We start from the raw sequence: 115,343 nt of genomic DNA on the forward strand, positions 1-115,343 counted from the left end.
CTGTTCAGAAATTTACGGTCCCATCCCTGGTATAACGATGCATTCTGATCAATTCTCCAGGCACCCCATTCCGCACCGAATAAGTGGATCCTACCATCAAATTTGCTGATATATAGTTTCCCATTACCAGAGTTGTCCATATCCCATTCTCCCCTATCACCAGCAACATCCGCCTGAACATTATTATCAAGCCCACCTTTTCCTGTTCCGGACTTAAATGGATCTAATGGATCAAGTAGCTCAACCCTTTCCCAGCGGTTGCAGTCATCATCTTCATCGTAGACAAAATAGACCTTACTCCATTTTCCCTTATTAAAGGTCAAGTCAAGTGCTTTATCATGATCTGCATAGATCAGCTCATTCATCTGCCGCCAGCGGGGATCGAGAAAAAGTGAGTCAGCAGCCGGTAGTCCACGCATATTCTTTATTTTGTGCACCTGATCCATATAATTAAACCCCTTTCCCCTAAAATTTATGGTGAAATCAAAATCAAACTCATTTCCAGGTCCGTTATCATTATCGCTATCAATACTAATCGATACCCAGTCTATTGTCCCTTTTTCGTTAACCTGATAATAACCAGGTTTTTGCTCCCCCAATTTTATATCAGGTGAGTCGACAAGTCTAACCGCCATTTCGCTAAGCCCATCCTTATCCGGATCGTAAAACAGAAATGGATTTTCCCAGTTTAGCCTGAGATCCTTCATGGTATTAGTTGCTACGTGTATTTTTATGAAAGTACTCTTACCACTGTAATCAAGAAAAAAATCAGAAATTCCGTACTTATCCCATGCCTTTATCTGAAAACTATTCCAATCGATGTAATTGAACACATTATCTTCATCCGTATCGAGCACCCACATATAATGTCCATTCGGCCAGGGATCGTCACGTTTGCTTTCCGGATATTCAACCAAGACCTGCATATCAGCCTTCCCGTCACCATTACTGTCCGTCCAATCAATGATAAAATCGCCCATGTGCCCATATTTCCCATCCTTATTTCTATCAATCAGAACGCAATCACTGTCTGTATCCCCTTCCATATCAGTCCAGGCCATATCATCATCATCATCTATCCAAAGCACCGGTATATTATTTTTTGTGATCGAATAAAGCAGGTCCGGATCGCCGTCATGGTCAAGATCAACCAGTTTTGGCTTATAGCCGATTGGCGGAGGTGGTAGCCGGAGAGCATTTACCATTAAATTACTATTCCAATATTCTTTATCCAGTCGGCCACTCTTGGGATTTTGTCCGTAAACTATGGCACCGCTACAGCAAAAAATAAGTACCTGTAAAATAATTAGTTTATAGAAATAAGGTCCGGTCAGGAAAGTAAAAATTTGATTTGAGAATTTTAATTTCATATTTATTTTTTTTAGCAGACCTTAAAGATTACGGAACCTAAATATTATTCTATAATCGGTCTAGCCTGCGAAAAAAGAAAACATGCTTAAAAAATGCTTAAAATATTGTTAATTGGTTGTCCATTTATAGAAATTTCTATAATCGGCAAAACTCCCCTTATGAATTAGCCAAAAATAGTTATCTTAGCGCTAACTGCTAAAAGGGCGAAATTGCAGTGTGCTATCTCAGACAAACTAACCAATCAAACAACAAAAACATCTTAACATATTGTTTACCTTATTATTATGGGATTAAAATTCTACATACTTTGTTTTACATTTCTTTTCTTACCATTTTCCTCTCTGCTTGCACAAAATTATGGACTGTTTTTTCAAGGTCATGAAACCATTCCAGAAAAAAGGACCGGTCTGGATTTGGGAGCTGCGACACCATTATGTTTTGATAAAAATTTTGAGATTTCGTTCGATCTCTCCTTTATGACAGGATATACCGATTATTTCGGTTACATTTTCAGGGTGATAGATAAACAGGGGCGCAATATAGACCTCATTTATGACAAGCGCTTTTTAGAAAACAAACATTTGAAATTAATCATTGATGAAAAAGTTTCCAATATTGCTTTTGATATAAAAATCAATAAACTCTTCAAGCAGTGGTATAACATTAAACTCAGGTTTGATTTAGATAAACAAGAACTCGTACTTTCTGCAGACGGCAAGGTTTACAGGGAAAAGATCAAGTTAAAAGCTGATTGCTACCAGATATTTTTTGGGGCAACCGATTTCAAGGAACATGAGGTGCGCGATGTGCCCCCGATGAAATTGAAGGACATTAAAATAACAGATGATGATAGGCTCCTATATCATTGGCCCCTGAACGAACATTATGGGGAAAACCCGTCTGAGGTGATAGAAAAAAAGAGTGCGGATGTGGATAATCCGGTGTGGATCAGAAGACTTCACCATGATTGGAAATTAATGCAGGAGATTTCTATCACAGGTCCTGCAAGCGTAGCATTTGATGCTGTACAGGAACGTTTATTTGTGGTTACAGAGCGTTCATTATACATCCACAACCTCAATACCCATAAAACTGAGATCGTTCAATACAGCGGTGGTCCGCGTCCTCTTTTACCCGGGAACCGATCCTATTATGATATAAATTCGGGGGGGCTCATAAACTTCTACACCGACCAGAAAATGGTCAGTGTTTTTAATTTCATTTCGAAAAACTGGGACAAAAGAATTAAAACCCCGGATGTACCAACTAATTATTGGCATCCAAACTATTTTTATTCCAAGATGGACAGTACGCTTTATATCATAGGTGGTTACGGGCAATACATGTATAAGAAAGATGTACAAAGCTATAACTTCAAAGCTAAAACCTGGGAGAGACCGGATGTCAAAGGGGAATTTACCCCCAGGTATCTTGCTGCCCTGGGAGCAAGCCAGGGCGGTGCGTATATTCTGGGTGGTTACGGCAGTTCTACGGGACAACAGATCTTAAACCCCAAAAACATTTATGACCTGACTTATTTCGATGTTAAAAAAAGAACGTTTAAGAAATTATATGATTTTGTGCCTAAAGAAGACGAGTTCGCTTTTGCGAATTCAATGATAATCGACGAAAAGGACAAATCCTATTATGCACTCACCTTTGCGAACCATGTTTATAATTCATCATTGCGGCTTATCAAAGGATCATTAACCTCACCTAAATTTGAGTTTGTGGGAAACAAAATCCCGTATACATTCCATGATATAAATTCATTTGCCGATCTCTATTATTCTCCCGCAGACAAGAAACTCGTGTCAGCACTGCTTTTTTACGATCCGGCAGAGAACCGCACTTCTGTTAAAATCTACAGCTTGCAGGTACCAGCGGAGGCTTATCTTTCATCCGCAGAGAGTCAATCTGCCTTAATCAAATCTAAATGGTATCTACTGTTTTCTCTCGTTCCCCTGCTTGTTTTAGCATTTATTTTTTACAGGAAGAAGTTTAAAAATAATAAAACCAAACAGTTAGGTACCACGCCTGCAATCTCACGGCTAATAGAAGAAAACGAGGAATTAAATGAAGAACAGACTGTTCAGCAAGAGGCCGAAGATATCAGGAATACGATTTTTCTTTTTGGCAACATGCAATTATTTGATAACCAGGGCAAAGACATTACCAAACAATTTACCCCTGTTATTAAGGAATTATTCCTGCTGATACTGCTTTTCACAATAAGGTGGGAAAGGGGGATTAGTTCCGAAAAACTGGAAGAACTGCTTTGGTTTGATAAGCCAATTGATAGCGCGAGGAATAACAGGTCTGTAAATATTGCTAAAGTCAAAACCCTTATTGAGGGCCTGGGTGAGTGTTATATCTCAAAGGATACAGGTTATTGGAAAATAAAAATCGATCACAGTAAACTTAGGATCGATTATACCGACTATCAGAATATCATGATGGGAAAGAAGAAAATCAGCAAGCAAAATTTACATGACCTAACGGCGATCATAAGCCGTGGAAGTTTTCTTTCCAATACCGAATATTCATGGGCGGATACACTAAAGTCAGAAATCTCAAATGAGATCATTGACACCTGCCTGCGCACAGCGGCAGGAATAAATATTGCCGATGATCCTGAATTCCTGATCAGCATCGCAAACTGCGTTTTAAACTGTGACCCAGTTAACGAGGATGCTATTGCCATCAAATGTAAAACTTTGGTCTTTCTGGGCAAACACTCGATTGCCAAATCCATTTTCGAGAATTTCAATAAGGAATACAAATCGATTTATGACCAGAGCTTCAACAAGACTTTTCAGGAACTGCTTGGGTAAGCATATGTTTTAAGATTATGATTTCATAAATCCTTATAAAAACAGGCAGGAGTATAGGCCTACTCCTGCCCGTTTAAAAAAATTAAGCACGCTTCATATATATTTCAGGTTAAAATCCTTTAGTTCAATTGTTATCTTGTATCCAAGGCACAATTTGCTATAAAGTCCAAAAGATAAACACGCATTAAACCTTTTATCGGAGCGGGCCTTCCGAGCTACGGATTATAGGTTCTAACATAGGATGCCAGTAATAATGTCACAAAAACCAGCATGCTTTTATGCATCATTTGCTCAATAAATTTGCGATTTGAACAGTTTATTGTACAGGCCGGTTACTTGTTGGTTTTCCAAAATTATAGTTGGGTTTATCCCCCATCGTAAATATCATTCTTCCCCCATTTACGATATCTTTATGCGTTATATAGCTGTTCTCATACTTTTTTCCATTCAGGGAAATGCCCTGAACATAAATGTTTTTTGCACTATTGTTTAATGTCTCGACAATAAATTTTTTTCCACTCTCCAAATGAATTGTCGCTTTATCAAATATTGGACTTCCAATAGCATAAATCCCTGATGAAGGAAATACGGGATAAAAACCCAGTGAAGAAAACACATACCATGCTGACATCTGTCCGCAATCTTCATTACCAATTATCCCATCAGGACGGTCATGGTACATATCTTTTACGATGTGCCTTATCTTTTCAGCCGTTTTCCACTGTTCTCCTGTATAATTGTAAAGGTAAGGAATGTGGTGCCCAGGCTCATTTCCATGTGCATATTGTCCGATAAGTCCGGTCATATCCGCTAAGGCGCCTTCCTCCTGATAGGGGAGGCTAAAAAACTTATCCAGTCTGTGGTTAAACTCTTTTTCCCCACCAAGCAATTTGATTAAACCGGGTATATCCTGAGGTGCCAACCAGATGTATTGCCATGCATTTCCTTCAGCATATAAATTATTCTTGGACTTAAGTGGATCAAAATCTGGCGCCCAGCTACCGTCTGATCGCTTTCCTTTGAGAAATCCATCAGATGGATCAAAATATAGTTTATAATTTTCAGATCTTTTCTTAAAATAATTATAATCTTCTGTCTTACCCATTTTTTTTGCCATCAGGGCGATACTTCCATCTCCTATTGCATATTCGAGTCCCTTGGCCACAGCCCTGCTTTCTTTATCTGTTGGTATCGGTTTAAAATCCTTTACATACTGCAGTCCTAAAGTATCGATCATAGAGGAAGTTTTTAGTGCCCTAAAAGCCCGTTCCGCATCAAATCCCTTGATCCCCTTTAAATAGGCTTCAGTAACAATCTGCCTGCTGCTCATCCCTACCATCGTGCCTGTTTCAAATCCCATCAAATGCCATATGGGTAATTTCCCTTGCTGGTCATTAATAGCGAGCATAGAATTGATCATATCACTCACCCGCTCTGGCTGCGTGAGTATGAAAAGCGGATGTGCCGCCCTGTAGGTGTCCCAGGTAGAAAATACACTATAATTTGCAAACGCTATACTTTTATAAACCTTTTTGTCTGTTCCACGGTAGTCTCCATTATGGTCATCAAATAGTGAGGGATTGATCATGGTGTGGTATAATGCAGTATAAAAGATTTTCTTTTCTGCGATATTATGCGTTTCCACATTAAGCTTTGCAAGTTCTTTTTCCCACTTATCTTCGGCTGCTTTAACTACATGGTCAAAGTTCCAGTCAGGAACTTCAGCGGTGATATTGGCAAGTGCATTTTCTGCACTCACGGGTGAAATGCCTATTTTTAGTTGCAGCAGTCCAGGAGCTCGTTCAAAACTTATCAACCCTTTAATGGCTTTATCTTTACCGGACTTTCCCTGGATCAGCTTGTCGCCATTATACACTGAGAAATCTTTTATTGCTATCGAGGACTTTATTGCAAAATAAATCAGCTGGGTTTTCGCCCAACCCGAAGAAGCACGGTACCCTTTAAAAGTGAAATCATCTACCTGTTCAATATAGGTTTCGGTAGAACGGTCGTTAATTCCTTCTTTAAGATCGATGATTACCCGGCCTTCTTTTCCTGCGGGAAAGTGATATTGATGAAAACCAACACGTTCTGTGGCAGCTAACTGCACATTTACACCGTTTGCAAGTTTAACGGAATAGTACCCGGGCTTTGCCTGTTCATCTTTGTGTGAAAATAAAGAGGCATATCCGCTACCAGGTAAGGTTTCCTGACCCTTATCTGTTTTTATTGCCCCGGTATAAGGCATTATGAGTATATCAGAAAGATCGCCTATCCCAGTCCCACTTAAGTGGGTATGCGCAAAGCCCCTGATCACACTATCCTGGTAATTATAGCCTGAACACCAGTCCCAGCCTTTATAAAAATTGTCCGGTCCTAACTGAACACCTCCAAATGGAACACTTGCACCAACAAAAACATGTCCATGGGAACCTGACCCGATAAAAGGATCCACAAATGATGTTAGCCGTTGTGCGGCAACGGTGTTTCCCGTAAGTAATAAAATGGCAACGACTATACAAAGTTTAAATCCTGCCGCATTTTTTTTTTCTAGATATTTGGTTCATAAAATTGGTTAAATTAAAAGAGCTATTTTTGGGCAAAGAAAGATCGTAACCTTAATTCGCGCTTAATAAATCCTTAATTATACCGGTTTCACCAAATTATTAGTTCAAGCTTTTACCAAGTGGCCTACAAATATAGCCCGCAGTTTTATGACTATAACCTTATTCTTTAATTTACCTGTGGTTTACTTTATAAAGTTTATGGCCAAACCAGAAGATTACCAGATAGCAAATAATAGGCGTATAATAGGCATTGGCAATTCCTGCCCGATCTGCTACCGCTCCCATGATAAAAGGGAAGAATGCCCCACCAACTACCCCCATGGATAAAAATGAGGCAGCTTGCTGTGTACGCCGGCCAAGGTTTTTAAGGCCAAGGCTAAAAATAGTGGGGAACATAATGCTGAAAAAGAAGTTGATCATCAATAAGGCAATGAAGGATATCAGACCAAAACTCTGCGCGACTATAATGCACATCACGATATTACCAAGTGCAAAGCCGGCGAGCAGTTTGTTAGGTGCAATGATCCGCATTAAAAAAGTACCTAATATACGGCCGGCCAACATTATACCCATAAAAACGATCATAAAATATCCTGCCCGGGAATCGCTAAAACCCATTTTCTCGTGCCCGTAATTAATAAAAAACGCCCATGTTCCTGCCTGTGCGGCAACATTGAAAAACTGGGCCACAACAGCCCATATAAAGTGTTTATGTTCAGATAACTTTTTATCAGGCGCCAAATCAACATTTACTGCATCATTAACTGCACCAATGTGAGGGTCTGTAAGGGCAGGTATCCTAACAAAAGAAAAGGCTATGGCAACCAGTAAAATTACTGCCCCTATCACAGCATACAATATTTTTACAGAGGTGAGATCAGTGCCTCCGGTAACATTATTGCTTAACAGAAAAAAACTTCCGATTGCGGGCCCAAGCATTGTTCCAACAGCGTTAAAAGTCTGGGCAAAATTGATGCGCAAATCGCTGGTACGCTGGTCGCCAAGTGAAGCTACAAATGGGTGTGCTACGGTTTCCAGTGTAGACAGGCCGCAGCCTACTATAAACAGGGCAATACCGAAAAAGGCAAACGAAGATATATTCGCTGCCGGAACAAAAAGGAAGGCTCCAAACGCAAAAAGTAATAAACCCAGTAGCACGCCGTTTTTATAGCCAAAATGTTTCATGAATAATCCAGCTGGGATGCCCATTATAGCATAGGCTCCGAAAACAGCAAATTGCACAAAGGCCGATTGTGTTCTGGTCAGGCTCATGGTGTGTTGAAAGTGTTTGTTCAATACGTCAGCCATAGTAATGGCTATGCCCCAAAACATAAAGAGTGAGGTAACAAAAATCATTGTGAGCAAAAATTTTCTATCAGTAAATGCTACTTTTGTTCTTTTTAATTCATTCATTTTCATTTATAAGGCTATGGGTAAATGATCACAATCGGGGTTCGCATTCTGTGCCTTTAAGTAAGCTATCAAATGAGAAAAAGATAATCTTGAATATCATGTTATCAATTATATTTGATACTATCAGGGTTTCCTTTCTCCCCAGGACACCTGTTGACCAGTAAGTTCAACTGGCCTTATGTCGGTATCAGGAATATGTTCCCCAGTATATAAGAGAATATGTTCACCTTTTTTCAAGGTAATTCGAACCGTGCCTTTACCCAGATCGACAATAGTTCCAGGTTTTGTATTTGTTGCTTTAACAGGTTCTTGAAAACCAGTTTTAATGATACAGGGCTCCCCTTTAAGACTTTCTATTACAATAAAAGCCGTTTTTCCTGCTTTCCTTCGGGCACTAACAAGAAACGCCCCTTCTGCCCTTAGGTCAGCAAAAGAAATATTTTCCCATACTGACGGTGCTCCGGGGAAGACCCTTATCGTGTCACCATAACTGGTCATCAACATCTCCTGCAACGTCCTTCCATAGGCTAATGGGGTTTCAATGACCGGCGAACCTTCCCGGTAAAGCGTGTTTGCCTGAGGTGATTTTTTAAGAAAGGTACGCAAAAAGCCCAGAGCCTCATCGCCCCTGCCGCCCGCTTCCAGAATAGAAGCGGCCCCCAACCAAGAATAACCGGCAAACGCTTCTGGCATTGATATCCAATTCTCCAATGATTTTTTTATCAATGGTGCATGGGTTGGATTGTTCCAGGTATATTCATGAAACGGATAGATCATAAATAAATGGGACCAATGCCTGTGCGATTTAACAAATGGCATGTTTTTCCCAACCATAAACCCTGTTTTATCTTCGATTTCATAGGGCGTAAGCCTGTCTAAAGTCTGTCTGCAGTCTTTTACTATGGGATCATTTAGCTTCAGGCGATCATCTGCAATGATTAAAGTATTTGCAAGCCATCGAAGACAAGCAAGCGTGTAATTGCTGTTTTCTACCCCATCAGTATATTCTGGAGAGGCTGTCTTGGGTAATGATAAAGCTCCGTCCGGGGCAACAATCAGTATATGCCGGAGATAATTAAATGATCCTTTCATTAGTGGGAACAATTGCTCCTTAAGGTATCGGTCATCCATAGTACTTCGGTAATACATCCAGAGGTTGTGCATCACCCAGGGTAGATTTCCGACCTCACTACCAACAAGCGTTCGTCCGTTAGGCCCAGTGGCACGGCCAATCGCATAGGAATCACTTTGGTACGGTATGGCATTTTTCCCCAGATTATACCGGTCATCCCATACTGTTCTCGCCAAAGGTTCAGCCTCATCCAAGTGATTGGACATATAAAATGGCCAATAGGCAAGCTGTATGTTGAGGTTCCACCAAATGGCAGGCCAAACTGTTGGCCTAAACCAAGGCCCCATCAGGTCTAATATCGGGCCACCTTTTCTGGAAGCAGATCCCATTTTATACATCTGTATCCAGTAAAAACTTTCCATGGCGCCATCAGGTACAGATATAAAGCTTTTTGGATAATAATCATGCCACCACTTGCGGTGGACATCCTGTAAAACTGATATACCGCTTTTTTTTGCTTTTCTGATGAGATTGACTGCTTCTGCATCAGCTGTTCTACCAGAATAGGATAAGCCCATACTTATATAATAAGTTGTTTTATTTCCCTGAACCTGCTTGGACCAAGCGGTGGCATACTGTCCCTCCAGTAAGCCTGATGTATTGTACTGATTATCCGATGGCATTTCCTGTATACTTACAGAAATATCTCCCTGATGTTTAATTATCTGTGCAGGATATGGAAGATATCCTTTAGGAGGGTTTTTACGTGTTGACTTGGCTGTATCGGGAACCCATTTTATCTCATGATTAGCATCACCGGTTACTTCTAAAATAATTACATTTCGATCAGCCACAGTAAAACAACGGAGGCTATATTCATTTCCCCCACCTTTTATTTTCCCTGTAGCTTCTGCATCCCAAAGATTAAGCCGCATCGAACCTGCCGGTTTATCCCCACCAAGCTTTAATTCAAAATGTCCGTTTGGCAATCGGTTGTTATAATAAAGTACAGCTTTCCCGTCAATATCGTTTCTATGATCATACAGGTCGCCCCTTGAAACCTCAAAATTAAAAGCTCCCTTATCATTTACCCAGAAAATAGTTCCCAGGCAGCCATTCCCAAGAAAAATACCCCTGTCCCAATTATCGGGCAATTTATTCTTCCATACCATATCGCTACGGTTTAAGAATGTAGGCCAATCAATATTGTTTTTGATTTTAGCGTTTTCACCTATAGTTTGGCAATAAGCGCTTACCCTTAACAGGCACCCGATTATCAATAAAGTTAGTTGACGGTTTTGCATATGAATCCTGCACTATTAAAAAGCTTAATGAAATAACCCATCTTGCTTAGTGAATTAATATTTAATTTATCAAAGGGGGTGACCTGTAGCTTTCAGTATAAAGTTCACGATCGGTTCGGGATTGGGAAGACTATGCGGATGATGTTTGAAGCCAGGTTTATGGATAACAGTAATATTTCCTTTAGCTTCCTTTATTCTTTGCTCAAATAAAAGGGTATTTTCCCTAGGTGATACAGCCTCGTCCGCATCTGCGCAAAGAATGAGTATTGGATATCTTCCCTTAACAATCTGTTCTATCCGGTCAACGGGATTTTTTTTAAAAACCTTCACATCCCCTTCATTTTTTAAACCGTAGTCTTTCATAAAAGCCTGCAGCATTTGATTTTTTCCATCTGAAACTTTAAACATTGTGGCTGCCCAATCTGATACATTTAACAATGGGTTGTCTACATAGACTCCCGCTACTTTATCCGGGTTTTCCGCAGCCCAGTTAAATACATATATCCCTCCACGACTCATGCCTTCCATCACCGCTTTTTTTGCCAGGCCAGATTTGTGCAACATAGCATAATAGTCATTCCATATAGCTATAGCCTCGCTATTCCCCAATAATTCAGCCACATCACAATAAACAACATGGAACCCATTTTGCAACAGCGCAATATCCGTTTGTGGCTCATGTCCCCAAAAACGTGCACGCCATATCCAGGGATGGCCTTTTGCAGCAAATTTTGGTTTTACAACCTTACATGACCTTCCTTTAAAAGAAAAATCAATACATTCATAGCCATAAAAAGATGATTTTTTTATTGGGAATCCAAATGAAGAAGTGATATCATATTCTTTATCACGTTTTCTTACCAGGGTTGAATAGACAGCTTTAGCCATAATACCTGCACCTTCTTTATTAGGATGAATTTTGTCAGGCATCAAACTTTCTTTGTCAACAAAAGGTGAATGCATATCTATAATTTCCCTATTTTCAGTAAAAGCAACCTTTTGAATCCTTGGATTTATTTCCCTTGTTATTTCCCGTTCCCAAATCCCTGCAGTATCTGTAATAAAAGATGGCATTGCTGATAATAATATGATTCTGGGTTTTGAGGGTAGATTCGAAAAAGAATGGATAAAATCCCGATAATCCTCTTCAAAATCATTTACATGAATACGGTTGATCAGCTTACTATCATTTCCTCCCAGATCAATAACTACTATTTCCGGATTCATATCGAGCGCCTGCTTGTATTCCTTGGTATCCCAATACGGCCGATCCCCCTTTTTCAATAAAGTACAACCGCTGACTCCATAATTATAAACAGTGTATGATTGTCCCAGCATGGCCTGCAACTGGGCTGGATAAGCATTTCTCTCCCTATCATCTATTCTTGCGCCATATGTTATACTTGCGCCGATACAGACTACTTTTATGTTCTGTGGTTTTGCACCTAAAAAAGTGAGCAGCAAGATTGCTAAACCAATGGTTCTAATAATTAATACCGAACTTTTCATATTATTACTTAGTGATTTTTCAAAAATAATTTTACATTCCAAATTATCATTACACAAAATATTCTAAAATAATCCCCCGTAGAGGCGCTTTGCCTGCATATCCGATGAAAAAACGGACCGAAATTTCCGAAATCTCCACATCACAATTACCTATTTGTTACGGGCTAGCTAATCAGATAAAAAACCTGTTTCCTGCATCAAAGATGGTTCATTAAGCCTTTTATTAGCGCTGTAAAATGTTAAAACCCATTCCCCACGAACACATTCCCCTTTTGTGTAACCAGATTTTTCGACCCAACTATCTTGATGCCGTTTTTCCCATTATAATCCAGGTAATTATTTATAAGATCGGCATGAAATGAACTACCTGTCAGGTTATCTGGAAAAATGCCATAACCGTCGTTACCTTCCAAAAGGTTTCCGGTAATGTTGACCATATTACTTTCCATGAACCGGATACCAGAACGGTTGTTACGTGCGGCTTCGTTATCAGATAGCTGCACCTCGCGGCAAAAAGATATATCAATCCCATTTCCCCACGGTGAGGTATCAAATCGGCTGTTTTTCACCAGAATAGCTGAGCTGTGATTAAGATGCAGATTATGATGAAATCCGGCACCGGGCACAACACTTGCACCATTATCACTAAAATCACAGTTATTGATGATTACCTTTTTTGCACCACGTATAGAAACACCGTTTTTTGTAAAATTCTGCACGGTGAGGTTTTCTAATTGAACATTATGGATTTGACCTTCTTTTTCTCCCGAGAATAATATACCTTCCCGGCTTGGCGCACTCATGTAAGAGCGCAATCTCCGATCTGCATTAGGATCGTTGTTAGCTACAGGGTTTACCGCTCCCTCTATTAAAAGATCCCGGATCGATATATCGCTCATATTCAGCTCCGCATTGATAATAGTCGCTCCCCTAACCTCTGCTGCCAGTATCAGAACAGATTCCTTGCCCTGACCTGCCAAGGTTACATTACTGGGAAGTGAGAGTGCCTTTTTCAATGTATGGACACCTTTTGTAAGGACGACCCATTTTCCCGTTCTTGAGGCTGCATCAAGGGCCGGCTGTATAGCGTCGCCGGGTGATAAAATAATCGCGTCCGACGGTGGTTTTATCCCAAGCTTGTCAGATGCACCAACTAAACCGGTCACAGCCGGTATGTGACGAATTAACTCTGGGTACTTCTTAGCCGGTTTATTTTGCGAATGGTACCTAAGTCCGCTCAATACCCCAATAGAAGATGAATTACGGGTATGTTCTCGGATAAGCCTGCTGGTGTAAGGCAGATCAAGGCCTTTTTCAATTGTATAATGATCAACTACCGATTCATAAATATCACTGAACTTATCCAGTGCCCGTCTCGAGAGGACACCGTAAACAGGTATGCTTTCATCCCCGGTCATAAACCTGGAAGTATATTCAAATCCAAGCGCTAACCTGTTTGATGCTGTAGCATAAAAGTCAACCCCCTGGGTCCAGGCGACCTGTGCTGCTTTTGCGAACTCTCCAATGCCAAGCTGTACATGTCCCCAGTCGCGGGTAGTCTCTTGTATCTGGCCGCTGGGATAAATATACTTTGTAATGCCTGAATTGCCGGGTCCAAGGCGATAACGGTGTACTGCACTGTCAAATATTTCTGTATTATCAGTGAATATCCCGATGCAAAGTAATGTATTGATAATTGATGCGTCCCAGTTACCGTTTGCTTCGGTAAAAAAGTCTTTTATGGTTGGATAAAAGACAGCAAGCACCATTCGTCTGAAGGCATCCTGATCTTCTTTTTTCCAACCAGCATCAGAATATTTTAGCAGTTCGGCGGCATTCAGAAAATAAGGCCCGCTTAGGCCGACATTTAATTTCGCGTTATTATCGTCAAAATCCCAGAGCACACCTGACCATGCATTTATTATCCGGATTGCCCGATCTGCATAAACCCGCTCTCTGGTAATCTGCCAAAGTAATGCAAAATTATATGCCATTAAAGCACTCTTTGAAAACTCCCGGCCCCCAACACTGTTTGCCCCATACGGACCAACAGAGACATGCGCTACCGGTTCAGGTTTAAAGTCTAGGTGGCTATTCTTTTTAAGCGTGTCGAAAGCATTCTTCCATGGCTGCTTGCCTGAAATAATGTTCTGCCGCATATAGTCCAGATCCTGGCTGTTCTGTAACATACCCGGATGGACAAACTTTCTTTGCGTTTTTTGGCCCGACTGTGCATAGCTGCCGATACTCCCAACAAGCCCGAGCCCACATAGCGCAAGCCAACATTTTAAAATATATACTTTCATTATTTCGTCTCCTGATTACCAGTCTGTCCCAATCCCCAAGTTTTATTGGGAAAAGGTCCCATTTCTAATTCCAGCTTACCACCATTGACTAGCTGTTCATGTGTAAACCACGGCGTATTCAGCACTTCCCCATTAAGCTTTGCACTCTGGATATATTTGTTTACCACAGAACTATTGTTGGCTACAAGTTGAAAGGTTTTACCATTTGAGAGGTCAATTTTAACATCTTCAAATACCGGGCTTCCTATAGTATATACAGGAGTACCGGGACTCAAGGGATAAAATCCCATGGAAGAAAATACTACAAAAGCGGTCATGCCTCCCCCGTCTTCATCCCCTGGAATGCCGAATACACTATCTTTAAACCATAAGTCCAGCAAAAAGCGTATACGTTTTTGGGTTTTCCAGGGAGCATTTGTGTAATTGTACAAATAAGGTATATGAAAACTTGGTTCATTACCCATGGAAAACTCACCAACCAGACCAGTGGCATCCGGAAAGGTACCCTGAAAAGCATACTTACTCCTTCCAAGTGGCTCTCTGAAAAGTTGATCAAGTTTTTCTTCAAAAACCTTTTTGCCACCAAATAGACCAACCAGGCCATTTACATCCTGTTGCACCTGCCATAAATAAGTCCAGCCATTGTTTTCGTCATAATATTCTCTTCCTCCCATTCCCCCGTCAAACTTCGGATCAATATTTACCCAATTTCCTTTACTATCTTTAGGCATGAACATCTGGGATTTATTGTCCCACAAGTTTTTATAATTGCTGCCCCGCAAATTAAATTTCCTGTAGTCGTCCGCTTTCCCCAAGTCTTTTGCAAGCTGCCCCAATGCCCAGTCATCATAACTATGGCCAAGGGTAACTGCTACTGCTTGGCGTTTTTCAAATTTGTCAACAGTCGGTACATATTCTTTTTCACCAATTTGTAACGCAGGAAAATATCCCTTGTTGTGATATATTTCATCCAATTCAGTCTTGGGTCCGTTTCGCCATGGGATCATGGTAGCCTGGGTTGCATTTTTTACCATCCCTTCATACGCTTTTTCAAGGTCAAAATTTTTCAGTCCCTTGCGGTGTGCATCTAAAAAGCTTATTGTGGAATGAAAACCGTTCATGCAGGCATGATCTCCAAAAAGCACCGGAAAGGTTGGCATCCAACCACTCTGTTCATACATGTTAACATAGGAGTTTAGCATATCTTCTTCCTGCTTAGGATTAAGAATCACACGGAGTGGGTGATGTGCCAGATAAGTATCCCAGGCCCAATCATCCACATAAAACGGGCGTGTAGTCTGATGAACCTTACTGTCAAATCCACTATAATACTGACCATCTTCGGTGATATCAACCATTCGCTCGTAGCATCGGTAAAGCGCTGTATAGAAAGACCGTTTTTGACTGAGAGTTCCACCAGTAGCATGAATCTGATTGATTACTGCAGCCCAGGCATTTTCACCCGTTTTTACCTGTTGATCGAAGCCTACATTTTTTATTTCATTGTCAAAGTTCTTCTTTGCCTGCACCTCACTGATATAGGAAATAGCATACTTAAATTCAACCTGGTGTACATTCTGGGGATACTGTATCCACGCCTTTACTTTATTCCCATCAATTTTACGCCCATTGGAAAGCTTTCCATCCTTTAAAACACCAACAGCTGCCCCACTTGTAAAAGCACCGTACATATATACCTTGATATTTCCATGATAAGTTTCTACGCCTGTTATTTCCTTATCGGATATAAACTTATAGGAACTTTCCCCTTCGTTATAGACATCAAACAAAAGTGCTTTAGGACTACCAACAGGGAATTCGAACTTATATATCCCGGTTTTTTTCCCTACGGTATAGCTTATTTTTACCTCCTGATCAACCAGATAAGTAGAATAATACCACGGACGGTTAATTTCCAGATCATGATCATAAGTCATCTTCTTTTTCCAGCTTTCTTCAGTTAAAGCCTTAGCGGCCGGTTTAACCGAAAATACCTGGCCCAACCTATGTGAAACGATATTTAGCGGGAAGCTCGAAATTTGGTCATCTATAAAGTCTGCTCTTTGTGGAAACATCCTGATCATCTGATTCGGAAGCTGAACAGTTGGACGGGTGGGTTGCAAGAGTTGTCCAACATTACCGATCAGGGGATCTACATATTTTAAATTACCGGCTCCTTCGTAGGATTTCTTTTGGGCCCGGGCATTATTAAAACCGAGCATAATCAGTAGAAAAAATATTGTACGAACAATATATTGCGAATTGAAATTAAACATGTGGTGGCTGAGGTTATTATTATATTTTAATAAATGAAGATAGTTTTGCCCGGAAATGCTACTTTCTCACAGGCATTTTAAGGCTTAGCGGTTTCTCATTTCTAAGCATTCTGGCAGCTTCTCCCGTTAACCATAAATAATGATCTGAGGGTTTCCCATCCATGGTAATAAAAGAAGTAACTGTGCTTACCGGAGGGTTATCGGTGGTTTTAAATATTGCGGTTGCTTCGTTTACTTCATCAAACATTGCTACATATAACATCGTAGCACCTGCATTGACAACAGTACTTATCTGCTGCCAATAAAAGCGTCCTCCTTGCCTTGGAATTGACCCTATCGGTTTAACATCCTCTGGAAACTCGTACTTACTCAGATTATGCCAACTGAAACCAGGGTAAACGCAAGGAACATAATCGATATGGTGATCACGGCACCATTTTATATCTGCAATGGTATTATCACGTAACCTGTCCATGTCATTGTGCAACAATGGAGAATAACGCTGTACTGACCAGGGCAAAACGATATCGCTCTTCTTGATGAGTTCATGTAAATACGGATCACTAATGCAATCCGCATTTAAGGTACGCCAAGCCATGGGAACACCTAACATAACAGCGCAATTCCCATATATAGGATCATTTTTAAGAAAATCAATAAATTTATCCAGTCCGATATTGCGCATGTTGTAAGGTCTATCAGGAAACCCAATACCCCAGATCGTTACCAACGGTTTGCCGTTATGATGGATATAAGTTTTCTTTCCTGTCTGATTTGTGACCTCAAGTTGATCGACCAGATATTTCCAATCCTCAATTAAAACCGAGCAGTCTTCACCTGTAGCGTTCAGACCTGAAAGATCATACATGATACCAATTGCCCTATCATATTTTGAAGCGGCTTCAAACGCATTTCTGAGAATATTAGAAGAGTCTTGATTTCTATTTTTGGCATTATTAAAAAACCGCTGCATAAATACACCGTCCACCCCATATTCCTTCATCCATTTGAAGTGAAGATCAATTGTACTTTTATCATTGGAACTGAAAAATTTAGCGGCCTGCCCGTTACTTAATTTCCAGGGTGTATTATATGTTTTTTGATATTCGCTTACATCTGGCCACATATCAATACCGCTACGGTTTTCATCACCATAGGCGTACCGTTTTGACTTTGTACCATCTCCTTCAGCCCTGAACCAGCCCTGATAGCCAGCCATTACAAGGCCTTTATAAGAGGGATATTGGGTTAGCTTACTATGTTTCGACTGTGAATTCCCGTAGAGTGGGATAAAGAGCAGTATATATGTGGATATGTATAATAATTTTTTCGAATTCATAAATGATTTTTTAGTTTAATAGGCTAAGTTAAAATCGCCCGCCAAGTACTTACTTGTCAAAATAGGCCATAACTACACTTGTGAGCTTTCTGTGGTCTTATTGGATATCTAGCAAAACCATACTCTTTCCATGCTAACAGGAGCGTATTGAGTAAATATCCAGTACATCTGTGGATATATATTTATGACAAAATTGTTGAACCTGCTCCCAGCAATGCCGCCTTTTCGCCTAGAGAAGATTTTCTCACAGGCAATGTATATCCTAGGATATCTCTGAGGTGTTTACATGTATCTTCTAAAAAGTAAGCATCCGCATTTGCAATATTGCCGCCTAAGACAATTGCCAAAGGCATTTTTTTATCAATAAACTGATTTAAAAATTTAGCCAGATTTAAACTGAACTCTGCAAATATCGTATCAAAATAAGGGGACTGTAAATGGTTATCCACTAAATCTTTAACATCTTTAATCCTCGATCCGCTTAGTTCTGAAAATCTGTTAACAAACCATCTGGTTGAAATATAGTCTTCTGCGATACCCTCTAAAAAAGACATACACCAGAGTGCTGAGTCATCTGCTTTGCCATTTTCAATGTGTGAGGTACCAAGTCCAGTACCAAGGGTCAGCCCAATAGCCCGCTCATATCCATCCAGGCTCCCACTAAAAACCTCTCCCTTTAAAAAGCACGCCGCATCATTTATAAAATTGATCATAGACCCGGGAATATTTAATCGATCTGCGAGCATATCTTTTATATTCAAGCCATAAAGCGCCCCATACTTTCCTTGATCTTTGATTTTGCAGATACCCTTTTCATAATCCATAGGGCCAGGCATTGCTATATTGATCTTCAATGCTTTCAGGTCATATTCAAGGCATGAATTTTCTAGGTTTTTTGCCCAGGTATCGATGATTTCGGTGGGAGATCCAGCCGAATTGAGTTTGGTCCTTGACCAGGTTCCATCTACTTCAGTTTTCCTTTCAAGGTCAATTATTGCGGAGGTAATATGAGAGCCCCCTACATCTGCACTCAATACAATCTTATTGCTATACATTGAATCTATTTGGTTAATTATACAGCCCAAACTTATTCCAAAGGCTTAAAAAAAGCTTAAAAAAGAATTAATGCACGAAATAATTTTTCAATTTTCGAATATTTTTATCACCCAAGAAATTAAAGTAGTGGTTGGGGTTATCGAATAGCACCAATAACACCCACACAACCATTTAAACTCAGTTTCCTTTGATTTAACGAAATTACAGATGGGATCAAAATGTACCTTCAAAAAATTGGACAGATCAGATATGATCGATAAAGTATATTATGATACTGTCGATGCTCTCTTGAGTTGCGCTAACGCCAAATAAGCTGGCATAAGTATTAAAAAAAGTTAAAAAGACATGAGAATTGCCCCAAAAATGTCAGACAATCTTGGGGCTTGGATGAAACATTGAATTTTGAGTAAAACTTATTAGAGCACGACCTCGATTGTGGAACCAGATAAGTCACCTTTTGGCAAAATAATGTTTTTGTTGATCCCACCTAGCATAATATTTATATTTTCCATTTTTCTTGTCGGATCCGCTATCCAGAGGTGGTATTTCCCTTGTTCTTTTTTAATGATCACTATACAGGATTGATCGGTACTAAAGGCAACTGCTGGAAGAATGTTAACAGAACCAGCTTTAAAGAAAGCAGCTATTAAAAGATTATCTGTCATTATTGCTTGGGTCGCTTCGGTGTTGATAATATTTTTCACCAAATCCCCTACCTTGACTGATTTAGTTTCCACAAGACTCAATGCAGGCTTAATAATATAGCTGTAACTTGTTGAGCTTTTATGAGAAATATAAGCCGTTAGCATGTTTCCAGATACTGGCTTATTTCCTGATGCTTCATCTACCAGGTTCCAGTTGCCATCACGTTTTTCAGTTTTAATTATAAGATCGGTTTCTCTATCGGGAAAGAAATAAGCTACGCTGTCCTGCCACATCCAGCTTACTTCCTCTTTGTTTTTGCCTTTGAGTAAAGGTTTGTCCAGATCATAAAGTTTCTGGTCAACAGTGGTTATTAAGTTTTCCCTGTTCGGCGCGTTAATATCAGCGCCCAAGGCAATCATTAACCCATTAAAAAAAAAGTAGCTTTTGTGTGCTTTTATACCTGCCCTATCGTAATCAAGAGTGCTCAACGCTATATTTCCGTTACTTACCTGTCCGGTAAAAAGCCCTTTGTTTGCTGATGAAACAGCAACCTTTCCTTTAGGGTCAGTGGTTAAGTCACCTGTTGTGCCGGGCAGCATTGACCAGTTCCATAAAGGTTCAATATTGCTGTATTCCTTTCCACTCCTTTGTATGAGTGTGACCCCGTCATTTAAAAACGGGCCTTTTAAGTTTTCCGTATTGATAGATTCAATCCTGCTCACTAATGGGGAATGCGTTTTTACACTGATCATATAATTATCCTGATTTCTGGAAACAAGATATCCGCTCCTCCAAAAACTATTGATACCTGTAAGTTTACAATCTTTAAGCGCTCTCTCAGGATAACCACTGATCATATATCTACATCCATCGCCTTTGTCGAATGAGCGGATCATTTTAGAATTCACATTTAGGTTATCTCCTCTCTTTAATCCACTATTTTCCCTAAGCTGTCTGCCTATAGCGGTAATATCCATACGTTTTTTATAAATACTCCATCTTAAGCCTTTAGATACATAATCGAAAATAATCTGTTGCTTATTCTTGGCAAAAGCAACAGAAGAACTGGAAGTTATGGTCATCCAGAATAATAAACTATTTGTAAAGTGCATGCCGTAATTACCAAACTGAAGCATAGGACCATGCTGTTGGAACGAATAATCAGGTTGGATACCTTCTTTAGCCGATATTGAAATTACTTCCTGCATCTTTTTCATCACCTGGGCAAATACCTCAATGTCATTTTTGATCAGGGCAACCCTGGCCTCATTATCAAGTTGCCAGATCAGGTTCTGACCGGTGGCTTTATAAACGGGTATACGGCCAATAATTACTTTGTCTAAAAATGTCAATTCCTCTAACAAGGCGTCTGTGTCCAACATTAGCATCAAACTGGTGTATGCAAACGGTGTATTGATATTGTTCTGCCACCAGTTTTCGCATTTGAAATCATTTTTTATCCAGAATGCAATGGCATTGTGTACTGCAGAAAGATACTTTGGATTCTTATTTTTATGATATGCCCGGTAAAGTAACATAGTCCGATAAAGGTGCCAAGATGGCCTCCATGCGCCGCGCATCTGTGATTTATAATCTATGTCGCTCCAGCTGCCATCCTGGGATAGGTTTTCAAAATATCCTTTAGCATCTGTCTTAAAAATGACATCGTCTGTGAGGATATAGCTCTGCTCAGTGCCATAAGTAGTCTCAGAGCGTAAAAAATCTCTACATTTATTGCGTAGAATGGTGATCTCATTTTTGTTAGGTTCCTTTTTTTCTTGGGCAAAAGAAAATTGAACAAAAATAAACAAGAGAAAAAATAAACAGTTCTTCATTTTGAGTGGCATTATAAGAGTTGAATAATTGATTGCTAACAATCGAAGGGATGTTTTGAGTTTATGATAAAAAACCATAACCGCTTCATTTATTTTTTGGAAACTGGCACGCCTGTCCCACAAATATGATATTTTTAAAGCAGATTCATTTGGTGTAATGTTCTTAAGCAGCATCTTCATTTAGATAAATATATTTAAGGATTCAATGAGTTGGTCTCGGAATGGGCTAATGTATTGTTAGTATCCCCATCAGACATTTGTTTTGGTAGACTTGAAGCTCTCTGCTTAAAAATACACGGAATATTTAAGGTTGAAAATATCTTTTTATCATTTTTCTGCGTCAATCTTGTCATGAGAAGTTCCATAATTTGCTGGGCTATTGCTTCCGAAGGTTGTTCGATAGCGGTTATAGTTGGTGAAATAAGCTCGAGCAGTTCAAAATCATCAAATGAAATCAGTGCAAGATCTCCTCTGACCCTTTCAGTGGCACCTTTAAGTGCCCGGAGCCCTTCCAAAGTAATATAGTTTGCGCCGAACACTACAGCATCAATATTATCTGAACTGCTCAAAAAATCTTGAATCGCAGCCACCGTGCTCCCAGGTTTAACATAGTTCAGTTTTAAGATAAATTCGTCCAGGCCGTGATCTGTAATAGCTTGGCGGTAACCCTCAATACGGTCTATCATCTGTTGTTCTTTTGTTTCGGCCCCTATAAACGCGCATCTGCGATACCCATTATTTATTAAATGTTCTGTCGCCCTGAAGGTACTTGCAAAATTATCCACAAGGATGTAGTCCGCAGGGATATCGTGGAGATAACGATCGAAGAGCACCAAAGGAACCCCTGATGCAGCAAGTAACCTGACTTCGTCCTCCAAGCCTACTGCAGTGGCAATAATATAACCGTCAACCTGCCGTTGCATAAATACATTCATAAGTTCAGAAAACTTATTTTTTTCTTTTCCGGTGCTGCAGAATAAAATCTTATAACCATACAATGTTGCTTTTTCCTCCAGAAAGTGGGCAATCGTAGAAAAAAAAGGATCGGCTATGTTGTCTACCAAAAAGCCAATCGTACTTGATTTTCCTGTCCTAAGGCCTTTGGCGAATGAATTTGGGCGATATCCAACCTCATCAACCAGTTTGAGGATTTTATCTGTTACTTTCTGACTGATATGCTTTTCTGTGGCCTTCCCGTTGATCACAAATGAAACAGTTGTTATGGAGATATTAAGCTTATCAGCAATGTCTTTAATTGATATTCTTCTGGTCATTGGGATTAAAATATTTAAACCTTTACATAAAGGTGGTTGACGCTATGATTTCCATCAGCTCTAATAATAATATTTCAGCACAAGTCCTATTTGGTCAACAATAGAACAAACATAATGTGAGTCATTAAAAAATGCTTAAAAAAAGGTTAAAACTAAATATTTTAAAAAAAGACTTTTTTTAGCCTCATAAGAAGTATTAAAGCTAATTATAGAAACATCCTTTTGGCATCCAACAGGTAAAACAAGGCCGGACATCCATCCGGCCAATGTTCTTAACTAACTAAAACTTCAATTATTTTTTATCTTTTTTTATTGCGATCGCTTGTTTGAGAATATATATTCGCGAATAAATCCAATAAAAGCGCATGTTAACTCGGTTATTTGCCAGGTAAACTATCTTTACCCGCTATCCCGTTATTTATGCGTACCAAAATATCCTGCAAATGCGCTTTTGTTATCCCCTTGGATAGTGGAATAGCTTTAAGAATATCTTTCTTCAGTTCTATTAGGTGGGCCCTGACCATACTGGAAACATCGGTCCTGGTCGGGTCTGGGTTTGCGTAAGCCAGCGGACCACTGCCTTGTGCGGTTACCACAATTTCTGTTGTGGCCACGAAGGCTTTCAAAGCATTTAAAATGTAGGTTTTCTGGAGGTTTCGACGATAGATGTCTATGGGTTGGTGAGTAAATAGTTCTCCCCATACACCTGCTTTTAAATCCGATAGGAATTCACTGGCGGTGTAATTTTTCCATGTTTTGTTTGTTTCAGCAACTAGCAACTTTCCAAGTATATCAGATCCCTGCAACCTGTTTAATACCTGGCTTTGAAAAACATTTATCCACATCACCCCATTTGTCCCGGTACGCGACATAATATCCTGATCCAGTATCCAGTTTGGCGTGATAAATACATTATCCGTAAGGAACCGCATTGCCTCCTTTTGCTTCGAATAAGAAACGTTCTCAAAAACAGGACCTTCCTGTTCTATGCTTTTTGGCGTTACATATATCCCCCCTATATTTCTGGTTACATGCCCCAAATAAGTCTGAAACTGTTTAAATACCTCCTGATATATTGCTTTTAAGTTACCATAACCTTCACCAGGTTCTGCTGTCCAGGTTCTAAGTTGTGGAATTATTCTCTTCAGGTTTTTAATGCCATAAGTACTGGCCAACATTGCGTTGTCTCCAAGATCCTCGCTTTGAGAACGCGGATCTGTATACTCCTGTTCATTTCCAAAATATAACCGTTTGTTTTTGCCCAGGCTGTCAATAATCTGCTTATTAAGAAATACACCCTCTTCTTCAGCAGTTTTAAACTGCGGCATCCACTGGTAACCAAATTGTATTGCCCATTTATCATAATCACCAATACGGGGAAAGAGCCCTTTTTCACCAATATTATCTTCTGGTTGTGCAACATAATTAAAGCGTGCATAATCCATTATAGAAGGTGTATGTCCATTTGCTTCTACCCATACCTTGTTCCTTAATTTCTCAACCGGCACGGTAGAGCTGGCGCCAAAATTATGCAACAATCCCAATGTATGGCCAACTTCATGGGAAGAAACAAAACGGATCAATTGTCCCATTAGTTGATCGTCAAATTTCATTTTACGGGCTTTGGGATCAGTTGCTCCAGCCTGGACCATATACCAGTTCCTGACCAGCTGCATGATGTTATGGTACCAGTTGATATGGCTTTCAATAATTTCCCCGCTTCGCGGATCATGAACATTCGGTCCGCTGGCATTGGCAATTGAGGAAGGTTTATAAACAATTACGTTATGTCTTGCATCATCCATGTTCCAGGTGGAGTCACCCGTCGGGGCAGGCAGGGCAATGATTGCATTTTTAAAGCCTGCACGCTCAAAAGCTTTTTGCCAGTCATTTACCCCGGCGATCAGGTAAGGCACCCATTTTTTGGGTGTTGCCGGATCGATATAATAAACAATAGGCTTTTTAGGCTCAACGAGTTCACCCTGTTTATATTTTTCTATGTCTTCATTTTTTGGTTCCAATCTCCAGCGCACCATCATTACCGATTGTTTCACCCCTTGTGGATCAGCATCGAAATCTATATAGCCCTGACCAAAATATCCTACCCTACCATCTGCAAAACGTGCTTTCATCGGCACCTTTGGCAACATTACTATTGAACTGTTGAGTTCATAAGTTACCGGAAGTGTGGAAAGTTGCGGCTGACCTGCTATAGCGCCTCTGCTGTAGGTTCTTACCGTACGTACTTCAACATTTAGCGGATAGGCATTTACAGAAGTAATATAAGATTTATCCGGTTGAAGGGCGCCAACACCAAGCAGCGTTTTTATCCCCACGTTAAAATAAAAGATTTCATTCTCGGTATTTAAATAATCTGTTACATCAATAACTGATGTTTTCACTCCTGATGAATCCCCACCAAAAGCTTTGACGGCAAAGCTGGCGACAATCGGCCGTAAGTTGGAATTGATCACCGATCTGTACATACCGTTGCCAGTAGTATCTGCCGATCGCTCATTAAAGGAAATGAGCTTTAAAAAGATGCGCTCATTAGGTCCTTTTGCGAAGTTGATTACGTTCTCGGCGATCTCATCACCCGCATAGCCGATCATTTGTGGTCTTGGGCCTGCTGCTGATTTTGAAATTCTGTTTACAACAAGGAGATCCCGGTTAAGTATACTATCGGGGATTTCAAAATAGTAGCGCTGTCCTATCTGGTGGACTTTAAACATGCCTGAGGTGGTTTTCGTCTTTTCGGTAATAACCTGTTTATAGGGTTTTACCGCACCAAGGCTGTCCTCCTTTTTAACCTGCTGAACAGGAGCAACTATGGTGGATATTACAGGCTTTGATGAGGTCCTTTGCGCAATTGAGGCAAAAGGAAGCCCTAAAAAAGCCAAAATAACAATTTTGAATTTTAACATTGTGTGTTTACTTTAAATTAAGAATTTGCTTATTTTAGAAATTAAAAGGTTTGGAACAGGTATGGGAAGGCCAGTCATTGTTTTAACAGTTATTTTAGCGGGTGCAACTTTAAGTTCTACTTTGATTCCGTAAAGCAAATACCCCGGCCGGCTTGCGCAAAAAACAGTCCCTGTTAGCATCCATACCAACAGGGGAATGTTTCTCTTTGATTTCATTTTTGATCTTTTAAAGCCAAAAAGGATAGCAGCGGTCAATACGTCCGATTTCCATTTCCATTCTCTATGTAATTCACGCAGTTCACGCGGCCGTGTCCGGTGAAATTTGCCTGGGAGAGGGCCTGTATGGTTCCTATGGAACTGATCTTATGAAGATATACCTTGTAGTCTCCATTTTTATAAGTAGCAATTGCCAGGCAATCCACAGAATAAGTAACATTTGCTGCAGGTTGCGGGTATTTGATGTGCTGTATACTGGTGACATTTTCGCCATCAGGCAGGGTAAGCTGTAAATTTTCAGGAAGAGAGGCCACATCGGTCATGTATACCTTATTTCCTTTTGCATAATAGATATAGTCGGAATCGTGGTTTCCGCCAATCACATCCGCATTCATTAAACCATGTGTTACGGGAACTGGTTTTGAATCTTGTATTAACGCTGGTGTACTAGTAGATGTTGATCCCGCCAAAGGATTATAAGTTGCATTCAGCCTTGCCAGATATCCATCGCCATTTGCCTTTCTAAACAGAACCAGCGCAATGCTTCTAAAGCCTGCATAACCAGCCATCCATATAGGCTCTGCGTTCATATTCTTTAACGCTGTACCTATAGCCGGACCGGAGTTTGCCAATGTTTTATAATCTGTATTGTCGATGGTGATGACTGATTTTGAGTTTTCATCAAAAGCAATTGTACAAGCACCTACGGCCCCTATTGGGGACAAAAGATAAGAGGATGCGGGAAGATTGGCAAATAATGAACCCTTGTTCATAGCATATATTTTGCCGTCATTAATAATGTGCAGCAGGTTGGTGGCGGTAGGCTGGAAGATATTCTGAGGCTTCTTGACTGTCGGCTTGGTAAAAAACATATCTTCAAATCCCATTACCTTCTTTCCGTTATCTATTCTGAAAATTGCGGCGTCCTGATCAGATACTACAGCTAGCACACTATAAAGATCAGAAGAAGTCAGGCCTTTTTTAAATGATCCTGCAAAAATCGACTTTATGGCCTTGCCTTTCAGACTACTTCCATTGAAATTGGAGATCCAGTTGTCAATCCTACCTCCCGAATAGATAAAGTCGAAATCAGTTTCCGCGCCGTCATCTTTGAGCAGATACCATCCGGTCATTGTTAAGGTAGATACGGTAAGCGAGCTGGTGATCAATTGGGTCACTGAAGTTTGTTTATTCTTTAAGTTGAATACCAGCGTGTACTGGCCAGGATTTAACTGCACGTTATAATCCAGGTTTTTTGTCCTTGATATCGTATCACCCTTGGGAACAGTTCCGGATTGTACATTAAAATTGCCTGAAAATACAGTCCAGTAATAACTGTACTGCTCTTCGTTTTCTACAGTGGGGCTTATCTTTAATATATCACGATAGGTAAATACCTTGTATGAGGTTTCATATCCTTTGATAACAGGTAAAGGCAAATCAGGCTTAAAGTCATTACCTTTATTTTTGACACAAGAGTAACTAAACAGGAGGAGCAGGCCTAGTACTAGCATATATAATTTTTTCATCTTTCTATCTTTTATTTGTTTAATGCAATGAGGCTATCATTAACCGTCGATAGTCAATCATTAATAGAGATTATTTTTTTGTCCTATCAGCAATTATGGGAAGGTAACCAGGGGACTTCCGGGTGTATCTGTTTCCCTCATTGGTGCTTTACCACTTGCTATATTTGCAGGGTCATTATTATAGGTGACCAAGGCCTGCTTTAGCAGATTCTTGTAATTAAGAGTGGCCGAAATGCTTGCTGCTTTCTGATACCAAGCATCGTCAATGCGCTCCTGCAATACATCTATCATAAACTGGTGTTTACGTATGCTATATTTTCCAAATGCAACGAAAGCGCCTGCCTGCGACCCATCAACCCTCCAGGAATAAAACCGTTCCAATCTGTCGGAAAATCGTATGGCGACAGATCTACTTTGAACTTCTCCAAGTCCGAACTGAGCATTTGCAACCAATTCCAGACGTAAACGGTAACTATTGGCTTTCAGGCTCGGATCCCGCAGCAGCACCACCGGGATCATTGCTTTTACTGCATTTGCCTTTACTATCATAGAAGATTTTAAGGAGGCATCGTCCATTGCCAGATAATGTACCCCCGGGACAGCGGGATTAGGTTCACCAGCTTCCGTTCTCTGTACCAGTTTAACCTCCCGATCAAAGTTTGCAGTTTTCCCTATTGTATTTACCTGGATGTAGACGGTATCTTTTATTGTTGAAGCCGGCTCATAAACAAAAGTTGAATTTATCGTGGCCGTATCAGTCATCTGTAGCCGGTCAATATCGGTATAAACCAATAGCTCTGCTTTAGAACAGCCAGCCAATACCGCTAGCGAGATACAAACCAGTATAAAATATATTAATCTGTTAGTTTTCATTAGTTCTTGATTTAGTTGATTTCACGGTCTGGTTTGGGAACAATGTATTTGGCGGGTGTTGCGTTATAGTACACCGAGGTCCAGCTTGCAGGCAAAGTGGTTACATTATATCTTTTGTAAGTAAAGAAGCTTTGTCCTTCCCCATAGAGTTCACGGACATATTCCCTGATCATTTTATTTTTTCTGTCTGTCATCCAGTCTGCATTGTTAAACGCCGTAAAAGGAATTCCTTTTTTGCTGCAAAAAACAAGATAACTGGCTTCTGCACTTGCCTTTGTGTCTGCACATTCAGTTAGGATTAGGTACATTTCACTTAAACGAATCAAGGGAACCTGGAGGGTTTGGGAAGCTGATGAGGCAGGCTTCTGGATAAACTTTTTGAAGGTTGCATAACTGGTAAGCCCTGTAAAACTTTTGTACGTCCACATTTGCCCCTTCCATCGGATGTCTGAAGTTCTTTCTGCTACTGGAAAAAGGTTATTTAGGTAGTAGAATCCATCCTGGTCCGCAAAATCATATCGCTGAAGACCGCCACTATTGTTTCCAAACAGTGAATTGGCAATCGCTTCGAGGTTATATACACTTAGGGCCATGATATGTTCTGATGGCATGGTATAATCCTGGGCTGCACGGTCACTTTCCTCACCCAGCCTAAATGTTGGTTTTCCGGTTTGATTTACTGCATCAACGACCATCTGCGCATATTTGGCCGCATTCACTTTATTTGCAGCATCAGAAGACGCCAGCCAAAGGTATACCCGGGCTTTTAAGGCAAGAACAGCGTAGTAATTCATTCGCACCTGTCTATATTCAAGGTAGTTGTCGCTGATAACAGCCTGATCAAGCGGGCCAGGATTTAGCTGTGCAATCGAATATTTACGGATAGGGTCAACATCTTTCAGCAGCGTCTCTGCCTGATCCAGATCAGCAAGCACAGCTTTAGCAAATTCCTGGTATGAGATTGGTAGGTGGGTATCTTTGGTTACTGTTTTTACATAAGGAAGAACTAGGCCAATTCCGGGGCTGGAAGGAACCGGACCAAACATACGCAGGGCATCGAAATGGCAAAAGGCCCTTAATGCCAAGGATTCTCCCTTGGTAATTGCATAATTTCCGTCAGAGAAAACAGCCTTTTTTTCATCAATTTTCTCCAGGATGCTGTTTACGTCGGCAATAACCTTGTACAGATCCTGGTAGGTGGCGTCATTCCATTCCCGAACAGTCTGATCGGTATATTTTCCAGCGATTAAAGCTGGTATGGCTGTATTGGCACTATTGGTATTGTCCCAGTTACCAGCCATATATTCTATATTCCCCCACATTAAAGAACCTCCGTAAATATTACCGCTTTTCATGCGGATATATGCGCCGGTAAGGACGTCACGAAAGCCTTTTTGTGTTTTAAATAATTCATCCTGAGTAGTCTCACCATGCGGTTTTACATCAAGGAATTTTTTGCAACCTGTAGATAGAATACCTACAAGCATTATCATTGTAAATACTTTTTTCATGACTCTGTTTTTAAAACGATGTATATAAAGACATTGAAAACTGCCTGGTAAAAGGATAACCTGTACCACGTTCCTGACGAACACTCGAAATATAAAATAGCTCTCCGGTATTCGCTGCAAGGGATAATGATCGCATACCGAAGCGGTTAAGGATTTTCTTATCCGTTACTTCATAAGACAAAAGAACATTCTGGCAGGTTATCGTGTTTTCATTTTGCACGAAACGCGATGAGGGGAAAACTTTTGATGTTTCATTGATCCCCCTAAAGTAAGCGACATCTCCAGGCTGTTTCCATCTGTCAAAGTAAACCCGTTCATCTACATTAAATTGTCTGTCGGCATTTTCTACTTTATCAATTAGTGTCTGATTGTAAATCTGACCACCAAAACGGAAGCCAAATGAAGCATTAAAAGTGAAATTTCCGTATCGGAACAACGTGCTGAAATTACCCCGATATTTAGGCTGATCAATACCCACATCTACCCGGTCATTAGAATTCCATGTGTAGCTTACCTGTCCGTTCTTATTCAGGAAGAGTTCCTTGCCTGTACTTGGATCAATACCCAATGAGCGTACTGCATAAATGGTGTATTGTGATGCACCTTCTTTGATAATTTTATTTAAGCTATACATAGCCGGGCCTGTTGGATTTTCCAGCTTTCTATTGACTTCCTTCATAGCCTCAGACAGCTCAACGATTTTATCTTTATTATACACCATGCTTCCAGTCAGCGACCAGGAGAATCTTTTTGTATTATTCCTAATGACCCATACACTCGCTGTTAATTCATAGCCCTTTGATTCTACCGCACCAATATTTTCATTGTAGGTGGTAAATCCATTGGCATATGGCAGATCCAGCGAAGAAAGCAAGTTAGAGGTTCTTTCCAGATAAACATCTCCTACCACGTTCACCCTGTTTTTAAACAGGGTCATTTCTAAGCCTACGTTATATTTATTGGTTTGCTGCCATTCCAGATCCGGGTTTCCCAATGAATTCTGACGTGCACCTAGCCACGTTTTATAACGGTCATTGGTGATATAGCTAAAGGTCCCTAATGCCTGGTAAGCATCAAATTGTGTTGTTCCCGTTGAGCCATAAGATCCCCTTAACTTCAGGTAATCTATAAACTTCAGGTTGTCTTTTATGAAAGATTCATAATGCATGTTCCAGCCTAAACCAGCGGACCAGAAAGGTGCAAAACGGCGGTTGACCCCAAATTGGGAAGCGCCATCCAAGCGGTAGGACAGGTCGATAAGGTAACGGTCTTTTAGGGCATAATTTACGTTCGCAAGCGCACCAACCCTGCGTTTGGTAGATTCAAGTCCACTTGGCGCACCATTTTGCTTATACTGTAGCGCCATTGATAATAAATCAATTGACTCATCGGGGTAACCTTCCAGATTAAATGTATAGTTTTTGGTATTGCTTTCAGACACATCAAGATTAATCCCTGCATATATCCTGTGGATGCCTGCGAAAAGGTTAGAGTAACTTGCTGAAAAATTACCCGTGTAGCTAAAATCCTTTCCGCTGGAATAATCATAACTTCCCTTCCTGAAAATATCAGCGTCACTATATGAAGCAAACGAAGAATGTTCTGCAGGTTTAAAATCATCTACGTTACTCAAATTCCCGGCTACCCCGACACCACTTCGCAGATACAATCCTTTGATGGGTGTCCATTCCAACTGAAAATTATCCGTAATTGAAGTGTAGGTCTGGATATCAAAAGTGTTCAGTGTTGCATCATATAACGGATTTGCATAAGGCTTACCGACATTATTGCCAAATGAAGAATAATCATAATTATAAGGACTAAAAAACTTAACCACATTTCCGGCCGCATCGTAAGGCGCCCAATATGGATTCAGTTTAGCATAGTCGGCAAAAGACCCGTAAGGGGATTGGGTCGCTTTTGTTTGACCTACTACGAGATTATTTCGGAAAGTTAGCTCTTTATACCTGTAAGATAGATTAATTGTTCCATTGAAGGTGCGTCTTCCGGACTCTTTCATCACCCCGTTTTGCTGGTTATATTGCAGGCCAAGGTCATATCTGAATGTTTGATCGCCACCTTCAATTTTCAGATTATGATTCTGATCAACCTGAGTACGCAAGGGTATCGAAAGCCAATCGGTATTCACTCCCTTTTTCACCTGGCTCAACACCTGGTTATAATATTGTTCAAGTCCTATATTGGCATCCGGGCTTTTGGTCGGGCTTTCATAAAAATGGGATAGACGTTCGAGTTCAAGTTTATCTGCCGAATTGAGCAGGTTGTAACTGCTTAGATCTGGAACGCTTAAGTTCAGGCCTACCCTATAGCTAAGTTTTAAACTTCCTGGCTCAGGCTCTTTAGTTTTGATCACCACTACTCCGTTTGCTCCACGGGAACCGTAAAGCGCTGTCGCGGAACCATCTTTCAATAGGGTAACAGACTGGATTTCATTATTGTCCAGATCCATCATTCTTTGCAGCGTGGTTTCAAATCCGTCTAAAATTATAAGCGGAATATTCAATGCACCAGAAGTCTGGTCCTGAAGCTGGTCAATATTTGGCAAGTTCCTCGCTCCCCTGATCTGGATATCCGGAATTTTATTCGGGTCAGAGCCTGAGGTATTGTTTGGAATTACGTAGAAGGAAGGGTCTATATTACCTAATGTGGTAAACAGGTTGCGTCCTTGAAACTGCTTTAGTTCTACATCGGTTATTACTTTTGCCGCACCGGTATAACTTTCTTTTTTCTTATTGAAAATCCCCGTAACCACCACATCGTCCATTTTATTATCAATGGCATTGAGGGTTATCTTTAATGAGGTCGCTGCCGCAACTTCTTTGGTTTGATAGCCAATAAAAGAGATTTCAAGAATGGCCTTGCTGTCAATATTTCTTAGTTCAAATACACCTTTGTCATTGGTGACAGCCACCTTTTTTGTATTTTTAACTTTAACGGTGGCCCCGTTTAACCCGATCCCTTTTTCATCCACGACCATACCGCTAATATCGATATCAGAAAAGTTTGGGCTTACTTTATCGGGAATGGGGGTATCTTTCTTCGACACCACTACGAATTTGTCTTCGATGGAATATTCTAGCGACTGATCTGCAAAGAGTATCCTCAGTACCTCTTTAAGTTCCATACCCTTAACATTGATTGTTACTTTTTTGGAATCGCTTAAGGCATTAGTTGATACCAGAAAATCGAGCCCTGTCAGATCGCTGATCTTATCGAATACTTTGGATAGGTTAGCATTCTTTTCACTGAGTGAGATCTTCTGAGCAAATGTTGACGCGCTTACCTGCATCAGGCAGGCTGTCATAAGCAAGATCAGTATTCTCATAGTCCTGAAAAATTGTTGGGCATAGGCTAGCCGCCTCCCACATAGTTTAGGGTAAAATTTGTACATTTGATTGTTTGGTTTGTTGATAATTTGTTTCCAGCAATGTATTGGTAAGACCGAACCATAGATCAGGGGTGTTTCCAGCACTCTTGATCTTTTTTTTCAGTCTTACATGTATTAAAAATGGTCGGGTAGCTATTTCAGTACATAAACTTTTCTCCCTTCGACCTTAAAGTTTACCTCTTTTGTTTTTGCAAGCATTCTCAATACCTGACTTATATTTCGGTTCATATTGATTTTTCCATTTAAAGCTACCTGGGGAACAATGCCTTGCGGATAAATTATTTCAACATTGTACCATCTGGCAATTTGTCTCATCACGACGGAAAGCTGTTCATCAGTATACCTGAAATAGCCTTTCCTCCATGCCACAGCTTCATCAATATTCCCTTGGGCAACCTGAATTGTGTTATCGGTGACGCTGGACTGTTGCCCTGGTTCTAATATCCTCACACCCTTTTTTGAGGAAACCTTTACCATACCTTCAATAAGGATTGTTGTAATGCTGCTTTCATCATCATAGGCATTCACATTAAAATGTGTTCCCAGAACCTCTGTTTCCTGTTTGTTGGTGGTGACAATAAAAGGGTGTGCTTTATCTTTTGCAATCTCAAAATACCCCTCACCCTTTAAGGTTACCCTTCTTTCTTTAAGCGAACTAAAACTAGTGGGGTATTTAAGTGAAGAAGCAGCATTTAAATAAACGAGAGACCCATCCGGCAAACGCACCTGTGTCTGTTCCCCCTTTGTGGTTGACAAGGTGTTGTACTCGAGTACTACTGGTGTTTTATCTGTTACCTGATAGATAACTTGCCCATTTTTTGATTTGATAATCTTCACCCCGGATTGGCTGGCAATATTTCCGGAAGATATATCTTTAATCAGAATTTTTTTTCCGTTGCCCAATGTTAATGTAGCACCCTGTTTGCCTGGAGCAACGTCGTTATTGGCTGCTATCCGCTCAGATTTGACCCTGTTACCATCTTGATTATTAAAAATCCAGATGCTAAAAACGATCACTGTTACAGCTGCAACGGCCACAGCAATTCTTAGCCAAAGCCTAATGGTTGGTTTGCTACTTACTTGTGAACTTATCCGACTAAAGATATCTTCACTAATCCTGGCATCAAGATCCGGATAATTATTTTCCGAAAATTCCGCATAAACCTCAAATAGCACAGCTTTTACGAGGTCTTCCATCACTGGATTACGAAAGTTCCCCTCGAGCTCCAAAAGCTCTTCCCTGCTGGCGATACCGTCGAGATATTGCTTGCATAAATAAGCTATTCTGTCTTTATCCATTTACACTCATTTATTATATAGACGAGTGAAAGGAAACTTAGGGTATAGCGGGAATAAAAAAAATTAGAGAAGCCTGAAAAGCCTGAAGATAATCAGGATAGAGGCCACATCAGTGTGTTTAGACAAGTAGTCTCTCAGGAAGCGGAGAGAGAGTTTCATATAAAGTTTAACCGTGTTAATAGAAATACCTAGCTTGAGGGCAACTTCCTCATATTTCAACCCTTTTTGATGGCATAATTCATAAACCAGTTTTTGCTGAACAGGAAGTTCTTCAATGCCTTGCTGCAAAACCCTTCTGGTATCATCGAGAACTATTTTTTCCTCGGTTTCATTATGAGCTTCAACCCATCTTGCCCTTATTTCGGTTTCAGAACTCAAAATAAGCTTGGATTTTCGAAATACATCTAATGCTCCGTTACGGCTAATCCTTACGATATAACTTTCCAGATTTTGTACGTTCATTACCTCACTGCGCACATTCCAGAGTTTTAGAAAAGTTTCCTGTACATTCTCCTCAGCGAGTTCTTCAGACTTTAAAAGATGAAGCGCATATTTATAAATACTATTGCTGTAGGCGTCATAAATTCTGCGAAACGCATGCTGATCACTTGCCGCAAGTTTCCCTAGCAGATCAGTTTCATTAACCAGCGATTTAATCTCCATCTATATATCTATCAAACAGTTATATTCTTTCAACAAATTTGTACAATATTAAGGGAATTATCAGCATCTAAAAGCAGAATTCTCTTGCAGATTATTCTATTATACCAATAAATTAATTAAATCAAATACATTCTGAATTCTGTAACCTCCAAGGCTAAGGGAATGAGGGCCATTATAACCTTTAACAATGCTCACATTTCTATCATTTGTTCCTATAAATATCAGCGGGAGGTGCATATGGAATACGTAGCAGAAATACATTACCAGCGCGGTCGCTTAGTGGAAAGGAATTATCCTATTAGGGTTTATTTTAGGAGCAGCTTAACTTATGGAGTTTTTTATTAGGTGGCATTCATGCTTCCTAACTATTGAATACATGACTAACTAAGAATTATCGCTTCCCATGGATAGAAACTCTTTACCGGAATAAAAGAAGGGTAGGAAAGCTAATTGCTTTCCTACCCCTGATATTACATTTTGCCTTTTGACATTTTTTCTTTTGCCATTTTGGATTCCATTTTGGCTTTTTTCATGGAATCGGTTTTCATTTTTGACATCTTATTGTTTTCCATTTTGTCCATTTTCTTTTTCTCTGTTTTATCTTCTTTCATCTTAGACATTTTTTCCTTTTCCTGTCTAAAAGAGCCTGCGAAAGTTGGAATTGAAAGGGTTACTGTTAACAATGAGGCTAAAAGCAGTTTACCTGCTGATTTTAAGATTTGATTTTTCATGTTATTCTATTTTGTTTATCTGTTTGTCGTTGGAATACAAAATTCCTTACAGCAAAATCATTTTTTATTTTTTCCTTATATTTTATCAAAACAAAAAAGACCGGCCCTATCCAAGTACCGGTCTTTAACCAAAATATAAATCTAAACTATGAAATCTAAAGTTCTTGAGCTATCGGAAAGTCAATAGGCACTGCAGTCAGCGCATATAAATAATTGGTAATGATTTTATCCCCAACCGCGATTACAACATCTACTAAATTTCCCTCATCGTAGCCCGCTGCATAAAAGGCTTCCAATGTTTCGTCACTTGCATGTCCCTGATTTTTGGCAATACTTTTCACCAGATGAGCCAATGCATTAAGCTTTGGATCGAAGGTTATATTCACTTTTCTGATCTCTATGACCTGTTCATCAGTAAAGCCATTCATTTTACCGATCGCGGTGTGCGCACTTAAGCAGTATAGACATTTATTTACCTGGCTCACCACAAGGTTCACCACTTCTTTTTCTTTGGCCCGCAGTGAGGTTTTACCTGATCCCAGGGTCAGGTAATTTCCCAGTGCAGTTTCTGATTTAGCGAAGGCTGCAAATAGGTTTGGCACTGATCCTGCCATTTTTGTAAGGTTGTCAAATAAACCTTGATTAGCTGGTGACACTTGTTCTCTGGTTGGAATTTGGAAAGTTTTCATGTTGTTATTTTTTTAAGTTTTTAATTTCTTTCTTGTTTTGTTATACAAATATCAGTCTAATATGAAAGCCAAAGAATGAACGGATTTCCCGAAGACAGCCCCATAGTTCCCGATTGATAATTTTTGAATAAAATGATTTAACTTTCGCTTCATAACGCAAAATCAACACAATGAGTAAATGTGATCTTTTCCAGCAAATCTCTCAGCAGGTTTGGGATGAAATAAGTAAAAACCACAAAAGAGGCAACCGTTTGAATGAAGAAGGTATTACCCGAAATACTGTTATAGGACTTATACAGGATTATACTGAAAGTCAGCGGGATATTGACGTTTTTGTCCAAAAGGCGAAAAAAGAGGTAGAAACCGGAGCGGATCTGGAAGTCTACTTTGAAGCTGGACGTGGAAAATTCAAACGGATATTATTACAGGCAAAATTAATGGAACCTGATGGCTGCTTCGAGCATCTTGACAGATATTCTGGTTCTACCGGACGTAAACAATATGATACCCTAAGTTCCTTTGCGAAAGAAGTTGAGTCAGAGGCTTACTATTTGATGTACAACGGTTACCATGGTTACAAGGAAACGGGAACTGATTGCTCTGGAAACTATGATGAAAGGCAATTAGGCTGCGCGATAATGCAGATTGGCGAAATCAAAGATCATTGTGAAAAAAAATCTACAGGAAAAATGGGAAATATTGGTAGCCCAAAGCCATTCGGCAAACCATGGCGCCAGCTTTCCTGCTGCAATCAACCCTTTGCAAAAACAAAGCTTTATAGTGCGGAAGAAATTGATTATGATCCTTATTTTAAACAATTGTTCAGTGATCATAAATCAGGGGCCATTGAGTTCATCAATCAAAAGAAATTTATTGATGAGATGCTGACTACCGAAAGTAATAAAACTATACATGTAGCGGGCTGGAATCCTGCGGCCAGAATAATTGTAAGCGAAAATACAATGAGAAAAAATGGACGAGGCAAATTAGAGCTGTAGAAATAATCAGTGAAGTAAAGCAAGATAATGAATTTTGATTGTAAATAGACCCTAGTTTGGCTAAGGAAGAACAATAAGTTGTACATGATTTTGTGCCACTTCCCTTTTGACAAATCTTTGTGCAGGCCCCTAAATATTTCCAGCTAAACGTACGGGCTATAGTCCACCTATTAATCCCTAACAAGAGGCACCCTTAATTAAAAAACATTTTTTAAGATACCTAGATACAAAGAAGACCGGTCTCATCCGAGTACCGGTCTTCACCAATATAAATTTAAATTATACTCTTAAAGTTCTGGTGCGATCGGAAAATCAATCGGAACCGCGGTCAACGCGTACAGATAATTTGTAATGATCTTATCTCCCACCGCAACCACTACATCTACCAGATTTCCTTCATCATACCCTGCTGCGTAAAAATCCTCAATCAATTCTTCACTGGCATGCCCCTGATTTTCTGCAATACCTTTTACAAGCCGGGCTAAAGCATTCAATTTAGGATCAAAGGTCAGGTTAACCTTTCTGATCTCTATGATCTGTTCATCTGTAAAGCCATTCATTTTACCGATCGCGGTATGCGCACTCAAACAGTATAGACATTTATTTACTTGGCTTACCACAAGGTTCACCACTTCTTTTTCTTTGGCACGGAGTGAAGTTTTACCACCCCCCAGCGTCAGGTAATTTCCAAGTGCAGTTTCTGATTTAGCGAAGGCTGCAAATAGATTTGGCACTGATCCTGCCATTTTTGTAAGGTTATCAAATAAACCTTGGTTAGCTGGTGATACTTGTTCTCTGGTTGGGATTTGGAAAGTTTTCATGTTGTTATTTTTTTAAGTTTTTAATTTCTTTCTTATTTTGTTATACAAATATCAGCCTAATATGAAAGCCAAAGAATGAACGGATTTCCCGAACAAAGCCTCACATTTCCCGATTAACGATCAAAATAATTAAGCCTATGGAAAACAGAACAATAAGTTGGGTATTTCGGCAAGGTTTGTGCGCGTTTCGCATATTTTGGAGAGATTATGGTAATTTTTAATCTTGCTGATACTGCGGATGGATTTTGACCTTTAGATAGGTCTGAATTGAGATAAATCTGGTAGCAGGGTGGATTGAACCGAGAGGTCCTGAGGAAAATGGATATGGATCCGATATATATTGGTTAAGAGGGAAAGGAACTTAGATGTGCACATCCGGTAATCAGATTAGTAGCCAGTTTGGCCCAGTACACAAGGGTCACTTTCAGGTTCTTCCCCACTTTTGGTGGTAGGCAAAGGGCTTTACGAAAAATAGATTGTGTTTGATCAATCTATTGTACCTTGTAAACAACTTTTTTTATGGGAATTACATTTGAGTCAATTTCAGCACCAAAAATGAAAAGAACCACTTTCACTGAAATACACAGTCAATTCCAATAATCCTGCTAAATTGCCAACAGCTACAGCGGACACCGTCCGAGAGCTCAGGGCCTTTCGGCGTATGAGCGGAAAGCACGACCCTCCCCAGATAAAATAATATGAAACGAGGGGTCGGACTGGTCTACGATACAAATTCAAAACAAACCCCTAAAACAAAAAACCGGCCCTTTCCAGGTACCGGTTCCCAACATATAAACCAAACAAACTAAATATCCTGAGCTATAGGGAAATCTATTGGCACTGCCGTAAGTGCGTATAGGTAGTTGGTAATGATCTTATCTCCCACTGCTACTACCACATCTACCAAATTTCCCTCATCATATCCTGCTGAATAAAAAGCTTCAAGTGTTTCTTCACTTGCATGGCCCTGATTTTCTGCAATACTTTTTACTAAGTGAGCCAAGGCGTTAAGCTTTAGATCAAAACTTATATTAACCTTTCTGATCTCTATGATCTGCTCATCTGTAAAGCCATTCATTTTACCGATTGCCGTGTGGGCACTTAAACAATAAAGACATTGATTTACCTGACTAACAACCAAGTTTACTACTTCTTTTTCTTTAGCGCGGAGCGAGGTTTTACCAGCTCCTAGTGTTAAATAATTTCCTAAAGCATTTTCTGATTTAGCAAATGCTGCAAATAGGTTTGGCACGGATCCGGCCATTTTTGTAAGGTTATCAAATAAACTTTGGTTTGCTGGTGATACTTGTTCTCTGGTTGGGATTTGGAAATTTTTCATGATGATTATTTTTTTTAGTTTTTAAATTATTTATTGCTTTGCTATTCAAAGATGCAGAGATTTAAGGCCTGAAAGAATGTGCATCTTTCCCGAAGACATGCTATCATTTCCCGATATATGTTTTTGATCTCTGGGCCTTATAATTCCATTCTATAAATACCAGGTTCATTTAACCTTGGTAAATCAGGTTTCCTACAGGCTCATTACAGGTGTATAGACAGTTGTTTTGTTCAATCATAGCGATCTCTATTTCAACCTCACTTTTACCATTGCTACTTTTAGCGGAAATTCCAATTATTATTTCTGATAAACTGGTATTTTCATCCTGTGTAAGATTTTGTTGTGCTGGGATTTGGAAAGTTTTCATAATATTTATGTTTTAAGTCTCTAATTGTTTGACAATACAAATTTGCAGTGTTTGGCCGCGCCAGAGAATGATCTGAATTCCCTATAAGGGGTTTAAATTTCCCGAATATTAGTTTTAAAAAAATTGGTTGTTTGATCGCGCATCAGCTACCATAAATACTAATTGGATTTCATTGTATATGAAACAACTCAAAATCAGATAGATAATATTTAAAATTTATCCAGAAAAGCTATTAACCTTTATTAATTTGGAGGTGTAAATATTGCCTATAAAAAAATCCGGTGCCAAGGGCTACCGGATCTCAAAAAAACCAACTCAAAAATACGCTAAAAATATATTATGTTTTATTTACTACCGGGCACCTCCCTTAGCACTTAATGTCTCATGCACCCTTACTCATCCTAATTGTTACTGGTTGCCCTTTTTCCAAACTGCGTAATCAAAAAGAACGAAGCACCCAGCGCGATAATATCTTTAAAAAGGAACAATCCTAGAAAGCTCATGTAGCTCATTCCATTTACCGGTACAGTTGCTCCCGGAGTTGTAATTACCATTGTACTGGTTACAAAGAACATTACAATTGCAATTATCCCGCCTGCTATCCCTGCCTGTGGCTTGACAAATCCGATCAAAAATAATATCGCAGCTATAATCTCTGTAATCCCGATCATATCCGAACCTATGTAAGGACCAAAGACCCTAAAATGCCAGCTGATCAGGGGATTATTATCTACCAATGGTACTATTCCTTCCGCGCCGGGTGCAGTCATTTTATAGGCTCCTGCCCAAAGCAACATGGCAATCATTGCTACCCCAATTATAAGGAAAGGAATGTTCTGTGCTTCGGCCCATTTTGCAAATCTGATTAAGATACTTCCTGACGATTGTTTTACCATTTGATTTTCTGCTGTTAATGTTGAATTTTTCATTTCTTTAAGGTTTAAAATTTCTATTTGTTTTGATACCTCAAAGGTGCGGCAATTTGGAGCGGCGAAAAATGTCGAGATTGCCCGAGCATCGGTCATTTTTTCCCGAATTTGGCTAAACAGATATTCTTTCATCAAAAAACATCCCAAATTTTAAACTTCAGCTCCTACCGGGCTTAGTTTTCTAAATTCCGTAGGTGAAACGTTGGCATGCTTTCTAAAGAACTTACTAAAGTGATTTGCATTTTCAAAACCAAGCTCATAAGCTATTTCCTTGGAAGTTTTTTCAGTATAAAAGAAAAGCCTTTTAGCTTCTAGAAATATTCTTTCCTGGATTAACAACACCGGGCTTTTATAACTGTTAAGTGCAAAGAGATTGGAAAGTGTCTTAGGTGACTTATTCAATTTATCTGCGTAAAATTTCACCTGATGCTCTTTACGAAAGTTGTTTTCAACCAGATAATTGTAATTACGGATGATATCAATTTTATCCCCAACATCTTCTTTTTGTTGCAAATACTGCTGCTTTCCAAGACGGGTGATGATAATAATTAATCTTTTAAGTAGCACCTGCATCATTTCTCCCTGAATATGGTCAGAAGTTTCAAATTCGTCCTGGAACAATTGAAGTGTCATTTCGGCCTTGGACTGATCTTTACTGTCTAAGGCAATGAACATTTTCTCTGAAGACCCAAAAAAAAGAAACCCCATGCAGCTTACTTCCTTATCATGATCTACTATACAATAAAAATCCCTATTAAACTGCCAGGCCACAATGTCTCTTGGAGCCTGGAAATGAAAAGTTTCATTTGCCATTAAACAAAGGATCGTATTCTGCGGGAAATCATACTCCAGGTTATCAATAGTCACTTTTTGTGATAGCCCCCTATTCCATGCAATAGTTAATTTTCGATCTTTATTATCCCTTCCATAAAAAACCCTATCGAAGGTTACTTCGTCATAAATCAAACTGAATTCAGCACTGGTCTGCCTGTTATTAAATTGATGTATCATAAATTGGTTAGTTCGTTCTTTTTTATTTTAATGTTCAGAAATCCAGGAAGGCCAATCAATTTTAAACTGGAATACAATTAAAGACTTTAATCCTGACATTTTCATATCATCACAAATCTAAATAAAATATAAAACAAACAGGTCTGTTTTATTTAATAATTTAAGTTCTTCAAAAGACTTGCGCTAAGGTTAATATAAAAAAAATATCGTGAAAATTCTTTAAAACCATTGTCTGAAAAACCATAGTGATCGGACTGTAGTGAGATAGGGCAAAATTTAAAAAAACTACATAGACCTATGACCTGAAGCGCGTACCTGCATTGCTTCAAACATTGTTTCCACCTTTTCATCAAATAGTAAGGGATTTTCATAATTCAACTGTTGATTTTGAAGTATTTCCTCCCCTCCCATCTTTACATCAATCTCCCCATCAATTAATCCCTGGATTGCGGCCACCGCTACAGATTCAGGACTATCCATGCTTTTTGTAGACGCAGTCTGCATCATTGGGGTATCAGTTGCCACAGGATAAACGGTCATGACGTGAATCGAAAATGCTTTTAATTCCCTTCTCAGGGACTCTGCAAATTGCCTTACTGCCGCTTTGGAGGCGGCATAGGGAGCATAGAATGGCATGCCGATTAAACCAAGCCCCGATGAAACAAATATAAGCGCCGCGTCATCGGTCAATTTCAACAGCGAAAGTAGATATTTGGTTAAAAGTATAACGCCAGTTATATTGATATTTTGTTGTGCAATAATGTCTTCATCGCTTATTTCCTCAAGTGGACCTGCACTTACCACGCCAGCATTATTGATCAATATATCAAGGCTACCCCAAATCTCTTTTACTGCTATATAGATGTTTTTGATATCCGTGAGGTTGGATACATCTCCTTTCAAAAAGTGAAGGCGGGCGTCCGGCAGTTCTTCCAGAAATCCATCAATTTTCTCCATACTCCGACCCACGATAGCAATATCCCGCGCACCTTTCTGATATAGCAACTTAACCATTTCTCTACCAATGCCGCTTGATCCACCAGTAATTAAAATTTTCTTTGATTCAAAATCCATACGATTGTGTTTAAAATTGACCTCAACTTATTTTGGCAGTAATTATCAAGATAAGTTGACATTATATTACTAATAAAAAATGTAGAAATTCCCCAAATTACTTTAACTCTTATTTAATTTTTCATCAATAATTCCTTGTAGTTCCTCCTTAAAGCGGTCATCAAGTTTAAGGTCCGTCACTGCTGGGGAATGGAATAAGTTATATACCATTTTGTTAATAGCAATGCTCTGCTGCATGAATGTTCGGCAAATCGAACAACCAGCTAAATGTATTTTCAGCTCTAGCTTTTCCCTAATAGTTATGGATGTAAGTTGCTGTTTTTCTATTAAAAATGTCGCTTTGCGACAGTTATAAGCTATTTTTCTAATCTCTGTTTCTTTCATTTTCTTAAGGTTATATCCAATTTTTTTGAAGGCATGAACGCAGGTTGACCTTGGTCCGGTGAATAATTACCCAAAAATTAGAAGAAGTGACTTTTAGTTCCCTACATATGACTGAGGTATCCTCTTCGTCCATATGTTTCATTGTAAATATCGCCAGCCATAATTCGGGAAGTTTTTTCATGCATTTTTGCAAAATTTCGGTAAATTCACCACTAATGAGTGCATCGGGCTCTTCAATACCCATTTCCAGCGGCCAATGTTCCACCTTCCAATTTCCCTCTTCAGGATAAAAAAAATCATCATCTCTCCCGTCGTCTTTTAATACCTTGATTTCTTTTTCATGACCCCGTGATTTTTTTCGGTACACATCGATGACCTTATATTTAAGGATCGCTGTAAGCCATGTTTTTTCTGAACTGTTCCCCTCAAATTTATCTAAACGCTCCAGAGCAGCCAAAAAGGTTTCTTGCACAAGGTCTTTTGCTAAATCTTCATCATTAAGTCTTGAAACTGCATAGGTAAATAGATAATCGGCATATCTTGCAACCCAGTAATGAGGTTCAATTGACCTAATGTCAATAGTTTGGTTTTCTATGTTTTTCATCTGTAAGTTGTCGTATGAAAAGAAGATGCAGTACACTATCAGTCATGTACTGCATCGATCTCTAAGAGTTTATTTAGCAGTTAGAATATCTACTTTTTCAATAATCGGGTCCGCGGCCAAAAGTTCCGGTACTTTATCCATTAATGCTTCTGCGATCTGTCCGCCAAGATGGCTATTTCTTCCTTTCTCATTTTTGAATGTGTCAAAAATTCCAAAAGTTGATGGGCCAAATTGCAACGTATACCAGTCAACAGTCCGACTCCCGGCTTGCGCATGTGGCAATGTAGTTTTAATGAGGTCTGCGACTTGTTGTTCTTTTCCAGGCTTAGCTTCAAGCCTGACCATTAATCCTGATTTTACCATATAAGTCAAATGTATAGAATATTAAATCCTGATTTATTGTATTGTTACTTTGACAAAGTTCTGAATATCAGGCAAAGTCGTAAAAGTATTTGGATTAGGTACAGCTGTAATCGGTTTGCTTTCAGCCAATGGAGTTCCGGTAAGGTTAAACTGTGTTATACCAGCACCAGGAAATTGATCAATGGCAGTTCCATTATTATAAAGTGCAATACTGTTTGATGCATCCCCCTTGTTAAACGGATCAATCCCATCTGCACCGGTGGCAAAAAACCAATCATTTGAGAATCCATACATTGTCGCTACCGCAACACGGTCTCCTTTAGCAATGGTTAATTCCTGAGAAACTTTGCTTCCAGTCTGACCGTTTATTATTGGAAGCAGTACCGTCGTTCCAGAGGCTGCAAGAACATAGACTGCCTTTACACCCAATTTACTTCTTAAATATCCAGCTAACACATTGGCATCACCTTTTTGAGCCAGATCTTTCAATCCCTGATTACGGTCATTTTCACCGACTTTATAAAGCGGGTTGTCAATTCCATTATAAACTACCACAAGTACCGGTGAAAGTGGAGTAAAAATACCGGTGAGACCTTTCACGTAAGTATATAATGGTCCATTATCACCTGCTTCAGCAATAGAAGTCAGACCGTTTGCTGTAGGTTTGTCTTTAGCAAACAATGGTGCCGGACTTAACAGACTGTTACCAACAATGTAAGATACCGACCAGACACCAGGACTCAGTGGTGTCTCATTTGCTGTTCCACCTGACGTGTTTTCAAGCGTTAATGTAAATACGGAATTACCATTATATTTTAGCGAGGCCTTCACCAATTTAGAAGCTGCAAGATAAGTATTACCCTGGGCATCGGTTCCTGTAACTTCTGTTACATTCCTAGTTTCTGCAACACCAGGGTGCGAAACTGAAGCACCAGGTTTTTGATTTACACGGGTACCGTTGTCCCATAATTTCACCTGCGAGGATACATCTCCTTCAATTGGCGTTCCATCACCCGAGTAAACCTGGATACCGGGATTATCCGGGGCAAAGAACAAATCGTTCGAAGCGCCATACATCGCCGCGAATGAAATCGCCTCACCTTTTGCTGCCGAGAACTGAATTGTAGTCGATTGTCCAGGTAAAATTAGTGGCGTTCCCGAACCTTGAAAAACACCGGATTCCACAAGGGGCTTAGAATTCAGGACATTTTCTACCGTGATGGTCGTTTTAGCTGCAGGAGTATCCAGCATTCCGGAATTATCTTTTTTACACGCGATAAAGGTTGATGCTAACACCGCAAGAGCTGAAAAGGTTGTAAATTTCATGTTATTCATAATAATTTTTTATCCCTTTGTCGAATCACATTTCAATTCCTTACAAAAAAATAAAATAAATTTCCAGACTAAAAATTTATTGGAAATGTTATGTTTTTCTCTGTAAGGATTGCAGGATATCTCCGACTAACACCATAAAAAATAAACCATGAATAAAAACCAGTTAATCAGTAGCCTTTCTAAAACCTTATTATCAGTATTAATGCTGAGCCTACTATCTATTAGTGCCCGATCAAAAGCGATCCCAATTAGTCAGCATAGTTTGGTTCTGATGCAAAGCAGACCAATTAATGGTGACACCATAAAGGTAGTTTCAGGAGTGCCGTTAAAACCTGAAGATATCAGTCCACTACTTGCAGGGGAATCTATACCGATATTAAACCTTCTCTCCTCGACAGGAGAGAATTTTGATGTAAATAAATCATTAGCGTCAAAACAGACTATACTCGTATTCTACCGGGGTGGCTGGTGTCCATACTGTTCTAAGCAGCTTGCAGGACTGCAGGAAATAGAAAAGGATCTAACTGCGATGGGCTATCAGCTAATAGCTATCAGTACAGACAGTCCCGATAATTTAAACGCATCCAAGGATAAAGGAAAGCTTTCATATACTCTCTTATCGGATGCAGATTTAAGCGCCTCTAAAAAATTCGGAATTGCATTTAAATCCCCTAAAGGTTACGATAAGTTCCTTCCAACAACTTCAGGTGGGAAAAATGTAGATAAACTTCTTCCGGTTCCATCAGTTTTCATCCTGAGTAAAAAAGGAAAAATCCTTTTCGAATACATCAATCCAAACATTACCGAACGGTTAAGCAGTTCTTTGATGAAGGCAGCCGCAATGGCCCTACGTGAAGATATATAATTTATTAAACAGGATTTACTGATTCAAGAGAATCCGACAAAAAAACATAATTAATTGATAGCAATGTGTGTCCATATCTGGATAACGAAACTAAGAATGATGAGAAAAAAGATAATCTATATTGTCGCTTTATTATCCATAATCGTATTTCTAGGCATTTTTAATAAGCCAGAAATTGCCAATGCAATAGGAAACGATGAAAGGGCAAATCTGGAAACCCAGGTCAATTTTATTGAAAATTCCTGGACAAGCGCTGTTGAAAAGGCAAAAAAAGAGCATAAATATATTTTTGTGGATGCCTACGCTGTGTGGTGCGGGCCCTGCAAACTTTTGAAAACAACAACGTTCAGGGACCGAAAGATAGCTGAATATTTCAATAAAAATTTTGTGAACCTATCATTAGACATGGAAAAAGGAGATGGTGCAAAGTTATCCGAAAAATGGGAAATTGAAGCTTATCCTACCCTTCTTATAGTTGATCCGGAGGGAAGGGTAATATCGGGACATGTAGGTTTTATTACAGCTACTGATTTATTAAAATTCGGACAAGATCCGAAAATTAAATAAGCAATCAGAACACCCTAATGACAGTGAAGATTATGAATTCTGATAATCTTCACTGTCATTTATTTGGAAGTTTCAGCCTCCCCCAATATGCAAAAAAAAGCCTGATCAATAGCATATTCAAAAATTGTATTTTTTTTTGTAGGAGAGATAGTAGCGTTAATTCTTTCTGTTACCCTCTTCGAAAGACGGAGACGAATATCATGACGAAAACGCAGCTTAGGGCATGCCTAGATCATCGGGAATAAAAATCAGTTTTACTATGAAATCCCTCAGGTGCTTGATATTTCAAATAACATGGGGATTTACTTACTTCTTTTAGCCACTATAAATTTATCTAAAGAAAAAATACCTGAACCGGTAAACATTAATGACAGTAACCCTGCAATATACAACAAATTAATCTCATAACCAGGTTGCCCGAATACAGGTCCATTACTATCAAGTCCTATGGTATTTATTGAACTAAATCCATTTTTAATATGGACAGAAAAAAGTGCCACGAGCATTGTTAAAATTAAAGGTATTGCAGTCATGCCGGAGAGAAAACCAAGTAAGATTGCCAGTCCCCCAAGCATCTCTACAATGGGGGTGATCCAAGCCATCAAATGAGCAAGTGGTATCCCCAATAAAATCAATAGTTTTTCAAAACCTGCGGGAGATCCGCTATGCAGTTTAGCCCAGCCATGAATAAGAAAGCCAGAGCCAATGATTAAGCGAAGAAATAGCGGACTAACTAATTTGTAGTCTTTAGATTTTAAAGAAAAAATGCGGGATTTCATATTATTAAAAATCAATATCTAAAAGGTTAACAAATATTACATCGTTTGATAAGACGATTTTTAATTTATTAGTCGTAAAAAATTAAAATCCTTACAAAATTTCTGCTTATTTTTCGAGGTATCATCCAACTGGGTTTGCACAGAGAAACGGCGAGAAAATATATGTCAGTAGATAATCTGGTTCGTAAATCATACATGGATCGGGGCATGATCGAAAACTATTTCAAATATATTAAAAAGTGATGCAAGACCACGATGGTCTCTATATGAAGAACGTTAGGGAATGAGTTACCTCATATAAGATATCCGGGAGGATATAGTACGTTTCCTAAAGCGCTCATTTGCCTTCGAGCAATGGCCCTATAGAAGGCAATGTAAATAAATTAAAGGCCATCAAGCGGCAAATGTATGGTAGAGCAAGTTTCGAACTACTAAGAAAAAGATTGGTACTCAAACCGACTTAACCACTAAAAGTAGAGAAGAACCTCTTTCACCGACACACCTAAACCATGAAAGCAAATCTGAATAAATGAGCCTCCAAATTCTAAAAACTCTTCCCTGGCCTGTTAAAAAACAAAAGATAGACCACCAGGCACAAAAAGGTAAGGGAAAACAGATCGCGTAATCCAAAATAAAAATCCATGGTCACTTGTTCAAAGATCAAAAAACTTCACCATTCAGTTCATCCTTAGATTCCCTTGCATTAAATAATAAACCATAAGGAACTTTGGGAAGGATAAAACTTGATTTGGGCGGCAGGATCAGCCCCCTATCCGATATCTCAAGGAGCTGATCCACACCCATCGGATAGATGGTAAAAATCACTGAATCCGGCCTTGATTCTGCAAACTTAAGAAGTTCCCCAAATGCATTGGCCGGATAGCTCGTTAGTGCAGCATCGTTTTTGGGATCGTTAATACCCATTAAAGGCAGGAGCACCCGGTCCTGCAGGATGGAAACATCCGGTAGCTGAGAAAATTTTTCTTGCTCTTCTTTCAGTTCCAGCCTATACCAAAGTTTACCCAACCTCATTCCAAAGCACCGGGTCCGGTCAGGATGATATGGCGTATTCCCAACTACCAAAGAAACCGAAAAAAGCTTTTTTAAGCCAACAAGCAAACTTCCTCCCCCTCCGTTATCTTTCAGGGATACCAAGCGGTTGAATGAAGAAATCCTGACCTGATCGGTTGCAGTATATAAAGCCATCACATATTCGTCGGCAGCATTCTCCATCTTAGCTGCAGCAGCCAGACGGTGATGCCCATCCCCGATATATACCTTTTGGATCTTTGCGAAAAACCCCGTCAGTCTCTTGACTGCCGCAGGGTCGGAAACCTTCCAGATTCTGTGATGGCCCCCCTCTGATATAACAGACAGAAAAGGCGCATCAGTTACCGACTCAGCAATCAGTCTATTAATATCCTCATCCGGCCTATAAGTCAAAAGGACAGGTGATCCCTCGAGGCCAACATGCCTGCGATAATTAAGTAATCTTTCCTCCCTGTCACTTATTGTTTCCTCGTGGCGGATGATTTTCCCACTTATAAAATCCTGTACCGCGGTCAACAGCCAGATACCATATTGTTCACCCAGTACAGTTTGCTGCCCATAGATATATACCGCTTGCTGTTCATCTGATCTAAGATGTCCGGATTTGAAAAGGTCTGCCAGTTGCTTTCCTACAGTACCAATACTCCCCGTACCGATCCCCTTTTGTCCCCTTCCCTCGAGTTTACCTTTGAGAGCACCGAGCCCCTGCCCTGACTCCTGCAGCAGACCGTTATACCAATCCACTTCCGGATGAAATGCTTTAAATCCCCTAACAATCGCCATAATTAATTATCGAACGCTTTCCAGGTGGGAAACCGTATTAGCACATGCTACCATCTGTTCAAATTCCCTCATCAGCACTACCAAAGCTTCCACGCTTTCAAGCGGCAGGGCATTGTACAGGGAAACCCTGAAACCTCCGACCGTGCGATAGCCCCTTATCCCTACCATTCCCCTCTCAGAGGCAAGCTCGAAGAAAGCAGCACCGGTTCTTTCATCCTTTGCCCTGAAGGTTACATTCATCCTTGACCTGTGGGCAAGGTTGGCCAGACCATCAAAAAGGCTGTTGCGGTCTATTTCGCCATAAAGCAGCCTGGCCTTGCTGATATTGAGTTTTTCGATTTCCTTTACCCCGCCCATTTCTTTCAGCCAGATCAGGTTCAGCATAGAAACATATATCGAAAATACTGGTGGAGTGTTGAACATGCTGTTGTTATCCCGATATATCCGGTAATCGGACATCGAGGGCAACTCGCAGTTGACCGAATCCAGAAATGAATTTTTGGCAATTACCAGCGTCAGACCCGCAGGCCCCATATTTTTCTGGGCACCGGCATAAATCAGGTCAAAGTCGCGTACATTGATTTCCCTGGAAAAAATATCCGAGGACATATCGCAGACCACGGGTACTGCCACCTTGGGAAAAGCGAACATTTCCGTTCCCTCGATCGTATTGTTGGAGGTCAAATGGAGATAAGCCGTACCGTGCGAGAGTTCATAGTTATCCGGGATATAACAGTAAGCTTTATCCCTGGAAGAGGCCACAATTTCAACATCACCGAACAGCCTGGCCTCTTTGATGGCCTTCTTTGCGAAATAACCAGTATCAAGGTAACATGCTTTACGGCCTTTTTTAAGAAAATTCAACGGAACCATTGAAAACTGCGTACTTGCCCCGCCCTGCAGGAAAAGCACCGAATAACTATCGGGTACATTCAGCAGCTCCCTGACCAGCAACTGCGTTTTAGTGATAACCGATTCAAATTCCACCGAGCGGTGTGAGACCTCCAAAATGGAAAGCCCGTTGCTGTTCCAGTCCAGAACCGCTTGCGCTGCCTGCTCCATGACGGTGGAAGGAAGGATACAGGGGCCAGCGCCAAAATTATGCTTTTTCGAAATCATAAAACTAAGATCATTTTTACTTCCATAAAATTCAGTATTGCAGCGCTTTACTGGTAATTTAAAAAATAAAACGGCAAAAATTACTTTTTTGACCGTGCTCCACCTCCTAAAAATTCTGTTCACACCTTTCCAGTGCAAATACGGCCGAATTTTATTTTTTCAGCGCCTGGCCAAACATGCAACTTAACGTAGAATATACACTATTAAAAAAACAGAAAAAACGCCGATATCCTACCGTAAGCCAATAAAATTTGACTATTTTTAGGCAAAAAACAACCTGACAAAGTACAGAATTATACACTAAGCATAATAGCATGGCAAGCCGTCTTTTAAACCCCACCGATAGCAAAATCCTGAACCTTTTGCAGAAAGACGGATCGCTAACCTATAAAGAAATCGCGGGAAAGATCAACAAAAGCATGACCAATGTTGTAGAACGTATTAAACTGCTCAAAGAAACTGGTTACATCAAGAAAACAGTCACGTTGGTAGATATCCACAAGATCCGTTCTCTCTTCATCGCCTTCCCCCATGTACAGCTAAAAGAACATTCTGAGGAAAACATCCGCGCCTTCAGCAGTGAAATGGCCAAACACCCTGAAGTGATGGAATGTTACCACCTCACTGGCCATGTGGATTTTATGATCAAAATCGCCCTACCCGACATGGCCTCCTACAATGAATTCCTGCGTGAGAAGATCGGCAGTCTTGAATACGTGGGATCGATCCAAAGTTTCCTGGTACTTTCCGAATCCAAGCATGAAACCGCCTATCCACTGTAAACTGACGTGCCCACCAATACAAGGACATGAGGCCTATCATGTATTTCGATAAAATGTGCATTGAGTATCATTCCAGACACCACATCCCGTTTTTTCCCATCTGGTCTTGGTGGTATCGCAATGCAAAAAAACAATGAGTTCAGTCAGGTTTATGAAAAGCTTAAAATGAGCCGGGCGGCCATTTTGGAGCGGAATCGAGTGGATATTGTTGCCAAATTCTCCAGCTATCTCGGCTAGCACTAATTTTATCTACCGGCAAGTCGGAAGATTCAATCCCCAGACCAGATCTGACGATAATGGCCTATACCCTAAGTTCGGTTTATCCCTCAATAAACTAATAACGGCATTTTGAACTTCGTCCAAAATACCCCAATCCTTTTCTATATAAATATCCGTAGTCTTTCTTGTCTCGTCTACATGATTTAATGCAAGTGCAACATCATCCTTACTTTTTCTACATTTATTTCTAGCTATTGTGGCAAAGCTATGTCTTCCCCAATAGAACGATATCCTTGGGATTTCAAGTTCCTGACAAATTTTATTAAATCCTTGACTGAGCGCTGAATTCATTCCTGTGGCAGAGGAAAATCGTTCATGGAGTTTTCCAATATATTTTTCAAGAATAGGCTTCATTTCATCGGTTATTCTAATACTTATGAAAGCCCTGTCCCTTCTTTTGGCCTTAGTCTTCATTCTATTGTATTCGAGCCTTCCATTATACATATTCTCTTTTCTAAAATGAAAAATATCAACGGCGTTTGTGCCACATGCATAAAAGGAAAGCATGAACAAGTCCCTTGTAATTGATTCAATACCATCTTCAATTCTTGGCTTGTAATCTCTAATTTTCTTTATCGTTTCAATATCGATATTCCTTTTTCTAGTTTCGGGGGCAGGTTTAATTTTATATTTTTTAAAAGGGTAATGTGAAATCCTAATTATCCCCAAATCTTCATCATTAAAGGTATCTCTCGCTACATTGAAAAGCCCTCGAAGATCGCGCATCGCACCTGCTATTCCTGCATCGGAAAGGCCAGCGGTTTTGATTTGAAATTTTGTGCCATTACGATGGACTCTGTTCAAGATTCGGGGCTTTCTTAGGTAAACCTCGTAATCCTTCAACATCTTCGAGGTGATCTCATCGATAAAAACTTCTTCCCGTTCAAAATAATCGATTAGGTGATTTACCGCGCTCCTGAAATTTGTTACGGTTCCTTTACGCCCCTCAGTATTTAACTTTTCAATATGTTTTCGGCCAAAAGAGATGAACTCGACTTTCTCTCCATCTGCCTGAATATATTTTAACAATTGTTCACAAGTATAATAATCTACCCTATCATTTAAATTTGTTAAAGATTCACGATATTTAAATATTGTATCGTAGATTGGCTTCGCAGCAAACATGTCTTTTATGTTGTAATTTCGATCCAATTGTTTTTTGATTACAAATTGCTTAGTATCAAGATAACGGGTCTGTCTTTTATGGGTAAGACGAATTTTCACATTGAAAGTTCCATCTTTTTTCATCTGATGTTTTAGCACTACTGCACTTAATGTCGCCATAATAATGTAATAAAAAAAAGTGTAAATTATTTGTAAAACACGGCTGTTTAATTCAACAAAAAAGCCTGTTAAACTGAAAAAACACAAAATTTAATTTTTCAAGTTCAAGAAAGAAAATTGGCTTTTAGATAGCTTTAAGGCCTATTATTATAAATTTATGCAATCTTTTCCACATTAAAGACCCAAAATTCCGGTACCATCGATATGAGTTCGAATCTCGTCGGGAGCACGAAACTAACCTTACCAGTTTAACATGGTAAGGTTTTTTTATTTTCTTCAACCTTAGCAAACCTCAGCAACTATTTCATGACCAATTGACAGTTGCAAGCAAACGAAGCGTACTTTACACTGACCAATTGACACTAAACATTAAACATTGCGTGCTGTTAGACAAACAATCGATACTGGAAGTAAAACAATAGACATTGGAAGCCAAACAATCGACACTGGAAATAAAACAATCGATACTAGACGTAAAACATTGCATACTGGTTCCTGAGCAACTGATACTATACATGAAACAATTAACATTAGTCATGAAGAAAACCGATCTGTACACCTGGAAATTGAAACCGGTGAGGTAGAAATTGATACTGTAAGCAAAGAAAACGGTTATTCCTGTGTTTTCCGTGCATCTGGGACGAAAAATTCAAATAAAAAAAAGGTCTTAGCGAGTAGCTAAGACCAGTTCAGAGACCAGTACAGATTATCAACTCCCTATTAAAGCAGCTAATTTTTCATCGATCTTTTTTTCGTCGTCACTGTACACCAAAATTTTTCCTTCTTTATCCAACAGGACGTAAAACGGAATATAATGTACCTGATATAAACTTCCTACCCTTGCAGGCATCATCTTTTTCGGAAATTCATCGATTACCTGCAACCATGGCATCTGCTCCACATCCATTGCCTTGATCCAGTCGTTCCATTTACTATCGTCAGATACACTTAGGATTTCAAAACCTTTGCCGTGGTATTTTTCATAAACCTGTTTCCAGTGCGGAATGGCTTCGCGGCAGGGTTTGCACCAGCTGGCCCAAAAATCGATCATTACATATTTTCCGCGCAGGCTTGAAAGCGATAGTTTACTGCTATCCCTTTTCACCAAAGTAAAATCAGAGGCTAAATTACCGGGTAAAAGCGCTTCCCTGTCTTTTAGTTGTTTTGCAAGTGCCAAATAATACCTGCTTGCTTTAGCATCTCCTTTAAACTCATTCAACACCGTATTCAATTCGGTAACGGGCATGGATGAATTAAACCTGTAGTAATTACTAAATGCATACACTGCTGATACTGCCGACGGATTCTGGGTTATAAACTGCCGGATCAGCTTAAACTGAACAGCGCTATATTCTTCGGATATTTTAGCACTGACCGCTTTTAACTCCTCCTTCTTTTCGGCACTTTTTTCAGCAGTATATTGTTTACTTATAACCACTCTTTTCGCTTTGAGTGCTGCAAGCGAAGGATCATTTTCGATTGCGTTAAACTGATCCTGGCTTTTAGATCCTTTAATGGTTACTTTTTTTAAATAGGCTCCTTTTCCCTGTCCGTACCTGGTATAATCGTAATGTTCAGCTCCTGTTGTATCGATACTAATATTGATATTACTGTTCTCCATAAACAGATTGGCAGACCAGTTGCCGGGTTTAATATTCAGCCCCAGCATTTCAGCGCTTTTGAGCTTACCCTTAAATACAAAGGTTCCGTTTGTAATAACGGCACTATCGATATTGGCAGAGGTCCTGTCTTCCTCATTATAGCTGGAAAGATAAATTTTTCCATTTTTTATGCCTTTGATGATACCATTTAATACATATCCGGCAGGTGCCTGATTTTGTGCAGAAACCCATAATCCTGAAACACTTAGTAACAGTGATACACTTATTTTTTTAAACATCGTATTCATTTTCGTAAAGTGCTTATTTAAAAATGCTGGCTAATTTTTTGTCCATTTCTTCATCACTATCGCCACCGCCACCGAAACGGCCAACGATCATCCCGTTTTTATCAATCAGTATTTTGGTTGGAAGCGAATGAATACCATAACCCTCACTTATATCCTCCGACCTGTCGAAACCTGTTGGTGTACGTTTTAATCCACGGAGTACGTGTTTCCATACTCCGATCTTATCCTGTTCAACAGCCCTTTTCCATGCTGCCAGTGCGCTATCATCATCAGCAACTCCCACAATCTCCAACCCCTTATCTTTATATTTGCTGTAAAGCGAAAGTAAATGCGGGTTACCTTTGCGGCAGGGTACACACCAGCTTGCCCAAAAATCAATCAGTACGTACTTTTTACCTTTAAAATCAGCCAGGTTTAAGTCCTGCCCGTTAATGTCTTTTTTGGCAAAAATCATTGCAGCACTGCCGGGTGACCCCGACTGAAGGTTCTGCACCTCTTTTAACATCTTTTTACCATAACTGCTGGCCTTAACCGAAGGCGAAAAAGCTTTATAATATTTCTGGGCTTCGGCCAGTTTTAAACCCGATATTTTGTAACTGAGCATGTAGGCAGCATAATAAGAATCGGGATTGCGACTGATAAAATCAAGATCGATCTTGTCGCGTTTCGCATTAAAGGGTTCGAGCTGATCCCTGATTTCGGCAGCTTTCTCCCTTAGCAAATCCTGTTCGGCATCGGGGCGGTTTTCTTTTTTCGCCTGTACATAGGCTTCGCTGGCTTTTTGGAGCTGTGTTAAAATGGGCTTGATTTCTTCTGCTATAGGTGCTTTCTTTTGCTCCAGCAGTGTATATTCATCATGAGGTTTTGAACCGCTTAGTTTTAATGTTTTAAATTGTCCTTCAGTAAGCACCAATTTTAAATCTCCCGGTGCTAAAAATAAAGTTCCAAAGTTAGGATCATCCATTGATGGTTTTTTCACATCGCCCGAAATATAAGCCATCACCGGCTCGGTGATTGTACCCTTAAATTCAAATTTACCCGCAGTTACCGTTGTACTATCCTGTATAAACCGGCCATCGGGCTGCGTATACCTTAATTTTAATATTCCGCTTTCCCTGCCGTTTATCCGGCCTTTCAGGGTAAATGTTTGCTGCGCCTGCACGCTTAATACGGCAGCTATTGCGCCCATAAATAAAATAAACTTTTTCATACTGGTAGGTTATTGTTGGTTTTGGATAATGTTTGGGTTTTCTGTTAGAACAAGTTGCGAAATCCGCATTACTACTTTTGCATCGGTCGCGTTAACTGTTATCGGAGGCGAATTAAATGAACTGTAAGTCCGAACCATCGGCAGGCCGTTTCTAAAATAATCGTAACTATTATGTCCCTCGAATGCCAGTTCAAGCCGTCTTTCCAGTAAAATAGCATCAAATAACGTTTGACCTGATAAACCAACCAATGGTGTTAATCCGGCACGGGTATGGATCACATTTAAATCGGCAAGGGCACCATCTGCATCCCCGCTTTTTAACCTTGCCTCTGCCCTGTTGAGGTAAACTTCTGCCAACCTTAAATGATTAAAGGGGGCATAAGAATAGTATACACCATTAACTCCGTTAAAAAACCGGTAACTGTATTTAGCGGTACTTAATACATCGGTAGTGTTGCCAGGGTAAAGATCGGTGAAGTAAAACCCCTTCCGCAGGTCGTTTGTGGCCAGTTTGCCCAACAGATCGGGTGATGGTTTAATCTGCCCGGTGGTATAAAGGTTTACATAAGTTCCCTGGGGCTGCATCAGTAAGATGGGTAACGTTGTGGTATTGGCCTCATGGTTAATGGCCCAAATGGTTTCGGTATTTAACTGATTGCTTGCGCTGTAATAATTGGAATAAGCACTGCCCTGCAATAAACGGTATCCTCCGTTTACAATTACAGAATCGGCAGCCTGGGCCGATAACCTTGCATAATTGGCATTGGGCTGATTGAAAGTGCCGCTCATGTACAGGTAAACCCTCGAAAGCAATGCAAAAGCAGCATATTTAGAGGCAAAACTGTTTACCCCTTTTGATTTAAAGGTAAGGATTGATTGATTTAAATCGGCAATTACCTGATCGTAAGAAGCCTGTACTGTTGCCCGTGCAGGGGGTGTTGCACCGAGATCGAGCGGTGAGGTAATAATCGGAATGCCAAGGTTGGTGGCCGGACTCTGGTAATACGGACGCCCGTAAACACGAAGCAGATTAAAGTTGATAAAGGCCCTTAAAAACAGATTCTCGGCCTTAGCCTGCAGTATCACATTGTTGGTTTCGTTGGCCTGCACATTCTTTAGTACCACATTTACACCCAAAAGTGCTTTGTACGAGGCAAACCAGAATGCATCCGACAAACCAAAATCTTTGGATTCGGAATTATTGTATTTAAAGGCATCTGTATTCTGCAAATCGATGGCACTGCTGGTAGAAGTTACATCAATAACCTTTACATTGTTGCCCCTGTATTCGCTGATGTTGAACCAGGGGGTTTCGTAAGTACTGTAAAGGGAGGTATAATTGCCAATGGTTGCTTTAGTATAACCATTGGGCGATCCAAACTGCTGATTTTCGAAGTTTACATTATGTGGCGTAAGGCTATCCAACTGCTTTTTGCAGGCAGATAAGGTAATGATCACCAACAATGCCCCTATGTATCCGACATTAAATATTGTTCTTTTCATTGTATTATGCTTTAGTTAATATGGAACCAAGAATTAAAATCCGGCGGTTAAGCCCACCAAAAAGCGCCTTGGCATGCCACTGGCTATGCCCGTACCGCTGTAAGCATTAGAGGTTCCACCAATGGTTGCTCCTTCAGGATCAGATGCGAATAAATCTTTCGATTTGATTACAAACACATTATCCATACTGGTATAAATATTAAGGGAAGTGAGGTGAAACTTCTTTAACAGACCGGCCGGTACATCGTAACCAAAACGGACATTGCGCAAACGGGCGTAACTTGCATCTACATATAAAAGCGACGAATTGATATTGATGGCCCCGCGCTGGCTAAAAGCCAGGTCGTAAAAGTTCGGATAATTGGCATTGGTATCGCCCGGCCCCTGCCAAAAACGGATGGCATCATTAGGCTGAGGGATATTAAAACCTGCCTGCCAGGCTGTTGGATCAACGAAACTCCTTACTGCATTATTCATGATTTTGTTTCCATAAGAGAAATTAAACAGGAGGCTCAAACTGAAATTCCTGTAGCGGAAATTATTCGTCCAGCCACCAAAAAACTTAGGTGTGGCTGAACCGATTTCCTGGAAACCACGCAAACGGTCGGCTTTTACAAGCGCAATACTATCTACAATCTGGATCTGTCCGTTTGCCAGTACCCTTTCAAATTGCGGCCTTCCGTTATCCGGGTTTACACCAACGTATTTGATAGCTTTAAGCGAATTGATATCATCACCTATATAACGGTAGTAAGATCCTGTAAAACCATCAACCAGCGAATCACCTTTGATGGAAACCAGTTTGTTTTTGTTGAAACTGATATTGAAATTCATCGTCCAGCTAAAATCTTTCGAGCGGATATTCTCGGTGTTCAATTGCAGATCAATACCCCTGTTCCTGATTTCACCCACATTACGGTACTGCGAACTAAAGCCTACATAACTTGGCAAAGGCACATTCTGCAACAGGTTTTTACTGTCTTTATTGTAAACATCAATGCTTAGGTTAACCCGGTTAAACAAACCGATATCCAAGCCCAGATTGGTGGTATAGGTGGTTTCCCAGGTAATGTTATCATTACCCAAACGGTTAATGGTAGAACCTGAAGTAGTGGTGGTATTATAGAATACCGCATCGCTGTAAGTGGTAAAATTAAGGTAATCAGCACCTGCTTCCCTTCCCGATGTACCGTAAGAAGCCCTTAATTTCAGGTTATGTACCGCTTTGGCGCTTTTCATAAACTCTTCACCACTGATCAGCCAGCCCCCGCTTACTGCATAAAAGGTGCCGTTACGGTTGTTGAGCCCAAAATTGGTCGAGGCATCACGCCTGATCGAAGCGGAAGCAAAATACCTCGATTTATAACTATCATTTACCTCACTAAAAACAGAAAAGGAAGCCTTATCAACAGGCGCAGTAGACGATGGTATGGCCGGTGTTCCGGTAAGTTTATTGATCCAGGTACCATAAGTTAAAAATGCACCTAAATTACGTTCGCCCGGATATGGAGTATTATAGGCCGATACCGAAACATTTTCGGAATGGGTACGCGAATACTCCTGACCAACAATTGCAGATAGCTGGTGATCGCCAAAGGTTTTATTGAAATTGGCCAGGTTTGAAGTTAAGAAATAGGTGCTCTTGGTATCGTTAAGTGATATTGCACCGTTAACAAAAATGCGGTTAGAGGCTGCTCCATCGTATCTTCCCCTGTATGTACGTGGATCTTTATAACTGTTTACGCTATTGTTGTTATAATTAATGGAGTTTGACGACTGCAAGGATAACCATGGGGTAACGGCATATTTCAGGATACCAGTACCCAATAAATTCAAACGGCTTGTTTTTACTGTGTTATACGAATGGGAGTACAATGGATTATCGTAATACTGTGTAGTACGCGCACCTGTAGCCCTGTAAACATAGTTGGGAATAGAATCGGCCAGTGTGCCGTTTGCATAATTAGGCGAAACCCATGGTTGAAACAGATAGTACTGGTTTTCGCTGTTGGTTGCCGTATAGTTATCCAATATGGCATTGGTATTTAAACTAAAAGTAAGTTTTTCCGTAATCTTCTGATCTATATTCACACGGATCGATTTACGGTTTACCCTATCATCCAGTAAAGTACCATCCTGTTTGTTCCAGTTAAGGGCCGTGTAAAATTTAGTTTTATCTGTTCCGCTTGAAATAGATAGGTTGATGTCGCTCTGATTGCCGTCAGTAAAAAAGGCATTATTGTCCCATTCGGTATTTACAGCCATATCGGCATCAGAAAAGATCCTCGTAGCATTAAAATACTGGTTAAAAGTTGGGTAGGTAGTGCGTAATGAGGCCGTACCGTTATACAGGGCCTGCATGTATTTGGTGATATGCGCAGTAGCTTCGGGTGTGTTCATAAACCTGATGGCACGGTTATTCTGCACTTTTCCGTAATTGGCGCTTAAGTTTATCCGCGTTTTGCCAACAGCCCCGCGTTTGGTTACCACCACCAATACGCCTTGTGCTGCCCTCGAGCCGTAAATTGCCGTAGAAGCAGCATCCCTTAAAATATTGATGCTTTCGATATCCTGCGGATCGATAATATCCTGGAGATTGGCTGCGTTGGTAATTACACCATCTATTACAATAAGCGGACCGTAATTGGTATTGGAAGCATCGTTAAAACTGCTTTGTCCACGCAGCACCACCTGGCCACGGTTGGCCACACTGCCGCCCTGTTCTACAATGTATAAGCCTGTTGCCACACCTTTTAACATGGCCAGTCCGTTTACGGTTGATACACCATTACGCAGCGTTTCACCGCTGATGCGCTGTACACTTCCGGTAAGCTCAGAGGCCTTTTTCTGGCTGTAACCCGTTACCACCACCTGTTCGAGATTGGAGATATCAGGCTGCATTACAACATTCATTTTGTTAACCGCGGGCAGTTCTTTGGTGGCATAGCCTACATAAGAGAAAACCAGTATGGCATCTGCATTTTCAACGCTAATGGTAAAAACACCTGTACTGTTTGTGTATACCGCTTTTCCTCCGTTTTTGGGTCTAACGCTTACATTGCTCATCGGCAATCCTTTTTCATCAACCACGTTGCCACTAATTTCTACAGCGCTGATCCGGTTGATCAGCCTATCCAAAAAATCAAGTTCTTTTTTCTTGATGACGATGGTTTTATCGCTAATGGTGTAAGTAAGGTCCTGCCCTTTAAAAATCTCTTCCAATGCCACATCCAGGGTAACATTTGATAATTTTAAACTGACATTTTTAGCTTTAGGCAAAATTTCATCACCATAAAGTACATCGTAACCGGAGAGCTGTTTTATTCTGTTAAGCGTTTCGATTAAAGAAACATTTTTTTGGGAGAGTGTTATATTCTGGCCAAATGTGCTGGCACTTACCTGCATACAAATGGCCAATATCAGAAAGGTGGTTACTTTCATAGCCATAAAAATTTTAGGGCGCAGCCGGTTAAACTGCACACCTAGGTTAAAAGTAGATTTATTCATACTTTTGTAAGGTTTGGGTTAGGTTCAAGATTGATATTCAGTCGGTCTCTTCGGGATTGTTTCCCGATCAGAATGGTACCCAAACATCTGCGCAGGGGTGCGCTAACACCTCTGCGCTTTATGGTACCTTCTTACGCGCGGGATCAGCGCATTTGATGTAGATTTTTCTTCATTTGTTTGGTTTAGTCTAGTTTGTGGATGATTTAATTAATTTGATCTATTTTAAGTTTTTGATACGGTTATATTCCTTCCTTTTATTGTAAATTTCAACAGTCCTGTTTTTTCCAGTTTATCAAGCAGCATGCTAATGTCGGCAAAGCGCGAAACGGAGCCGCTAACCTTCACATGTTTAACATCATCCTGGTAAGTAACCGTTACATTATACCACCTGGATACTTCGCGCATCACCGTTTCAATATCTTCGCTATGGAAACTGAATTTGTTATCTTTCCAGTATATGGCTTCTTCAGCGTTTACCTTTTCTACCGAAATCGTGCCTTTGCTTAAAATGGCCTGCTCGCCCGGAACAAGTATTTTATGATGATCAACACCTTGATTTCCGAGCGAAAAAACTTTTACACTTCCCTCCAGTAATGTGGTTTTGGTAGCGGGTTCATCACTATAGCTGTTAATGTTAAAATGTGTACCCAATACTTCTACCATCTGTTGGCCTGTTAATACTTCGAAAGGATGCTGCCTGTTTTTGGCCACTTCGAAATAAGCTTCGCCCTCCAATTTAATTTTCCTCCTGGCGGTGTGGTTCAGGCCAGTAGAATAAGTAATGGAAGAACCTGCATTAAGATGTACCAACGATCCGTCGGGCAGCACTACACTATACTGTTGCCCTTTTGCCGTTGATAAAGTATTATAAACACCTGTATCAGCGGTATTTTCAGTAATTCTATACATCAGCTTTCCGTCAGCTGTTCTGCTAATACTAACCCCATGCTCACTTATTGCCGAATGATCGGAGGTACCTGTGAGCACAATTTTCTTACCGTTTGATAAGGTAAGTGTTGCTGTTTGCACACCGGGTTTAATGTTACTGCTGGCTAAAGAATCTACACTATGCTGTTGTAGGCGCATTTTGTAAAAGAACAATCCACCCAATACGATAAGCAATGCAGCAGCTGCAGCCCAATACCCGAAACGCATCCGGTAAACTTTGGTTTCTTTTGTAACCTGTGTTTCGGCCGCTATTACCTTCCACATCTCGGTTTCTGCATTTTCGAACTCTTCATCTCCCAATTCTAAGTTTTCTTCAGCATTTAGCTGATGAAACCAGTTTTGTAATATTAGTATTTCCTCGCCCGAGCATTGCCCTGCTTTATATTTTTCCAATAGGTTTTTGGCGTTATTCATCGGTGGTCAATTTAAGCGCTAATTATAACCATGACAGTTTACAGAAGTGATACAGTGACAAGCGTTTAGCTTTTTTTAAGAAAAAAAACCGAACAGCATTCAATCACTTGTATTTCAGACGATTAAATTTTAACAAGAAAATAGAAAATGATTAATAAAAGAATCCAATGAGCACAAACAAGGGGCCTAATCTGTTTCTCATGGTTTTTAACGCCCTTTTCATCTGGGTATTTACTGTATCTTCGGATATATTCATTTCGGCAGCAATTTCTTTGTAGGTTTTGTGCTGCCTGCGGCTTAACAGAAAAACCTTACGCATTTTGGGTGGAAGCGCGTTGATTTCTTTTTCGATTAATGCGGCAATGTCTTTCTCCCTCACCAGGTAATCAGTGCCTGATGTTTCGGTATCCAGAAAATCGTTTAATGAATCGATATATTTTTGTTCGATCTGCTGATGCGCGAAGATATTGAGGGCCCTATTGCGAACAGATTGATATAGATATCCGGCCAGAGCGGTATCGAATGAGAGTTGCTGATGGCGTTTCCATAACTGGATGAAAACTTCCTGCACCACATCTTTAGCTTCTTCCCTATTACGAAGCTTTTTATAGGCGTATTGATATAAAAGACTGTTATAACGGGTATAAATTTCGATATAGGCCTGGCGGTCTCCTTCTTTTAGAAGTGAGCAAAGTGCCTGATCACTATAATCCGTGTATATATCCATATTTCTCTTTCAAATTTATGCCTTAGAAACTACGAATACAATAAAAATTAGTGAAACCCTGAAAAAAACATGACATAAACCGCAAAAAACAACTTTTATTGCTAGGATCCTTTACCAACAGCGAAAGGAATGGCCAAAACAACAAAAATAACGAACTAATTAGTTATGTTAGACCAAAAGATATTCATTAAAACCGCCAGGCTATTGCTTATGAAAAGGAATGGACCGTTTGACAAGTAATTCTATTAAGCAGGAGTTGCCCATGGGGAAACATAAAACGGGACATCAGTTTTTAAGTTGAAGCCCCGTTTTTACATTAGCATACCTCACCAACTATTTTAATGGCACCAGGTATGATTTTATTTTCGTTACCGCATCATCAGGATCACCCTGTGAGGCAAATATTTCGGTTGGTCCCATTCCTTTACCATAATAACGTAAATTGGCAGCTGTATCGATATCAAGCGAAGCACCGTTAACAGATACTCCGGCAAAAATTCCCTTGCTACGTGAGTAAGAATATACCTCAGCATCTAATTTATAGTCGGTATTGGCGGTAGAATTCCGGCCAACCGGGCCTGCAGCGATAGAAAGGTCGCCACCCAGGGTGAAACTACTTTTTTTAATGTTGGTAATGCTGCTGCTGTGTTTAAAAACCAGCACAAGTTCTACCGATTGTACGCCAATCTGCAGTCCGAAACTTCCGCCGGTAATCGTCACAAATATAGGGTTGCTCCAGCTGCCATCTTCTCTTTTTACCATGGCAATGCCCCTGCCGCGTTTACCGCCTACTACAAAACCTGCATTAAGCAATTTTGGCACAATAATAATCCCCTCGGTCACTTTAAGGAGCGAAGAAGGAATAGACTCTTTCATTTTGCCGAAGTCAGAAAGTACAACGCCTGATTCCTCAATCCTTTTTTTCTCTTTGTCTTGGGCGCTAACCAGCGATGGAACCAATAAGCCAACTGTGCAGGCCACTAACACAATAAGTTTGGTTAATTTACTAAAATTCATATTTGAGATTAAAATTAAATGGTTGTCTGTAATTTTTACCGACAGGTGTTCCTATTACGGAGCTACAAGCAAATCTATATACCGGTAAGCGGCTTTAGAAAGAAATTAGTTACAAATTACTTTATGATGAAAAACCCTTATCAATAAAAAATCAAACATGCTGACTAAAAATCAGATTGATAATAAAAAACAGACAAAAATGTATAATTTCAGGACAATACTGCAGTTTTTTGAAACAAGCCTGAGGTACATTGTTCAATAATATTGTATAACTACAAGACATTTTCCTGACTTTTTTGGTAGAAATGTCAGGATAAAGAAATATTGATAGCTGATTTATTTTCTGGCCTTTGCTTGGTTTGATTTTTGAATATCCAGGTTTAAAACCTATTATCATGAAAAAGTTTCTACCATATTTATTTGCCAGCGCTATATCAGTTATAGCCATGCTGTCGTCGTTTACCCTTGCAGATCCGGAATTAGGAATCTCTACAGCGCTGTTAAGCTGGATGGCCTGCCTTTGGATCATTTCGGATAACAGAAGAAAAAACCGTGGATGCCTTTCTTAAACCAATTCTGGCATAAATCTTAGCGTTTCAGATTTTTGCAATTATTTAACTTATATCTTCGTTAAATGCTACCCCGCAATAAGGAACTATAATCAGTTACCTTTATTATCGCTTTTCCATAATTTACCCAGTACCATATTAAGCAGGCTATCCTGCTCACGGCTCTCTATACTTCTTTTCATTTCCTCCAGGGCATCATCCGAAATCTGCCAGCCTAATGGTAGCACAGGCCACGAACGGTCGATTTTAACTTCAGTTGGAGAGAATGGACGGTAATTCCATCCCTGTTGCCTTGCCACGGCTGCATTTGTACTATCGGCGGCATTGCCATTTCCTCCAATGGTATTCAGCAATCCCTGTACCGGGCCAAGCAGTTCGTAAAGGTTTTTGGCCGGTTTAGGCGCATCGATTGATTTTACGGAATTGGATAGGGAAAGCAAGTTAATGGATAGCTTAAGATTGCTATAGGCCTTTTCTTTACATACACGCTCAAAAACCCTGATGATCTGCAACGAAGTTTGTCCTCCCGAATTTTCTATCGTTCCTCCATCCATAAAATGATGCTCCTGATCAAATTTTCCGGTTGGCGAAACATAAGGAAATCTTGCACTTAAAAATGCTGCTGCACTCAGTGGAATATCTTTTCCCTTCAGCAGATCCTGTATAAAAATAACCGCAGGGAAATCATCCTTATTGAGCAGTACCGGAGCAGTAATCCCTTTATGTGCCGTATTGATATCAAAGGTATTGGAGAAAAGCAAAGGAATATCCGTTTTTTGGGAAGGGTACAAACGGGAAAGCGGGATATCGTAATCAATTTGATAATTCTTGTTAAGAGAATAACCGAGGATTTTTTCCTGCAGCCGCGCACGGTCATCATAAAAATCGGTTCCGAGTACCGACATGGGAATATCCCTGCCAAAAATGCCTACGATATTACCGGTTAAGTAATCTTTACGGAATACCTCTTTTACACAATTAGGGTTAAGCATTTGAACTGCAAGTTCCGGTTTGTTCTGAAAGGCACAAAGCAACGAAAAACCTACCGTGCCACCGGATGCACCGGAGTACGAAAATACATGATGCGTAAATTGCGCCCCTGAATGCAGCTCTGCTGAATTTATTTTTTGGTTTAGTCTACTGATGACCATAGTTGCCCAGGCTGCCGCCCTTATGCCTCCGCCGTAGGAGTTCACAAAATAAACAGGATAGCCCATACTATCCGGGTTGTTTTTTGCAAATTGCTCGATTTCATCCCTGCGGCTATCCAGCCAGCAACGCACATATTCGTTGAGTGAATCCCTGGGTGCAGATTCACTGGCAGAAACCTCCACTTCATGAAAGCTACTAATCCATTTGGCCGAACCTATTGCAGCGCATACCAGCAAGATGGTAATTAACTGGATCCGCCACCTGTTGCTCAACGCGAGCAGAAAGGAAAACAGCAACGCATAACCAATCAATGCCCAGATTACAATATTAAGCGTAAAAAAGCGGTTCAGGGCAGTTAATGGGATAATGATAAAATCGAGGTTAAAAAGGATAAAAAAGAGTGCGGCAATCAATCCGGCTATAACCGATAGCCTGGCCATGTTAAAATTGTACCGCTTTTCCAGTTTATCTCTAAGGGTAACAGTAATGAGGAAACCAGATCCCAGCAGGAAAAGGTCCATACAAAGGAACGATAACTTTCCAAAACCGTTGATGAGCTGAATAAAGTAAAAAGCTCCGCAAAGCGATATCATCATCAGAATACTTATCCAATACCTGGCGATCAGAAATTCTCCATTCCTGATATAGAAACGCTCAATTTTTCTTCTCCGGATTATCCAGACACTTAGCCAGATGGATACCAAAAGCAAAAGCATTGCAGGAATATCATCCAGAAAATAAGGGATATGATAAAGCTGCATGGTTTTGAGCATCGCCAGGGCCGGAATAAAAAAGGTTAAAATACCCAGCAAACGTGCGTAATCGAGCGGTGTTTTTTCTTCATCTTTATCGAAAGAAGTTCCCTTTTGTACCACCAGGTTAACTTTTTCGGGCGCTTTGATGTAAAGTTTGGGCAAATACCAGTTCATCGCCGCCAGGATACATACCGAAGTAAGCAATAAAATGGTTCCGGGGGTTGAAGTATTGATTGTTACCATCAAATCCTGCCCCTGATCAGACAGATTGACCAAGGCAAAAAAGATTAACTGAAGGATCACCACGATCCTGAACTGCCAGGTAATGACCAACAAATTCATAAACCCGGTTGAAAGCCCGGAAAGCCAATAACTTAAGCGCTTTAACAGGTTGATCCGGAAGGCAAAATATAAAAAAACAAGAATAAGCAGCAGGAATTTTGCCTTTGCCATACTGCTCGCGAGAAATGCCTCACCCGGCAGCCCCTGATTAAAGCGTTCGATGCTTTTAAGGAGATAGTGATTTTCGAGCACATCAAAAATTGCCGCGATAACCAGTGCAGTAATCAGATAAACAAACTCCCTTTTACTGAGAAAATACCGGAGCGCTTTTTCCTGTGATACAGCATGATGATCTTTATTTTCGGGATTGGAATCGGCCATTTTTGTAGCCCTGTACAACGGTCTGTCTTTAACATACCGGTTAAAAAGCATAATGCCGGCTGCTACATAAAAAAAGATGAAAAAGAAATCAGACTGGATTTGTCTTTTGGCCATCTCAGGTCCGCATATATTCTCACCTTTTACAATGTCTGCTCCATAATCCCTTTCAAATGCATAGTTATTCTGTCTGTCCCACTCGGTCAGGATGGTTTTCTGCAAACTATCCGTAGAAGCCAGCTGAAAAGAAGTCATTCCCCAGTGTGCATGGTCGGAAAAAAGGAGGAAACTGTTTTTCATGGTCATGCTTCCTGTAACCAGGAGCCCTGCAAGGAGCAGATAAGTTAGAAAAAACCTGATTTTGCTGATCATAATGTCTGGTTTTATATAAGATCTGATAAAAGATAACCCTTTAGCCTATCATTCGTCCATTTTCCAACTATCCATTATCAATAACTTAAATTTACAATAATCAATGCTTAATTAAATACTTAAAAACTGGTAATCTTTGTACCACAGGAGTAGTGATTATATACAACAGTCGTCATCTCGACTGGAACGCAGTGGAATGGAGAGATCTATCTCGAGATAGATTTCTCGACTGCGCTTCACTCCGCTCGAAATGACGGTTAGCGGTGAACCATAGGGATCTTTCGACTCCGCTCAGGATTGACAGTACAAGGGGAGCTTCGCTGCCTTGACAAACTACAATAAAAAGAGTCGTCATTGCGAGGCACGAAGCAATCTTAATGCGCATGCAAGATAGTGATTGGCATAAAAAAAGGTGCCTAACTTCAGTCAGACACCTTTTTTGTTTTTTATGCTAAATTATTGACTTCAAAACCGCGGTAACTTAACATTTCGGCATTATGGGAAACGGTAAGGTTAAGTTCTAGCCTTGCGATGAGGTCTTTCGCCATTACAACAGCGCGGTGTATATCGCTTACTCCCCTGATCTCAATTCCTTTGGCCATCAGTTTAAATTTGTTGGGCTCGAATTTGTCGATAAACTTCTGAAGGTCTTCGCTGATAATGGTTTGTGTTTTTTCCATGTAGAATTTAATCTTGCTAATTAATTGCAAAACAACACATCCTATTTTATCATAGCGGTAAGTTTATGTTATCAAATTAAACAATTGTTATTAAAAACAATGGGTTTTAAAACCACATATGCACACACCTGCCCATCTGTTCAGGCGGGGATAAACACAGATTTTGTTTTCTAATATGTGTGTTTTCTATCTCCGGCTAAATTTATAATGTATAAACAAACCCTATTTCTGCTCAATTTCCTTTAAGCTATTCATTTTCTTATATGCAAGGAACCCTTTAATATCTTCAAAATGTTCACGTACACGTTTATTACCGAATTCGAATACTTTGTTCACCAATCCATCCAGGAAATCACGGTCGTGCGATACCAGGATCAAAGTACCATCAAAATCTTTCAGGGCATCTTTGATAATATCTTTGGTTTTCATGTCCAGGTGATTGGTAGGCTCATCGAGGATCAGCACATTTACGGGTTCAAGCAGTAGTTTGATCATCGCCAAACGGGTTTTCTCCCCGCCCGAAAGTACCTTCACTTTTTTGGTGGTGTCGTCGCCACTAAACATAAAAGCTCCCAAAAGATCTTTTATTTTGATAGAACCATCGCTTAGCGGAATCTGGTCAATGGTTTCGAATACGGTGAGGTTCTCATCCAGCAATGCAGCCTGATTTTGGGCAAAGTAGCCAATTTTGGCGTTATGCCCTACCTTCAAACTTCCTTCGATATCAATTTCGCCCATTATGGCTTTAATCATGGTTGATTTACCTTCGCCATTTTTACCTACAAAAGCTACTTTTTCACCACGTTCGATCACCATTGAAGCTTTTTCGAACACCACATGGTCGCCATAAGCTTTGGTAAGTTCTTCTACCATTACCGGATACTGTCCTGAGCGTGGCGATGGCGGAAATTTTAAGCGCAATGCAGAAGTATCAACTTCATCAATCTCGATTACTTCAAGTTTTTCGAGCATTTTTACACGCGATTGTACCTGCAGGGTCTTAGAATAGGTTCCTCTGAAACGATCGATAAATTCCTGGTTATCGGCAATAAAACGCTGCTGCTCTTCGTATGCTTTTAACTGGTGGATACGCCTGTCGGCACGCAATTGTAAATAGTGACTGTATTTGGCTTTATAATCGTATATCCTGCCCATGGTAACTTCGATAGTGCGGTTGGTGATGTTATCTACAAAGGCACGATCGTGCGAAATTACCATTACGGCTTTTGCCGAATTAATCAAAAAATCTTCCAGCCACTGGATACTTTCGATATCCATGTGGTTGGTAGGCTCATCTAGCAGGATAAGATCGGGTTTCTTCAATAAAATTTTCGCCAGCTCGATACGCATGCGCCAGCCACCCGAAAACTCGGAAGTTTGGCGGGTAAAATCTTTACGTTCAAAACCCAGTCCTTTAAGCACTTTCTCTACCTCGGCATCGTAATTCGTTTCTTCAATGGAATAAAATTTCTCGCTCAGTTCCGATACTTTTTCGATCAGCTTCATGTAGTCGTCGCTTTCGTAATCGGTACGGATGGTAAGCTGTTCGTTTAACTCATCAAGTTCTTTCTGCATCTGGTTTACCTCTGCAAAAGCCTTCATGGTTTCTTCAAAAACAGTAACCTGATCCTGCGTAAGCAAATGCTGTGGTAAATAGGCAATTACCGCTTCTTTCGGTCCGGTTACATTACCGGTAGTAGGCTTGGCAACATCGGCAATAATTTTTAAAATGGTAGATTTACCTGCACCATTTTTACCCATCAGGGCTATTTTATCGTTTTCGTTTATCGAAAAGGTTACGTCGCTAAACAGGGTGGTTCCGCCAAATGAAACGGAAATATTATTTACATTAATCACGAATATGGAATATTAAATCAGCGGCAAAGATAAAAGAAAGAGATTAGATTATCAGGACAGAAATATTGCATTTAACCATACCTGGCTACAATAGTGATGAGTGCTTCTATCGCCTGATCGCGTTGTTCGAATTCCTGAAATAAAAAGGCAAAAGAACTTTTAACGGTTTCGATATGTATTTCGGGAAAATCTTTGCTCATGATTCTGTCTTCATGATCGTACTGAACAAGATCTTTGGGTTTTATGGCAATAATGCTCTCGATTTTGATAAAAGTATTTTGTATACGGACGAAGTTTCCGTGCTGGGCTACGGGCATAATCTACTTTAGTTAGTTTGACCGTACAATATCTTAAAGGAAAGTGTTTAATTAAAACGTAAAACGAAACTGAACAGAAATGAACTCATTTTTGTGTTGACAATTATCATTTTTTAGCTTTTTCCAGATAATTTTGCGGCATTTACGCTGTATTTATCGGCTTTATCAGCAAAAACATGATTTTATTGCTTTTTAAAGAAACTTTAACACCAGTTTTTCCCATTCTTCTTCAAGAGTGAATTTGGGCATTTGCACACCTGCTTTATTATACCAATAGCCTGCATTCCAGATATCACTCTCTTTGCGATGGAGGTAAGCATGAACTTCAGCAGAATCGCGGTCATTTAAATGATCTACCTGTTGATGGGCTTTATTCCAATCGCCTTTTCCATCATACCAAAGTGCTTTTAACTGAACGGAAAAACTGGTGTCGGGTTTTTCGGCGTTAAGGGAATCTTTAAACGCGGTGATATTATCCATAGTGATGCGAAATTAAACGATTGGGATGGGTATAGCAAGTAGAAAAAGCTTAGCTGAATGGCTTAGATAACATTACAGTTGCAGCTTAAAATAGATTAGAAAAGGTTTTATCTTCTTTTTGACCACCTCAACCACCTTAAAACACCTGAGAAACTTTTAGCGTAAGTATTTGGGGCATGCAACTTATATGCCACTTATATTCCTTAAATGGTAAATTATAAGTGGTATCTATTAAAATTACAAACGTAAAAACATGAGTTTTTTTTAACCATATAAGACATTTAAGGGCATATAAGACCCAAATACGAAGATTTTCGCCGAGAAGAGGGTTTGTTTTGAAACACTGGAAGTGCCTAAGATTAGCTAAACAAATTTCTTTTCATATTCTTCTATATAATCTTTTTGACCACCTAAGCCACCTTAGAATACCTTAGAAATTTTTAGCGTAAGTATTTGGGGCATACAACTTATATTCCTTAAATGGAAAATTATTATTGGTATTCTATTAAAATTACAAACGTAAAAACTTGAGGTTTCTTGAACCATATGAGACATTTAAGGGCATATAAGACCCAAATACGAAGATTTGCGCCGAGAAGAGGATTTGTTTTGAAACACTGGAAGTGCTTAAGCTTAGCTAAACAAATTTCTTTTCATATTCTTCTATATAATCTTTTTGACCACCTTAGAACACCTTAGAAATTTTAAGCGTAAGTATTTGGGGCATGTCACTTATATTCCTTAAATGGTAAATTATAAGTGATATTTATTAAAGTTACAAATGTAAAACAGGAGGTTTTTTGAACCGTATAAGACATTTAAGGGCATATCAGCTCTAAACTTAAGACTTAAACCAAGGAGATTATCTTTTTTTCTCCGACTCATCCAAATTGTCCAAATTTAAGACCTCCTTTACTTGGCCAATCTCTGATGAAGGGAACTTCCCTGTAATGATGATACTTTTATTTTCTATGGCTGTTATACTATTGGATTTTATCGACTTGAACCGGGAAAGGATTATATCAGGAAAGTTTATTCCGGGTAAATTCTACTATGGTTTAAAATCACTATCGCTTATATCTTCATTGATTTTTAGCTCAACAACACTAAGGGTTTGGGATGAATCTTTATCGCCCATTTTGATTTCTGATGCAAAGGTTAAGCCTGATACTTTTTTATAACTAATATATAATGTGGTAGCGAAGCTGTTTTTTTCTGCATTTTCAACCTTATCAGACCGCTCCAATAATTTACTTTCTTTACCAAAATACAAGAGTTCTACCAAACCATTGTTACGGGTTGCTTTAATTTTATAACAATCTTTAGCACCCACTTTTTCATCATTCAACAGCTCAAGCTTGAACAATTCTGGTGTGATCCAATCTAGTTCGTTAAAAATATTTTTCCGGTCAAATTTATCTTTAAATTCTGCCAGGTCGGCTTTTTTTACCTCACCCTTAACCGTTTCAAAAGCATTTTTGCCATCAAACCAATTTTGAAAAACAACCCTTCCCTGATATACAATTTTAAAACTGCCTTTATTTGGTAACATTTCTTTTGTGACATAATTCACCTCCCTGCCCTGCGTTTCCGTTTTAAAATCAGTGTACAAAGTTTTAATGCTTCGCAGAAAACTTTCACCACCCATTGCTTCTATACTGTTTTTAACTATTGCAATTGCAGCTGGCTTTGTGTTTTCCTGTGCATGTAAATTAACACTACTAAGCGCAAGTAGTAGTACAGCAAATATTGTTTTTGAAAAGTTCATAATTTTTAGTGTTTGATCATTTTAAAATTTAATTCTAAACCAAAATCTATTGGTTTTGGTCAACTTTAACCTCCTGCCCTTGCAGATCTGTTTGGTGACCGTTAAGATCTATCATTTTACCGGTTTTAACATCGTAGCCAAATTCGTCATAACTTTCATTGCCCTCACCTTTGGGGTTATCGCCATATTCATTCGGGCCATAATCGCCTGAGGCAAATAACATAGCAAAACCATAAAAAGGAACTAACTGCCACCAACCTGATTTACCCAGATCGTGGCAACGTTTGGCGCCCTGTGAAATCATGAGGTAGGCTGGTAAAAGTATGACGATATTGATCCATGCACCAAAAGTTCCATTCTCCTCCAGTACTATTACAAAAAAATAAATAATTAAATAAGCGATTTGTGTTAGGGCATATTCGGTACGGCGGATCCTGCCGTAGAACGAAAAAGGGTCTTTAAACATTGGAGCGTTGTTGATTGGTTATTTGTTTAATTTGCGATGAAAATAATGATAATTTTTCATTTAGAACAGTTATTTACTTTGAAAGCTTCTCACCATAAGTGGCGCCAGATCAAAGTAAAAATGGCAAAACTGTCTGTTATTCTTTGGGATTTAAACTGTGGCTCTCCCTATAATGCCCGATAAACCACGCCAAAGCCGGGTTTTGGTTGGATTTTTTATAGGCCAGCACCACTTCTGTATTCACGGGAATATCATCAAGTTCAACAAAAGACACCTTTAATTGTGCATATTGCTTTTTTAAGGAAGATGGTAAAATAGATACGCCCAATCCGGCCTCAACCAGTTGCAATATAGAATGTACATTATTGGCCTCGTGGGTAATATCGGGTGTAAAACCCATTCTTTTACAGATTTCGACCAGTTTCTGGTTATAATGTGGGGCGAAATCCTTATTAAAAAAAATAAAAGGGCTGTTTTTTAAAAAATCGGCAAAAGCTTCTTTGTTCTCAAATTGCTGTCCGGTTAGCGGAATAACCACCACAAAAGGATCAAAAAACAACGATTCTACCATTAATTTTTCGGATAGTACAGGTGCCCGTAAAATACCTGCATCAAGCCTCCCTTCTTCCAGTTCTTTGATCTGTGTAAGTGTAGGTACCTCGAACAAACTGGTTTTCAGATAAGGGAATTCTATCTGCATGGATTTTAAAATTTCGGCCAGATGCGACTGGTATACGGAACTGATGTAACCAATCTTCAATTCGCCGCTCACACCGTTGTGTATTTTACTTACAATTTCCTTACTTTCTTCGAGCCTGGCAAACAGGGCATCAACTTCGGCCTTAAAGTATTTTCCTGCGTTGGTTAAGCTTACTTGTTTGTTACTCCGCAGAAATAACTGTACACCAAGTTCATCTTCCAGTTCTTTAATCTGCCTGCTTAAAGGTGGTTGAGAAATAAAAAGTTTGGCTGCCGCTTTTGTAAAGTGAAGCTCTTCTGCAACGGTTTTAAAATATAAAAGATGCCTTAGTTCCATAATTACAATACTTAATAGGTATCAATTTATGCAAAAAATGATATTTTACAAATATGACCAACAGCCTTAACTTTATCAAAAAAAAATAAAATATGGATACAGATTATTCGCATAAAGCAACGAATGAAGAAATTAAAACCAGGTTCGATAATGATGTAGAACGTTTCTCCAATCTGGAAAGCGGTCAGCAGACCACTATTGATGCGCCCTTAACGATGGAACTTTGTACCTGTGCGGCAAAATACGTTAATCCAAATGCCAAAGAATTGTTGGATATTGGTTGTGGTGCGGGCAATTATACGTTAAAAATGTTAAGCAAGATTCCAAATCTTAACTGCACGTTAAATGATTTAAGTTTACCAATGCTCGAACGTGCGAAAGAAAGGGTATCAGCACAAACTACCGGAAAAATAACGGTGATACAAGATGACATGCGCAACCTTAACCTGCCCGACAATCATTTCGATATAATACTTGCAGCAGCAACATTCCATCATTTACGCACAGATGCGGATTGGGAACTGGTTTTCACCAATGTTTATAAGGCTTTAAAACCAGGTGGCAGCATCTGGATTTCGGATCTAATCGCACATGATTCGCCTTTGATTGATCAGCTTTTTCAAAAACATTATGGCAAATACCTGGAAACCCTTGGCGGACCTGAATACAGGCAAAAGGTATTCGATTACATTGCCTACGAAGATACACCGCGTTCGTTAAACTATCAGCTTGCCTTGCTGCAAAAAGTAGGATTTAAGGTAACTGAGATTCTGCATAAAAACTCATATTTCGCCGCATTTGGAGGGATAAAATAGCGTTATCATGAGCGATCGTAATTGGTAACTAGGCTTCCCTCATACCGTCATTTCGAGCGTAGCGTAGCGCAGTCGAGAAATCTGTCTATGCAGATCTTTCCGTTCCGCTACCGATATAAAATGGTTACAGGTCGCGTTTCAGTCGAGGTGACGATCTTTTTTATGAGTATTTTTTCTTTAATCTTCTGACTGATGATGAACTAATCATGAAGAAAATTTAAACTAACGACAAACTATTGTTTTAATGTAACAAACCTGTTATATTCACATAACTATTTATTCATTCATACATCAACCAAACCAGTTATGAGAAAAGGTATTGTAACACATATAGATCCGGTTTTTAGAAAAGGCTTTATTGAAGATGATAACGGACAGGACATTTTTTTTGATCTGGATCTAATGCAGAGCGACATTAAGGTCGGAGATGCTGTAAAATTCCAGATCATCCTTGGGCCAAATGGCCTGGTTGCTTCAGATGTGCAGCTCATCCTCCAAAATGCAGAAATGAACTTTACTGCCGATTTAACAATAGCAAAATGTTAAATGCAAAAAACAGTAGCAAGCTTTGCTTACTACTGTTCTTAAATTAATTTTTATTTTTTAGATCAGTTAAGAAGCCGGGGATTAATATCCCTGGTTCTGCTTAATCGATTTGGTTACATCAAGCGTAGCCTGCGGAATCGGGAAGATTCTTCTGAAAGGTTGTGTAGTTGGTTTAGCGCTGAAAGGTAACTCAAATTTCCCAAAACGGATCATCTGCGGTCTCCTCAAAAGTTCCCAATAGGTTTCGAAAGCAATTTCCTTATAAAGTGTAGCTTCGTTTAGTGAGGTAATCGGCAAACCCGCTGTGCTGTTATAATAGGCCTCACGTTTTCTTGAAGTACGCAGCCTATTAATATCGGCCATGGCCTCAGCTATCATACCTTTACGGAAATAAGCCTCCGCACGCATGGTGTAAATTGCACCCAAACGTATCAACGGAATATCCACATTACTTGTACCGTTATCCAGCTCGGGGTCGAACTCGTATTTAAAACAACGTGCACCACGGTTGATCTCGTTCTGTGCAAATACGGCCTGCGTTGGGTTCGAGAAGTTCAGTTCAGGTGTAAAATCCATTTTTGTAGAGGTGCTTTTTTCCATCACCAGTTCCGACACCTTAATCCTGCCATCTGTGGTCATTTCAAAACCACCCTGAGGGGTTAGCTTAGGGCCGTACTGCTGGCCAACCATAATCCCCCTGTTGAAGTGGAACCATGGCAGGTTGCTGCTCTTCGGTACTATATCAGTTGCCGGTACACTACCCGGACCATCGTTTGTAAACCAGGTACCATCGGCATACTGGTATTTCTGCGAAAACCGAGGATCATCATGATTGCCATCCCAAGAGGCATAAAACTGCGGACTTATACAAGCCGCATTGGTACCCCTGTTGGCTGGTGAAGGCTTCTGGTTACGCTCTACGCATACATAGGCAAAGGAGTTTGAGCCATTACGCAGGTAATCAATTTTCTGTACCACCACAAAAATCAGCTCCTTACCTCCGGAATTTTTAATCGCAAAGTTGTCGAAATAATTACTTAATAAGTTGAACTTGCCTGAGTTGATCAATAATGAAGTATAACTGATTACCTTGTCCATGTCCGTTTCGGCTGAGTTCACCGATTTTTCATTGAAGTTGAAGGTGGCTGCATAACGGTCTTTAAAAACCGCACGGTTAAGGTACATGTTAGCCAGTAAGCCATAAGCGGCCTCTTTGGTAAACCTGCCATTGTGGGTCGATTGTTCGCCCAGTGGTGCAAGATCGGGAATCAATGCCTCTACCTGTACAATCAGCTCATCAATGCCCGCAGCACCCTGTTTCATCTCTAAAGGGGCTTTCTCATCCATCGGATCACGATAAGGTGCCTGACCGAAAAGGTCGAGCGTGGTATAGGTATAAAAAGCCAATAGTCCTTTTGCTTCGGCAAGGAAAAGAGTTTTCTGCGGGATGCTGCTATTGGTTACTTCTTTTATAGCCGTTAACGAACGGGTAATACCGTTGGTAAGCATGTTCCAGTTGTCGGTAACAATGGGGTTGTTAGGCGCCCAGGTAAACTCATGCATCGAACGCCATTTACCACCATCGCCCCAGTCGCTGCCCCGTGTGGCCAGTATTGCTTCATCTGTTGTATATTCCTGCAGCGAAAAAACCGCCCCGTGATCTACAAAAGTACCTTCACCCAAACGGCTGTAAGCAGCCGCCAGTGCACCGGCAGGATTGGAGGCACTGCTGCCGAGCACCTCATCAAGCACTTTCTCATCAAGTTTGGTACAGCCCGCAAAAATAAGGCCTGTAGCCAGCAGCATCATGATTTTTATCTTCGTCATGTGATATCTTTTCATCTGTTTGTTATAATTTTAAAGTAGCACCAAAAATGATTGTTCTCGCAGTTGGGTAACTGGTATAATCGATACCCAGAGATTGGTTACCGTTCACTGCCTTAGGGCTGTTGATCAACGGATCGTAACCGCTGTAATTGGTGATGGTGAACAGGTTTTGCCCCGTAACATAAATGCCAAGCCCCTGTAACCAGCTCAATTGTTTAACCTTGATATTGTAACCTAAACGCACGGAATTTAACCTGATGAAATCAGATTTCTCCAGGTACAATGATGATAATTGCGGCGGGTTGGCGGGGTTGGCGCCCATATCGAAATAATGCCTCGATACATTTCTGTCTGAAGCGAGGTTATTGATGTTCAATGCATTTAAACCGGTATTGTTCACCAGGTAAGCACCCGTTTGTCCGATAAAAGAAAATGAGAAATCGAAATTCCCGTAACTCATCTGGCTGTTCAATCCGTAAGTAAAAGTTGGAATGGCGCCCTGGAAGATTACTTTATCATTATTGTCGATCACCCCGTCGCCGTTCACATCCCTGAAGATGTTGTTGCCCTTGCTGTCGAAACCGATGTGTTCCAGCATGTAGAAAGATCCGGCGGCATAACCATTTCTGTAGATGTTAGCCGTTACGCCCGAAAGGCCAGGACCAGAAATAGTACCCGAAGTGATTTCCGAAATTGGAAGGTCTTTTACCTTATTGTTCAACGTGGCACCGTTCACATCAACGCTCCAGTTGAATTTACTGTTGCTGATTAGTTTTGAGCCGAGCATAAACTCAAGACCTTTGTTCACAATCTTACCACCGTAGTTTCCGTCGAGGTTTACCCAGATATCAGGCGTAGGGCTCAGCACAGGTGATGGAATGTTGAGGATGGCATCGGTAGTGGTTTTGTTGAAATAATCAAGTGTACCATAAAGTTTGCCTTTGAAAAGTTCGAAATCCAAACCTACGTTATACTGGGTAACCACCTCCCATTTAAGGTCAGGATTTGCCGTTCGGGTAACATTGATACCGTTTACCAGGGCAAGGTCGTTGTTAAGGTAGTAACCCTGGTTAGGCGAAAGTGCATAACTGGCCTGGGTAAGCTTGTTCTGTACCTCCTGGTTACCTGTTTGGCCCCAGCTTGCCCTTAATTTCAGTTCGTTAAACACAGGGATTTGCTTTAGAAAATCTTCCTGCGCGATGTTCCAGCCCAGTGCAAAAGAAGGGAAGTAACCATATTTGTTGTTGGCACCAAAACGGGTAGAACCATCGGCACGTACCGATGCTGTTAACATGTATTTATTATCATAGGCATAGTTTACCCTCGAGAAATACGACTGCAGCTCATTGATCTGCGCAAAACCTGATACCCCATTTTGTGTACCCGCATATCCCGGATTGTTCTCAGGCAGGATGCCTGTACTCTTAGGCGCTATGCCACTAAGACTGAAACCTGTTCCGCTTCTTTCGAATTTCTGGTAAGAAAAACCTGCAATCGCCTCGATTTTGTGTTTACCGGTAAGCAGGCTGTAGTTCAGGTAATGCTCCATCAAAGTACTCTTCGAATCGAGGTTGGTTTGTACATATCTTCCCGTCGGGTTCAGGTCTGTAATGTTGGGGAAGATAGTGGTGTTACGCTCACCTACAGAACGATCGAGACCTAAATTGAATTTATATTCCAGGCCTTTAACAATCCTGAAGGATACATCCATGTTGCCCAGTACTCTTAAAGTGCGGGTACGGTCGCGGTAAATATCCAGCAGATAAGCAGGGTTATAGTGCGCATTAGCGTTGAAGTTGGTAAAATTCCCGTTATTGTCGTAAACTGAACGGGTTGGGTTCGACATTAATGCCTGGATAATTAGCTGACCGTTAGATCCACCATCATCGCTGGTGGGCACACCATCGTCGCGGGTTTCGCTACCGGTTAGGTTGATCCCGATCTTTAAGCGTTTATCATCCAGAAAAGATTCGTTGGCGTTAATCCTGGCCGAGGTACGTTTAAACTCACTGTTCTTTACAATACCCTCCTGGTCCATTTGTGCCGCCGAAACATAATAGTTACCGGTATTGGTGGCTTTAGAGAAGGATACCGAGTTGTTTAACGTTTTGGCCTGGCGGTAGATTACATCCTGCCAGTCGGTATTGCCACCGTGATCGAAAGATTTGTCTTTGATTGCCGCACGATACTCATCTGCATTTAACAGGTCGAGTTTGTGTGCAACATTTGAAAGGCCCAGATAAGAATCGTAGGTAAAACTACCTGCGCCTGTTTTGCCCTTTTTAGTGGTTACAATTACCACACCATTCGATCCACGCGCACCGTAAATGGCTGCTGCAGAGGCATCTTTGAGTACAGTAATCGACTCGATATCGCTGGTATTCAGAAAGTTTAAAGGATTTTTAGCTTTTGATGATCCAAAACCCACGTTGGAGCCGCCCGGGCTTACATCGTCGTTGGTTAAAGGCACCCCATCAACCACGAAAAGCGGTGTACTGCCGCTACGGATAGAACCTGTACCGCGAATGGTTACATCCACACCGCCACCAGGTTCGCCACTGCTGGCCACCACCCTTACACCGGCGATTTTACCTTGTAACAGGTTATCGGCAGAAGTTACAATGCCCTGCCTGAAACTGGATGCATCAAGCTGGGTAACCGCTCCGGTTACATCTTTTTTAGCCTGTTTACCATAGCCCACCACCATTACCTCATCCATCATGGAAGCATCTGGATCGAGCTTGATGTTGATTACATCGGCATTAACCGCCACAATTTTGGTTTTGTAACCGATAAAGGAAACCTCAAGGGTTTTGCCCTTAACGTTGTTCAGTTTGAACGCACCCTTGGCATCGGTAGAAACAGCGTTAGTGGTGTTCTGTTCCTTTACAGTGGCACCGCTTAAAGGCAGGTCTGTTTCGTCGGTAATCCGCCCCGTAACAGTGCGACCGGTTTGCTGTGCGGAAACGGCAAATGACGCAGCCATCATCAGCATACACAGCACCACCTTCTGGAAAAGATGGCCTGGTAACCGGAATTTAATAGAATAAAGTCCTTGCATAATTAATAAATCGTAAGTGTTTGGTTTGGGATATTGTTATTTTTGAAATTGCACAAAGATGTTACTTTGATGTAAGGAGTATGGAGCAACAACATTATTAAATTGTTAAATCTGACAGGCAGATTTTAAGTAATAACAGCAAAATAAATGTGGCTTAAACGTTTATTAGAGATGAATTTTGAGAAGATTAGCTAATTTTTTGGCCAAATGAAAACCTGCCAAATTATATTTGATGCTATTCTGAACATGCAATAAATCGTCATTAGGGGCGTAGTCTTATCTAAATCCGTCATTTCAAGTGGAGTCTCTCCTCGTACCGTCATTTCGAGCGGAGTGCAACGAAGTCGAGAACCACGTAGTGCTCAGCGAAGCTAAATCTGTCTTGAGAATATTTCCGAGACAGATCTCTCCGCTACGGTCGAGATGACGATCCTTTTATTGGACTTCGTTTTTTCTGCCTAGTCTTACCTAATGCCGTCATTTCGAGCGGAGTCTCGCCTCGTACCCTCATTTCGAGCGGAGTGCAACGAAGTCGAGAACCACCTAGTGCTCAGCGAAGCTAAATCTGTCTTGAGAATATTTCCGAGACAGATCTCTCCGCTACGGTCGAGATGACGATCCTTTTATTGGACTTCGTTTTTTCTGCCTAGTCTTACCTAATGCCGTCATTTCGAGCGGAGTCTCGCCTCGTACCCTCATTTCGAGCGGAGTGCAACGAAGTCGAGAACCACCTAGTGCTCAGCGAAGCTAAATCTGTCTTGAGAATATTTCCGAGACAGATCTCTCCGCTACGGTCGAGATGACGATCCTTTTATTGAAGTTCTTTTTTCTGCGTAATCTTACCTCAATCCGTCATTTCGAGCGGAGTGCAACGCAGTCGAGAACCACGTAGTGCTCAGCGAAGCTAAATCTATATCTATGTGGTGTAAGATGTTACCATCTTACACTTATAAAATTATACAAATTGATTATCTTTTCCCCATGGCTTATCCTTGCCTCGGCTCGCCGCCGCCGAAGGGCTCTTTCTTTTTGACATCAAAAAGACCAGCGCAGCTAGCTTGAGTGCAATTAAAAACATAAAAAGCACATGAAAAAACAAAAAATGCCGGCTGAAAATTTTTCTTTGTAAACACGTAAGTTGGCTTAGTTGGTGGAGCCCGAAAAATTTGTTAGGCCGGAATTTAGGTGAACGGTGAGGTTGTGCTTTGGCCCTGCTGGGTGGCAACCCAAAACGGAATAACATCACATCGGCACAGATAACATCCAGTCTACACGACGTTCGGCAAGCAAAACTTACTCTTTCATTTCGTCTGCACGAGCCAGGTATTCGCTGGGCATGCAGCCATAGTGCTGTTTAAATGCCGTAGAAAAATAAGATGGCGAATTGAATCCGCACATATAGGTAATTTGCGCAATGGTGTAGCGCTTGCTCTGCATCAGTTCTACTGCTTTATTAAAACGAATACGCTTGATAAAATCGGTTGCTGATTCGCCGGTTATGGCCTTAAATTTTAAATAAAGATTAGAACGGCTCATGCCAATCGCCCTGCTAAACTTATCGACCGAAAATTCAGAATCAGCCAAATGTTCTTCTACAATGGCAATGGCCTGTTTTAAAAATTCTTCATCGAGGGTGTTAAAAGCAATATTTTCGGGCACCATTTCTTTCCGCGTAGAATAATATTCTTTTAAACGTTTACGCGAGCGGAGCAGGTTGGCTACTTTGGCGGCCAATAAACTGGTAGAAAAGGGTTTGGTTACATAATCGTCGGCACCCATTTCCAAACCTTTTATCTGCTGATCGGTTTCATTCCTGGCCGTTAACAGCATTACAGGGATATGCGAGGTATTGATGTTCTGCTTTACGCGTTTACAAAAATGCAGTCCATCGAGCTCGGGCATCATTACATCGCTGATAATGATATCATATTGTTCTATCTCGAGCATTTCCAAAGCCATCTGCCCGTTAAATGCAACAGCTATCTGATATAATTTGCTAAAATACTCCTGCAGGTAAGCTGTAATTTCTTCATTATCATCTACAATCAGTAACTTAATTGCTTTTGAATTTATATCCTCCGGCAGCGTTTCATCTTCTTCCCAAACAGCAATATCTTGTGTCGTTTCTGGCTGATCGGGCACAATAGACAATTCGTACATGCTATTCTCAGGGTTGATGTACTTGCGGTATGTTTCATCCGAAACGGGAATGCTAACAGTAAATACACTGCCCTGCCCTTTTGCACTTTCGGCTTTGATATTTCCATGGTGCAGCTCCACCAAACTTTTGGTAAAAGCCAAACCAACCCCCGAGCCAAGGTTCATTTCGCGGTTATTTACCTGGTAAAAACGATCGAATACTTTTGATAAATCCTCATCGCCAATGCCCATGCCTGTATCGTTTACCTTAATCAATATATGATCGTTCTGCCGGATTAATTCAATGCCAATTTTATGACCGGTTTCAGTGTATTTAAACGCATTAGACAGCAAATTGAACAAAATCTTCTCCATGGCATCTTTATCAAAATAGAAAGAAAGTTTGGCCTCGGTTGAATGAAAGGTATAACTGATGTTGTTCTTTTCGGAAAGCGGTCTGAATGATTCGTAAATCTCGTGTACAAAACTCACAATATCGCTTTTATCTACCTTGAGCTTCCTGGTACCCATTTCGGTTTTCCTGAATTCGAACAATTGATCTACCAGGTTATAAAGCCTTTTGGCGTTAATGAGCATCAGGTCGTATTTCTTTTTGAGCGCCTTATCAATCTGCGGCAGCTTTAACAGTTCTTCAAGCGGCGCCAGAATAAGGGTTAAAGGTGTTCTCAACTCATGCGATACATTGGTAAAAAAATCCATTTTCACCTGGTTGATGTCTCTTACGCGTTCTTTTTCTATGCGCTCCAGTTTTAACTGCTGTAAGGCTTTAATACGCTCGGCAATAATTTTATATCCCAGGTATGAAGCAATGCCAATTATAGCAAATAACAAAAGGTAGAACCATAACGTACGGTACCATGGTGGCAGGATCGCTATTTTTAACTGTTTAACCGGGCTTACTTCGCCATTTGGACCGAGTGCTTTGATTAGAAAGGTATATTTTCCGGGCGGAAGGTTATTATAGCTCACCCTCATTTCGCTGGTTTTCTGCCAGATATTATCAATCCCTTCCAGTTTATAATAATATTGGGTACGGTTTGCAGAGATATAATTAAAGGTATTGAACAGGATGCTAAACTGCTTAAATTCTGTACCAAGTTCAAGCTTTCCGGCCTGATCGATATAACCATTCAGGATACCGGTTCCATCGCCGGCCGCCACTGTTTTGTTAAAAACCTCCAAACCTGTAAATGTAAGGTTTAGGCTAAGCGGTTGCTGGTTAACCATTGAGGGATAAAAATAAGAGATACCCTTTATGCCGCCAAAAAGCAACATTCCATCTTTGGCTTTGTAAAAAGAATATTCGTTAAACTGGTTATTCTGCAGTCCGTCGCTTTCATCAAAGGTTTGTTTCAGGCCTTTATCAACATTAAACTTAACCAGGCCGCTATTGGTCGAAATCCATAAATTTCCGTCATCATCGGGCTGGATGCCGTAAACGGTTCCTTTAACAAAATCTTTTCTTGATTTGAAACTGATAAAAGCCTGCTGGGTTTCATCGTAAAGGCTCATTCCCTCCCGGGTACCCATCCAGATGCGGTGTTTTTTATCCTCCGTGATACAAGTTACAATGTCTTCGCTTTCTTTCCCGTTTACCGTTGTACCAAAAAGCATGTTATCGGGGTAGAAAAGAGTAACACCATTGGTGGTTCCGATCCAGATGCGGTGCTGACTGTCTTCAAAAAGGAAAGTAATATCATCAGAAGTAAGCCTTTTACCTGCTTTATCGAGGTGGATGTGTGTAAAAGTTTGTGTTTCGGGATGGAACTGATCTAAACCGGTGCGCGTACCTATCCAAATACGGCCCTTGTAATCTTTAACAATGCTGTATACCAGATCGCCGGCAATACTGTTGGGGTTATTGTCATCGTGGCGATAGCGTTTTACAGTACCAGTATTGGGATTGAGCACGTTTAAACCACCGTTGTGTGTACCAATCAGCACATTGCCCTGTGCATCAAATTCGATGGCTTTAACATTGTTAGAACCCAGGCTGTTTGCATTATTTTCCTGGTTGGAATAATAGCTAACGGTATTGTTGTTTCTGTTCCAGTAATTGAGGCCTTTATCGTTGGTACCAATCCAAAAGTTACCTTTGGCATCCTGTTTAATAATACCGATCACCTCATCGTTTAGAGAGGTTCGGCCGGTATTCTGGCTCAAAAGGTTAAATTTGATATCATCTTTATGGTAATAATTTACCCCTCCGTAATAAGTACCCAGCCAGATTGCTTTTTGCCTGTCCTGAAAAAAACAGCGCACCGAATTCTGGCTGATGGTATAAGGCTGCGAAACCTGGTGGTAATAATTATCGAAACTAAGTTTGCTTAAATCGAGCACAGAAAGTCCTTTAAAAGTGCCAATCCACATATTACCATCCACATCTTTACCGATGCACCTTACATTGTTATCGGAAAGGCTGTTTTTGCCGGGCTGATGAATAAAAAAGGTAGTATTTGCTGTTGGCGTGTTGTATTTAATCAGTCCGTTACCTTCGGTTGCCACCCAAAGGTTTTTTCCATCGATATACACATCGTTTACGGCCGGTTTATCAACACCGAGGTTTAATTTGGTGAGGTAATGACCTTGCGGGTTAAATTTAAAAAGCCCAACTTCGGTACCAATTAGTATATCTTTATTCCAAGAGCTGATATACGATATCTTTTTAATGCCATGTTCGAGTGCATTAACATTAACCTGTTTAAATTCGGCTGTTCCCGTAGCTAATTTAAAAACACTCCCGGCAATTGTAGTAGCCCAGATATTGTGCTGTGCATCTTCGGTAATAGATGAAACATACCACTCGCCCAAACTCCGCGGAAGTTTATAATTTACAAAATTATCAGCAGCATAGCTGTAACGGCTGATGCCCTGGTTTCCACCGATCCACAAAGTGCCTTTATGATCGATAAACAGGTTACGGATATAATGCGATTGTAAGGCATTTTGATCCCCTTCAACCGGGCGGTAAATTTTGAAACCTTTGCTATCGTAACGGTTTAAACCATCCTGCGTGGCCATCCAGATAAAACCAACGCTATCCTGTCTGATCGAGAAAACCGTACTTTGCGACAAACCTTTATCAACCGAAATGTTTCGAAAATAACGCTCCTGCAACTGTGCATGTGCGTTGCAGAAAGCAAAAAGCAGGCCCATACCGATTAGAAAAGCAGTTAGCCAGCGCTGGGCAGTGGCTGTATCGGATGTTTTAAGGGTTTTGCTTTGAAACATGGTTTCTCAAATTTAGTAATTCTTATCGTCATCTCGAGCGGAGTGCAACGTAGTCGAGAGATCTATCGAGGCAGATCTCTCCCTACCCGAGGCAGGCGGGCATTCAGCGTTGCTCCAGTCGAGATGACGTTTTGGATAAAACTCTACTTATCATAAAGCGCTACATCAGGCAGTTGATCGAGCACTTCCTGTTTATCAGGTTTTGTTCCTTTCATTTCGAGTAAAAGAGAACTACCCGTTTGCTCGGGTTTGTACAATTTACCATTAAAAATGATCGGTAAATCGCCGTAATTAAACAACGCTTTTGCCTGTTTACCAAATACCTGTAGCGATGCTTTTTTATTGCCATCCAGCTGTGCCCTGATATCCCAATCGCCAAGCTGTAAATGGTATATGCCATTTGTGGCTGATAAAGTTTTAATGATTTCGGTTTTGCCATCTTTTACCTGGATGAGGGTTAAAAACTTAAACTTTTGTGCAGGTACCGAAGTAATGCCCGCATGCCATTGATCTACAAAATCTTTAATTTTTCCTTCGTCGTTGGTTACCTTATTCCAGTTTACCGCAGCCTCATAAAATTTGTTGTGCACGTTTAAGTTTAAAGCACTATTGGCAAATACTGCAGCATTTACATTACCAAGATCAGTTTTTAAGGCAAAATGTTGTTCATTTGGTTTATCCGTTGCCTGCGCTTCGATGGTGTAATACGGCGCATGAAATTGTGTGGTCCATTTTACAGGTTTATTGGCTTCCAATTCATCGTATAATAAAATATAACCCCCTTCTAATTGAAGCATGTGCCTGCGGTACAGGGTTACACCACTTTCGCCATAACCATTGGCTTTGTTGGGCACTAAATTAATCTGCTTAAACCGGTCGAGCCAAAACTCACTCTTAATTTCGCCGTAGGCATTACTGGCATCGCCCAAAGCGTATTGAATATGCTGACCAGAAATCGCCCTGGCGATCCAGCCATAACCTTCTTCACCAATTTTCTGGTTCAAACTATCAGCCAAAATGGTATTATAAGCTTTCGAACTACGGTAGTACAATAAATTATGTTTATCGCTGAAATTGCTGTAATAACCACTGCCACCAAACAACACCTTACCTTTATAATTAATGGTAAAGGCATTTTGTGAGGCATGCCCATGGCCGGAGGAACCAAACGGACTGCTAAACAAATAGCTGCTCAGGGTTTTATCGGCATTCGCCAGGTCATCGTGCATGGCCACTACGCCAACATCGGCAAAATTTCGACTCCTGGGCAGGTTTTCGGGCGACAAAACAGGCAGTTTCCGATCGGGTTTATAATTTAATAAACGAAAAAGCAGGAAATCGTCGGTTCCATGAAAGTAGTCGGGATGAGAACTTTTGATCTGACTTACATACCAATTAAGATAAGGATTATCCATTCGGTAAGTAAGCGCATCGGCAAACCAGGCTTCGCCTTTTACTACCGTTGGAATGTTCTCCCACATATCGCCAATGGCTGTAGAGGCTGCATTATTGGGATGGGTGTACAAGAGGTAATAAGGTAAATTCTGCATCCATGGTAGTTTAAAATAATCTACACCACTAAAATCGCCGAACATCTGCGAAAGGTAAATAATCGATTTAAAATTAACCCTGAAATAACCGTTCCCTTCGTGCCAGCCACCATCGGTTGTGCCCAGAACAGGGAAGCGTGCCGACCATACCTCGTACATATAAGTTAACCATTCTTTGGCCTCAGGCACTTCGTTCACCACTGCCACAGTGGCAATAGCCAGGTTCCGCAAAGTAATCTGCCACACGTGGTTATCGCTAACGTGCAGTTCGAAACGGTTGGGCAAATGATCGTAAACACGTTTAGCCCTGATGGTGATGATGTTTTTAAAGAGTGCTTTCTCCTGTGGATCGAGAAAACTGTAACCGGCATCATAAAACCAGCCCAAAGCTTCCAAAACGGCTCCACTTGTAAAATCATCACCTGTAGCCAGTCCGTTGGGATCCATTCTGGCAATATTCAATGCCCTGCGTTTGGCATCGAGGATAAAACGTTCGTCTTTAGTAAGCTGATAAGCAATGCACAGGTTACGTACAGGCGTGCCCACAGCATCGCCAAAACCATGGTACATGCGCTCGATGATGATCTTTTTTTCGTGGTCGTTTTTACCCGTGGTATCGATAATCCGCTGAGGTTTTTCGGTTGGCAAAGGTTCTTTCATCAGTTTTTCGGCAAAAACGACAAACTTTTTAGCCTCGGGATTCTGCAGGTTATTGCGGTAAAAATCCTCCCCGATTCTGGTCATATCCCATAACAAAGGATGCGCCCCCTGATTGCGTTTTAATACCTCGCTTACCGGAGGAGAAACTTTTTCGTTTGCATATTTCGCATCCACTACAAAATTATACACCGGCGACCACAACCAATTGTTATTTCCCTTTAGGGCATAAGCATATTTCCAAAACCATTTACCGGGTTTAAGGGCCTTGTGTAGCGGATAAACCGCCCATCGTTGTACATCACTTGCTATTAAGTCGCTTTTAAAATTTTGATCGCTGGCCAAAATCACCTTATAGCGCACATTGCCAATATTCGGATCTTCGGGCACCTCGCTGCCGCTTTCCATGGGTTTAACCATAATTTTTCCGTTGGTACCGGGCCAAAGCAAAGCCGGGGCATTGGTGGGTACAGTAATACCATTGGCCGGATAAGGCCACTCGCGCACCCGTGCATGCAGTTTTTCGGCCGTTAATTTGATAACTGCAGGTTGCTGTTGGGCAACAACGGTTAGTGAGAGTAGTGTTAAGATCGGGATAATTATTTTCTTCATTGTTTGTGGTTCAATTTTTTCTTTTTATTTGGGCGTGCCCCTGCGGGTCGGGCTATTCGCTACAAGTCCTCTCCCGATGAAGAATCGGGATGCGGGCTTTTCGCTGCTATCCCTCACGCGGAACCAATGCTTTAGAGCAGATGCTTGCCAGGATACGTCATCTCGACTGAAACGCAGTGGAATGGAGAGATCTATCTCGAGACAGATTTCTCGACTGCGTTGCACTCCGCTCGAAATGACGACCGTAGGAAGGGATACCTACAACCCTGCCTTAAACTTATCCCCATTTGTTTTGCACCATTGTTTTAAATAAGTCCTCATTGCTATTAGTTTCTTTTTGTATTTATGATCTACCGCAAGGTTATTCATCTCGCCCGGATCTTTTGTTAAATCGAATAATTGTTCTTTAATATCACCTTTGTTGTATACAATATATTTAAAATCTTTCGTGATCACCGCACGACCACTGATACCCAAAAGTTCTTCATTATCGGCAAAATCGGTTTCGATTACCAGGGTATCGCGCAGGTTTTGCTGTGGATGATCGAGTCTTTTGCCTATGTCTATTCCTTTTAAATATTTAGGTTTTGGTATGCCTGCTAAACCGCAAATGGTAGGGATAATATCAGTTCCGTTGCAAACCAGCATATCATCTGTACGGGGTTTCCACTCACCCAGTTTTGCAATGATAAAGGGTACTTTCGAAGCCTCTTCGTATAAAATCTGTTTCTGGTTCCAGCTGTGGCCTGCATAACCATCGCCATGATCGGCTGTAAAAACAATGATGGTATTTTTTTCTACGCCATACTTTTTTAACGAAGCCAGTACCATCCCGATATATCCATCTACTTTTTCTACCAGGCGGTTATAGGCCCAGCGGTATTGCCGCCACTCACCGGCATTCCAGTTTACGCTGGGGTAAGTACGTGCACTTACTTTCTGTTGCTCGCGGACGATCTGCGGCTCATTCGCCGGAATTTTCCAGTTGGCAGGCAATGGCGGACATTGATCTGCAGGAGGTGTATCTTCCAGAAGATCCATTTTTAAGGTTTCGCCCCTGGCCCATTCACAGATATCGTGCGGATTTAAAAAAGAAGCCACCAGTAAAAAAGGTTTCTCTTTGTTTTCTTTAATAAAACGGGCACAATAAGCAGGTGTACCTGCATCGTTATAATCGAGGAAATTGGTATTCTGGATATATTCAAAGCCATGCTGACTAATCTTCGCAGTCGGCACGGGCAAATGCCATTTACCTACATAACCTGTTTGATAACCTCCGTTTTTAAAAATCTTGCCCATCATCAGCAAACTATCAGGCCACTGGCCGTCTTTTTCGGGTGCATTACCCACAAAACCAGTTTCAAAAGGCATTTTACCACTAAAAATAGCTGATCGTGATGGTGTACATAAGGGCTGTGCACAGTAGGCTTTGGTAAAACGAATACCATTTTGTGCCAGTTTATCCATCGCAGGGGTATGCAGGTCTTTATTACCTGCAATACTCATTGCCTCTGCCGTTTGCTGATCGGTCATAATAATCAGAATGTTGGGTTTCTGATTACTTTGTGCAAAACCATTTAACAACAGCGCATTAAAGGCGAACAACAGGAAGATCCGTATTTTTCTCATTCACTAAATTTAATTAATATCCGGGGTTTTGAACCAGTTTTGGGTTATAATCCCTTTCGCGTTGCGGAATTGGATAAAGTTCATTTTTACCGTCTTTAAAATTGGTTCCGGCGATGTAGGGATAATTGGCGCGGTAAGTTTTAAGTGCGGCTTCGGTTGCACGCAGCGTTGAGCCTAAAATGTTCCAACGCATTAAATCGTACTTCCTTAATCCTTCAAAACATAGCTCTAAGGCACGCTCGTTTTTAACTGCCGTAAAGAAATCTGCTTTATTTAAACCTGCGGGGATCTGTGTATCTGTAATTTCGGCTGTTGCGGTAGCTCCCGTACCTGCCCCACCGGTAATGGTAATGGTTGGTGCAGAGGTATAACCGCTGCCAAAATTGGTTACTTTAATGCCTACCACCGCACCTGCAGTAACTGCTCCTGTTGCAAGGTTTGTTGTAGCACTGATTATGGCAGTAGCTGTAGCTCCCGTTCCTCCGCCACCAGTAATGGTTACCGTTGGCGGCGTGGTGTAACCAGTGCCTTGTGCACCTAATTTAATATTGATGATTTTTTTGCCAAAAACATCTGCCGGAAATGCCCTTTTCCTCACCAGGTTAATGGCATTGTAAGCTTCGGCGTTCGGACCTTCATTCAGTTCGTTTTCTGCTTCAGCACGCATCAGCAATACATCTGCATAACGCAGTACCACATAATTGATATCGGTATTATTCAAATCTTTAGGTGGCAATGCCTGGTATTCCCTACGCCATTTCCCTGGCGAAAAGTTATTATCTGCTGCTGCCGCGTACTCCAAAAACTGTCCTGTAGCATTAATCTGGTAGGTAGCTACTGAAACATCCCTGCGTAAATCGCCCGAGGTATACATGTTCCTGAATAAAGGCGTGGTTTTTACGTAAGAATTGGTACGTCCATAGGTGCTGATGGCTGCTGATAAAGGTGCGTTCCACTGCCCGATTACACTCGAATTTGGTGTGCCTCCGCTAAGGTTGTAAAAAGCCACTTCGAACATACTTTCAAAAGGATCGATCTTTAACTGGCACTGGTTTCTGAAAAACTGTTCGAAACTCGGGTTTAGCGAATACAGACCGGCATCCATAATGTCTTTGGTCTGCTTTTGTGCAATGGCATAATAATCCTTATAATTGGCAGGCCTTTCCATTTGTCCGTTCTGTTGCAAGGCATAACCACCGGCAAACAAAGCCACACGGGCCAGCATACCTTTTGCCCCCATTTTACTGATGCGTTCATCAGCGGTTTTTCCATCCGGCAATAAATCGATCGCCTCGGTCATATCTTTAATCACCTGCGTATAAATTTCGGCTGTTGTGTTTTTTGGCAGACGTAACTCATCACCATCTTTTGTTGGGGTGAGTTTTAAAGGCACTCCACCAAATAAGCGTACCAGTTCGGCATAATAAAAACCCCTGAGGAACTTGGCCTCGCCTAAATACCTGTTTAAAGTTTTACGCTGGGTATTATCATTATAAAGCGTCATCTGCGGGATTCGCTCAATCACGAGGTTTGCCCTGTTTACCCCTTCATAATAAGTTTGCCAGGTTGATTGCATATAAACAGCCTCGGCCGTAATTACATAGTGGGCAATACCACGAAAATCGGTGGTAAGCAGATCCCTCACCTGCGCAATGTCGTTATCGTTTTCGTACAAAATGGAAGAATAAAAGCCCAGCGTATTGCCATTGCTCATGCTCTCGTAAACGCCCAGAGTAGCCAGATTGGCCTCATCAGTGGTATTGAAGAACTTATCGGCATCGAAAACAGATTTAGGTTCTTCGGTAAGTGTTTTTTTGCAGGCTGTAAAACCGATCAGCATCACTACTACGGTTAAACATTTAAATAAACCTGTTGTATGGTATGTTAATTTCGTTTTCATAATCAGATTTCGTTACAATGAAACATTTAAACCGGCCACAAAATACCTGCTGCGCGGATAACCGCCAAAATCGACCCCTGGTGTTAAACCGCCGGTTTTGCTGGTACTCACTTCCGGATCGTAGCCCGAATATTGATCAAATACCTGCAGGTTATAACCGGTAACATATACCCTAACATTGCTCAGCTTTAGTTTCGAGATCCAATTTTTAGGCAGGGTATATCCCAAACTCACGTTGTTGATGCGCAGGAATGATCCATCCTCTACCATTTGGTCAAAAAGCCTTGGCGTGGTACCATAACCGTCGAACCGGGGAATGGTGCGCCCTTTGTTGGCTTCGGCCATGGCATTAGGCGTGGTGAGTGCATTTCCACTACCGTCGATGGTCGTCCAGCGGTCTTTGAAATAGCCTAAAGTATTAACATTTGCACTTACATTGGTGCTCATCTGCAACCTATTGGCATTATATACATCTCCTCCGGTTGCCCAGTTGATAAACACACTTAAATCGAAGCCCTTGTAAGAGAAAGTATTGTTAAAACCGCCTATAAAATTCGGGATTCCGTTTCCGATTACGGTTCTGTCTGACGGATTGATTACACCATCACCATTTAAATCAACCAGCTTTAAAAAACCCGGCTGGGCGGCATAATTCACATCCGCAGGGATGCCCGGTTTTAAGGTATAAGTGTTATTTGTAGGGTTGTAATTAAAATCGCTTACCTGGTAAACTCCGTTTGACCGGTAACCGTACATCTGGCCCAGCGCGCTGCCTACCTGCACCAGGTAATCGGTTTGGGAGGTCCAGCTGTTGCTCAACCTAAAATCTTCGCCATTGCTTAACGCCAAAACCTTGTTTTTATTTACCGACATGGTAAGGGTACTGTTCCACAAAAAACTGCTGGTTTTAACATTTACGGTGTTTAAAGTAAGTTCCAATCCTTTATTAGAGGTGGCACCAACATTTAAAAACTGGCTGGCAAAACCGCTGGTGTACGGAATCTGGGTGTTTAACAACAGGTCTTTAGTGCGGTTATCGTAAGCCTCGATGGTTAATGCTATGCGCTGTTTAAAGAAACCCAGGTCTAAACCGATATTGAACGATTTGGTGGTTTCCCATTTCAGGTCCTTATTTTCGATGTTATTCGGATAAACCGTGATGTTGTTGGTATTGTTAAGGGGATAATTTCCGGTACCGAGCTGACTCAGCATTAAATAATTTGGAATACGGTTATTGCCCGAAGTACCATAACTCAAACGTAATTTAGCGTCGGACAGGAATTTAACATTTTTTAAAAAAGGTTCATTAATGGCCCTCCATGCAAATGCTGCTGAAGGGAAATAACCCCATTTGTTATTATCTCCAAATTTAGAAGAACCATCGGCCCTTACCGTGGCGTTAAAAAGATATTTATCCTTATAGGCATAACTTACCCTCGAGAAGAAAGAAAGCATACTTTCTGCCTCTACAAGAGATGTTGGAACGCCTGGTGTAGTACCCAGAGAAATATTATCTAAACCCAGGTTTACGCCCGGAAATTTACTGTTACTCGCACTAAAAGCTTCCCTATCAGTGTAAAGCTGCTCCTGACCTAATAAAACCGATACTTTATGGCTTTTGTTAAAAGTATTATCGTAAGTAATGGTGTTGCTGTAGTTCCAGCCGGTAATATCGGTTTGGGTTAAGGAACCGAATGCGCCACCACTTCTTTTGGCCAGTACCGAACGCGAATCGCTAAATAGTTTATCTTTTGTACCCGATATTTTTCCCGAAACCAATCCACGGTAAGTAAAGTGATCGGCAAAGTTATAATCAATGGCCGTATTGAGGTTTAAGGTACGGTTGAGTGATTCTTTCTGGGTAGATTCGGCACTGGTTTTAGGGTTTTGCAGCGGAATCTGGTTTACATCAACCGTTGGGTCGTTATCAAGCGTGGCAAAATCTTCATCGCTTAAACCTATACCTCCTGTAGGCCTGTACTGAAAAAAGCTGATCAGGGTGTTGAAACGGTCGCTGCCATCGCGCGTACCAAAACCTGTTGTTTTCTGGTCGCTATAGTTTACAATGGCACTTAATTTTATCTTTTTGTTGATATTGTGCAAAAGGCTCAGTTTCGCCACGTTTTTGTTCGATGCGCCGGGTTGTACAATGCCCTGATCTTTATTATTCGAATAAAAAAGATTAAAACGGGTTTCTCCCTGTCCGCCGGCAATGCTGAATTTGTTGTACTGGGTATTTACCCAATCGCCGAACATTATTTTCTGCCAGTTATTGCCCGGTCTGTTATCATAGTTGGCATGGTAATCGGCAAATTTGCCAAAAGTATTTTCTACGCCAGCCAAAAGTGTAGGGCTGTTTAAAAATCTTTCGTAAACAAGTACTTTAAAATCGTAGGCATCAAGTACAGGGATATATTTATTGGCCTTTTTGGCTCCATAATACATATCGTAACTGATGGTGAGTTTGCCGGGTTTTAACTGTTTGGTAGTCACCAGAATCACCCCGTTGGCCCCTCTGGCACCATAAATGGCCGTTGCAGAAGCATCTTTTAATACATCAACGCTTTCTACATCATTTGGATCCAGAAAGTTAAGTCCGTCGGTTTGCGGTACCCCGTCGATTACATAAAGTGGTTCATTGCTTTGTGTAATAGAACCACCCCCACGCAGGGTAATGGCCGGACTTCCGCCCGGAGAGCCATCATCGGCGGCAACCTGCAAACCTGCCACACGGCCAACCAATGCAGAAGCCACATTTTGCACAGGGCTTTTAGCCAGCTCATCGCCTTTTACTGATGAAATAGAACCTGTTAAATCGCTGCGTTTTTGGGTTCCGTAACCAACAACCACCACTTCATTGAGGTTGTTTTCGTCGTCTACCAGTTTCACATCGATATTTGTCTTGTTTTTAACCAGCATTTCTACCGATTTAGACCCGAGGTACGAAAACACCAGAGTAGCGTTAGCTTTAACCTTGATCTGGTAAGTACCATTATTGGCGGATACCACTTTATTATTGGTTCCTTTTTCGGATACGGTTGTACCGGGCATAGGTTGATTGCTTCCATCCTTCACCACACCGCTTACTGTAATCACCTCCTGTGCATAAATTGCCTGGAAAGAAACCAACAATAAAAATATAAGTATAATACGTTTCATTTTGAATGATTATTTAAGTTGAAATGCAGCCTTGATAAACAAATTAGCAGCGGTTTTTACCGTTGCCGTTAAAAGGTATTCGTCGAAAGCTTCCGAAGCCGGACCAACAGTTAAGTTTGTATTTCCATTGATGCCGATCAGCTCTATACCGGCTTGTATGGTTTTTGTTTCCCTGTTTAAAAGGCCTGTATCAATATCGTAAACGGGGTTTAAGGTACCAATCATTGAGTCGTTACCGGTAATAGGCAACAAATCGGTTCCATCGGCATCATTCCTGCGGATACTTACCCATGGGCGCATGTATTTTAAAGTTGCAATCTGTAATTTATTGACCATTTGCCGCAGCTGGGCCGAATGACGGGCTTCTATAGTTTGTACGCGTGCTACCAAGGCCAAAGCTGAAGTGCCCATTAGCGAAATCAATTGTCCTTTATAAGCCCTTTCGCCTAAATCTTCGAGTACCACAGCGGTACGCAGAAAGGTACCGTAATTGGTGGTTACATTGGCATTTACCTTTGTATAATCAAAATTGGCATAAGGCATGGCTGCCCGTGGCACTCCCCCCAGATCGGTAATGGTTTTAATCAGTACGTTGATGTGCGCCTGTTCCTGATCGCGGAGGGTGTTAATAATGGGCCTGTCGGCAACCGGAATTAAATTCGGAGTGGTGGTAATTACATTATTATAAAACTGGAACTGCATATAACCCAGGGTCAAAAGCAGGTTAAGCGAATCAACCGTTGCACCATTAGCTGTGGTTTGGCTATATGCTTTTTGGAAAACGCCACTCAATGTTAAGGGCAGCGCAGCCAGGGATATTTTTTTGCCCAGGCCTAAAAAGTTTTTTAAAGCTGCGCGTCGTGGGCTCAATCTTTCGTAAACCGCGCCATCAACTTTTTCTATCTCGTTAAGGATATTTAAAACATTCATATTATGGCGGTTTAAAGATTAATAATATTGAGTTTGGTTTTGATGTATTTTAAGGCCTGCTCTAAAACTTTGCCGGCAGCCAGATTAACATCGAGCGCATTGGTTGCATCGGCACCTAATGCAGCGAGTTCGTTCAGGTCTGAAAAACCAATCGCATCTACCTGGCTGCGCACGTAAGCTGCGTGGCGTGCCTCTACGGTGGCTACCTGACTTAAAAGTATCAGGTTATAATCGTTTTTACACCTTACTATGGCATCATTATAAGCTGCCACGCCTAAATCTTCAAAGGTTTTTGCCGTAGTAAACACGGAAACGGCATCTGCAAAGTTAACTCCTGAGAAATCAAAGGTTAAAGTACCGATAGCAGCCGTAGATAATATCCTTTTAAAAAATTCGCGGTGGGCAATTTCGTGCAATTTGATATCATTAAAGAACAATGCCTGTGTTGGCGTAAAGGTGGCAGGTAAACTTTCGGCAGCTTTTGTATAAAATGCAGCTTCGAGTTGCTCGAGGGCATAAATATAATTTAACAGTCCTACATCGTCCTTAAAATCGATCGTATCATCGCTATTTACATAAGGCGCTACAATTTCATCTGTCTTTTCTTTTTTACAGCCTATTGTTCCCACCGCCAATGCAGATACCCCTGCAAACTGCAAAAACTGCCTTCGCTTTAAGTTAACCGAAAAAGAATCTTTTTCAATCAGGCTTTCAGAATTACTTTCAATCATTTTGGTTAGTTGATTTATAATGTTCGGTTTGTCCCGTTATCGATACCGGCCTGGTTACAACCAGTATCCATTAATATTATATCGCCAGATGGATTTAAACCTTTTCAGATCTGGTAAGTCTTAAAGGTCTTTTAGGAAATCATCTGAGATTTATTTACTCATCAATTTCCCTTCATCTAACAGTAACGAATTTAGTATTAGGGATGTAAACAGGGTTTCAAATTTGTTTAAAATACTATCAAATTTGAACAAACATGCCAAAATAGGCTGATTTTGAATAGATTTATACTGATTTTGGTTCAAAATCAAGTTGAAAATTAAAGATGGGTGTTAAAGAGAATAAATCATTTTGCATTTTCCTGTAAGCAATATCCTACATTATCCAATACAAAAAGAAGGATATTCTAATTTAGAATATCCTTCTTGTATTAAATTTATCGTACTACCATAATGGATCTAAATGTCGATTAAATCCCGGATAAAATCTTCGAAGCTAATATTATAGGCCTGAATCAAAAGATAAACGTGCAGAAAACTTGGAGAACCAATATCATTTTCCCATTTAATGTAGGTGGGCCTGCTGATTGACAATAAATCTGCAACCTCTTGTTGCGTTAATCCTTTTTTTAGCCTGAATTCTTTTAAAGTTTTCCCTAATCTTTTATTCATATAAGTTATGGTTATAAAATATTTCGGGACTGTGCCAAATATATAACAAATAGGCTTGATGTAAAAAATTATATCAGTAATGTAAAGAAATATATCACTTTTGATGTTGTCGTCAGTAATTTACAAAGCGGCAAAAAGTCGCCATTTCAAGATCGGCACAGATTAAGCTTTAGGTAAGATGGCAACAGAAAAATCAACAATAAAGATTTCCGTAGGTTTTTACAAGGAAGGATACAAGCCTTTCAGTTATGCCTTATTTGTTGTTGTTTTTATAGGCAGGCATGCTTTCGCTGCGCTCAGGTTTGTTACTTTTGGGCTAAGCCAAAAGTAAGAGCCTCTAATAAAGTTGCTCACTTAATACAATAGAACTACCTACTGCGAGTTCAGAATTATCTACTGCGAGTTCAGAACTGTCTACTGCGACTTCAGAACTATCTACTGCGACTTCAGAACTATTTACTGCGAGTTCAGAACTATCCACTGCGAGTTCAGAACTATCTACTGCGACTTCAGAACTATCTACTGCGACTTCAGAACTGTCTACTGCGAGTTCAGAACTGTCTACTGCGACTTCAGAACTATTTACTGCGAGTTCAGAACCGTCTACTGCGAGTTCAGAACTATTTACTGCGACTTCAGAACTATCTACTGCAAGTTCAGAACTGTCACCCGCACGACTAGAACTATCACCCGCACGACTAGAACTATTTACTGCACGCTCAGAACTATCACCCGCACGCTCAGAACTATCACCCGCACGCTCAGAACCATCACTCGCACGCTCAGAACTAACACCCGCACGCTCAGAACTATCACGCGCACGCTTAGAACTAACACCTGCACGCTCAGAACCATCACCCGCACGCTCAGAACCATCACCCGCAATTTTACAACTGCCTACTGCACACATCAAAATAAAGATCTTTCGCTAGGATGAAAACCGGTACAGGTTACACTTCTCAACTCCGTTGCACCGTTAGCTATTAAACTGCACGAGAAAGAAACACGTTAGGCAACTATAGCTTAGATGCGCTCAGGTGACTCAGGTGGTAAGATAAAGGCATACTGCATAATAAACTGGCTATATAAACAGTACAATTTCTATTGGAACCATATAAGACATTGAAGTTTCATATAAGCTCAATGCGCTTACATGACCTTTTATTCCTTATATGGTTAAATCTAAAAAACAATTAACCTGTGGGATGGCAGCTATCGGACAGCATGAGAAAGAAAGACTCTATACAACTATAACCGAGATGCGCTCAGGTGACTTAGGTGGTAAAATAAAGGCATACTACATAATAAATTGGCTATATAAACAGTACAATTTCTCTTGGAACCATATAAGACATTGAAGTTTCATATAAGCTCAATGCGCTTAGATGACCTTATATTCCTTATCTGGTTAAATCTAAAAAACAATTAAACCTGTGGGGTGGTAGCTATCAAACAGCACGAGAAAGAAGACGCTATGCGACTATAACCGAGATGCGCTCAGGCGACTCAGGTGGTAAGATAAAGGCATACTGCATGATAAATTGGCTATATAAACAGTACAATTTCTCTTGAAACCATATAAGACATTGAAGTTTCATATAAGCTCAATGCGCTTACACGACCTTATATGCCTTATTTGGTTAAATCAAAAAAACAATTAAACCTGTGGGGTGGTAGCTATCAAACAGCACGAGAAAGAAAGACGCTATACAACTATAGCTGAGATGCGCTCAGGTGACTCAGGTGGTAAGATAAAGGCATACTGCATGATAAATTGGCTATATAAACAGTACGATTTCTCTTGGAACCATATAAGACATTGAAGTTTCATATAAGCTCAATGCGCTTACACGACCTTATATGCCTTATTTGGTTAAATCAAAAAAACAATTAAACCTGTGGGGTGGTAGCTATCAAACAGCACGAGAAAGAAAGACGCTATACAACTATAGCTGAGATGCGCTCAGGTGACTCAGGTGGTAAGATAAAGGCATACTGCATGATAAATTGGCTATATAAACAGTACGATTTCTCTTGGAACCATATAAGACATTGAAGTTTCATATAAGCTCAATGCGCTTACATGACCTTATATGTCTTATTTGGTTAAAAAAAATTAAACCTGTCGGATGGTAACATCCGACGGGTCCGCTCAAAATGACCGTAGCTTTAGAGCGTTAAATGTAAGTTTCGGCCGGTGAGGCCGCCGACCGATAAGATCTTTGATCAAACTATTTCACCGCGTAATCAAAAGCTTTAAATTTCTGGAAAACATTAGCAGCACAGCCCAATAAACCGGCTTTGTTACCAAGTTTAGCTGCAGCTATCAATTGGGTGGTTGACGCAATAGGAACGGCCAGGGTTTTGATCCTACGCTCAATCTCTCTCACATAAAAAGCACCTGATTCGCTGATACCGCCACCGATTACAACTTTTTGCGGACTAAAAACATTAATAAAACTGATGATGCCTGCAGCCAAATAATCAAAATGTTGCTCCATTGCTTCTACTGCATAATCTTCGCGGGCCAGGTATCTTTCTACCATATATTTCCCGTCTATTTCTTCGGGCGGGTTTGGATGGATGGTTTTATAATGGTTAATCAGTGCGGTTACCGAAGCGTAAGTTTCTAAACATCCTTTACCACCACAGGCACAGGCAGCCCCGTTATGCTGTACAATAATGTGCCCCAACTCTGCACCACGGTTTCTGAAACCACCGTATAGTTTGTTATCAATCATTACCGCACCACCAATTCCGGTACCAACGGTAAGAAACACTACATCGCTGCAATCTTTCGCAGCTCCGTAAGTCATTTCGCCAAGCCCCATTAAATTGGCATCATTATCCATTACAATGTTATGGCGGGTTACCTCCTGCAGGATTTCGCCCAGGGCCAATTGCTTAAAACCCGGAAGGTTATCGGCACCAGCAATAATTTTGTTGTTATAAATAATACCCGGAAAACCAATGCCGACGCCAAGAATAGGGTTTTTAAACTTTTTAGCAGAGCTTTGTATAGCTTCTACAATAAGCGCGATGATGGCACCCTGCGTTTTCGCATTTTTTAAAGAAATGATCGTTGAGTATAAAATTTCACCATCGCGGTTTACTACACCACATTTTAGCGATGAGCCGCCAACATCAATGCCAATGGCATACGATTCTTCTGTGTTCATATTATTTAAGAAATCCATTTATTGGAATTAGTTTAAGGTTTTGCTGTTTGTTGTATACTGATGCATTTATCCGTCGATTGTTTTCCTCTTTTCGGATAGAATTATTTACCGTTTAATATCTGTTCTCCATCAGAACCACTAAAATAGCCTGTATCTGCATGCTCAAGATTAGGTTTCAGACCAAAATCTTTCAAAATTGATTAAAAACCATACAAGTCAACAGTATAACACGCATAAACATAAGAAATTACCTACTAAAATTAATATCATCTTAACCAAATTCTAAATATTTCTGATAATAATCGAAAGTGTTTCTGTTTCGTTCCTGCTAATTTCACCATTACAATAACCAGATCATTATACCGAATATTCAACACTTAAACACAATGAAAAAAGCTTTTTGCTTAGTATTGCTAACCGCAATTTTTATCAACTGTTACGCCAGACAAAACCAGCACAATCCACCATTATGGTTAAAGAAAACTGCTGAGGTAATTGCATGGCAGTTAAATAAAGCTGCATCTACCTATAAGCCAGGATTAAACCCACGTTCCATTAACCCAAATGGAACGGTAAGGTTAGCGGGCTTAACCGATTGGACAACGGGCTTTTTTCCGGGCAGCCTCTGGTACGGCTACGAACTTACCGGCGACCAAAACCTGGCGGTTGAAGCAAAAAAATTTACGCTGGCTTTAGATTCTGTCCGCTATATTAAAAATACGCATGATGTGGGTTTTATGCTGTACAGTTCTTACGGTAACGCTTACCGCATCACCAATGATAAAAGCTATTTACCTGCTTTACAGGAGGGTGTTGCCAACCTCAACGCACGCTTTAGCCCTACTGTTGGTGCCATCCGTTCGTGGGATTTTTCGTGGTGGCATTTTCCGGTGATTATTGATAATATGATGAACCTCGAATACCTTTATTGGGGCGCAAACACCTTTAACAAGCCCGAATATGCACATTCGGCCACAACACATGCTATAACCACCATGAAAAATCATTTCAGGAAAGATTACAGCTCTTACCATGTGGTAGATTACGACCCAAAAACAGGCAAGGTAATTGCGAAAAGAACACATCAGGGGGTTACAGACGAATCGGCATGGGCGCGTGGGCAAGGCTGGGGACTTTACGGATACGCCATGTGTTATAAAAACACCAGGAACCCGCAGTTTTTGGCACAGGCAGAGCACATTGCTGCTTTTATAATGAACCACCCACGGATGCCAAAAGATAAGGTTCCGGTTTGGGATTTTGATGTACACAATGCTACTGGTGTTGAAGAACGGGCGCCAAGAGATGCTTCGGCCGCAGCGGTAATTGCCTCTGCCCTGCTCGATTTAAGTACCCAGGTAAAAGATGGCAAAAAATATGTTGATTATGCAGAAGAAATCTTAAAGTCACTCTCTTCTGATGAATACCTGGCCAAACCTGGAGAAAATCAATACTTTTTGCTAAAACACAGCGTGGGTGCTTTTCTTTATAACTCAGAGATTGATACGCCCTTAGATTATGCCGATTATTATTACCTGGAGGCTTTAAAAAGGTATGTAGCCATTAAAAAAATCGATTTGAAACAATAGTTAAAACCGTAGAATTCGACTTTGTTTTTTTAACACACTCGAGGTTAGCGTGAGGGATAGCAGCGAAAAGCCCACAGCGAGGAGGAACGACGAAGCGAGGACTTGTAGCGTATAGCCCGACCCCTTGCGCAGCTTGGGGACACGCCCGAATAAAGATGAATAAGTAACAGCATACAGAATTCCCGGACAAAAGATTAAACAAAAATTTAAAATAGAATAATGAACTTAAAAAAAAATATATCGTTATGCTTTTTAATGTTTAGTACATTATTTGCAAAAGCGCAGGAAAAACCTATTACTAAAGAAAGTTTTAACGCCATTAACCTCGCCTATCCCGGTTTAGAAAAAGTAAATAAACTGTATAGCAGCGGTGAATACGATGCCGCGGCGAAAGAACTGTTAACTTATTACCGCAACCGAAAAACGGTGAAACACCCCGAATTTAACGTAGGCGATGAGGCACGTTTCAGGGGAAAAGATATCGGAAAAGCCAATCTTTTAAAGGCTGATAATGCCCTTCAGCACAAATTCCAGCCACAAAAAGGTTATGGCTATTACGATTATGGTACAGATATCAACTGGGACTTATGGCCGGTAAAAGACAACGAAGTGCGCTGGCAATTGCACCGTGTTACCTGGTGGCAGCCTATGGCGATGGCTTACAGAAGCAGTGCCGATGAAAAATATGCCAAAGAATGGATATTCCAGTTCAGGGATTGGGCCAGGAAAAATCCACTGGGTAAATCAAAAGAGAACGATAGCTTTGCCTGGAGACCTTTGGAAGTATCAGACCGGATCCAGAGCTTACCCGGAACCTTTAATTTATTTGTAAACTCTCCTAACTTTACGCCTGCTTTTTTACTGGAGTTTTTAACGCTTTTTAACCAGCAGAGTGATTATATTATTAAAAACTACAGTGAACAGGGCAATCACCTCTTGTTCGAAGCACAGCGGGTTTTAGGTGCAGGCAGTATTTTCCCCGAACTTAAAGCGGCTGCTGTATGGCGTAAAAGTGGTATCGAGGTACTTAACCGCGAAATTAAAAAACAGGTGTATCCCGATGGCATGCAATGGGAACTTTCGCCGGTTTACCATGTGGCCAGCATCGATATCTTCTTAAAAGCTTATCAATCGGCCAGATTAGCCGGTGCAGAGAAAGAATTTCCGGAAAGTTATATCAAAACCATCGAAAATATGGTGGTAGCAACGGCCAATATCTCTTTTCCTGATTATAATACACCCATGTTCGGCGATTCGTGGCTGATTGAAAAGGAAGGAAGATTAAAAGCATTTGCTACCTGGGCCAAAGCATTTCCCGCGAACGAAGAGATCAAATATTTTGCAACTGATGGTGCCTCAGGTGCTTTACCCAATTATTTATCGCATGGATTAACCACTGCCGGTTTTTATACCTTCAGGAACGGATGGAATAACAAATCGACTGTCATGATTTTAAAAGCAAGTCCTCCGGGCGAGTTCCATGCGCAACCCGACAATGGTACTTTTGAGCTTTGGGTAAAAGGCCGCAACTTTACACCCGACGCCGGATGTTATATTTATAGCGGTGATGCAGAAGTAAACAAAAAACGCAACTGGTACCGCCAAACCAGAGTACATAGCACGCTTACACTGGATAACCAGAATATGGTGATTACCAAAGCGCAGCAAAACATATGGACCACCGGGAAAAATCTTGACATTTTAACCTATACCAACCCGAGTTATGCTGATTTAAACCACCAGCGTACAGTACTTTTTATCGATCAGCAATATTTTCTGATCATTGATCAGGCAATCGGGAAAGCCACCGGAAACCTCGATGTGCATTTTCAACTGAAAGAAGATAGTAAACCCGTTTTCGATCAGGCTAAAAATAAGGTCTACACCACTTATGGCGACGGCAATAATTTATTGATCCAATCTTTAAACAGCGATAAAATCAGCTTAAAAGAGGAAGAAGGCAAGGTATCTTACGTATACAATCAGGAAATGCCACGTCCTGCATTTGCTTTCGGAAAAACCAAAAGTGATGGCAAAAGCCAGGTTTTTGTTTCAGTAGTTTATCCTTTTGAGGGCAATAAAGCTCCGGAGATCAGCCTGAAAGAAAATCCGGGCAACGATTTCGAAAAAGGTTTGCTTAACCTAAGCCTGAACATCAATGGCAAAAAGAGCGATATCAAAACAGCAATTAAATAATAATCAAAGCGGTAATCTTTAAAACATTGCCGCTTTTCTTTTATCCATTAATACCATATATAATGAAATATTGACAAATCAAAAACCTCAACTAACCAAAAACCACATGCAAAAAAAATCAGTTTATCTAAAAAAGTATGCCGCAATGGCGGTATTACTTTTAGCCTGCTCCTGCAGTAAAATGAAAGATGGCCTTACCAGCCAAAGCAAAGATCCTGGCTTAAGCATTCCAAAATTTTCGACAACATCGTCAGGAAACTTAAACTATGGTGATACCATTTTAAATATCACCTACGAAAACGGCACCACCACTTCGGGTATTACAGGCATAAAATCAACCAATGCCACAGCAACCGATGCAGCCTATATGGTATCGCCGGGTGCTACAGGAAATTACGCCATTGCACATAAGGTAGTTTATGGTGATCAGGGTTATTACTCTGATGGTAACTGGCGGAGTGAAAGCGATGCCCAACAGTTTATCCCTGCGCGTTATTTCCCGGGAGATGAACGTCGTTACGAAGTTAGCGTATTGCTAAAAGACTGGCCTGTTTGGAACCAGGGCGACCCGACCAACGAAAGTAACTTTTTTCAGTTAAAAGTATCTGGTGGGGAAAATGTTCCACTGATGTTACGTGCACAAAGAAACGCCATAAGGATCAGGTACCAGGATGTATCAACCAAAGATATTGTAGCTAACCTGCAGCCCTATGTAAACCAATGGATTCAGTTTAGAATAGATGTACTTTGGGCTACTACCAATACGGGTTATATGAAAACGTATATGAAACTACCTGGGCAGAGCGACTTTACTTTGGTAGACCAAAAAACAAATTATGCTACTTTTACCGGTGATGTTAATGCCGGAAATATAGGTTACATTAAATGGGGTTTGTATGTAGTGCCGCCAAACAGTACCCGCACCGTTTACCATGACAACATTAGAATCATCAACCTGAACCATCCTCCTATTACAGCGGGTTTAATTTGGGGAAACAGTATTCCTGACGCCAATCCTGCTTATTTGGATGGTCCTTATACCATTGCATCGAACATTACAAGCCCTACTTCGTATAACAATACCACACATGTTTATCAGCATCCGAACATCAAATATTTAGCATCGCAGAATATTGTTTATAGTAATAGTACCAATCCGGCACCAGATCCGGGCGATAATGTAGTGGGTACACCATGGTCTGATTTTTCGCGGGCTACGTTATCTGCATCAGGTTTATCAGGAGGATTACCTGGTCCCGGTGGGCGCTATTTATTAACTGGCTGGGCAAATGCACCTTCAGCAAGTACCCCATCTGCCTTCGATCCGACCGAATATTATGAATTCCGTTTAGAACCACAAACCGGTTACCATTTTAATTTTGGTGATGTTAATTTTACGGTACTTAGAGGCAGTACTACACACCCTAATCAGTTTGTACTTCGTTCAAGTGTAGATAATTTTGCGAGCAACATTTCAGCTCCGGTAAGCATTAGTGGTACCACTACCCCTACGGTAATATCTTTTGATGCCTCGGCACTCTATAATATCAGCAGCGCAGTTACTTTCAGGCTATATGCTTATGGCGCCACGGCCACCAGTGGCAATATGCTGGTTGGTGTGAACGATTTTCAGGTTAATGGGCAGGTTTTACCAAACCCTTAGTGTTAATTGAATAAAAAAAGTCGTCATTGCGAGGAGGAACGACGAAGCAATCTTACAACGATCGCTATAACCCATAGCTTTAAGATTGCTTCGCCGGCTGAAAAAGCCTTCTCGCAATGACGACTCTTTGCAGTTTACCATTATTACTTAAACACATTTTTCGGTATCGTACCTGTCCATGATTCCGGAAGTTTGCTGATTCCAAAAATTTTGGCCAGCACCAAACTTGTATTTTTATTGCTGTTGAATGAAGTAATGATCCCGTTCTTTTTTACCTGCGGACCGGTAATGGCCCAGGGCACCTGCATTTCTACCATTGAGATACCGCCATGCCCCTTGTTGATGCCACCATGATCGGTAATCAACAAAATGTGCATATCCTTATAAAGACCATCTTTCTTTAATTTATCCAACAAAATACCAATTTCCACATCAGCATCTTCAATGGCTTTAATGTATTCGGGCGTCATCCATCCAAAACCATGACCAGCATGATCGGTATGTACGCTATATAAAAAAGTTAAAGTTGGATTTTGTTTGTTCTTCACCATAAAATCGAATGCTTTCTGGTAATTTCCTTTGTATTCATCTTTCTCTTCGAACGATACTTCATCCAGGTATTTTTTATTTATCGGGTTGATCAGTTCTTTCCAGTTATAATAATATCCTGTTTTAACTGTTGGGATACTTTCCTTCAAAACTTTGAAGATAGATGGGTAATAACCATCCTGATCGGTTTCTAAAGGTAATAATGTGTGTTTCTCCAATGTCCAGTCGTTTGCGGTGATACCATGTTCTTCTGGTCCCGAACCTGTTAAATGGCTCGTCCAGTTGGGCAGTGTAACCGATGGCATTACCGGCCTTGTGGTTAATGATAATACACCATCAGCAAATAACTTGTCCAGATTTGGATGTTTGGCTGTCTTATATCCCTGGGCACTAAAACCATCCAATCCGATGATCAGAACATGGGCAGGTTTGCGCTGCGCCATTGCAGAAAATGAAACTAAGGTTAATAGCAGTACTTTAATAAAAACTGTTCTCATAAAATTAATATAGGGTCTGAGCAATAAAATTAACAACTTTAATTATAAACAAAGTTTAGTATTTGTAAAATAATGGTGATGTTTTTGTGAAGCGGACGGCGGTGAGCGTTTGGCGGCGATTAAACAATTACTAAAATAGTCAGAAGACGGCAGTCCGAAGTCCGAAGACAAATGGCCAAAAAGCTGTCAACCATGAACCAATAACCGAGTTCGGAGTTGGGAGTTTAGAGTCTATTAACCTCTTGAGCTGAGTCGAAGGGTAAACAATTATAAAATAGTCTGAAGACGGCAGTCCGAAGTCCGAAGCCAAATGGCCAAAAGGCTATCGACTATGAACCATCAAACCAATGACCAATTAACCAATGACAAATAGACCAATAAACCAACAAGCATTTCCGTGCATCCTGCTTCAAAACAAAACCATAAACCACTACATAAAAGGTAATTACACATCCAAACATTTGTTAACCTTTTGTAAACTCCGGTTCTCTTTTTCGAAATATCTTGTAAGTAATTTTAACTGTATCAACAACTAAATTAAAACACATAAATGACCAGAAAACATTTCATGCTCTTTGCTCTATTGATGGCGATGGGTTCAAGCATTTTTGCTCAAAAAACAATCGAAATTGCAACAAAAAACAATGTATTGATCTTAGAAACGGACAAAGACAACACACTCTTATCGACCTATATTGGCAAAAAACTCGAAAACACCTCGGAATATCCGCACATACAGCCCCTGGACAAATATAAACCAGGATCTGATGATCTTTTGAACAAGCGCGAGGCCTATATTGCATCAGGCTCCCTTAATTTGATGGAACCTGCACTCAGTGTAACCCATACAGATGGCAATAAATCTACCGTGCTTACATTTTCAGATGTAAAAACAGAGCAAATTGATCAGAACCGGACATTAACGAGTATTGTACTAAAAGATCTGAAATACAATTTTCAGGTGACTTTAAAATACCTGGCCTATTACAAAGAAAATGTAATTGAACAATGGGCAGAAATAGCAAATCATGAAAAAGGCAGTGTAGTGCTGAACAAATATGCTTCGGCAAACCTAACCCTGAGCGGCAGGAAATTCTTTCTGAAAAATCATTATAGCGGCGCTACACGCGAAATGCGATCGGAAGAACAACAGCTTTTGCATGGCATAAAAACCATCGATTCGAAACTGGGTACACGCACAAACCTGCTCCACTCCTCTTCATTTATGGTTTCGATCGATCAGCCGGCAACAGAAGATCTGGGCGAAGTAATTGCAGGATCGCTGGCCTGGACAGGGAATTTTAAACTCGATTTTGAAACTTTTGATGAATATTATTTAAGGATAACGGCAGGAATTAACAACTTTTCATCCAATTATACTTTAAAAGCAGGCGAAAACTTTATTACGCCACATTTTGTGTACACTTATTCAGATACTGGAAAAGGTTTAGCAAGCAGAAATTTACAGGATTGGGCGAGAAAATACCAGTTATTGGATGGTAAAGGAGAAAGATCGACCATTTTAAACAACTGGGAAACTACTTATTTCGATTTTAATGATGAAAAACTGAACGAATTAACGAAAGATACCAAAAAACTGGGTGTTGACGTGTTTTTACTGGATGATGGGTGGTTTGGCAATAAATATCCTCGCAATGGTGCTACATCAGGTTTGGGCGACTGGCAGTTTAACAGGCAAAAACTAAAAAACGGAATCAGCACACTTGGTAAGGAAGCCACAGCCAATGGTGTAAAATTTGGGATCTGGATTGAACCCGAAATGGTGAACCCCAAAAGTGAACTTTACGAAAAACATCCCGATTGGATCATCCGCCAGCCTGAAAGAAAAGAATATTACATGCGAAACCAACTGGTGCTGGATCTTACCAACCCAAAAGTTCAGGATTTTATATACCAAACAGTTGATGATATTTTTAAAGAAGTACCGGAACTTGCTTTTATCAAATGGGACTGTAATTCTTTAATTTACAATGCCAATTCAGCAACTTTAAAGAACCAGGATCATTTTTACCTCGAATATGTTAAAGGTTTGAACAATGTGTTGGAACGCATCAGAAAAAAGTACCCTAAAATACCGATGATGCTTTGTGCCGGCGGAGGATCAAGGGTAGATTATGCTGCACTTAAATATTTCACCGAATTTTGGCCAAGCGACAATACCAATCCATACGACCGCATTTTTATCCAATGGGAATATTCCTACTATTTTCCATCCATTGCAGTAGATAACCACATTACCGACATGGGCAAGCAACCCATTAAATTTAAAACAGATGTAGCCATGATGGGCAAACTGGGCTATGATGTACGCGTAAACGAATTAAGCAAAAACGACCTGCTTTTTAGCCAGAATGCGGTTAAAACCTATAATACTTTTAAAGACATTGTTTGGCACGGACAGCAGTACCGTTTGCAGGATCCTTATGAGAATAAAATTGCCTCAATGGCATACGTAAATGATGCAAAGGACCAGGCTATCGTTTTTAATTATCATGTAGCCACGCTTTTTACCAACGGCGTAATATTACCGATCAGAATGAAAGGCTTAGATCCTGCCAAAAATTATAAAATTGAAGAAATTAACCTCTATCCGGGCACAAAATCGCCAATTGATGGTACAAAAGTATACTCCGGGGATTTTTTAATGAAAATCGGCTTTAACCCCGAAGTTAACGCTTACCGGACAAGCGTGATATTAAAAGTACTGGCCATAAATTAAACCATCACCTATGAAAAACTACTTGTTCATTATTCCGCAGCTCATGATCTATTTGTCGTTACAGGCACAACAACGCCCAAATATCCTGTTTGCCATTATGGATGATGCCACTTATCAGCACATGGGCGCTTATGGTTGCAAATGGGTAAAAACACCAAATTTCGACCGGATTGCTAAAAACGGACTTTTGTTTAAAAATGCCTATACGCCCAATGCCAAATGTGCTCCCTCACGATCGTGCATCATTACCGGGCGTAATTCGTGGCAATTGGAAGAAGCAGGCAATCATTGGTCTTATTTTCCGGCTAAATTTATTTCTTTTGCAGAAATACTGGCGCAAAACGGATATCAGGTAGGTTATACCGGAAAAGGAATTGCACCTGTAGTTGCTAAAAAAGCGGATGGTAGCCCGCGCGAAATGCTGGTAAAAGCATATAATAAGATAAAAACCACACCTGCTACCGCTCAAATAAGCAATGTAGATTATGCTGCCAATTTTGAGCAGTTTTTAAACAACAATGGAGATAAACCATTCTTTTTCTGGTATGGAGGCTTAGAACCGCATCGTGGATATGAATTTAATTCGGGCGTAAGCAAAGGAAATAAAAAACTTACGGATATACCCGATACCGACATATACCGTTTTTGGCCTAAAAAGGATTCGGTTCGGACAGATTTACTCGATTATGCCTTTGAAATAGAATATTTTGACAAACACCTGGGTAAAATGCTGAAAATGCTTGAGGAGAAAAATGAACTTCATAATACCCTTATTGTAGTTACCTCTGATAACGGGATGGCTTTCCCGAGAATAAAAGGACAGGCGTACGAATACTCAAATCATTTACCCCTTGCAATGATGTGGGCCGATGGTATCACACACAAGGGCCGTAAAATAGAAGATTTTATCAGTTTTATCGATTTTGCGCCTACATTTTTAGAACTGGCAAAAGTGCACCCAGCTCAAAACCTGATGAAATCCATTACCGGAAAAAGTTTTACCGCAATTTTTAATTCTGGGAAAGAAAAAGTTTTTTCAAAGCGGAATTTTGTTCTGGTTGGTAAAGAACGTCACGATGTAGGCCGGCCGAATGATGTAGGTTATCCCATCAGGGGCATATTTGAAGATCAGTTTCTGTTTATTAAAAATTTTGAAGTAGATAGATGGCCTGCCGGAGACCCCATAACAGGTTATTTAAATGTAGATGGCGGCCCAACCAAAACCCTTTGTTTGAATACCGTTTATGCTAATGACAATGATTTTAATTATTGGTTATGGTCGTTCGGAAAACGCCCTGCAGAAGAGCTTTATGATATCAAAAAAGACCCTGCCTGTTTAAACAATCTTGCAATGGTTTCTAGCTATAAAAACAAATCTGCACAATTAAAAAACAAACTATTTACCTTGTTAAAGGCACAGCATGATCCCAGGGTTTCAGGCCGGGGTGCCGACTTCGACAAATACTTGTATGCCGATAAAAAAGGGGTAAATTTTTATAACCGGTATATGGCTAAAGATACTACATTGAGCTGGGGATGGGTAAATGATTCAGATTTTCAGGACATATCCAAAATTGAAAGGGCAAAAAAAGCCAGAAATCAATAATATTTAAAAAAGGCTGTATCATAAAAATAGAATTGCCATCCTTGAGCTTGTTGAAGAACCTGCCAAAACACCGTTTAAGGCGTTTCGACAGGCTCAACATGACAATTTTAGAGAGAAAAAGTTTTATTACACGACCTCAAATGAATAAGTTTAATATAAACCAAGTTCGGATAAGGCTGCAAACTGTGTCCCATCCCATGCATTATTGGCTATAATTTTGAAATAGCGAAAGGTTTTCGGCGAACTAAAAGCAAAATACTGTGTACCACTGTTGTTGGCAGCCTGCTTGCTAAAAACGCTTGTAAAATTAGTTCCATCATTGCTGATTAATAATTCGAAATCTTTAATGGCCCTGCTTGCACCTGCTCTTTGGGTAAGCGATAGTCCGCCGTTTACCGTTTTAGACGAACCCAGGTCGATGGTGAGGTAATGAGGATAACTTGCTGCATTAGACGACCAGCGCGAGTGCCAGAATGTTGAGGTTGAGCCATCTATTACATTAATGGCTTTGCCATCTTCTCCGGTTTCCTGCGAACTGAAACCTGCTATGGCCCATCCGGTTTTCGACAATTCGGTTTTGGTAGAAAAATCGAGCACAGGAATACCGCCCTGGAAAGTATAGGGATAGATGGTTTCGTTAATAGTCCCGTTATCATGTACAAATTTTACTTTAAGCTCGTAAGGGATTCCATCGGTTTTAACCGCCAATTCGGCTATAGGTATTACCACCCTAAAACTATCCGTACCTATCGGGCTTGATGCCCAGGTAATGGCATTATAATCTTTATTGGTACCGGTGCCCTCATTGTTTACATTAGGATCGTTATAATACAATACTTTATTCACGGTTCCATTGCTGGTGTATTTACCAGAAACCACTATAGCCCCCAGGCCAGCATCATAACTGGCGTTAATGCGGTTAACTTTCGAGGTGATTGCACCATAATAGGCCTTACTATCATTATTAAATGCTTCGCAGGCATTAAATATAGCAGCTTCTGCATCGGTTAAGAAACTGGGCCTTACTTCTAAATAATAATTACTTAGCGCCATAATGGGTTCTTTATAGTTTGGATTGGTACCATTGGCATAATTCCCCTGCGATACCCATTGCCTGTCGTGCGGTGCATTAAAGGCATGGCCAAGTTCGTGCATCATGCCGCCAACCCATTTGGCAAAATTGTTCCGGCCAGGGTTTAACACACCTTTTAAGGCCATATCCATGTAGGGATTATCATTGGCAAAGCAATACCGGCCATAGCCATAAAAAGGCTGTACGCCTTCTAAAGGTTGCGGCCCTTCGGTTGTATTATTATCATAACCAAATGCGGGTATCAGAATCAATACATGATTGCTGGTTTTTAAACCCGGGTGCGAAGCAAAATAAGCATTAATCTCTGTAATGTAAGCTGATGCGCTGGTGCCGTAACTCGCCTTAGGGTTAGCTCCCCTGATCAATACAATTTCAGCACGTCCGCTCGTTCCATCCTGTCTTAAACCAAAGGTTTTAAAGCCGTACCCTGCATTGTTCATGTTAGTGCCATACCAGTTTTGGGCATACAACATTACATCACTCAAACGTTTTTTCCAGTTGGGCAAAGTATCCAGGTCTGAAGGGATAAAATAAACCACGGCCAGGTTTCTCGTCTGCGTAACGATGTTATTTGTGGTTGCCTTTTTCGGTACTGCAGGTTCACTTTCCGTTGGTGCTTCAACTGCCTTTTTGCATGATGTTGATACAATAAAGGCGATGAGCGTGCATAAAATCAAAAAATTTGTGTTTTTTTTCATGGTGACTATTTTTAATAACGGTAATATTTATTTCAGCAAGACTGGTTGAGGGTGTTGAGCTTGTATAACCTTTAGTCATGGTAATTTTAACTCCTATATTTTTGTTTAATGGTTAAGCGCATGAATGCGGAGAAACTGTTTAATTAACATCTCCGGTATATTTGGTTTATCCGAAGATATAGCGAAAAGAAAGCGCGCAAACAGGATTTTCTGTACAAACAACCAAACAAAAGAATGTATTTATAACAAACTATATAACAACAAATTACACAATTCACAAAAAATAAATGGATAGAATACCGGAGTTTTATTCAAAGAAATATTTATCATAAAAGCAGAATTAATTGGCTGATCAAAAGATTTCCCCGGTAGCTAAATCCTTAAGCTCCGGAGAAATGGCCTTACCAATACCACTAAATAATATCTTGATACCCATTACTTTACCTATTGATTTTACATAACTGGTAGTAAGTACACTTTTTCCGTTAAGAATTACGGAAGCTTTTTTATGCTCAACCCTGATTTCTATATCCCCACCATTGATGGGATCGAACGCCAGGGCACCTAAAAACTGTTCGGACCCCAGCACTCTTTTTTCGGAAAATTTATATTGGGAAAAAGCCACACAATTGCTCCTGTTCAAGGTTAAAAGATGACGGTGCTTTTCGCCCAGGATAATGATGGTGGTTTCCACACATTGTGTGCCCGGCCTGCTCTGTTCGGAAAAAACCCGGCAGTTAAAAACAAAGTTATCACCATTGATGTGCGATGGTTTAATATTACTGAATCCCACCAAAAAAGGTTTGTTTGTAGCCAAACCGGCCGAATCTAACTGCTCTTTTGAAACATAAATATGTTTAGGGTTTAGTGGTTTAAGCCCGGCAATGGGATATGCCCTGGAAGTATCGTTACCCGAATTGGCCACCCAGCCTTTGGTTTGCATATAAACCGAAACTGTATCAACTGGCTTATCGTGATATAAAAGCGTAGCGTATACTACCCCTGGATTACGGAAAAATTTGGCCACTTCTTTTTCGCCGCTGATGGGGGTTTGAAGTGCCTCGTCCATAAAATCGATCTTAAATCCATCTCTATCTTTGATTACAGATTTTGATTTGAGTTTAAAAACTGCGGTATGCGGAACATTGCCGAAAGGGTTTTCGCAGATTAACTTTATTCCTGTAGGACCGTTAGTAGATTTCCAGATATAAAAACCACCAGCTAAAATGATTAACAGCAAGGCGGAAATGCCTGCATAGAGGTATTTCCGGTAGGATTTAGACTTATTTTTTTCAATTTCAGCTACTTTATGCTGCTTTTCAGGTTTCACT

General features: G+C 40.5%; 77 protein-coding genes and 1 pseudogene (2 of these 78 cut by a window edge). 14 read left to right on the forward strand and 64 right to left on the reverse strand.

Going from position 1 to position 115,343, the window contains the following annotated elements; translation table 11 throughout:
* Positions 1–1,370: the 5' portion of a hypothetical protein gene (locus DRW42_RS09795; RefSeq protein ID WP_208643534.1), read on the reverse strand. It extends 445 nt beyond the left edge of the window; only the first 1,370 of its 1,815 coding nucleotides appear in the window; its start codon is at positions 1,368–1,370; its stop codon lies off the left edge, out of view.
* A gap of 477 nt (positions 1,371–1,847) precedes the next feature.
* On the opposite strand from DRW42_RS09795, the gene DRW42_RS09800 reads away from it, so the two are divergent.
* Positions 1,848–4,205, forward strand: coding sequence for a Kelch repeat-containing protein (locus DRW42_RS09800; RefSeq protein ID WP_147243708.1), 2,358 nt, complete (start codon positions 1,848–1,850; stop codon positions 4,203–4,205).
* Positions 4,206–4,521: 316 nt separating this feature from the next.
* Here DRW42_RS09800 and DRW42_RS09805 read toward each other — a convergent pair whose 3' ends face one another.
* The 19 genes from DRW42_RS09805 to DRW42_RS09900 form a co-directional block, all read right to left on the reverse strand.
* Positions 4,522–6,723, reverse strand: coding sequence for a GH92 family glycosyl hydrolase (locus DRW42_RS09805; protein ID WP_113948646.1), 2,202 nt, complete (start codon positions 6,721–6,723; stop codon positions 4,522–4,524).
* A gap of 220 nt (positions 6,724–6,943) precedes the next feature.
* A complete protein-coding gene (fucP, locus tag DRW42_RS09810; protein WP_113948742.1) occupies positions 6,944–8,185 on the reverse strand; it encodes an L-fucose:H+ symporter permease in 1,242 nt (413 codons plus the stop codon).
* A gap of 123 nt (positions 8,186–8,308) precedes the next feature.
* A complete protein-coding gene (locus DRW42_RS09815) occupies positions 8,309–10,411 on the reverse strand; it encodes a glycosyl hydrolase family 95 catalytic domain-containing protein (protein ID WP_147243709.1) in 2,103 nt (700 codons plus the stop codon).
* Positions 10,412–10,630: 219 nt separating this feature from the next.
* On the reverse strand, positions 10,631–12,070 hold the full coding sequence (locus DRW42_RS09820) for a GDSL-type esterase/lipase family protein (RefSeq protein WP_113948648.1): 1,440 nt from the start codon (positions 12,068–12,070) through the stop codon (positions 10,631–10,633).
* A 239-nt stretch (positions 12,071–12,309) separates the two neighbouring features.
* Entirely contained in the window at positions 12,310–14,376 is a 2,067-nt protein-coding gene (locus DRW42_RS09825) for a right-handed parallel beta-helix repeat-containing protein (RefSeq protein ID WP_113948649.1), read from the reverse strand.
* Entirely contained in the window at positions 14,376–16,652 is a 2,277-nt protein-coding gene (locus DRW42_RS09830; protein WP_113948650.1) for a GH92 family glycosyl hydrolase, read from the reverse strand. Before DRW42_RS09830 ends, DRW42_RS09825 begins: the two co-directional genes overlap by 1 nt.
* A 58-nt stretch (positions 16,653–16,710) precedes the next feature.
* Positions 16,711–17,871, reverse strand: coding sequence for a glycoside hydrolase family 99 protein (locus DRW42_RS09835; protein ID WP_208643535.1), 1,161 nt, complete (start codon positions 17,869–17,871; stop codon positions 16,711–16,713).
* Between the two features lie 302 nt (positions 17,872–18,173).
* On the reverse strand, positions 18,174–19,046 hold the full coding sequence (locus DRW42_RS09840) for an ROK family protein (RefSeq protein ID WP_113948652.1): 873 nt from the start codon (positions 19,044–19,046) through the stop codon (positions 18,174–18,176).
* 417 nt (positions 19,047–19,463) lie between these two features.
* Positions 19,464–21,527, reverse strand: coding sequence for a polysaccharide lyase family 8 super-sandwich domain-containing protein (locus DRW42_RS09845; protein ID WP_158544311.1), 2,064 nt, complete (start codon positions 21,525–21,527; stop codon positions 19,464–19,466).
* A gap of 194 nt (positions 21,528–21,721) precedes the next feature.
* Positions 21,722–22,801 (reverse strand): LacI family DNA-binding transcriptional regulator, encoded by a 1,080-nt coding sequence (locus DRW42_RS09850; RefSeq protein WP_113948654.1) that lies wholly within the window; start codon positions 22,799–22,801, stop codon positions 21,722–21,724.
* 377 nt (positions 22,802–23,178) lie between these two features.
* Complete coding sequence (locus tag DRW42_RS09855; protein WP_113948655.1) at positions 23,179–25,725, reverse strand: zinc-dependent metalloprotease; 2,547 nt, start codon at positions 25,723–25,725, stop codon at positions 23,179–23,181.
* A 251-nt stretch (positions 25,726–25,976) separates the two neighbouring features.
* Complete coding sequence (locus DRW42_RS09865) at positions 25,977–27,470, reverse strand: PKD-like family lipoprotein (RefSeq protein ID WP_113948657.1); 1,494 nt, start codon at positions 27,468–27,470, stop codon at positions 25,977–25,979.
* Between the two features lie 93 nt (positions 27,471–27,563).
* On the reverse strand, positions 27,564–28,343 hold the full coding sequence (locus tag DRW42_RS09870) for a DUF4843 domain-containing protein (RefSeq protein ID WP_113948658.1): 780 nt from the start codon (positions 28,341–28,343) through the stop codon (positions 27,564–27,566).
* 11 nt (positions 28,344–28,354) lie between these two features.
* Positions 28,355–29,854 (reverse strand): RagB/SusD family nutrient uptake outer membrane protein, encoded by a 1,500-nt coding sequence (locus tag DRW42_RS09875; RefSeq protein ID WP_113948659.1) that lies wholly within the window; start codon positions 29,852–29,854, stop codon positions 28,355–28,357.
* A gap of 10 nt (positions 29,855–29,864) precedes the next feature.
* Entirely contained in the window at positions 29,865–33,200 is a 3,336-nt protein-coding gene (locus DRW42_RS09880; protein WP_158544312.1) for a SusC/RagA family TonB-linked outer membrane protein, read from the reverse strand.
* A 195-nt stretch (positions 33,201–33,395) separates the two neighbouring features.
* Positions 33,396–34,562, reverse strand: coding sequence for a FecR family protein (locus DRW42_RS09885; protein ID WP_113948661.1), 1,167 nt, complete (start codon positions 34,560–34,562; stop codon positions 33,396–33,398).
* 63 nt (positions 34,563–34,625) lie between these two features.
* On the reverse strand, positions 34,626–35,225 hold the full coding sequence (locus tag DRW42_RS09890) for an RNA polymerase sigma factor (RefSeq protein ID WP_113948662.1): 600 nt from the start codon (positions 35,223–35,225) through the stop codon (positions 34,626–34,628).
* Positions 35,226–35,695: 470 nt separating this feature from the next.
* Positions 35,696–35,956 carry a hypothetical protein gene (locus DRW42_RS09895; protein WP_113948663.1) on the reverse strand — a complete coding sequence of 87 codons (261 nt, stop codon included), beginning with the start codon at positions 35,954–35,956 and terminating at the stop codon, positions 35,696–35,698.
* 155 nt (positions 35,957–36,111) lie between these two features.
* On the reverse strand, positions 36,112–36,645 hold the full coding sequence (locus tag DRW42_RS09900; RefSeq protein ID WP_113948664.1) for a carboxymuconolactone decarboxylase family protein: 534 nt from the start codon (positions 36,643–36,645) through the stop codon (positions 36,112–36,114).
* 170 nt (positions 36,646–36,815) lie between these two features.
* Here DRW42_RS09900 and DRW42_RS09905 point away from each other — a divergent pair, with 170 nt between their 5' ends.
* Positions 36,816–37,643, forward strand: a complete 828-nt coding sequence (locus tag DRW42_RS09905) for a DUF6615 family protein (protein WP_113948665.1) — start codon at positions 36,816–36,818, stop codon at positions 37,641–37,643.
* A gap of 287 nt (positions 37,644–37,930) precedes the next feature.
* Here the strand turns inward: DRW42_RS09905 and DRW42_RS09910 are convergent, their stop codons facing one another.
* The 10 genes from DRW42_RS09910 to DRW42_RS09955 all read right to left on the reverse strand — a co-directional run bounded on the left by DRW42_RS09910 (position 37,931) and on the right by DRW42_RS09955 (position 45,861).
* Positions 37,931–38,464, reverse strand: coding sequence for a carboxymuconolactone decarboxylase family protein (locus DRW42_RS09910; RefSeq protein WP_113948666.1), 534 nt, complete (start codon positions 38,462–38,464; stop codon positions 37,931–37,933).
* An 805-nt stretch (positions 38,465–39,269) separates the two neighbouring features.
* Complete coding sequence (locus DRW42_RS09915) at positions 39,270–39,803, reverse strand: carboxymuconolactone decarboxylase family protein (protein ID WP_113948667.1); 534 nt, start codon at positions 39,801–39,803, stop codon at positions 39,270–39,272.
* Between the two features lie 169 nt (positions 39,804–39,972).
* Positions 39,973–40,170, reverse strand: a complete 198-nt coding sequence (locus DRW42_RS09920; protein WP_113948668.1) for a hypothetical protein — start codon at positions 40,168–40,170, stop codon at positions 39,973–39,975.
* Between the two features lie 401 nt (positions 40,171–40,571).
* Positions 40,572–41,099, reverse strand: a complete 528-nt coding sequence (locus tag DRW42_RS09925) for a DUF417 family protein (protein ID WP_113948743.1) — start codon at positions 41,097–41,099, stop codon at positions 40,572–40,574.
* A 150-nt stretch (positions 41,100–41,249) separates the two neighbouring features.
* Positions 41,250–41,912, reverse strand: a complete 663-nt coding sequence (locus tag DRW42_RS09930; RefSeq protein ID WP_244215235.1) for a helix-turn-helix transcriptional regulator — start codon at positions 41,910–41,912, stop codon at positions 41,250–41,252.
* Positions 41,913–42,395: 483 nt separating this feature from the next.
* Positions 42,396–43,184, reverse strand: a complete 789-nt coding sequence (locus DRW42_RS09935; protein ID WP_113948670.1) for an SDR family NAD(P)-dependent oxidoreductase — start codon at positions 43,182–43,184, stop codon at positions 42,396–42,398.
* A 102-nt stretch (positions 43,185–43,286) separates the two neighbouring features.
* Positions 43,287–43,568 (reverse strand): hypothetical protein, encoded by a 282-nt coding sequence (locus DRW42_RS09940; RefSeq protein ID WP_113948671.1) that lies wholly within the window; start codon positions 43,566–43,568, stop codon positions 43,287–43,289.
* Between the two features lie 10 nt (positions 43,569–43,578).
* Entirely contained in the window at positions 43,579–44,172 is a 594-nt protein-coding gene (locus DRW42_RS09945) for a sigma-70 family RNA polymerase sigma factor (RefSeq protein WP_113948672.1), read from the reverse strand.
* 69 nt (positions 44,173–44,241) lie between these two features.
* Positions 44,242–44,535 carry a putative quinol monooxygenase gene (locus tag DRW42_RS09950; protein ID WP_113948673.1) on the reverse strand — a complete coding sequence of 98 codons (294 nt, stop codon included), beginning with the start codon at positions 44,533–44,535 and terminating at the stop codon, positions 44,242–44,244.
* A gap of 33 nt (positions 44,536–44,568) precedes the next feature.
* Positions 44,569–45,861 (reverse strand): spondin domain-containing protein, encoded by a 1,293-nt coding sequence (locus DRW42_RS09955; protein ID WP_208643536.1) that lies wholly within the window; start codon positions 45,859–45,861, stop codon positions 44,569–44,571.
* A 157-nt stretch (positions 45,862–46,018) separates the two neighbouring features.
* Between DRW42_RS09955 and DRW42_RS09960 the strand changes: the two genes are divergently transcribed.
* Both DRW42_RS09960 and DRW42_RS09965 read left to right on the forward strand, forming a co-directional pair.
* Complete coding sequence (locus tag DRW42_RS09960; RefSeq protein WP_244215236.1) at positions 46,019–46,735, forward strand: peroxiredoxin-like family protein; 717 nt, start codon at positions 46,019–46,021, stop codon at positions 46,733–46,735.
* A gap of 96 nt (positions 46,736–46,831) precedes the next feature.
* Positions 46,832–47,302, forward strand: coding sequence for a thioredoxin family protein (locus tag DRW42_RS09965; RefSeq protein WP_158544313.1), 471 nt, complete (start codon positions 46,832–46,834; stop codon positions 47,300–47,302).
* A 302-nt stretch (positions 47,303–47,604) separates the two neighbouring features.
* Here DRW42_RS09965 and DRW42_RS09970 read toward each other — a convergent pair whose 3' ends face one another.
* The gene (locus tag DRW42_RS09970) at positions 47,605–48,081 is read right to left on the reverse strand and encodes a DoxX family protein (RefSeq protein ID WP_113948677.1); all 477 of its coding nucleotides are present in this window, start codon (positions 48,079–48,081) and stop codon (positions 47,605–47,607) included.
* 350 nt (positions 48,082–48,431) lie between these two features.
* Between DRW42_RS09970 and DRW42_RS09975 the strand changes: the two are divergent.
* Positions 48,432–48,545, forward strand: a pseudogene (locus tag DRW42_RS09975) (transposase); the annotation flags it as partial.
* A 196-nt stretch (positions 48,546–48,741) separates the two neighbouring features.
* Here DRW42_RS09975 and DRW42_RS09980 read toward each other — a convergent pair.
* Complete coding sequence (locus DRW42_RS09980) at positions 48,742–49,914, reverse strand: DUF1015 family protein (RefSeq protein ID WP_113948678.1); 1,173 nt, start codon at positions 49,912–49,914, stop codon at positions 48,742–48,744.
* A 6-nt stretch (positions 49,915–49,920) separates the two neighbouring features.
* Positions 49,921–51,033, reverse strand: a complete 1,113-nt coding sequence (gene serC / locus DRW42_RS09985) for a 3-phosphoserine/phosphohydroxythreonine transaminase (protein WP_113948744.1) — start codon at positions 51,031–51,033, stop codon at positions 49,921–49,923.
* Between the two features lie 314 nt (positions 51,034–51,347).
* On the opposite strand from serC, the gene DRW42_RS09990 reads away from it, so the two are divergent.
* Positions 51,348–51,815 carry an Lrp/AsnC family transcriptional regulator gene (locus DRW42_RS09990; RefSeq protein WP_113948679.1) on the forward strand — a complete coding sequence of 156 codons (468 nt, stop codon included), beginning with the start codon at positions 51,348–51,350 and terminating at the stop codon, positions 51,813–51,815.
* 249 nt (positions 51,816–52,064) lie between these two features.
* On the opposite strand, the gene DRW42_RS09995 is transcribed toward DRW42_RS09990, so the two are convergent.
* The 8 genes from DRW42_RS09995 to DRW42_RS10030 all read right to left on the reverse strand — a co-directional run bounded on the left by DRW42_RS09995 (position 52,065) and on the right by DRW42_RS10030 (position 64,613).
* A complete protein-coding gene (locus DRW42_RS09995) occupies positions 52,065–53,342 on the reverse strand; it encodes a tyrosine-type recombinase/integrase (RefSeq protein WP_158544314.1) in 1,278 nt (425 codons plus the stop codon).
* A 745-nt stretch (positions 53,343–54,087) separates the two neighbouring features.
* A complete protein-coding gene (locus DRW42_RS10000; protein WP_158544315.1) occupies positions 54,088–55,278 on the reverse strand; it encodes a TlpA disulfide reductase family protein in 1,191 nt (396 codons plus the stop codon).
* Positions 55,279–55,300: 22 nt separating this feature from the next.
* Positions 55,301–56,497 carry a TlpA disulfide reductase family protein gene (locus DRW42_RS10005; protein WP_244215237.1) on the reverse strand — a complete coding sequence of 399 codons (1,197 nt, stop codon included), beginning with the start codon at positions 56,495–56,497 and terminating at the stop codon, positions 55,301–55,303.
* 9 nt (positions 56,498–56,506) lie between these two features.
* Positions 56,507–58,000 carry a RagB/SusD family nutrient uptake outer membrane protein gene (locus tag DRW42_RS10010; RefSeq protein ID WP_113948682.1) on the reverse strand — a complete coding sequence of 498 codons (1,494 nt, stop codon included), beginning with the start codon at positions 57,998–58,000 and terminating at the stop codon, positions 56,507–56,509.
* Between the two features lie 33 nt (positions 58,001–58,033).
* Positions 58,034–61,507: a SusC/RagA family TonB-linked outer membrane protein gene (locus DRW42_RS10015; protein ID WP_113948683.1), complete on the reverse strand. Its 3,474-nt coding sequence runs from the start codon at positions 61,505–61,507 to the stop codon at positions 58,034–58,036.
* A gap of 222 nt (positions 61,508–61,729) precedes the next feature.
* Positions 61,730–62,869 (reverse strand): FecR family protein, encoded by a 1,140-nt coding sequence (locus tag DRW42_RS10020; protein WP_113948684.1) that lies wholly within the window; start codon positions 62,867–62,869, stop codon positions 61,730–61,732.
* A 151-nt stretch (positions 62,870–63,020) separates the two neighbouring features.
* The gene (locus tag DRW42_RS10025; RefSeq protein WP_113948685.1) at positions 63,021–63,596 is read right to left on the reverse strand and encodes an RNA polymerase sigma factor; all 576 of its coding nucleotides are present in this window, start codon (positions 63,594–63,596) and stop codon (positions 63,021–63,023) included.
* A 333-nt stretch (positions 63,597–63,929) separates the two neighbouring features.
* Positions 63,930–64,613: a lipid-binding SYLF domain-containing protein gene (locus tag DRW42_RS10030; protein ID WP_113948686.1), complete on the reverse strand. Its 684-nt coding sequence runs from the start codon at positions 64,611–64,613 to the stop codon at positions 63,930–63,932.
* A 395-nt stretch (positions 64,614–65,008) separates the two neighbouring features.
* Here DRW42_RS10030 and DRW42_RS28740 point away from each other — a divergent pair, with 395 nt between their 5' ends.
* Positions 65,009–65,182 carry a hypothetical protein gene (locus DRW42_RS28740; protein ID WP_158544316.1) on the forward strand — a complete coding sequence of 58 codons (174 nt, stop codon included), beginning with the start codon at positions 65,009–65,011 and terminating at the stop codon, positions 65,180–65,182.
* A gap of 92 nt (positions 65,183–65,274) precedes the next feature.
* On the opposite strand, the gene DRW42_RS10040 is transcribed toward DRW42_RS28740, so the two are convergent.
* The 8 genes from DRW42_RS10040 to DRW42_RS10075 all read right to left on the reverse strand — a co-directional run bounded on the left by DRW42_RS10040 (position 65,275) and on the right by DRW42_RS10075 (position 74,725).
* Positions 65,275–68,121: a hypothetical protein gene (locus tag DRW42_RS10040; RefSeq protein WP_113948688.1), complete on the reverse strand. Its 2,847-nt coding sequence runs from the start codon at positions 68,119–68,121 to the stop codon at positions 65,275–65,277.
* A 446-nt stretch (positions 68,122–68,567) separates the two neighbouring features.
* Positions 68,568–68,801: a hypothetical protein gene (locus DRW42_RS10045; protein ID WP_113948689.1), complete on the reverse strand. Its 234-nt coding sequence runs from the start codon at positions 68,799–68,801 to the stop codon at positions 68,568–68,570.
* 222 nt (positions 68,802–69,023) lie between these two features.
* Entirely contained in the window at positions 69,024–70,658 is a 1,635-nt protein-coding gene (locus tag DRW42_RS10050) for an ABC-F family ATP-binding cassette domain-containing protein (protein ID WP_113948690.1), read from the reverse strand.
* Positions 70,659–70,729: 71 nt separating this feature from the next.
* Positions 70,730–70,975, reverse strand: a complete 246-nt coding sequence (locus DRW42_RS10055; RefSeq protein WP_113948691.1) for a hypothetical protein — start codon at positions 70,973–70,975, stop codon at positions 70,730–70,732.
* Between the two features lie 192 nt (positions 70,976–71,167).
* Positions 71,168–71,455, reverse strand: coding sequence for a hypothetical protein (locus tag DRW42_RS10060; protein WP_113948692.1), 288 nt, complete (start codon positions 71,453–71,455; stop codon positions 71,168–71,170).
* A 1,051-nt stretch (positions 71,456–72,506) separates the two neighbouring features.
* The gene (locus tag DRW42_RS10065) at positions 72,507–73,223 is read right to left on the reverse strand and encodes a hypothetical protein (protein WP_113948693.1); all 717 of its coding nucleotides are present in this window, start codon (positions 73,221–73,223) and stop codon (positions 72,507–72,509) included.
* A gap of 46 nt (positions 73,224–73,269) precedes the next feature.
* Positions 73,270–73,689, reverse strand: a complete 420-nt coding sequence (locus tag DRW42_RS10070; protein WP_113948694.1) for a DUF805 domain-containing protein — start codon at positions 73,687–73,689, stop codon at positions 73,270–73,272.
* Positions 73,690–73,825: 136 nt separating this feature from the next.
* Positions 73,826–74,725 carry a LysR family transcriptional regulator gene (locus tag DRW42_RS10075; RefSeq protein WP_113948695.1) on the reverse strand — a complete coding sequence of 300 codons (900 nt, stop codon included), beginning with the start codon at positions 74,723–74,725 and terminating at the stop codon, positions 73,826–73,828.
* A 92-nt stretch (positions 74,726–74,817) separates the two neighbouring features.
* Here DRW42_RS10075 and DRW42_RS10080 point away from each other — a divergent pair, with 92 nt between their 5' ends.
* Both DRW42_RS10080 and DRW42_RS10085 read left to right on the forward strand, forming a co-directional pair.
* Positions 74,818–75,540 carry a class I SAM-dependent methyltransferase gene (locus DRW42_RS10080; protein ID WP_113948696.1) on the forward strand — a complete coding sequence of 241 codons (723 nt, stop codon included), beginning with the start codon at positions 74,818–74,820 and terminating at the stop codon, positions 75,538–75,540.
* Positions 75,541–75,846: 306 nt separating this feature from the next.
* Positions 75,847–76,086, forward strand: coding sequence for a cold shock domain-containing protein (locus DRW42_RS10085; protein WP_113948697.1), 240 nt, complete (start codon positions 75,847–75,849; stop codon positions 76,084–76,086).
* A gap of 81 nt (positions 76,087–76,167) precedes the next feature.
* On the opposite strand, the gene DRW42_RS10090 is transcribed toward DRW42_RS10085, so the two are convergent.
* From DRW42_RS10090 to DRW42_RS10150, 12 genes are all read right to left on the reverse strand, one after another.
* Positions 76,168–77,913, reverse strand: coding sequence for a RagB/SusD family nutrient uptake outer membrane protein (locus tag DRW42_RS10090; RefSeq protein ID WP_244215238.1), 1,746 nt, complete (start codon positions 77,911–77,913; stop codon positions 76,168–76,170).
* Between the two features lie 22 nt (positions 77,914–77,935).
* Entirely contained in the window at positions 77,936–80,974 is a 3,039-nt protein-coding gene (locus DRW42_RS10095) for a SusC/RagA family TonB-linked outer membrane protein (protein WP_113948699.1), read from the reverse strand.
* 1,293 nt (positions 80,975–82,267) lie between these two features.
* Entirely contained in the window at positions 82,268–86,365 is a 4,098-nt protein-coding gene (locus DRW42_RS10100) for a hybrid sensor histidine kinase/response regulator transcription factor (protein WP_244215239.1), read from the reverse strand.
* Positions 86,366–86,508: 143 nt separating this feature from the next.
* Positions 86,509–89,184 carry a DUF4962 domain-containing protein gene (locus DRW42_RS10105; RefSeq protein ID WP_113948700.1) on the reverse strand — a complete coding sequence of 892 codons (2,676 nt, stop codon included), beginning with the start codon at positions 89,182–89,184 and terminating at the stop codon, positions 86,509–86,511.
* A gap of 258 nt (positions 89,185–89,442) precedes the next feature.
* Positions 89,443–90,813, reverse strand: a complete 1,371-nt coding sequence (locus DRW42_RS10110) for a sulfatase family protein (protein WP_113948701.1) — start codon at positions 90,811–90,813, stop codon at positions 89,443–89,445.
* Between the two features lie 13 nt (positions 90,814–90,826).
* Entirely contained in the window at positions 90,827–92,713 is a 1,887-nt protein-coding gene (locus DRW42_RS10115; protein WP_208643537.1) for a RagB/SusD family nutrient uptake outer membrane protein, read from the reverse strand.
* Positions 92,714–92,725: 12 nt separating this feature from the next.
* The gene (locus tag DRW42_RS10120) at positions 92,726–95,872 is read right to left on the reverse strand and encodes a SusC/RagA family TonB-linked outer membrane protein (RefSeq protein WP_113948702.1); all 3,147 of its coding nucleotides are present in this window, start codon (positions 95,870–95,872) and stop codon (positions 92,726–92,728) included.
* A gap of 9 nt (positions 95,873–95,881) precedes the next feature.
* Positions 95,882–96,802, reverse strand: a complete 921-nt coding sequence (locus tag DRW42_RS10125) for a ferritin-like domain-containing protein (protein ID WP_113948703.1) — start codon at positions 96,800–96,802, stop codon at positions 95,882–95,884.
* Positions 96,803–96,813: 11 nt separating this feature from the next.
* Positions 96,814–97,533: a ferritin-like domain-containing protein gene (locus DRW42_RS10130; RefSeq protein ID WP_113948704.1), complete on the reverse strand. Its 720-nt coding sequence runs from the start codon at positions 97,531–97,533 to the stop codon at positions 96,814–96,816.
* Positions 97,534–97,989: 456 nt separating this feature from the next.
* Complete coding sequence (locus tag DRW42_RS10135) at positions 97,990–98,202, reverse strand: helix-turn-helix transcriptional regulator (protein ID WP_113948705.1); 213 nt, start codon at positions 98,200–98,202, stop codon at positions 97,990–97,992.
* A gap of 337 nt (positions 98,203–98,539) precedes the next feature.
* Positions 98,540–99,115, reverse strand: a complete 576-nt coding sequence (locus DRW42_RS28585) for a hypothetical protein (protein WP_158544317.1) — start codon at positions 99,113–99,115, stop codon at positions 98,540–98,542.
* A 1,318-nt stretch (positions 99,116–100,433) separates the two neighbouring features.
* Complete coding sequence (locus DRW42_RS10150) at positions 100,434–101,381, reverse strand: ROK family protein (RefSeq protein WP_113948748.1); 948 nt, start codon at positions 101,379–101,381, stop codon at positions 100,434–100,436.
* Between the two features lie 386 nt (positions 101,382–101,767).
* Here DRW42_RS10150 and DRW42_RS10155 point away from each other — a divergent pair, with 386 nt between their 5' ends.
* From DRW42_RS10155 to DRW42_RS10165, 3 genes are all read left to right on the forward strand, one after another.
* Positions 101,768–102,970, forward strand: a complete 1,203-nt coding sequence (locus DRW42_RS10155) for a glycoside hydrolase family 88 protein (protein ID WP_113948707.1) — start codon at positions 101,768–101,770, stop codon at positions 102,968–102,970.
* Positions 102,971–103,189: 219 nt separating this feature from the next.
* The gene (gene hepC, locus DRW42_RS10160; RefSeq protein WP_113948708.1) at positions 103,190–105,166 is read left to right on the forward strand and encodes a heparin-sulfate lyase HepC; all 1,977 of its coding nucleotides are present in this window, start codon (positions 103,190–103,192) and stop codon (positions 105,164–105,166) included.
* A 106-nt stretch (positions 105,167–105,272) separates the two neighbouring features.
* Positions 105,273–106,829 (forward strand): heparin lyase I family protein, encoded by a 1,557-nt coding sequence (locus DRW42_RS10165; RefSeq protein WP_147243714.1) that lies wholly within the window; start codon positions 105,273–105,275, stop codon positions 106,827–106,829.
* 143 nt (positions 106,830–106,972) lie between these two features.
* Here DRW42_RS10165 and DRW42_RS10170 read toward each other — a convergent pair whose 3' ends face one another.
* On the reverse strand, positions 106,973–107,875 hold the full coding sequence (locus DRW42_RS10170) for an alkaline phosphatase family protein (RefSeq protein ID WP_113948710.1): 903 nt from the start codon (positions 107,873–107,875) through the stop codon (positions 106,973–106,975).
* 550 nt (positions 107,876–108,425) lie between these two features.
* Between DRW42_RS10170 and DRW42_RS10175 the strand changes: the two genes are divergently transcribed.
* Positions 108,426–110,615, forward strand: a complete 2,190-nt coding sequence (locus DRW42_RS10175) for an alpha-galactosidase (RefSeq protein ID WP_113948711.1) — start codon at positions 108,426–108,428, stop codon at positions 110,613–110,615.
* A gap of 10 nt (positions 110,616–110,625) precedes the next feature.
* Entirely contained in the window at positions 110,626–112,221 is a 1,596-nt protein-coding gene (locus DRW42_RS10180) for a sulfatase family protein (RefSeq protein WP_113948712.1), read from the forward strand.
* A 150-nt stretch (positions 112,222–112,371) separates the two neighbouring features.
* On the opposite strand, the gene DRW42_RS10185 is transcribed toward DRW42_RS10180, so the two are convergent.
* Positions 112,372–114,012: a discoidin domain-containing protein gene (locus DRW42_RS10185; protein WP_113948713.1), complete on the reverse strand. Its 1,641-nt coding sequence runs from the start codon at positions 114,010–114,012 to the stop codon at positions 112,372–112,374.
* 352 nt (positions 114,013–114,364) lie between these two features.
* Positions 114,365–115,343, reverse strand: partial view of a hypothetical protein gene (locus tag DRW42_RS10190; protein ID WP_113948714.1) — the 3' portion only. It continues 320 nt past the right edge of the window; 979 of the gene's 1,299 nt are visible here — the last part of the coding sequence; its start codon lies beyond the right edge, outside the window; its stop codon occupies positions 114,365–114,367.

Origin of the sequence: Pedobacter miscanthi (assembly GCF_003315595.1) — a bacterium.
GTDB classification, from domain to species: Bacteria; Bacteroidota; Bacteroidia; order Sphingobacteriales; family Sphingobacteriaceae; genus Pedobacter; species Pedobacter miscanthi.

Excerpts from the sequence above, each read along its gene's own strand:
- DRW42_RS09840 (WP_113948652.1), bottom strand. The coding sequence starts at position 19,046 with ATGTATAGCAATAAGATTGTATTGAGTGCAGATGTAGGGGGCTCTCAT.
- DRW42_RS09820 (WP_113948648.1), bottom strand. The coding sequence starts at position 12,070 with ATGAAAAGTTCGGTATTAATTATTAGAACCATTGGTTTAGCAATCTTG.
- DRW42_RS09855 (WP_113948655.1), bottom strand. The coding sequence starts at position 25,725 with ATGTTAAAATTCAAAATTGTTATTTTGGCTTTTTTAGGGCTTCCTTTT.
- DRW42_RS09980 (WP_113948678.1), bottom strand. The coding sequence starts at position 49,914 with ATGGCGATTGTTAGGGGATTTAAAGCATTTCATCCGGAAGTGGATTGG.
- DRW42_RS10045 (WP_113948689.1), bottom strand. The coding sequence starts at position 68,801 with ATGGAAAAAACACAAACCATTATCAGCGAAGACCTTCAGAAGTTTATC.
- DRW42_RS09830 (WP_113948650.1), bottom strand. The coding sequence starts at position 16,652 with ATGTTTAATTTCAATTCGCAATATATTGTTCGTACAATATTTTTTCTA.
- DRW42_RS09960 (WP_244215236.1), top strand. The coding sequence starts at position 46,019 with ATGAATAAAAACCAGTTAATCAGTAGCCTTTCTAAAACCTTATTATCA.
- DRW42_RS10060 (WP_113948692.1), bottom strand. The coding sequence starts at position 71,455 with ATGGATAATATCACCGCGTTTAAAGATTCCCTTAACGCCGAAAAACCC.
- DRW42_RS09905 (WP_113948665.1), top strand. The coding sequence starts at position 36,816 with ATGAGTAAATGTGATCTTTTCCAGCAAATCTCTCAGCAGGTTTGGGAT.
- DRW42_RS10090 (WP_244215238.1), bottom strand. The coding sequence starts at position 77,913 with ATGACGAAGATAAAAATCATGATGCTGCTGGCTACAGGCCTTATTTTT.
- DRW42_RS10175 (WP_113948711.1), top strand. The coding sequence starts at position 108,426 with ATGACCAGAAAACATTTCATGCTCTTTGCTCTATTGATGGCGATGGGT.
- DRW42_RS09885 (WP_113948661.1), bottom strand. The coding sequence starts at position 34,562 with ATGGATAAAGACAGAATAGCTTATTTATGCAAGCAATATCTCGACGGT.
- DRW42_RS09835 (WP_208643535.1), bottom strand. The coding sequence starts at position 17,871 with ATGGCTGGCTATCAGGGCTGGTTCAGGGCTGAAGGAGATGGTACAAAG.
- fucP (WP_113948742.1), bottom strand. The coding sequence starts at position 8,185 with ATGAATGAATTAAAAAGAACAAAAGTAGCATTTACTGATAGAAAATTT.
- DRW42_RS09875 (WP_113948659.1), bottom strand. The coding sequence starts at position 29,854 with ATGAAAAAAGTATTTACAATGATAATGCTTGTAGGTATTCTATCTACA.
- DRW42_RS09895 (WP_113948663.1), bottom strand. The coding sequence starts at position 35,956 with ATGAAAAATCAAATCTTAAAATCAGCAGGTAAACTGCTTTTAGCCTCA.
- DRW42_RS10065 (WP_113948693.1), bottom strand. The coding sequence starts at position 73,223 with ATGAACTTTTCAAAAACAATATTTGCTGTACTACTACTTGCGCTTAGT.
- DRW42_RS09850 (WP_113948654.1), bottom strand. The coding sequence starts at position 22,801 with ATGACCAGAAGAATATCAATTAAAGACATTGCTGATAAGCTTAATATC.
- DRW42_RS10020 (WP_113948684.1), bottom strand. The coding sequence starts at position 62,869 with ATGAATAACGCCAAAAACCTATTGGAAAAATATAAAGCAGGGCAATGC.
- DRW42_RS10030 (WP_113948686.1), bottom strand. The coding sequence starts at position 64,613 with ATGAATTTTAGTAAATTAACCAAACTTATTGTGTTAGTGGCCTGCACA.
- DRW42_RS10185 (WP_113948713.1), bottom strand. The coding sequence starts at position 114,012 with ATGAAAAAAAACACAAATTTTTTGATTTTATGCACGCTCATCGCCTTT.
- DRW42_RS10120 (WP_113948702.1), bottom strand. The coding sequence starts at position 95,872 with ATGAAACGTATTATACTTATATTTTTATTGTTGGTTTCTTTCCAGGCA.
- DRW42_RS09900 (WP_113948664.1), bottom strand. The coding sequence starts at position 36,645 with ATGAAAACTTTCCAAATTCCAACCAGAGAACAAGTGTCACCAGCTAAT.
- DRW42_RS10130 (WP_113948704.1), bottom strand. The coding sequence starts at position 97,533 with ATGATTGAAAGTAATTCTGAAAGCCTGATTGAAAAAGATTCTTTTTCG.
- DRW42_RS09990 (WP_113948679.1), top strand. The coding sequence starts at position 51,348 with ATGGCAAGCCGTCTTTTAAACCCCACCGATAGCAAAATCCTGAACCTT.
- DRW42_RS10000 (WP_158544315.1), bottom strand. The coding sequence starts at position 55,278 with ATGTTTAAAAAAATAAGTGTATCACTGTTACTAAGTGTTTCAGGATTA.
- DRW42_RS10105 (WP_113948700.1), bottom strand. The coding sequence starts at position 89,184 with ATGAAGAAAATAATTATCCCGATCTTAACACTACTCTCACTAACCGTT.
- DRW42_RS09970 (WP_113948677.1), bottom strand. The coding sequence starts at position 48,081 with ATGAAATCCCGCATTTTTTCTTTAAAATCTAAAGACTACAAATTAGTT.
- hepC (WP_113948708.1), top strand. The coding sequence starts at position 103,190 with ATGAACTTAAAAAAAAATATATCGTTATGCTTTTTAATGTTTAGTACA.
- DRW42_RS10100 (WP_244215239.1), bottom strand. The coding sequence starts at position 86,365 with ATGTTTCAAAGCAAAACCCTTAAAACATCCGATACAGCCACTGCCCAG.
- DRW42_RS28740 (WP_158544316.1), top strand. The coding sequence starts at position 65,009 with ATGAAAAAGTTTCTACCATATTTATTTGCCAGCGCTATATCAGTTATA.
- DRW42_RS10070 (WP_113948694.1), bottom strand. The coding sequence starts at position 73,689 with ATGTTTAAAGACCCTTTTTCGTTCTACGGCAGGATCCGCCGTACCGAA.
- DRW42_RS09945 (WP_113948672.1), bottom strand. The coding sequence starts at position 44,172 with ATGAAAAACATAGAAAACCAAACTATTGACATTAGGTCAATTGAACCT.
- DRW42_RS10055 (WP_113948691.1), bottom strand. The coding sequence starts at position 70,975 with ATGCCCGTAGCCCAGCACGGAAACTTCGTCCGTATACAAAATACTTTT.
- serC (WP_113948744.1), bottom strand. The coding sequence starts at position 51,033 with ATGATTTCGAAAAAGCATAATTTTGGCGCTGGCCCCTGTATCCTTCCT.
- DRW42_RS09935 (WP_113948670.1), bottom strand. The coding sequence starts at position 43,184 with ATGGATTTTGAATCAAAGAAAATTTTAATTACTGGTGGATCAAGCGGC.
- DRW42_RS10080 (WP_113948696.1), top strand. The coding sequence starts at position 74,818 with ATGGATACAGATTATTCGCATAAAGCAACGAATGAAGAAATTAAAACC.
- DRW42_RS09890 (WP_113948662.1), bottom strand. The coding sequence starts at position 35,225 with ATGGAGATTAAATCGCTGGTTAATGAAACTGATCTGCTAGGGAAACTT.
- DRW42_RS09915 (WP_113948667.1), bottom strand. The coding sequence starts at position 39,803 with ATGAAAAATTTCCAAATCCCAACCAGAGAACAAGTATCACCAGCAAAC.
- DRW42_RS09865 (WP_113948657.1), bottom strand. The coding sequence starts at position 27,470 with ATGAAAAAATTATATATGCTAGTACTAGGCCTGCTCCTCCTGTTTAGT.
- DRW42_RS09845 (WP_158544311.1), bottom strand. The coding sequence starts at position 21,527 with ATGAAGAACTGTTTATTTTTTCTCTTGTTTATTTTTGTTCAATTTTCT.
- DRW42_RS10115 (WP_208643537.1), bottom strand. The coding sequence starts at position 92,713 with ATGAAAACGAAATTAACATACCATACAACAGGTTTATTTAAATGTTTA.
- DRW42_RS09950 (WP_113948673.1), bottom strand. The coding sequence starts at position 44,535 with ATGGTAAAATCAGGATTAATGGTCAGGCTTGAAGCTAAGCCTGGAAAA.
- DRW42_RS09800 (WP_147243708.1), top strand. The coding sequence starts at position 1,848 with ATGACAGGATATACCGATTATTTCGGTTACATTTTCAGGGTGATAGAT.
- DRW42_RS09920 (WP_113948668.1), bottom strand. The coding sequence starts at position 40,170 with ATGAAAACTTTCCAAATCCCAGCACAACAAAATCTTACACAGGATGAA.
- DRW42_RS09870 (WP_113948658.1), bottom strand. The coding sequence starts at position 28,343 with ATGAAAACTAACAGATTAATATATTTTATACTGGTTTGTATCTCGCTA.
- DRW42_RS10025 (WP_113948685.1), bottom strand. The coding sequence starts at position 63,596 with ATGGATATATACACGGATTATAGTGATCAGGCACTTTGCTCACTTCTA.
- DRW42_RS09910 (WP_113948666.1), bottom strand. The coding sequence starts at position 38,464 with ATGAAAACTTTCCAAATCCCAACCAGAGAACAAGTATCACCAGCTAAC.
- DRW42_RS10125 (WP_113948703.1), bottom strand. The coding sequence starts at position 96,802 with ATGAATGTTTTAAATATCCTTAACGAGATAGAAAAAGTTGATGGCGCG.
- DRW42_RS09995 (WP_158544314.1), bottom strand. The coding sequence starts at position 53,342 with ATGAAAAAAGATGGAACTTTCAATGTGAAAATTCGTCTTACCCATAAA.
- DRW42_RS10040 (WP_113948688.1), bottom strand. The coding sequence starts at position 68,121 with ATGATCAGCAAAATCAGGTTTTTTCTAACTTATCTGCTCCTTGCAGGG.
- DRW42_RS10135 (WP_113948705.1), bottom strand. The coding sequence starts at position 98,202 with ATGAATAAAAGATTAGGGAAAACTTTAAAAGAATTCAGGCTAAAAAAA.
- DRW42_RS10180 (WP_113948712.1), top strand. The coding sequence starts at position 110,626 with ATGAAAAACTACTTGTTCATTATTCCGCAGCTCATGATCTATTTGTCG.
- DRW42_RS10155 (WP_113948707.1), top strand. The coding sequence starts at position 101,768 with ATGAAAAAAGCTTTTTGCTTAGTATTGCTAACCGCAATTTTTATCAAC.
- DRW42_RS09930 (WP_244215235.1), bottom strand. The coding sequence starts at position 41,912 with ATGGCAAATGAAACTTTTCATTTCCAGGCTCCAAGAGACATTGTGGCC.
- DRW42_RS10150 (WP_113948748.1), bottom strand. The coding sequence starts at position 101,381 with ATGAACACAGAAGAATCGTATGCCATTGGCATTGATGTTGGCGGCTCA.
- DRW42_RS10165 (WP_147243714.1), top strand. The coding sequence starts at position 105,273 with ATGCAAAAAAAATCAGTTTATCTAAAAAAGTATGCCGCAATGGCGGTA.
- DRW42_RS10095 (WP_113948699.1), bottom strand. The coding sequence starts at position 80,974 with ATGCAAGGACTTTATTCTATTAAATTCCGGTTACCAGGCCATCTTTTC.
- DRW42_RS09825 (WP_113948649.1), bottom strand. The coding sequence starts at position 14,376 with ATGAAAGTATATATTTTAAAATGTTGGCTTGCGCTATGTGGGCTCGGG.
- DRW42_RS09965 (WP_158544313.1), top strand. The coding sequence starts at position 46,832 with ATGATGAGAAAAAAGATAATCTATATTGTCGCTTTATTATCCATAATC.
- DRW42_RS09925 (WP_113948743.1), bottom strand. The coding sequence starts at position 41,099 with ATGAAAAATTCAACATTAACAGCAGAAAATCAAATGGTAAAACAATCG.
- DRW42_RS10010 (WP_113948682.1), bottom strand. The coding sequence starts at position 58,000 with ATGAAAAGAACAATATTTAATGTCGGATACATAGGGGCATTGTTGGTG.
- DRW42_RS09955 (WP_208643536.1), bottom strand. The coding sequence starts at position 45,861 with ATGAAATTTACAACCTTTTCAGCTCTTGCGGTGTTAGCATCAACCTTT.
- DRW42_RS09880 (WP_158544312.1), bottom strand. The coding sequence starts at position 33,200 with ATGAGAATACTGATCTTGCTTATGACAGCCTGCCTGATGCAGGTAAGC.
- DRW42_RS10075 (WP_113948695.1), bottom strand. The coding sequence starts at position 74,725 with ATGGAACTAAGGCATCTTTTATATTTTAAAACCGTTGCAGAAGAGCTT.
- DRW42_RS10170 (WP_113948710.1), bottom strand. The coding sequence starts at position 107,875 with ATGAGAACAGTTTTTATTAAAGTACTGCTATTAACCTTAGTTTCATTT.
- DRW42_RS10015 (WP_113948683.1), bottom strand. The coding sequence starts at position 61,507 with ATGAATAAATCTACTTTTAACCTAGGTGTGCAGTTTAACCGGCTGCGC.
- DRW42_RS10005 (WP_244215237.1), bottom strand. The coding sequence starts at position 56,497 with ATGAAAAAGTTTATTTTATTTATGGGCGCAATAGCTGCCGTATTAAGC.
- DRW42_RS10085 (WP_113948697.1), top strand. The coding sequence starts at position 75,847 with ATGAGAAAAGGTATTGTAACACATATAGATCCGGTTTTTAGAAAAGGC.
- DRW42_RS09940 (WP_113948671.1), bottom strand. The coding sequence starts at position 43,568 with ATGAAAGAAACAGAGATTAGAAAAATAGCTTATAACTGTCGCAAAGCG.
- DRW42_RS10110 (WP_113948701.1), bottom strand. The coding sequence starts at position 90,813 with ATGAGAAAAATACGGATCTTCCTGTTGTTCGCCTTTAATGCGCTGTTG.